Origin of the sequence: Pseudomonas sp. FSL R10-0056 (genome assembly GCF_009600105.1) — a bacterium.
GTDB lineage: Bacteria > Pseudomonadota > Gammaproteobacteria > Pseudomonadales > Pseudomonadaceae > Aquipseudomonas > Aquipseudomonas bubulae.
Genome location: NZ_WIWL01000171.1, coordinates 1 through 115343, shown reverse-complemented (window position 1 = coordinate 115343; position 115343 = coordinate 1). Strand labels below are relative to the sequence as shown.

At 55.7% G+C, this 115343-nt stretch carries 106 protein-coding genes and 7 pseudogenes (1 of these 113 running past the window's edge); 50 read left to right on the top strand and 63 right to left on the bottom strand.

Going from position 1 to position 115343, the window contains the following annotated elements; genetic code table 11:
• On the top strand, positions 1-708 hold the 3' portion of the coding sequence (locus GHO42_RS10590; protein ID WP_153326471.1) for an MFS transporter. Its footprint begins 609 nt before the window's first position; the window shows 708 of its 1317 coding nt (coding positions 610-1317); its start codon lies beyond the left edge, outside the window; its stop codon occupies positions 706-708.
• Between the two features lie 108 nt (positions 709-816).
• Here GHO42_RS10590 and purT read toward each other — a convergent pair whose 3' ends face one another.
• The 5 genes from purT to GHO42_RS10565 form a co-directional block, all read right to left on the bottom strand.
• Positions 817-1998 carry a formate-dependent phosphoribosylglycinamide formyltransferase gene (gene purT, locus GHO42_RS10585; protein WP_133144293.1) on the bottom strand — a complete coding sequence of 394 codons (1182 nt, stop codon included), beginning with the start codon at positions 1996-1998 and terminating at the stop codon, positions 817-819.
• A gap of 86 nt (positions 1999-2084) precedes the next feature.
• Positions 2085-2546, bottom strand: coding sequence for a VUT family protein (locus GHO42_RS10580; RefSeq protein WP_095018202.1), 462 nt, complete (start codon positions 2544-2546; stop codon positions 2085-2087).
• 177 nt (positions 2547-2723) lie between these two features.
• Positions 2724-2933, bottom strand: a complete 210-nt coding sequence (locus GHO42_RS10575; RefSeq protein ID WP_016781908.1) for a DUF1289 domain-containing protein — start codon at positions 2931-2933, stop codon at positions 2724-2726.
• Positions 2930-3454: a gamma carbonic anhydrase family protein gene (locus GHO42_RS10570; RefSeq protein WP_095001245.1), complete on the bottom strand. Its 525-nt coding sequence runs from the start codon at positions 3452-3454 to the stop codon at positions 2930-2932. Before GHO42_RS10570 ends, GHO42_RS10575 begins: the two co-directional genes overlap by 4 nt.
• Positions 3455-3494: 40 nt before the next feature.
• Positions 3495-4097: a CoA pyrophosphatase gene (locus GHO42_RS10565; RefSeq protein WP_095001244.1), complete on the bottom strand. Its 603-nt coding sequence runs from the start codon at positions 4095-4097 to the stop codon at positions 3495-3497.
• Between the two features lie 145 nt (positions 4098-4242).
• Between GHO42_RS10565 and GHO42_RS10560 the strand changes: the two genes are divergently transcribed.
• Positions 4243-4800, top strand: coding sequence for an NUDIX hydrolase (locus GHO42_RS10560; protein ID WP_095001243.1), 558 nt, complete (start codon positions 4243-4245; stop codon positions 4798-4800).
• A 35-nt stretch (positions 4801-4835) separates the two neighbouring features.
• On the top strand, positions 4836-5402 hold the full coding sequence (locus GHO42_RS10555) for a murein L,D-transpeptidase family protein (protein WP_095001242.1): 567 nt from the start codon (positions 4836-4838) through the stop codon (positions 5400-5402).
• 72 nt (positions 5403-5474) lie between these two features.
• Here GHO42_RS10555 and GHO42_RS10550 read toward each other — a convergent pair whose 3' ends face one another.
• The gene (locus tag GHO42_RS10550) at positions 5475-5786 is read right to left on the bottom strand and encodes a YqfO family protein (protein WP_095001241.1); all 312 of its coding nucleotides are present in this window, start codon (positions 5784-5786) and stop codon (positions 5475-5477) included.
• 4 nt (positions 5787-5790) lie between these two features.
• Positions 5791-9687, bottom strand: coding sequence for a phosphoribosylformylglycinamidine synthase (purL, locus tag GHO42_RS10545; RefSeq protein WP_153326469.1), 3897 nt, complete (start codon positions 9685-9687; stop codon positions 5791-5793).
• Between the two features lie 285 nt (positions 9688-9972).
• On the opposite strand from purL, the gene mltF reads away from it, so the two are divergent.
• Positions 9973-11430 (top strand): membrane-bound lytic murein transglycosylase MltF, encoded by a 1458-nt coding sequence (gene mltF, locus GHO42_RS10540; protein ID WP_095001239.1) that lies wholly within the window; start codon positions 9973-9975, stop codon positions 11428-11430.
• A gap of 87 nt (positions 11431-11517) precedes the next feature.
• Here mltF and pdxJ read toward each other — a convergent pair whose 3' ends face one another.
• The 8 genes from pdxJ to lptF form a co-directional block, all read right to left on the bottom strand.
• A complete protein-coding gene (pdxJ, locus tag GHO42_RS10535) occupies positions 11518-12261 on the bottom strand; it encodes a pyridoxine 5'-phosphate synthase (RefSeq protein ID WP_095001238.1) in 744 nt (247 codons plus the stop codon).
• Positions 12262-12312: 51 nt separating this feature from the next.
• Positions 12313-13002, bottom strand: coding sequence for a DNA repair protein RecO (recO, locus tag GHO42_RS10530; protein WP_095001237.1), 690 nt, complete (start codon positions 13000-13002; stop codon positions 12313-12315).
• A 161-nt stretch (positions 13003-13163) separates the two neighbouring features.
• Positions 13164-14066, bottom strand: coding sequence for a GTPase Era (gene era, locus GHO42_RS10525; RefSeq protein WP_095001236.1), 903 nt, complete (start codon positions 14064-14066; stop codon positions 13164-13166).
• Positions 14059-14748 (bottom strand): ribonuclease III, encoded by a 690-nt coding sequence (rnc, locus tag GHO42_RS10520; RefSeq protein ID WP_095001235.1) that lies wholly within the window; start codon positions 14746-14748, stop codon positions 14059-14061. Before rnc ends, era begins: the two co-directional genes overlap by 8 nt.
• Before the next feature lie 218 nt (positions 14749-14966).
• Positions 14967-15821 (bottom strand): signal peptidase I, encoded by an 855-nt coding sequence (gene lepB / locus GHO42_RS10515; RefSeq protein WP_095001234.1) that lies wholly within the window; start codon positions 15819-15821, stop codon positions 14967-14969.
• 5 nt (positions 15822-15826) lie between these two features.
• Positions 15827-17626, bottom strand: a complete 1800-nt coding sequence (gene lepA / locus GHO42_RS10510) for a translation elongation factor 4 (RefSeq protein ID WP_095001233.1) — start codon at positions 17624-17626, stop codon at positions 15827-15829.
• A gap of 161 nt (positions 17627-17787) precedes the next feature.
• Positions 17788-18849, bottom strand: coding sequence for an LPS export ABC transporter permease LptG (gene lptG, locus GHO42_RS10505; protein WP_095001232.1), 1062 nt, complete (start codon positions 18847-18849; stop codon positions 17788-17790).
• Positions 18842-19960, bottom strand: a complete 1119-nt coding sequence (lptF, locus tag GHO42_RS10500) for an LPS export ABC transporter permease LptF (protein ID WP_095001231.1) — start codon at positions 19958-19960, stop codon at positions 18842-18844. The genes lptG and lptF overlap by 8 nt, the downstream gene beginning before the upstream one ends.
• A gap of 310 nt (positions 19961-20270) precedes the next feature.
• Here lptF and GHO42_RS10495 point away from each other — a divergent pair, with 310 nt between their 5' ends.
• The 5 genes from GHO42_RS10495 (at position 20271) to rlmF (ending at position 26801) form a co-directional block, all read left to right on the top strand.
• Entirely contained in the window at positions 20271-21761 is a 1491-nt protein-coding gene (locus tag GHO42_RS10495; protein WP_095001230.1) for a leucyl aminopeptidase, read from the top strand.
• A 59-nt stretch (positions 21762-21820) separates the two neighbouring features.
• Positions 21821-22273, top strand: a complete 453-nt coding sequence (locus tag GHO42_RS10490; protein ID WP_095001229.1) for a DNA polymerase III subunit chi — start codon at positions 21821-21823, stop codon at positions 22271-22273.
• A gap of 7 nt (positions 22274-22280) precedes the next feature.
• Positions 22281-22676 (top strand): DNA polymerase III subunit chi, encoded by a 396-nt coding sequence (locus GHO42_RS10485; protein ID WP_095001228.1) that lies wholly within the window; start codon positions 22281-22283, stop codon positions 22674-22676.
• Positions 22677-22848: 172 nt separating this feature from the next.
• Entirely contained in the window at positions 22849-25695 is a 2847-nt protein-coding gene (locus GHO42_RS10480) for a valine--tRNA ligase (protein ID WP_095001227.1), read from the top strand.
• Between the two features lie 89 nt (positions 25696-25784).
• Positions 25785-26801, top strand: coding sequence for a 23S rRNA (adenine(1618)-N(6))-methyltransferase RlmF (rlmF, locus tag GHO42_RS10475; RefSeq protein ID WP_095001226.1), 1017 nt, complete (start codon positions 25785-25787; stop codon positions 26799-26801).
• 133 nt (positions 26802-26934) lie between these two features.
• On the opposite strand, the gene GHO42_RS10470 is transcribed toward rlmF, so the two are convergent.
• Positions 26935-27216: an HU family DNA-binding protein gene (locus tag GHO42_RS10470; protein ID WP_003440137.1), complete on the bottom strand. Its 282-nt coding sequence runs from the start codon at positions 27214-27216 to the stop codon at positions 26935-26937.
• A 386-nt stretch (positions 27217-27602) separates the two neighbouring features.
• On the opposite strand from GHO42_RS10470, the gene yejK reads away from it, so the two are divergent.
• Positions 27603-28607, top strand: a complete 1005-nt coding sequence (gene yejK / locus GHO42_RS10465; RefSeq protein WP_095001225.1) for a nucleoid-associated protein YejK — start codon at positions 27603-27605, stop codon at positions 28605-28607.
• Positions 28607-28957, top strand: a complete 351-nt coding sequence (locus GHO42_RS10460) for a glutaredoxin family protein (RefSeq protein ID WP_016781886.1) — start codon at positions 28607-28609, stop codon at positions 28955-28957. Before yejK ends, GHO42_RS10460 begins: the two co-directional genes overlap by 1 nt.
• A 116-nt stretch (positions 28958-29073) precedes the next feature.
• On the opposite strand, the gene GHO42_RS10455 is transcribed toward GHO42_RS10460, so the two are convergent.
• The 4 genes from GHO42_RS10455 to GHO42_RS10440 form a co-directional block, all read right to left on the bottom strand.
• The gene (locus tag GHO42_RS10455) at positions 29074-29343 is read right to left on the bottom strand and encodes a GIY-YIG nuclease family protein (RefSeq protein WP_095001393.1); all 270 of its coding nucleotides are present in this window, start codon (positions 29341-29343) and stop codon (positions 29074-29076) included.
• Entirely contained in the window at positions 29340-29810 is a 471-nt protein-coding gene (locus tag GHO42_RS10450; protein ID WP_095018208.1) for a nuclear transport factor 2 family protein, read from the bottom strand. Before GHO42_RS10450 ends, GHO42_RS10455 begins: the two co-directional genes overlap by 4 nt.
• Positions 29811-29876: 66 nt before the next feature.
• Positions 29877-31196 (bottom strand): CynX/NimT family MFS transporter, encoded by a 1320-nt coding sequence (locus tag GHO42_RS10445; RefSeq protein WP_153326467.1) that lies wholly within the window; start codon positions 31194-31196, stop codon positions 29877-29879.
• Positions 31186-31845 carry a FadR/GntR family transcriptional regulator gene (locus tag GHO42_RS10440; protein WP_095001222.1) on the bottom strand — a complete coding sequence of 220 codons (660 nt, stop codon included), beginning with the start codon at positions 31843-31845 and terminating at the stop codon, positions 31186-31188. Before GHO42_RS10440 ends, GHO42_RS10445 begins: the two co-directional genes overlap by 11 nt.
• A 165-nt stretch (positions 31846-32010) precedes the next feature.
• Between GHO42_RS10440 and GHO42_RS10435 the strand changes: the two genes are divergently transcribed.
• Together GHO42_RS10435 and GHO42_RS10430 are read left to right on the top strand one after the other, a co-directional pair.
• Positions 32011-32322, top strand: coding sequence for a type II toxin-antitoxin system MqsR family toxin (locus GHO42_RS10435; protein WP_095001221.1), 312 nt, complete (start codon positions 32011-32013; stop codon positions 32320-32322).
• A complete protein-coding gene (locus tag GHO42_RS10430; protein ID WP_130872002.1) occupies positions 32319-32789 on the top strand; it encodes a type II toxin-antitoxin system MqsA family antitoxin in 471 nt (156 codons plus the stop codon). The genes GHO42_RS10435 and GHO42_RS10430 overlap by 4 nt, the downstream gene beginning before the upstream one ends.
• A 67-nt stretch (positions 32790-32856) precedes the next feature.
• Here GHO42_RS10430 and GHO42_RS10425 read toward each other — a convergent pair whose 3' ends face one another.
• From GHO42_RS10425 to GHO42_RS10410, 4 genes are all read right to left on the bottom strand, one after another.
• Positions 32857-33621, bottom strand: a complete 765-nt coding sequence (locus GHO42_RS10425) for an amino acid ABC transporter ATP-binding protein (protein ID WP_095001219.1) — start codon at positions 33619-33621, stop codon at positions 32857-32859.
• Between the two features lie 12 nt (positions 33622-33633).
• Complete coding sequence (locus GHO42_RS10420) at positions 33634-34731, bottom strand: amino acid ABC transporter permease (RefSeq protein WP_095001218.1); 1098 nt, start codon at positions 34729-34731, stop codon at positions 33634-33636.
• A 10-nt stretch (positions 34732-34741) separates the two neighbouring features.
• Positions 34742-35923, bottom strand: a complete 1182-nt coding sequence (locus GHO42_RS10415) for an amino acid ABC transporter permease (RefSeq protein WP_095001217.1) — start codon at positions 35921-35923, stop codon at positions 34742-34744.
• A gap of 65 nt (positions 35924-35988) precedes the next feature.
• The gene (locus GHO42_RS10410; RefSeq protein ID WP_095001216.1) at positions 35989-37020 is read right to left on the bottom strand and encodes an amino acid ABC transporter substrate-binding protein; all 1032 of its coding nucleotides are present in this window, start codon (positions 37018-37020) and stop codon (positions 35989-35991) included.
• Between the two features lie 406 nt (positions 37021-37426).
• On the opposite strand from GHO42_RS10410, the gene GHO42_RS10405 reads away from it, so the two are divergent.
• Complete coding sequence (locus GHO42_RS10405) at positions 37427-38083, top strand: alpha/beta hydrolase (RefSeq protein WP_095023051.1); 657 nt, start codon at positions 37427-37429, stop codon at positions 38081-38083.
• Between the two features lie 86 nt (positions 38084-38169).
• Positions 38170-39666, top strand: a complete 1497-nt coding sequence (gene rhlB / locus GHO42_RS10400) for an ATP-dependent RNA helicase RhlB (RefSeq protein WP_095001214.1) — start codon at positions 38170-38172, stop codon at positions 39664-39666.
• Positions 39667-39783: 117 nt separating this feature from the next.
• Here the strand turns inward: rhlB and moaE are convergent, their stop codons facing one another.
• The 3 genes from moaE to moaC are packed head-to-tail and all read right to left on the bottom strand — an operon-like array spanning position 39784 to position 40951.
• Positions 39784-40233 carry a molybdopterin synthase catalytic subunit MoaE gene (moaE, locus tag GHO42_RS10395; RefSeq protein ID WP_095001213.1) on the bottom strand — a complete coding sequence of 150 codons (450 nt, stop codon included), beginning with the start codon at positions 40231-40233 and terminating at the stop codon, positions 39784-39786.
• 2 nt (positions 40234-40235) lie between these two features.
• Positions 40236-40481, bottom strand: coding sequence for a MoaD/ThiS family protein (locus GHO42_RS10390; protein ID WP_095001212.1), 246 nt, complete (start codon positions 40479-40481; stop codon positions 40236-40238).
• Positions 40478-40951: a cyclic pyranopterin monophosphate synthase MoaC gene (moaC, locus tag GHO42_RS10385; protein WP_095001211.1), complete on the bottom strand. Its 474-nt coding sequence runs from the start codon at positions 40949-40951 to the stop codon at positions 40478-40480. The genes GHO42_RS10390 and moaC overlap by 4 nt, the downstream gene beginning before the upstream one ends.
• A gap of 145 nt (positions 40952-41096) precedes the next feature.
• Here moaC and GHO42_RS10380 point away from each other — a divergent pair, with 145 nt between their 5' ends.
• The gene (locus GHO42_RS10380; protein WP_153326465.1) at positions 41097-41543 is read left to right on the top strand and encodes a DMT family transporter; all 447 of its coding nucleotides are present in this window, start codon (positions 41097-41099) and stop codon (positions 41541-41543) included.
• Here GHO42_RS10380 and GHO42_RS10375 read toward each other — a convergent pair.
• Together GHO42_RS10375 and GHO42_RS10370 are read right to left on the bottom strand one after the other, a co-directional pair.
• Positions 41532-42443, bottom strand: a complete 912-nt coding sequence (locus GHO42_RS10375; protein WP_095031478.1) for a LysR substrate-binding domain-containing protein — start codon at positions 42441-42443, stop codon at positions 41532-41534. The two genes, GHO42_RS10380 and GHO42_RS10375, sit on opposite strands and share 12 nt — an antisense overlap.
• 183 nt (positions 42444-42626) lie before the next feature.
• Positions 42627-44021 (bottom strand): PhoH family protein, encoded by a 1395-nt coding sequence (locus GHO42_RS10370; RefSeq protein WP_095001208.1) that lies wholly within the window; start codon positions 44019-44021, stop codon positions 42627-42629.
• A 565-nt stretch (positions 44022-44586) separates the two neighbouring features.
• Here GHO42_RS10370 and GHO42_RS10365 point away from each other — a divergent pair.
• The gene (locus tag GHO42_RS10365; protein WP_095018213.1) at positions 44587-44907 is read left to right on the top strand and encodes a hypothetical protein; all 321 of its coding nucleotides are present in this window, start codon (positions 44587-44589) and stop codon (positions 44905-44907) included.
• Positions 44908-44954: 47 nt separating this feature from the next.
• Here the strand turns inward: GHO42_RS10365 and GHO42_RS10360 are convergent, their stop codons facing one another.
• The gene (locus tag GHO42_RS10360; RefSeq protein ID WP_095024909.1) at positions 44955-46082 is read right to left on the bottom strand and encodes a polysaccharide deacetylase family protein; all 1128 of its coding nucleotides are present in this window, start codon (positions 46080-46082) and stop codon (positions 44955-44957) included.
• 143 nt (positions 46083-46225) lie between these two features.
• Here GHO42_RS10360 and yaaA point away from each other — a divergent pair, with 143 nt between their 5' ends.
• From yaaA to GHO42_RS10345, 3 genes are read left to right on the top strand one after another with little or no spacing between them, the layout of a single operon-like run.
• Entirely contained in the window at positions 46226-47005 is a 780-nt protein-coding gene (yaaA, locus tag GHO42_RS10355) for a peroxide stress protein YaaA (protein WP_095001205.1), read from the top strand.
• A 56-nt stretch (positions 47006-47061) separates the two neighbouring features.
• Positions 47062-47526 carry a multidrug transporter gene (locus GHO42_RS10350; protein WP_095001204.1) on the top strand — a complete coding sequence of 155 codons (465 nt, stop codon included), beginning with the start codon at positions 47062-47064 and terminating at the stop codon, positions 47524-47526.
• A 10-nt stretch (positions 47527-47536) separates the two neighbouring features.
• Entirely contained in the window at positions 47537-48361 is an 825-nt protein-coding gene (locus tag GHO42_RS10345; protein ID WP_095031475.1) for an SDR family oxidoreductase, read from the top strand.
• 40 nt (positions 48362-48401) lie between these two features.
• On the opposite strand, the gene GHO42_RS10340 is transcribed toward GHO42_RS10345, so the two are convergent.
• Entirely contained in the window at positions 48402-49286 is an 885-nt protein-coding gene (locus tag GHO42_RS10340) for a LysR family transcriptional regulator (RefSeq protein WP_095024910.1), read from the bottom strand.
• A 109-nt stretch (positions 49287-49395) separates the two neighbouring features.
• Here GHO42_RS10340 and GHO42_RS10335 point away from each other — a divergent pair, with 109 nt between their 5' ends.
• Both GHO42_RS10335 and GHO42_RS10330 read left to right on the top strand, forming a co-directional pair.
• Positions 49396-50619 (top strand): MFS transporter, encoded by a 1224-nt coding sequence (locus GHO42_RS10335; RefSeq protein WP_095023056.1) that lies wholly within the window; start codon positions 49396-49398, stop codon positions 50617-50619.
• Positions 50620-50632: 13 nt separating this feature from the next.
• Entirely contained in the window at positions 50633-51028 is a 396-nt protein-coding gene (locus tag GHO42_RS10330) for a DUF4440 domain-containing protein (RefSeq protein WP_095018217.1), read from the top strand.
• Positions 51029-51137: 109 nt separating this feature from the next.
• Here GHO42_RS10330 and GHO42_RS10325 read toward each other — a convergent pair whose 3' ends face one another.
• The 4 genes from GHO42_RS10325 to GHO42_RS10310 are packed head-to-tail and all read right to left on the bottom strand — an operon-like array spanning position 51138 to position 55946.
• Positions 51138-52001: an HlyD family secretion protein gene (locus GHO42_RS10325; RefSeq protein WP_016781860.1), complete on the bottom strand. Its 864-nt coding sequence runs from the start codon at positions 51999-52001 to the stop codon at positions 51138-51140.
• Positions 52002-52011: 10 nt separating this feature from the next.
• On the bottom strand, positions 52012-52212 hold the full coding sequence (locus tag GHO42_RS10320; protein WP_016781859.1) for a DUF1656 domain-containing protein: 201 nt from the start codon (positions 52210-52212) through the stop codon (positions 52012-52014).
• Positions 52202-54388: an FUSC family protein gene (locus tag GHO42_RS10315; protein WP_095001199.1), complete on the bottom strand. Its 2187-nt coding sequence runs from the start codon at positions 54386-54388 to the stop codon at positions 52202-52204. The genes GHO42_RS10320 and GHO42_RS10315 overlap by 11 nt, the downstream gene beginning before the upstream one ends.
• Before the next feature lie 46 nt (positions 54389-54434).
• Positions 54435-55946 (bottom strand): efflux transporter outer membrane subunit, encoded by a 1512-nt coding sequence (locus tag GHO42_RS10310; protein ID WP_095018218.1) that lies wholly within the window; start codon positions 55944-55946, stop codon positions 54435-54437.
• Positions 55947-56169: 223 nt separating this feature from the next.
• On the opposite strand from GHO42_RS10310, the gene GHO42_RS10305 reads away from it, so the two are divergent.
• Positions 56170-57102, top strand: a complete 933-nt coding sequence (locus GHO42_RS10305) for a LysR family transcriptional regulator (protein ID WP_095001197.1) — start codon at positions 56170-56172, stop codon at positions 57100-57102.
• Positions 57103-57272: 170 nt separating this feature from the next.
• Positions 57273-58262 (top strand): D-glycerate dehydrogenase, encoded by a 990-nt coding sequence (locus GHO42_RS10300; protein WP_095024913.1) that lies wholly within the window; start codon positions 57273-57275, stop codon positions 58260-58262.
• A 112-nt stretch (positions 58263-58374) separates the two neighbouring features.
• Here the strand turns inward: GHO42_RS10300 and GHO42_RS10295 are convergent, their stop codons facing one another.
• Entirely contained in the window at positions 58375-59271 is an 897-nt protein-coding gene (locus GHO42_RS10295) for a DMT family transporter (RefSeq protein ID WP_095018257.1), read from the bottom strand.
• 118 nt (positions 59272-59389) lie between these two features.
• Between GHO42_RS10295 and GHO42_RS10290 the strand changes: the two genes are divergently transcribed.
• On the top strand, positions 59390-60262 hold the full coding sequence (locus GHO42_RS10290; protein WP_095018219.1) for a helix-turn-helix domain-containing protein: 873 nt from the start codon (positions 59390-59392) through the stop codon (positions 60260-60262).
• An 11-nt stretch (positions 60263-60273) separates the two neighbouring features.
• On the opposite strand, the gene GHO42_RS10285 is transcribed toward GHO42_RS10290, so the two are convergent.
• The 3 genes from GHO42_RS10285 to GHO42_RS10275 all read right to left on the bottom strand — a co-directional run bounded on the left by GHO42_RS10285 (position 60274) and on the right by GHO42_RS10275 (position 64411).
• A complete protein-coding gene (locus GHO42_RS10285; protein WP_153326500.1) occupies positions 60274-62691 on the bottom strand; it encodes a TonB-dependent receptor in 2418 nt (805 codons plus the stop codon).
• A 182-nt stretch (positions 62692-62873) separates the two neighbouring features.
• The gene (locus tag GHO42_RS10280) at positions 62874-63860 is read right to left on the bottom strand and encodes a FecR domain-containing protein (protein ID WP_371926136.1); all 987 of its coding nucleotides are present in this window, start codon (positions 63858-63860) and stop codon (positions 62874-62876) included.
• Complete coding sequence (locus GHO42_RS10275) at positions 63857-64411, bottom strand: RNA polymerase sigma factor (RefSeq protein ID WP_095024916.1); 555 nt, start codon at positions 64409-64411, stop codon at positions 63857-63859. Before GHO42_RS10275 ends, GHO42_RS10280 begins: the two co-directional genes overlap by 4 nt.
• A 182-nt stretch (positions 64412-64593) precedes the next feature.
• Between GHO42_RS10275 and GHO42_RS10270 the strand changes: the two genes are divergently transcribed.
• From GHO42_RS10270 to GHO42_RS10255, 4 genes are all read left to right on the top strand, one after another.
• A complete protein-coding gene (locus GHO42_RS10270) occupies positions 64594-65082 on the top strand; it encodes a sigma-70 family RNA polymerase sigma factor (RefSeq protein ID WP_153326461.1) in 489 nt (162 codons plus the stop codon).
• The gene (locus tag GHO42_RS10265; protein WP_178126935.1) at positions 65079-66044 is read left to right on the top strand and encodes a FecR domain-containing protein; all 966 of its coding nucleotides are present in this window, start codon (positions 65079-65081) and stop codon (positions 66042-66044) included. Before GHO42_RS10270 ends, GHO42_RS10265 begins: the two co-directional genes overlap by 4 nt.
• Positions 66045-66270: 226 nt before the next feature.
• The gene (fecA, locus tag GHO42_RS10260) at positions 66271-68607 is read left to right on the top strand and encodes a TonB-dependent Fe(3+) dicitrate receptor FecA (RefSeq protein WP_130871993.1); all 2337 of its coding nucleotides are present in this window, start codon (positions 66271-66273) and stop codon (positions 68605-68607) included.
• Between the two features lie 202 nt (positions 68608-68809).
• Complete coding sequence (locus GHO42_RS10255) at positions 68810-69238, top strand: HPF/RaiA family ribosome-associated protein (protein WP_095001183.1); 429 nt, start codon at positions 68810-68812, stop codon at positions 69236-69238.
• Positions 69239-69312: 74 nt separating this feature from the next.
• Here the strand turns inward: GHO42_RS10255 and GHO42_RS10250 are convergent, their stop codons facing one another.
• Positions 69313-69813 carry a phosphate-starvation-inducible protein PsiE gene (locus tag GHO42_RS10250; RefSeq protein WP_016781843.1) on the bottom strand — a complete coding sequence of 167 codons (501 nt, stop codon included), beginning with the start codon at positions 69811-69813 and terminating at the stop codon, positions 69313-69315.
• 586 nt (positions 69814-70399) lie between these two features.
• Here GHO42_RS10250 and GHO42_RS10245 point away from each other — a divergent pair.
• Entirely contained in the window at positions 70400-70666 is a 267-nt protein-coding gene (locus GHO42_RS10245; RefSeq protein ID WP_026136726.1) for a YebG family protein, read from the top strand.
• Positions 70667-70797: 131 nt separating this feature from the next.
• On the opposite strand, the gene GHO42_RS10240 is transcribed toward GHO42_RS10245, so the two are convergent.
• Entirely contained in the window at positions 70798-71253 is a 456-nt protein-coding gene (locus GHO42_RS10240) for a helix-turn-helix domain-containing protein (RefSeq protein WP_017736196.1), read from the bottom strand.
• Positions 71254-71588: 335 nt separating this feature from the next.
• Between GHO42_RS10240 and GHO42_RS26070 the strand changes: the two genes are divergently transcribed.
• On the top strand, positions 71589-71984 hold the full coding sequence (locus tag GHO42_RS26070) for a hypothetical protein (protein ID WP_233099368.1): 396 nt from the start codon (positions 71589-71591) through the stop codon (positions 71982-71984).
• Between the two features lie 941 nt (positions 71985-72925).
• Positions 72926-73147: a hypothetical protein gene (locus GHO42_RS10235; protein ID WP_153326457.1), complete on the top strand. Its 222-nt coding sequence runs from the start codon at positions 72926-72928 to the stop codon at positions 73145-73147.
• 257 nt (positions 73148-73404) lie between these two features.
• Here the strand turns inward: GHO42_RS10235 and GHO42_RS10230 are convergent, their stop codons facing one another.
• Positions 73405-74079: a heavy metal response regulator transcription factor gene (locus tag GHO42_RS10230; RefSeq protein WP_017736199.1), complete on the bottom strand. Its 675-nt coding sequence runs from the start codon at positions 74077-74079 to the stop codon at positions 73405-73407.
• 496 nt (positions 74080-74575) lie between these two features.
• Complete coding sequence (locus GHO42_RS10225) at positions 74576-75922, bottom strand: OprD family porin (protein ID WP_026136728.1); 1347 nt, start codon at positions 75920-75922, stop codon at positions 74576-74578.
• Positions 75923-76323: 401 nt separating this feature from the next.
• Between GHO42_RS10225 and GHO42_RS10220 the strand changes: the two genes are divergently transcribed.
• The 7 genes from GHO42_RS10220 to GHO42_RS10190 all read left to right on the top strand — a co-directional run bounded on the left by GHO42_RS10220 (position 76324) and on the right by GHO42_RS10190 (position 85982).
• The gene (locus tag GHO42_RS10220; RefSeq protein WP_090409082.1) at positions 76324-77601 is read left to right on the top strand and encodes a TolC family protein; all 1278 of its coding nucleotides are present in this window, start codon (positions 76324-76326) and stop codon (positions 77599-77601) included.
• Between the two features lie 67 nt (positions 77602-77668).
• Complete coding sequence (locus GHO42_RS10215) at positions 77669-78925, top strand: efflux RND transporter periplasmic adaptor subunit (RefSeq protein WP_090409085.1); 1257 nt, start codon at positions 77669-77671, stop codon at positions 78923-78925.
• Between the two features lie 24 nt (positions 78926-78949).
• Entirely contained in the window at positions 78950-82105 is a 3156-nt protein-coding gene (locus GHO42_RS10210; RefSeq protein ID WP_153326455.1) for a CusA/CzcA family heavy metal efflux RND transporter, read from the top strand.
• Between the two features lie 156 nt (positions 82106-82261).
• Positions 82262-82588, top strand: coding sequence for a DUF2790 domain-containing protein (locus GHO42_RS10205; RefSeq protein WP_017736204.1), 327 nt, complete (start codon positions 82262-82264; stop codon positions 82586-82588).
• Positions 82589-83219: 631 nt separating this feature from the next.
• Positions 83220-83639, top strand: a complete 420-nt coding sequence (locus GHO42_RS10200) for a GtrA family protein (protein ID WP_090409089.1) — start codon at positions 83220-83222, stop codon at positions 83637-83639.
• Positions 83605-84588 (top strand): glycosyltransferase family 2 protein, encoded by a 984-nt coding sequence (locus GHO42_RS10195; protein WP_090409093.1) that lies wholly within the window; start codon positions 83605-83607, stop codon positions 84586-84588. The genes GHO42_RS10200 and GHO42_RS10195 overlap by 35 nt, the downstream gene beginning before the upstream one ends.
• Positions 84582-85982: a glycosyltransferase family 39 protein gene (locus GHO42_RS10190; protein WP_153326453.1), complete on the top strand. Its 1401-nt coding sequence runs from the start codon at positions 84582-84584 to the stop codon at positions 85980-85982. Before GHO42_RS10195 ends, GHO42_RS10190 begins: the two co-directional genes overlap by 7 nt.
• Before the next feature lie 240 nt (positions 85983-86222).
• On the opposite strand, the gene GHO42_RS10185 is transcribed toward GHO42_RS10190, so the two are convergent.
• From GHO42_RS10185 to GHO42_RS10160, 6 genes and pseudogenes are all read right to left on the bottom strand, one after another.
• A complete protein-coding gene (locus tag GHO42_RS10185; protein ID WP_153326451.1) occupies positions 86223-86435 on the bottom strand; it encodes a hypothetical protein in 213 nt (70 codons plus the stop codon).
• A gap of 736 nt (positions 86436-87171) precedes the next feature.
• A complete protein-coding gene (locus tag GHO42_RS10180) occupies positions 87172-88590 on the bottom strand; it encodes a heavy metal sensor histidine kinase (RefSeq protein WP_090409099.1) in 1419 nt (472 codons plus the stop codon).
• A complete protein-coding gene (locus GHO42_RS10175) occupies positions 88587-89261 on the bottom strand; it encodes a heavy metal response regulator transcription factor (protein ID WP_017736210.1) in 675 nt (224 codons plus the stop codon). The genes GHO42_RS10180 and GHO42_RS10175 overlap by 4 nt, the downstream gene beginning before the upstream one ends.
• 567 nt (positions 89262-89828) lie before the next feature.
• Entirely contained in the window at positions 89829-90734 is a 906-nt protein-coding gene (locus GHO42_RS10170) for a cation diffusion facilitator family transporter (RefSeq protein WP_026136732.1), read from the bottom strand.
• A gap of 641 nt (positions 90735-91375) precedes the next feature.
• Entirely contained in the window at positions 91376-91600 is a 225-nt protein-coding gene (locus GHO42_RS26065) for a transposase (protein ID WP_153326449.1), read from the bottom strand.
• A gap of 419 nt (positions 91601-92019) precedes the next feature.
• Positions 92020-92329 (bottom strand): annotated as a pseudogene (locus GHO42_RS10160) (transposase); the annotation flags it as partial.
• Positions 92330-92511: 182 nt separating this feature from the next.
• Here GHO42_RS10160 and GHO42_RS10155 point away from each other — a divergent pair.
• Entirely contained in the window at positions 92512-92787 is a 276-nt protein-coding gene (locus GHO42_RS10155) for a hypothetical protein (protein WP_017736212.1), read from the top strand.
• A gap of 456 nt (positions 92788-93243) precedes the next feature.
• On the opposite strand, the pseudogene GHO42_RS10150 reads toward GHO42_RS10155, so the two are convergent.
• From GHO42_RS10150 to GHO42_RS10110, 8 genes and pseudogenes are all read right to left on the bottom strand, one after another.
• Positions 93244-93784, bottom strand: a pseudogene (locus tag GHO42_RS10150) (transposase); the annotation flags it as partial.
• Positions 93730-93975, bottom strand: a complete 246-nt coding sequence (locus GHO42_RS26415) for a transposase (protein ID WP_081609225.1) — start codon at positions 93973-93975, stop codon at positions 93730-93732. The gene GHO42_RS26415 and the pseudogene GHO42_RS10150, both read right to left, overlap by 55 nt.
• Before the next feature lie 246 nt (positions 93976-94221).
• Positions 94222-96789, bottom strand: coding sequence for a valine--tRNA ligase (gene valS, locus GHO42_RS10140; protein WP_153326446.1), 2568 nt, complete (start codon positions 96787-96789; stop codon positions 94222-94224).
• Between the two features lie 132 nt (positions 96790-96921).
• Positions 96922-97572: pseudogene (locus tag GHO42_RS10135) on the bottom strand (IS66 family transposase); the annotation flags it as partial.
• Positions 97573-98053: 481 nt separating this feature from the next.
• Positions 98054-99361, bottom strand: coding sequence for an OprO/OprP family phosphate-selective porin (locus GHO42_RS10125; RefSeq protein WP_153326442.1), 1308 nt, complete (start codon positions 99359-99361; stop codon positions 98054-98056).
• A gap of 204 nt (positions 99362-99565) precedes the next feature.
• Positions 99566-100534: a LysR family transcriptional regulator gene (locus tag GHO42_RS10120; protein ID WP_153326440.1), complete on the bottom strand. Its 969-nt coding sequence runs from the start codon at positions 100532-100534 to the stop codon at positions 99566-99568.
• 621 nt (positions 100535-101155) lie between these two features.
• Entirely contained in the window at positions 101156-101443 is a 288-nt protein-coding gene (locus tag GHO42_RS10115) for a hypothetical protein (RefSeq protein WP_256670469.1), read from the bottom strand.
• Between the two features lie 511 nt (positions 101444-101954).
• Positions 101955-102407 (bottom strand): hypothetical protein, encoded by a 453-nt coding sequence (locus tag GHO42_RS10110; RefSeq protein WP_153326438.1) that lies wholly within the window; start codon positions 102405-102407, stop codon positions 101955-101957.
• A 423-nt stretch (positions 102408-102830) separates the two neighbouring features.
• On the opposite strand from GHO42_RS10110, the gene GHO42_RS10105 reads away from it, so the two are divergent.
• The 4 genes from GHO42_RS10105 (at position 102831) to GHO42_RS10090 (ending at position 107447) form a co-directional block, all read left to right on the top strand.
• Positions 102831-103118, top strand: a complete 288-nt coding sequence (locus GHO42_RS10105; RefSeq protein ID WP_153326436.1) for a cytochrome c5 family protein — start codon at positions 102831-102833, stop codon at positions 103116-103118.
• Between the two features lie 160 nt (positions 103119-103278).
• Positions 103279-103668 (top strand): DUF2946 domain-containing protein, encoded by a 390-nt coding sequence (locus tag GHO42_RS10100; protein ID WP_153326434.1) that lies wholly within the window; start codon positions 103279-103281, stop codon positions 103666-103668.
• A gap of 152 nt (positions 103669-103820) precedes the next feature.
• Positions 103821-105848, top strand: a complete 2028-nt coding sequence (locus GHO42_RS10095) for a TonB-dependent receptor (RefSeq protein ID WP_178114917.1) — start codon at positions 103821-103823, stop codon at positions 105846-105848.
• Between the two features lie 636 nt (positions 105849-106484).
• Positions 106485-107447 carry a GlxA family transcriptional regulator gene (locus GHO42_RS10090; RefSeq protein ID WP_153326430.1) on the top strand — a complete coding sequence of 321 codons (963 nt, stop codon included), beginning with the start codon at positions 106485-106487 and terminating at the stop codon, positions 107445-107447.
• A gap of 112 nt (positions 107448-107559) precedes the next feature.
• On the opposite strand, the pseudogene GHO42_RS26060 reads toward GHO42_RS10090, so the two are convergent.
• A pseudogene (locus GHO42_RS26060) lies at positions 107560-107703 on the bottom strand (GlxA family transcriptional regulator); the annotation flags it as partial.
• A 25-nt stretch (positions 107704-107728) separates the two neighbouring features.
• Between GHO42_RS26060 and GHO42_RS10085 the strand changes: the two are divergent.
• Positions 107729-107911, top strand: a complete 183-nt coding sequence (locus GHO42_RS10085; protein ID WP_198822266.1) for a carboxymuconolactone decarboxylase family protein — start codon at positions 107729-107731, stop codon at positions 107909-107911.
• A gap of 134 nt (positions 107912-108045) precedes the next feature.
• On the opposite strand, the gene GHO42_RS10080 is transcribed toward GHO42_RS10085, so the two are convergent.
• The gene (locus GHO42_RS10080; protein ID WP_233099415.1) at positions 108046-108579 is read right to left on the bottom strand and encodes an SDR family NAD(P)-dependent oxidoreductase; all 534 of its coding nucleotides are present in this window, start codon (positions 108577-108579) and stop codon (positions 108046-108048) included.
• Positions 108565-109059, bottom strand: a pseudogene (locus tag GHO42_RS10075) (IS21 family transposase); the annotation flags it as partial. The gene GHO42_RS10080 and the pseudogene GHO42_RS10075, both read right to left, overlap by 15 nt.
• A gap of 87 nt (positions 109060-109146) precedes the next feature.
• Between GHO42_RS10075 and GHO42_RS25880 the strand changes: the two are divergent.
• A pseudogene (locus tag GHO42_RS25880) lies at positions 109147-109287 on the top strand (DUF2256 domain-containing protein).
• Between the two features lie 45 nt (positions 109288-109332).
• Here GHO42_RS25880 and GHO42_RS10065 read toward each other — a convergent pair.
• Complete coding sequence (locus GHO42_RS10065; RefSeq protein WP_153326426.1) at positions 109333-109695, bottom strand: histone-like nucleoid-structuring protein, MvaT/MvaU family; 363 nt, start codon at positions 109693-109695, stop codon at positions 109333-109335.
• A gap of 705 nt (positions 109696-110400) precedes the next feature.
• Positions 110401-110613 carry a co-regulatory protein PtrA N-terminal domain-containing protein gene (locus tag GHO42_RS10060; protein ID WP_153326424.1) on the bottom strand — a complete coding sequence of 71 codons (213 nt, stop codon included), beginning with the start codon at positions 110611-110613 and terminating at the stop codon, positions 110401-110403.
• 273 nt (positions 110614-110886) lie between these two features.
• Here GHO42_RS10060 and GHO42_RS10055 point away from each other — a divergent pair, with 273 nt between their 5' ends.
• The 3 genes from GHO42_RS10055 (at position 110887) to GHO42_RS10045 (ending at position 113596) form a co-directional block, all read left to right on the top strand.
• Positions 110887-111561: a heavy metal response regulator transcription factor gene (locus GHO42_RS10055; RefSeq protein WP_153326421.1), complete on the top strand. Its 675-nt coding sequence runs from the start codon at positions 110887-110889 to the stop codon at positions 111559-111561.
• Positions 111558-112976 (top strand): heavy metal sensor histidine kinase, encoded by a 1419-nt coding sequence (locus tag GHO42_RS10050; protein WP_153326419.1) that lies wholly within the window; start codon positions 111558-111560, stop codon positions 112974-112976. Before GHO42_RS10055 ends, GHO42_RS10050 begins: the two co-directional genes overlap by 4 nt.
• Before the next feature lie 155 nt (positions 112977-113131).
• Positions 113132-113596, top strand: coding sequence for a DUF411 domain-containing protein (locus tag GHO42_RS10045; RefSeq protein WP_153326417.1), 465 nt, complete (start codon positions 113132-113134; stop codon positions 113594-113596).
• A 492-nt stretch (positions 113597-114088) separates the two neighbouring features.
• Here GHO42_RS10045 and GHO42_RS10040 read toward each other — a convergent pair whose 3' ends face one another.
• Positions 114089-114643, bottom strand: a complete 555-nt coding sequence (locus GHO42_RS10040; RefSeq protein WP_322234664.1) for an ATP-binding protein — start codon at positions 114641-114643, stop codon at positions 114089-114091.
• A 191-nt stretch (positions 114644-114834) separates the two neighbouring features.
• Here GHO42_RS10040 and GHO42_RS10035 point away from each other — a divergent pair.
• Positions 114835-115343 (top strand): annotated as a pseudogene (locus GHO42_RS10035) (transposase); the annotation flags it as partial.

Below are 115343 nucleotides of genomic sequence, written 5' to 3'. Positions count from 1 at the left end.
AGCGCAGCGCTGGTGATGGTGGGTCTGTATGTACGCCTGAAGCTGGAAGAGACACCGGTGTTTGCCAAGGCCGTAGCACAGCACGAGCGGGTGAAAATGCCCATCGTCGAACTCTTCAGCCAATACTGGGCACCGATGCTGCTGGGCGCCGCTTCGATGGTGGTGTGTTACGCACTGTTCTATATCTCGACAGTGTTTTCCCTGAGCTATGGCGTGTCCACGCTGGGCTATACCCGCGAAACCTTCCTCGGCCTGCTGTGTTTTGCCGTGCTGTTCATGGCGGCGGCCACACCTCTGTCGGCCTGGGCCAGTGACCGTTATGGACGCAAGCCGGTGCTGATAGTCGGTGGCGTGCTGGCGATCTTGTCAGGCTTTCTGATGGAGCCTCTGCTCACCCACGGCACCACCTGGGGTGTGGCGCTGTTCCTGTGCATCGAGCTGTTTTTGATGGGCGTGACCTTTGCCCCGATGGGTGCCCTGCTCCCTGAACTGTTCCCGACCCGCGTGCGCTATACCGGCGCGTCGGCGGCTTACAATCTGGGTGGCATTGTCGGAGCTTCCGCTGCACCTTTTTTTGCGCAAAAGCTGGTGAGCATGGGGGGGTTGAGCTGGGTAGGCGGGTACGTGTCGGGCGCAGCGATTCTCAGCCTGATTGCCGTGCTGTGCCTGAAGGAAACGAGAGAGGCTGACCTGAACAAGGTGGCTTGAAGAAACACTTAACCTGTGGGAGCGGGCTTGCGCGCGATTGCAACGCCTCGGTACATCAGATGTACCGGGGCAATTGAATCGCGAGCTAGCCCGCTCCCACAATGGTTTTTACAGCTCTACAACTACTGCCTTGGCCGCGCGGGTCGCTTTGGCGCGAGCTGCTTCAATCGACTCATCGCGAGCCAGGGCCACGCCCATGCGACGCTGGCCGTTGACCTCTGGCTTGCCGAACAGGCGCAATGCGGTGTCCGGTTCGCTCAGGGCAGCACCCAGGTTGGCGAATGCAGTCTGGGTCGACTGACCTTCTACCAGAATCACCGCCGAAGCCGATGGCCCGAACTGACGAATCAATGGAATCGGCAGGCCGAGAATGGCGCGAGCATGCAATGCGAACTGCGACAGATCCTGAGAAATCAATGTCACCAGGCCGGTATCGTGCGGGCGCGGCGACACTTCGCTGAACCACACCTGATCGCCCTTGATAAACAACTCAACGCCAAACAGACCACGACCACCCAGCGCTTCAGTAACAGCCTTGGCGACACGCTCGGACTCGGCCAGCGCGATCGGACTCATTGCCTGCGGCTGCCAGGATTCCTGGTAATCGCCCTTCTCCTGTCGGTGACCAACCGGTGCACAGAACGTGGTACCGCCAATATGGCGCACGGTCAGCAAAGTAATTTCGTAATCGAAGTCGATAAAGCCTTCGATAATGACCCGACCCTTGCCCGCACGACCGCCTTCCTGCGCGTAGTCCCACGCTGCCTTAACCTCCTCAGCACTGCGCAGCAGGCTCTGGCCCTTGCCTGACGAACTCATCACCGGCTTGACCACGCACGGGAAGCCCAGATCCAGCACGGCGGCGCTGTAGTCTTCAAAGGTGTCGGCAAAATGGTACGGCGAGGTTGGCAGGTCCAGCTCTTCGGCTGCCAGGCGACGAATGCCTTCGCGGTTCATGGTCAACGACGTGGCACGCGCCGTCGGAATAACGGTGAAACCTTCAGCTTCCAGCTCCACCAGGGTGGCGGTGGCGATGGCTTCGATTTCCGGAACGATAAAGTGCGGTTGTTCTGCTTCGATGACGGCACGCAGGGCGGCGCCGTCAAGCATGTTGATCACATGGCTGCGATGGGCAACCTGCATGGCAGGTGCATTGGCGTAGCGATCGACGGCGATCACTTCGACCCCCAGGCGCTGCAATTCGATGACAACTTCTTTGCCCAGCTCACCGCAGCCACACAACATGACGCGGGTCGCAGTGGGCGACAGTGGAGTTCCGATACGGGTCATTTCAGGTCCTCAAGGAAACAAAATCATCGAAGGCACTGACCAAGCCAGCGCCTGCAGGGGGATACAAAGGCCGGCATTTTACATGACTAGACCGAGGCTTTGCGCAAACGCCAGGCCATTGCCAGCCATACGCAGGTGACGCCGGCGAATTTCGAGGCCATGGCGGTAATGATCACGCCAGGGGTAAAGGCATCGATCATGCCGAAGAAGATAAAGGTGTCGATCGGGATGCTCAGCGCAGAGCTGATCCACAAGCGGTCATGCAAAGGGCGTTTGGTGATGCTGAACACCAGCCAGTCGATGCACTCGGACACGGCGAAGGCAGTGGCGCTGGCCAGTGCAATGGAAGGATCGGAGGTGACGTACGACAACACCAGGGCCGCCAGCATGGCCAGCAGGGCACCGTGACCGAATCGGGTTTGCACCATGTCGCGCAATACAAACACCAGGCCACCCCAGGCTGACCAGATGATGTCCAGGTGCGGCGCAGTGGAAAACGCGTAGTTGATCAGCACGACGCTGGCGATATAAGCGACAAGAAACAGCATGGCAGCGGGCGACACCTCTAAATAAGGCGCACAGGGTACTTGAGTCGCAGTCGATTTTGTACCCGCGACATCCCCCTGCGGGAGCGGGCTTGCTCACGATGACATCAGCGCAGTTTGCCTGACAGGCCGTGGCGCCTGCATCGCGAGCAAGCCCGCTCACACAATAAAGAAGCGTTGTCAGCTACCGGAACCCAACATCCACACCACACCACTGGCTTTGGCCCGCTCATGGCACAGCACTAGCACCTCGCGGCGCTCCGGGTTGGTCATGCGGCTCCAGCGGGTGATTTCCGCCACGGTACGCTGGCAGCCACTGCACACATCGTCGTCGTCCAGCGCGCAGATATTCACACAGGGCGAGGCGACCGGGCGCTCTGCTTCTGTCATTGCTCTTGCACCTGAAGGTCACGGGCATATCGCTGGCCGTTCTTGACGTAGTGGGCCGCGCTGGCTTCCAGCAATTTTTTCTGCTCATCCGTCAGGTCACGTACCACCTTGCCCGGCGACCCCATGACCAGCGAGCCGTCCGGAATTTCCTTACCTTCGCCAATCAACGAATTGGCGCCAATGATGCAGTGCTTGCCGATTTTCGCGCCATTGAGGATCACCGCATTGATACCGATCAGGCTGTAATCGCCCACCGTACAACCATGCAACATGGCGTTATGACCGATGGTCACGCCCGTGCCAAGTGTGAGCGGATAGCCCATGTCGGTATGCATCACCGCGCCATCTTGCACATTGCTGTGCTTGCCGATCAGGATCAGTTCGTTATCGCCACGCAACACGGCGTTAAACCAGACACTGGCGCCCTCTTCCAGGCGCACCTTGCCGATCAGGGTGGCATTGGGTGCGGTCCAGCTTTCGGGATGGGTTTCGACGAACGAGTCGCCCAAGCGGTATTTCATGGGATGTCCTCAAGGCAGGCGTGGCCGTCTGCTGACGGCTCTAAATTGGAATGGAACGTTCAGGCGGGGTATGCAGGTTGATATTGACGTCGTCATAGAGCAGGTTCATCAGCTCCACGATCATGATTGCCGTCAGTCCCCAGATTTTATACACGCCAAAACGGTAGCTCGGCACGTACCAGCTACGGCCCTGGTAGTCGATGCGATGAGTGTGCTCACGCGGGTCCTGGCGGAAGAACTCCAGCGGCACGCTGAATACCGCGGCGATTTCGGCGTCATTGGCCAGATACTCAACGTAATCCGGGACCAGACCGACATAAGGCGTTACGCGAATACCGTGTAACGAGATCAAGGGGCTCAGCGGCCCGATCACCTCGACCAGCCCCGGCGGCAAGCCGATTTCTTCTTCGGCCTCACGCAGGGCGGTGAACACCAGGTCGGGGTCTTCCGGGTCGCGGCGACCGCCCGGAAAAGCCACTTCACCACCGTGGGTCGACAACCCGCTGGCACGCAGGGTGAGAATCAGCTCAGGCTCAGAACTGCGTGTGACCGGCAACAACACCGCAGCTTCCGGGTAATTCCGTTCTGTTTCCAGCGTCCGTGGGGTATAGCGGCTCACACGGCCAAGCAGCTCGTCCAGCATAGGTCATCTCGATCCGGCACTTATCGGGCATCATGCACCAAATCGCACCGGGCACCCAAGTCCTACAGTGTCGCAGCCCGCCAGACCACACTTGCCGCGAGCCCACCTCAGCCCCCAAGATAGGCAACGAGCCAGAGACCACAGCATGAAATTTTGTAGCCAGTGCGGCCACTCCGTCAGCCAGCATATCCCGCAAGGCGATTCGCGCCTGCGCTATGTCTGCGACCACTGCCAGACCATTCATTATCAAAACCCCAATATTGTCGCCGGTTGCGTGCCCGTGTGGGGCACACAAGTGCTGCTGTGCCGTCGCGCCATCGAACCGCGCAAAGGCTACTGGACACTGCCCGCAGGCTTTATGGAGAACGGCGAGACGGTTGAAAACGCGGCCCGACGCGAAACCCTGGAGGAAGCCTGTGCCGTGGTTGAGAACCTGGCCATCTACACCCTGATCGATGTGCCGCATATCAATCAGGTGCATATTTTCTACCGCGCCGACCTGCTGGGCCCGAACTTCGCAGCCGGTGAAGAGAGCCTGGAAGTGCGCCTGTTTGAAGAAGTCGACATCCCTTGGTCAGAGCTGGCTTTCCGCACGGTCAGCCGTACCTTAGAATGCTTTTTCGCTGACCGCCCGGGCGCTCACTACCCCGTACGCAGCGAGGCTGTAGCACCGCTGGCCAGCCTGAAGACCGCCCAAAAATAATGCTGCTTGCCTTGTAACTCAGGAATGTTCCTCTAATGCGTTGGTTGCTCGCTGCTCTATGCCTGTCATTTGCCGTTACCTGCCAGGCCTCTGTTGTCATAACCGTAAACGGCAAACCCGTTGATAAAAACCAGGTCCTGAAACCCGCCCCTTCGTCGCTTCCGGTACGTCCCGGGCAGAATATCGACAAGGTGCTGGTCATCAAGTCTGCCCGCAAGCTGGAGCTGATCAGCAACGGCAAACCGGTCAAGACCTACCGCATCTCCCTGGGCAAACAACCCAAGGGCCCAAAAGTACGCGAAGGGGACAAACGCACTCCCGAGGGCATCTACTGGGTCGACTGGCGCAAAAAAAGCGACAAGTTCAACCTGGCGATGCACATCAACTACCCCAACATCAGCGACGCTGCCACGGCCCGGCGTGAAGGCCTGAACCCGGGCTCGATGATCATGATCCACGGCACTCCGGACAGCGAAGACAACCCCGAGGAACTGTTCCATACCCTGGACTGGACCGATGGTTGTATCGCGATGAAAAACCACGAAATGCGTGAAGTGTGGAACCTCGTTCCAGACGGCACCATGGTTGAAATCCGCCCGTAGCCAGCTGTCATACGAGCAACAAAAAACCCGCTGACCGGTAACGGTTCAGCGGGTTTTTCATATGACTTGTGGCTAGAAATCAGCCAGTTGCCACACTTCGTACGCCGGGGTTTCATACGGGTGGCTGTGCTTGAGCGCAGCCACCACGGCCTGAATCAGATCATCGGCGACGACCAGCTCAACCTTCCACTCCCCCACATACTCGACCTGACCAGTTTGCCCGATGAACGGCTGGCTGCCGTCCAGCGCGCGAAACTGGCCCTGGCCCATGGTCTGCCAGGCGCAGTGGTCATAGCTGCCGATCCGTCCGCCACCGGCAGCGAATACGGCATCCTTGACCACGTCCACATGGCTCGGAGGAACGAAAAAGCTGAGCTTGTACATGCTCTTAATCTACCCACACACGAGCGTTACGGAACATGCGCAACCACGGCGCATCTTCGTTCCACTCTTCCGGGCGCCACGAGTTCTGCACGGCGCGGAATACCCGCTCCGGGTGCGGCATCATGATGGTCACACGGCCGTCACGGCTGGTCAGGCCGGTAATCCCGCGCGGCGAGCCGTTAGGGTTGGCCGGGTAGTTTTCCGTGACCTTGCCGTGGTTGTCGACGAAGCGCAGCGCCACCGAACCGGACAGGTCCGCTTGCAGCATGGCTTCTTCGCTGGCGAACTCGGCATGACCTTCACCATGAGCAATGGCGATCGGCATGCGCGAACCGGCCATGCCCTGCAGGAAGATCGAGTTCGACTCCTGAACCTGGACCATCGCCACACGGGCTTCGAACTGCTCGGAACGGTTGCGCACAAAGTGTGGCCACAGCTCGCTGCCAGGGATCAGTTCGCTCAGGTTGGACATCATCTGGCAACCGTTGCACACACCCAGGGAGAAGCTGTCAGTGCGCTCGAAGAAGCTCTGGAACGCATCGCGGGCACGGGCATTGAACAGCGCCGACTTGGCCCAGCCTTCACCGGCACCCAGTACGTCGCCGTAGGAGAAACCACCGCAGGCAACCAGACCTTTGAACTCGTTCAGGTCGACACGGCCGGCCAGAATATCGCTCATGTGTACGTCGATTGCATTGAAACCGGCACGGTCAAACGCCGCGGCCATTTCAACCTGACCGTTGACGCCCTGCTCACGCAGGACAGCCACTTGCGGACGAATGCCTTTCTTGATGTACGGCGCGCTGATATTGGCGTTGACGTCAAAGCTCAACTGGGCAGTCAGGCCCGGGTTGTCTTCTTCGAGCAGCACGTCGAACTCTTGCTGTGCGCAGTCCGCGTTGTCACGCATACGCTGGATCTGGAAGCTGGTTTCAGCCCACTGGCGCTGCAACTCGCCACGCTGACCGACAAACACTTTTTCACCGTTGAAGGTGATGGTGACTTCGCTGTTGTTCAGCGGCTGGCCGATCACGTCGACACACTCGCCCAGGCCTGCAGCGCTGAACTGTGCAAGCACATCAGCAGTCGCGTCCTGACGCACCTGAATCACGGCGCCCAGTTCTTCGTTGAACAGGATGGCCGGGAGCTGGCTGGCGCTGTCTGCGAGGCAATCCAGGGTCAGGTTCAGACCGCAGTGGCCGGCAAAGGCCATTTCCATCACGCTGGTCAGCAAACCACCGTCGGAACGGTCATGGTAAGCCAGCAGGTGACCATCGGCATTCAGGCCCTGGATCACCGCGAAGAAAGCCTTGAGGTCTTCTGCGTCATCAACGTCAGGGGCCTGCTTGCCCAGCTTGCCGTAGGTCTGGGCCAGGATCGAGGCGCCCATGCGGTTCTGGCCACGGCCCAGGTCGATCAGGATCAGATCGGTCAGGCCTTTGTCCATGCGCAGTACCGGGGTCAGGGTCTGGCGAACGTCGAGCACCGGGGCAAAACCGGTCACAACCAGCGACAGCGGCGAGGTCACGGTTTTGTCCGTGCCCTCTTCGCTCCAGCGGGTTTGCATCGACATCGAGTCCTTGCCCACCGGAATGGTGATGCCCAGCTCAGGGCACAGCTCCATGCCGACAGCCTTGACGGTGTCGTACAAGCGGGCGTCTTCACCCGGGTGGCCTGCAGCGGACATCCAGTTGGCTGACAGCTTGATGTCGCTGATCTTGCCAATGCGCGAAGCCGCGATATTGGTCAGGGTCTCACCAATTGCCATGCGGCCCGATGCCGGAGCATCCAGCAGTGCCAGCGGCGTACGCTCGCCCATGGCCATGGCTTCACCGGTGTAGACGTCGAAGCTGGTTGCGGTGACAGCAACGTCAGCCACAGGAACCTGCCACGGCCCGACCATCTGGTCGCGGGCAACCAGACCGGTGATGGTGCGGTCGCCGATGGTGATCAGGAAGCTTTTGCTGGCAACGGCCGGGTGATGCAGAACGCGCTCGACGCACTCGCCGATGCTCAGTTGTGCCGGGTCGAAATCATCGCCCAACTCTTCTTCGCGAACAGCCGAACGGTGCATGCGCGGCGCCTTGCCCAGCAACACTTCCAGTGGCATGTCCACCGGGTTGTTGCCGAAGTGGCTGTCGGTCACGGTCAGTTGCGGCTCGGCAGTGGCTTCACCGACGACGGCAAACGGGCAACGCTCGCGTTCGCAGATCGCCTGGAAGCGCTCGAAATCTTCGACGCCCACCGCCAGAACATAACGTTCCTGGGATTCGTTGCTCCAGATTTCGTGCGGGGCCATGCCCGGCTCGTCGTTTGGAATGTTGCGCAGTTCGAAACGGCCACCACGGTCGCCGTCGTTCACCAGCTCAGGGAATGCGTTGGACAAACCGCCAGCACCCACATCGTGGATAAAGCTGATCGGGTTCTTGTCACCCAGCTGCCAGCAGCGGTCGATCACTTCCTGGCAACGACGCTCCATTTCCGGGTTTTCGCGCTGTACCGAAGCGAAGTCCAGGTCAGCCGAGCTTGCGCCGGTGGCCATAGAGGATGCTGCACCGCCACCCAGGCCGATCAGCATGGCCGGACCGCCCAGCACGATGAGCTTGGAGCCCACGGTGATTTCGGCTTTCTGCACGTGTTCGGCGCGGATGTTGCCCATGCCGCCGGCCAACATGATCGGCTTGTGGTAACCACGCACTTCTTCGCCACGGGGGGTGGTGATGGACTGCTCGAACGTACGGAAGTAACCGGTCAGGGCAGGACGACCGAATTCATTGTTGAATGCAGCACCGCCCAGCGGGCCTTCGATCATGATGTCCAGCGCGGTAACAATGCGCTCAGGCTTGCCGTACGGCACTTCCCACGGTTGTACAAAGCCCGGGATCTGCAGGTTGGACACGGTGAAACCGGTCAGGCCGGCCTTTGGCTTGGCACCACGACCGGTTGCACCTTCGTCACGGATCTCACCACCGGAGCCTGTCGCTGCACCCGGGAACGGGGCAATGGCGGTCGGGTGGTTGTGGGTCTCTACCTTCATCAGGATGTGCACTGGCTCCTGCACCGCACCGTACTGGCGGGTTTCGGGATCCGGGAAGAAACGCCCGGCAACACTGCCGACGATAACCGACGCGTTGTCTTTATAAGCAGACAGAACGCCTTCGCTGTGCATCACGTAGGTGTTCTTGATCATGCCAAACAGGCTCTTGTCCTGGCTTTGGCCGTCGATGTCCCAGCTGGCGTTGAAGATCTTGTGGCGGCAATGTTCGGAGTTGGCCTGGGCAAACATCATCAATTCGATGTCGTGCGGGTTGCGACCCAGACCGTTGAAGGCATTGACCAGATAATCGATTTCGTCTTCGGCCAGGGCAAGGCCCAGCTCGACGTTGGCTTTTTCCAGCGCGGCACGACCGCCACCCAGTAAGTCAATCGCGGTCAGCGGCTTTGGCTCGGCGTGGCTGAACAAGCCTGCAGCCTGCTCCAGAGCGCCCAGCACGATTTGCGTCATACGGTCATGCAATACAGCGCCGATCAGTTCGGCATCCGCATCGCTGAACTGGCCAGCTACATAGAATGCAATGCCGCGTTCCAGGCGCTGGATTTTAGCCAGGCCACAGTTACGGGCAATGTCGCTGGCCTTGCTCGACCAGGGAGAGATGGTGCCAAACCGCGGCAACACCAGGAACAGTCGGCCGCTCGGCTCTTGGACCGGCACGCTTGGGCCGTACTTCAGGAGACGAGCCAGTACCTGCTGTTCATCGCTGGTCAGCTCACCGGTGGTATCGGCAAAGTGGGCGAATTCAGCATACAAACCAGTGACAGACGGAACCTTGAGGCTCAGTTGTGCAAGGAGTTTGCTGTGGCGAAAGGCAGAAAGGGCAGGAGCGCCGCGCAGGATCAACATCTTCGGGACAGCCTCGGGAGGGGTATGCTTTGAGGCCGGGCATTCTAGCCTAAACCGTTCGCCACGGCACCCGAAACGGCACACCTGAAGCGCACCAGACGTCGCGAATCGACCAAAGCCTTATTCTTTATAGCTATCAGCCGCTTAACGAATGCTCGATTATGATCTTTAAACAGAGCTCTACCCCCCATTTTACAAGGGTTTGAGCGATTTTCGCGGTCAATATCAGAATGACTGGAAATTGTCGAGATATGGCACCCGTGCTGCTTTGCGTATACTGCGCGGATGTTTTCTCTAACTGATATCCGCCCGCGCTGCGCCAAATGGCTGCTCGCAACCGGACTCTTCCTGATGCTCAGTGCCTGCGTTGAAAAACCCAGCACCCTGGAGCGCGTAAAGGAGGATGGGGTACTGCGGGTGATTACCCGCAACAGCCCTGCGACCTACTTTGAGGATCGCAATGGTGAAACCGGTTTTGAATACGAGCTGGTGAAGCGTTTTGCCGACGATCTTGGGGTTGAGCTCAAAATCGAGACCGCGGACAACCTGGACGAACTGTTCAATCAACTGGGCCAGCCTGACGGCCCGGTTCTGGCTGCTGCCGGACTGGTCAGCAGCGAGAAACGCCTGCAACAAGCCAGATTTTCCCACCCGTACCTCGAAGTCACGCCACAGATCATCTACCGCAACGGCCAGTCCCGCCCCACCTCTGCTGCGGATCTGGCCGGCAAGCGCATCACGGTCCTTAAAGGCAGCTCCCACGCCGAGCAACTGGCCGAACTGAAAAAACAGTATCCCGGAATCGAGTACGACGAATCCGACGCGGTCGAAGTCGTCGATTTGCTGCGCATGGTCGATGAAGGCCAGATCGACCTCACGCTGGTCGACTCCAACGAAGTGGCGATGAACCAGGTGTACTTCCCCAACGTGCGCGTCGCCTTTGACCTGGGCGATGCACGCAGTCAGCGCTGGGCAGTGGCGGCCGGTGAAGACAACAGCCTGCTCAACGAGATCAACGCCTATCTGGACAAGGTCGAAAAGAACGGCACCCTGCAACGCCTTAAAGACCGCTACTACGGGCATGTCGATGTCCTTGGCTACGTTGGCGCGTACACCTTCGCCCAGCACCTGCAACAGCGCTTGCCCAAGTACGAAAAGTTCTTCAAGGAAGCGGCCAAAAAAGAACAGATCGACTGGCGCCTGCTGGCAGCCATGGGTTATCAGGAATCTTTATGGCAACCCGCCGTCACCTCAAAAACAGGTGTGCGCGGCCTGATGATGCTGACCCAGAACACGGCTCAAGCGATGGGCGTGTCCAACCGCCTGGATGCCAAGCAAAGCATCATGGGCGGCGCCAAATACCTCGCATTGATCAAGAGCGAGCTGGACGATGATATTCAGGAACCGGATCGCACCTGGTTCGCACTGGCTGCCTACAACGTGGGTGGCGGTCATCTGGAAGACGCACGCAAGCTGGCCAAGAAAGAAGGCCTGAACCCGAACAAGTGGCTTGATGTAAAGAAAATGCTGCCTCGCCTTGCGCAGAAGCAGTGGTACAGCAAAACCCGCTATGGCTACGCCCGTGGCGGCGAGCCAGTACATTTTGTGGCCAACATCCGTCGTTACTACGACATCTTGACCTGGGCCACGCAGCCACAGCTCGAAGGTGATCAGGCGGCCGACAGCAAGCTGCATATCCCCGGCATCGACAAGACCAAGCCCAAAGAAGAGCCGCAGTTGTAGAACACAATTCCGTGGGAGCGAGCCTGCTCGCGAATGAGCTTCGCGAGCAGGCTCGCTCCCACAATTGAATGATCCCCGTAGCCGTTTTTAAACCTTGGCCGCAGCCACAATCAGCGCTTTCATTTCAGCCACTGCCGACTTGAAGCCCACGAACAATGCATGCGCCACCAGCGCATGGCCAATGTTCAATTCATTGATGCCCTTGATCGCGGCTACCGCTTCCACGTTGTGGTAATGCAGACCGTGGCCAGCATTGACGATCAGCCCTTGAGCCAGGCCAAACGCAACGCCATCGGCGACACGCTGCAACTCTTCGGCGACTTCGGTCGGGGTCTGGGCATCGGCATAGCGTCCGGTGTGCAGTTCGATTGCCGGTGCGCCTACGCGCCTGGACGCTTCGATCTGACGCTCATCGGCGTCAATAAACAGCGACACTTCACAGCCAATCTTGCTCAGCCGCTCGACAGCTGCCTTGATCCGCGCTTCCTGCCCGGCAACATCCAGACCGCCTTCGGTGGTCAGTTCCTGACGGGTTTCAGGCACCAGGCAGATATGCGCCGGGCGAATGCGCTCGGCAAACAGCATCATCTCTTCGGTAACGCCCATTTCGAAGTTCATGCGCGTTTGCAGGACATCCTTGAGCAGCAACACATCGCGTTCCTGGATATGTCGACGATCTTCGCGCAAGTGCACGGTAATGCCGTCGGCGCCCGCCTCTTCTGCATCCAGCGCTGCCTTGACCGGATCAGGGTAACGGGTGCCGCGAGCCTGACGCAGCGTGGCTACGTGGTCGATGTTCACGCCGAGAAGAATGCGATTGCTTTGGGTCACGGGGGGCTCTCCTGAAGAGTTGACGATTCGGCGCACAGCATACCGGTCTATTCAGGGCTTGCGAAACAACTCACGACTGGCCAGCGGTTTACCAGCCAAATGCACGGCCAATGCCTGACGCATCAGGCGCTTGGCGGCGGACAAGGCTCCGGGCACGGTCCAGTCAGCCTCGGCCATTGCGTGCAGTTCGGTGCCATGAAACAGACCGGGCTGCACCAGATAAATCCGTTCAAGCCCGGCATCTACCTGCAAACGGTACATGCCATCGCTGGCCACCGGTTCGCCTTGAATGTCCCGGGTCAACGAAAAGCCATAGCCCAGATCGTCCAGCAGGCGCCATTCGAACGCTCGCAGCAGAGGTTCGAGCGCGCGTCCTTGCGCAAGCGCCACCAGCGTCGCGGCATAGTGGTCGAAGACCGCGGGATGCGGGTCTTCGGCTGGCAACAGCCTGATCAGCAGCTCATTGAGATAGAGGCCGCTGAACAGCGCTTCGCCATTGAGCCAGGTGGCAATCCCGGCACTCTCCATGCGTCCGACGTTTTTCAGCTCGCCACGGCCGCGAAATTCGATTTCCAGCGGCACAAAAGGCCGGGCCAGCGTCCCCGCCTTGCCCCGCGCACTGCGCAGCACGGCCCGCAGGCGCCCTTGAGGCGTGATGAAATCCACCAGGGCACTGGTTTCACGATAGGGGCGACTGTGCAGGACGTAGGCGAGTTGGGGGGCCGGGGGTTTACTGGACATGGAAGTCAGCTATCTCAAAAGGCAAACACTGCCAGGAAGAACAGCATAAAACTAATGTGGGAGCGGGCTTGCTCGCGATAGCAGCAACTCGGCCTGTCTGAAGTTCCGAGTTGATGCTATCGCGAGCAAGCCCGCTCCCACAGGGGGGGGTAATGCTGTGCTTACAGGTCGCCGTAGCCCAGCGAACGCAGGGCGCGCTCGTCGTCGGACCAGCCACCTTTCACTTTAACCCAAAGGTTAAGCATGATCTTGGAGTCGAACAGCAGCTCCATATCCTTGCGCGCTTCGGTACCGATACGCTTGATACGCTCGCCCTTGTCGCCAATGATGATTTTTTTCTGACCATCACGCTCAACCAGAATCAAGGCATGGATATGCAGGGTTTTGCCCTGCTGCTTGAACTCTTCGATCTCGACGGTGATCTGGTACGGCAGCTCGGCACCCATCTGGCGCATGATCTTTTCACGTACCAGTTCGGCGGCCAGGAAGCGGCTGCTGCGATCGGTGATCTGGTCTTCCGGGAAGAAGTGCTCGTTTTCCGGCAGGTGATCGGCAATCACGCGCTCAAGGGCTTCAAGGTTGTGCCCGTGCTGAGCCGAGATCGGGATGATCTGGGCGTTCGGCAGTTGCTCCTGAAGCCAGCTCAGGTGTGGCATCAGCTCGGCTTTGTCTTCGATACGATCGGTCTTGTTCAACGCCACGATCAGCGGGCCGGTTACGTACTGCACGCGCTCCAGCACCATCTGGTCTTCGTCGGTCCACTTGGTGCGGTCAACAACGAAGATCACCACATCGACGTCTTTCAACGCAGCCGAAGCGGTTTTGTTCATGTAGCGGTTCAGGGCCTTTTCGCCGCCCTTGTGCATGCCCGGGGTATCCACGTAGACCGCTTGCACGTTGCCTTCGGTCTTGATGCCCAGCATGTTGTGGCGGGTGGTCTGAGGCTTGCGCGAGGTGATCGCCAGCTTTTGACCCAGGATATGGTTCAGCAGTGTGGATTTACCCACGTTTGGACGACCAACAATGGCAACGTAGCCACAGCGAGTTGCGGTTGAATCAGTCATGACCATTCTCCACGCCAAGGGCAATCAGTGCTGCGGCGGCCGCTACCTGTTCGGCAATACGACGGCTCACGCCCTGTCCCCGGCTTTTTTCATTCAATAAGGCAATCTCGCACTCGACAAAGAAGGTGCGGCAATGCGGTTCGCCCTGGATATCCACCACTTCGTAACGTGGCAGGTCGCAGGCACGCGACTGCAAGAACTCTTGCAGGCGGGTCTTTGGATCTTTGTTGGTGTCGACCAGGGTCAGCGTCTCGAACTCGCTGGCCAGCCAGGCCAGTACGCGGTCGCGAGCGACATCCATGCCGGCGTCCAGGTAAATGGCGCCGATCAGCGCCTCAAGGGCATCGGCCAGGATCGATTCACGGCGAAATCCGCCGCTTTTCAGTTCACCGGAACCCAGGCGCAGGTACTCGCCCAGCTCAAAGCCGCGGGCCAGTACTGCCAGGGTCTCACCCTTTACCAGCCGCGCACGCAAGCGTGACAACTGGCCTTCACGCGCCAGCGGGAAACGGTCAAACAAGGCTTCGCCGGCAACAAAATTGAGAATGGCATCCCCCAGGAACTCAAGGCGCTCGTTATTGCGCCCCGCGAAACTGCGGTGTGTCAGGGCCAGAACCATCAGTTCCTGGTCTTTGAAGGTGTAGCCGAGCTGACGCTCTAAACGTTCTAAAGAAAAACTCACGATTTACCCACGCTGAGTTCGTGGCCGAATGTCACCACCGGACCGATATTAGGGATCAGTGATGCTCGTTTATCGCATAGCAAATGGACAGGGAACAGGCTGTTCGCCGCCGTCACACTTAACGCTTTGTTCAAATCCACATCCTGAATACTCAGGCGCGCGACTTGTTTCGCACACCTGAAAAGCAATCGGCGCTGTTATAAACAGCGCCGTTCTGGCTACTTGATCAGACCAACCCGCGAGAAGTTCGGCAGGTTGCTCGCCTTGGGTTCCGGCCAGCTCATCCAAACAGCGAAGGCCTTGCCGACAATATTCTTGTCGGGAACCATGCCCAGCTCGTCTTTGGGAATGTTCGGATCATCCCAGTAACGGCTGTCGTTCGAATTGTCACGGTTGTCACCCATCATGAAGTAATGCCCGGCCGGAACCGTCCACTCCTTGTCAGGCGGCGCACGATAGCGGCTCATTTCCTTGCGGATCATGTGCTCGACTTCGCCCAGCTTCTCTTTGTACAACTCGGCACTGCCCAGGGTTCCAGGCTCGGCCTTGACCAGTTGCTCGGCAACCAGTTGGTCGTTGACATAAAGATGCTTGTCGCTGGTATAGCGGATCTTGTCGCCCGGCAGGCCAACTACACGCTTGATGTAGTTGACTGTCGGATCGCTTGGGTAGCGAAACACCATCACATCGCCCCGCTTCGGATCACCCACTTCGATGATTTTCGTGTCGAGTACCGGCAGGCGGATCCCGTACGAAAACTTGTTCACCAAAATGAAATCGCCCACATCCAGGGTCGGTTTCATCGAGCCGGACGGAATCTGGAACGGCTCAACCAGAAACGAACGCAACACCAGCACGATAAACAACACGGGAAAGAACGACTTGCCGTATTCAACCAGCAGCGGCTCCTTGTTGAGCTTTTCGACTACCTGCATATCAACCGGCGTAACGCTGGCTTGATAGTTGGCAATGGCCTTGCGCCGGCGCGGAGCCAGGAAGACCAAATCGAGCAGCGCCAGCAAACCGCACACGGCAACAGCAATGACCAGCAACAGCGGGAAATTTAGTGACATAGGACCTAGCTATCCAAACGGAGCACTGCAAGGAAGGCTTCTTGTGGAATTTCCACGTTGCCCACTTGCTTCATGCGTTTTTTACCGGCCTTTTGCTTTTCCAACAGCTTGCGCTTACGGCTAACGTCACCACCGTAGCATTTGGCCAGTACGTTCTTTCTGAGTGCCTTGACGGAGGTCCGTGCAATGATCTGCCCGCCAATGGCGGCCTGGATCGCGACGTCGAACATCTGGCGCGGAATCAGTTCTTTCATCTTCTCGGTCAACTGGCGACCTTTGTAGTGCGCGTTTTCCTTGTGCACGATCAGGGCCAGCGCATCTACCTTGTCACCGTTGATCAGTACATCGAGCTTGACCAGATTAGCTGACTGGTAACGATCGAAGTGGTAATCAAGCGAAGCATAGCCGCGACTGGTGGATTTGAGACGGTCGAAGAAGTCCAGAACCACTTCGTTCATCGGCAAATCGTAGGTCACTTGTACCTGGGTACCCAGGAACAACATGTCGTGCTGCACGCCACGTTTTTCAATGCACAGGGTAATGACGTTACCCAGGTGCTCCTGAGGCACAAGAATGTTGGCACGCACGATTGGCTCGCGCATGTCTTCAATCATTGAAAGATCTGGCAGCTTGGACGGGTTATCGACGTAAATCGTTTCACCGGTCTTGAGCAGCAGTTCGAAAATTACGGTTGGCGCAGTGGTGATCAGGTCCAGGTTGTACTCGCGCTCCAGGCGCTCCTGAATGATCTCCATGTGCAGCATGCCCAGGAAGCCGCAACGGAAGCCGAAGCCCAGTGCGTCAGAGCTTTCTGGCGTGTATTGCAGCGAAGAGTCGTTCAGCGTCAGTTTTTGCAACGCATCACGGAAGTCTTCGAAGTCATCGGAGCTAACCGGGAACAGGCCCGCGTATACCTGAGGCTGAATACGCTTGAAACCGGGCAGTACATCAACATCCGGAGTCGTGCTCAAGGTCAGGGTATCGCCCACTGGCGCACCGTGAATGTCCTTGATACCGGCGATGATGAAACCTACTTCACCGGCTTTCAGGTCTGCAGTGGCGGTGTGTTTCGGGTTGAATACACCAACGCTGTCCACCAGGTGAATCTTGCCGGTGGATTTGACCAGAATCTTGTCGCCCTTTTTCACGCGGCCGTGGCGCACGCGAACCAGGGACACAACGCCCAGGTAGTTGTCGAACCAGGAGTCGATGATCAACGCTTGCAGCGGATCTTCGATATTGCCGGTCGGCGCAGGAATGGTGTGTACCAGGCGCTCAAGCACCTCGTCCACGCCCAGGCCGGTCTTGGCACTGCAGGTCACGGCATCAGTGGCGTCGATGCCAATGATTTTTTCGATTTCTTCCTTAACGCGATCAGGATCAGCCTGTGGCAGGTCGATCTTGTTCAGCACCGGCATGACTTCCAGGCCCTGCTCAATCGCGGTGTAGCAGTTGGCTACGGACTGGGCTTCTACACCCTGCCCCGCATCGACCACCAGCAACGCACCTTCACAGGCCGCCAGGGAACGGCTAACTTCGTAGGTGAAGTCAACGTGGCCCGGGGTATCAATGAAGTTCAACTGGTAGGTATTACCGTCTTTGGCCGTGTAATACAAGGTGACGCTGTGGGCCTTGATGGTGATCCCGCGCTCACGCTCGAGGTCCATGGAGTCCAGTACCTGGGCCTCCATTTCGCGGGCAGTCAGGCCACCGCACATCTGGATGAAACGATCGGCCAGCGTCGACTTGCCATGGTCAATGTGGGCGATGATGGAGAAATTGCGGATATGACTCAGATCACTCACGGGTCAACACTCAAAAAAGTCGCAGGCAGACTGCCCGCCGAAAAATAGCCGGGAATTGTACCTGAACATCGCGCCAAGCGTCACGTTCACAGGCCAATGGGCACCTACAAAAAAGCCCCTATCGAGAGATAGAGGCTCTTGATTGGCTCAATGAGCGCTACTCAACCCGCTCGACGTAACAGCCAGATACCGGCCACGGCACAAATGGAAGCCGGCAGCAGCACCGCAAACAGCGGCGAGAAGCCGAACACCAGGCTCAAAGGCCCCAGCAGGTCCTGGGCGATCTTGAAGGTAAACCCTACCAGCACCCCGGTAAAAACCCGCTGCCCCAGCGTAACAGAGCGCAACGGGCCGAAGATGAAAGATATGGCCATCAATACCAGCGCGGCAGTCACCAGCGGCTGCAACACCTTGACCCAAAAAGCCAGCCAGTAACGGCCGTTGTTCAGGCCCTGATCCTTGAGGTAGTGGATATAGTTCCACAACCCGGAAATCGACAGCGATTCGGGCGCCATGACCACGGTATTGAGCAGTTGCGGGCTCAACGACACGTCCCATTTTTCTTCAGGCGCCTTGACTACCTCAGTGCTGTCGCCATGAAAAAGAGTGGTGCTCACATCACTCAACTGCCAGTCGCCCTGGTGGTACTGGGCCTTTTTGGCAAAGCTTGCCGACTGCATCTGATGGTCTTTGTCGAAGCGATAACGGGTCACACCGTAAAGCAGGCCATCGGGCTGAACGGCGTTGATATGGATAAACTCATCACCCTGGCGGTGCCACAAGCCATGCTTGGAGCTTTGCGAGTCGCCACCGCCCTGGGCCAGCGCGCGGTTGGCCTGGGCAATGTTTTCCGTGGCAGGCACTACATATTCGCCAATCAGCACCCCTGCAACCATCAGCACCAGCATCGGCTTCATCACGGCCCAGACGATGCGCCCAAGGGACACACCTGCGGCACGCATGATGGTCAGCTCACTGTTGCTGGCCAGGCCGCCCAAACCGATCAAGCAGCCAATCAACGCTGCCATCGGCAACATTTCATACAGGCGTCGGGGCGCAGTCAGCATGACAAAACTGAACACATCCAGAACGGTGTAGGTGCTGCTGAGACTGCGCATCTCGTCGATCACGGCAAACAGCAGGGCCAGCCCGAGGATGATCCCCAACACGGCCAGAATCGCCAACAACACACTGCTACCAATGTAGCGGTCGAGCTTAACCACGGGCCATCTCCTCGGCACTACGGCGACTTGCCAGTTTCAAGCGCAGCGGCTCCCAGTACATCAACCCCAGGCCAATGATCAGGAACAGCCCATGCACCCACCACAGGCCCAGCGCCATCGGGGTCTTGCCATCCTGAAGAAGCCCCTTGCCCCAGGTCAGCATGCTCAGGTAGCTCATATAAAGAAGAATCGCCGGCAACAACTTGAGGAAGCGCCCCTGACGCGGATTGACCCGCGACAACGGCACTGCGATCAAGGTCACGATAAAGACCAGCACGGGGAAGGCAATCCGCCAATGCAGCTCGGCAACCACACGAGGATCCGTGCTGCCGAGAAGGCTTGCGGTAGGGATCGCATCGCGGTCTGTCACTTCATTGCTGACTTCCGGCTTGGGCAGCAGCACACCATAGGTGTCGTACTTGATTGCCCGATAATCGGCCTGCCCAGGATTGCCGTCATAGCGATAGCCATTGTTCAGCACCAGCCAGCGACTGCCGTCAGGACGCACTTCCTGATGACCCTTCTCGGCCAGCAGCACGGAAATACTGCGATCCTTGGCCTCTTCTCCGAGTTTCTTCTGCGAAATGAATACGCCGGACAAGAGGCTGCGGTCATTGCTCAATTCTTCGGTGTAGGTCACCCGTGTACCGTCACTCAGCGACTGGAAGCGCCCGGCCTCCAGGGTGTCGAATTCGGTCAGGGCATCCTGCTTGTTGAGCAGCAGCTGGAATTCATTGTTGCCCTGCGGGGCCAGGCTCAGACTGAGCCAGGCCACGATCAGCGCGACCAGCGCAGCCGGTGCCATGGTCATGGCCAGCAACCGCTGACGACTCATGCCGGTGGCCGACAGCACGGTCATTTCGCTCTCAAGGTACAAGCGACCATAAGAGAGAAGAATGCCCAGGAACAGCCCCAGAGGCAGGATCAGCTGCATGAAGCCCGGCAGGCGAAAGCCCATGATCAGGAACAACGAACCCGGGTCCAGGGCGCCCGAGGCGGCCTGGGCCAGATATTTGATGAAGCGACCGCTCATGATGATGACCAGCAGCACAGCACTGACAGCGCTCAATGTAAGCAGGACTTCGCGGGACAGATAACGGAAGACGATCAAACCAGACACTCCAGGGTCGTCAGGCTAAGGCGGCCAAACAAACAGCATAACGAGTCGGCACATACCTCATCATAGATGAGATGGGCCGTCTAAAAAGATGGCGCATTATCCTGTGAATGCCCTCCCCTGTCACTGCACAGTCTTGAAAGTGGCAACTTGGCCCTAAACCGGGGTTGTCAGGCTCCTCCGACGGGGTTCAAACTGCCCGCCTTGACGCCAGCCTTGATCACAGGTGAAGCGCTTCTTCTATATAAGCAAACAAACAGAACTGTTTGTGCGCATGTTGACCATTTGACTCAGGGACCCGGACATGGAACTGGTTGTAAAAAGCGTTAGCCCAGAAACGTTGAAAACGGCCACTCTGGTGGTCGCCATCGGCGAAGGCCGCAAGCTCGGCCCAACCGCCAAAGCCCTCGACGAACTCACCGGTGGCGCCATCAGCGCAGTCCTCAAGCGCGGCGACCTGGCCGGCAAAACCGGTCAAAGCCTGCTGTTGCACAGCTTGCCCAACCTCAAAGCCGAGCGCGTGCTGCTGCTGGGTACCGGCAAGGATGAAGAACTGGGCGATCGCCCGTTCCGCAAAATCATCAGCGGCGCACTGGGTGTACTCAAAGGCCTGGGCGGTAGCGATGCGGTGTTCGCACTGGACGAATTGGTGGTCAAGGGCCGCGACAGCTACAGCAAGACCCGCTTGCTGGCCGAAACCCTCGTAGACGGCGAATACACCTTCGACCGTTTCAAAAGCCAGAAGGCCGAACCCCGCGCCCTGAAAAAAATCACCCTGCTGACCATCAAGGCCGCGCAGGCTGAAGTGCAGCGCGCCGTGACCCACGCCCAGGCAATTGCCGCCGGCATGGCGTTCACCCGCGACCTGGGCAACCTGCCGCCGAACATCTGTCACCCGAGCTTCCTTGCCGAGCAGGCCAAGGATCTGGGCAAAGAGTTCAAAGGCCTGAAAGTCGAAATCCTTGACGAGAAAAAGATCAAGGATCTGGGCATGGGCGCGTTCTACGCTGTAGGCCAGGGCAGCGACCAGCCGCCTCGTCTGATCGTGATGAACTACGCCGGTGGCAAAAAATCCGAAAAACCGTACGTACTGGTAGGTAAAGGCATCACCTTCGACACCGGCGGCATCAGCCTCAAGCCGGGCGCCGGCATGGATGAAATGAAGTACGACATGGGTGGTGCTGCCAGCGTGTTCGGCACCCTGCGCGCCGTACTCGAGCTGAAACTGCCGATCAACCTGGTGTGCATTCTGGCCTGTGCTGAAAACATGCCTAGCGGCGGCGCGGCACGCCCGGGCGACATCGTGACGACCATGAGCGGCCAGACGGTCGAAATCCTCAACACCGACGCCGAAGGCCGTCTGGTGCTGTGTGACGCCCTGACCTACGCCGAGCGCTTCAAGCCACAGGCCGTGATCGACATCGCCACCCTGACCGGCGCCTGCATGGTTGCATTGGGCGCTCACACCTCGGGCCTGATGGGCAACAACGACGACCTGATCAACCAGTTGCTGGAAGCCGGCAAGCAAGCCGACGACCGTGCATGGCAACTGCCGCTGTTCGACGAGTACCAGGAACAACTGGACAGCCCGTTCGCCGACATGGCCAACATTGGCGGGCCTAAAGGCGGCGCCATCACTGCTGGCTGCTTCCTGTCGCGTTTTGCCAAGGCCTATAACTGGGCGCACCTGGACATCGCCGGTACGGCATGGGTCAGCGGCGGCAAGGACAAGGGCGCAAGTGGCCGCCCAGTGCCCCTGCTGACCCAGTACCTGCTGGATCGCGCCAACGCTTGAAGCTGACAATCGAAGACTGCGCCGCTTGAGGGCGGCGCAGTCCCGATTCAGGAACCGCAATGACCCCCGAAGCAAACCAAGAACTCACCAAGATCGACTTTTATATCCTGCCCAGCGCCGAACCCTCTGCGCGGCTGGATTTTGCCTGCAAACTCACCGAGAAGGCCTGGCGCCTGGGCCATCGCGTGTATCTGCATTGCTCTGACAGTGCCCAGCGCCAGGACCTGGATGAACGCCTGTGGCGCTTCAAGGGCGAAAGCTTCGTGCCCCACAGCAACACTGAAGACCAACCCGATGGCGTCGTGGTCATGGGCTGTACGGATGCACCCGCAAGCCACCAAGACTTACTGATCAACCTGGACCTCAAAGTCCCCGACTTTTTCAAGCGCTTCGCCCGCGTGGCCGAAGTGGTGGTCGAAGACCCCGCCGTGCGACAGGCTGCACGGGAGAGTTTCCGTTTCTACCGAGAACAGGGCTATCCTCTGCAGGACCACAAGTTACAACGACTCTGAGCACACGATGGACACCTCCAATTCGCCGCAAAAAGCTGCACACCTGCTTGATGATCTTGAGTCCATTCGCAAGCTGCTCGGCGATGAGGGGCTGCAACCGCCGCTGCTGACAGAGATGGTAGGTCGGCCCGACGAACAGATCCCGTTGCTCGACGAAGTTATCAGCGATGAACCAGAGCCGGAGCCGGTGCCCACGCAAATACCGCTGGTCGGCATCACCCCGGCGCCCGCGACGGAGAAAGCCCCTGACGCACTGCTTGCGCACCTGGACCGAGAGCTGCGCACTGCTGCCCAGGCCATCATGCAGGACGTGATCAACGACTTCGCCCCGCACATCGAAACCGAGATCAAGCGCCGCCTTGATGCCCACATGGAGCGTCTGCTCGCCCAACATCAAAGCTGACCCTGTGGGAGCGGGCTTGCTCGCGATTGCAGCACCTTAATGAAGCCGATGCACCAGGTTGCCCGTATCGCGAGCAAGCCCGCTCCCACAACAGCAATAGGTTCCCCGCGCAGTCCCACCCCGCTATACTTGCCGGCTTTCCTGAATTAATGCCAATAGGGTCCCGCCGCGCATGGATAAGACCTACCAGCCGCACGCCATTGAAACTTCCTGGTACAAAACCTGGGAAGAAGAGAATTATTTTGCCCCGCAAGGCGCGGGCGACCCGTACACCATCATGATTCCGCCGCCGAACGTCACCGGCAGCCTGCACATGGGGCACGGCTTCAACAACGCGATCATGGATGCCCTGATCCGTTTCCGTCGCATGCAGGGCCGCAACACCCTGTGGCAGCCGGGTACCGACCACGCGGGCATCGCCACCCAGATGCTGGTCGAGCGTCAGATCGAAGCGCAAGGCCTGAACCGCCACGATTTGGGTCGTGAAAAATTCCTCGACAAGATCTGGGAATGGAAAGATCAGTCCGGCGGCAACATCAGCCGTCAGATCCGTCGCCTGGGTTCGTCCGTAGACTGGAGCCGCGAGCGCTTCACCATGGATGACGGCCTGTCTGAAGCCGTGAAGGAAGCCTTCGTGCGCCTCCACGAAGACGGCCTGATCTATCGTGGCAAGCGCCTGGTCAACTGGGACACCAAGCTGCACACGGCCATCTCCGACCTTGAAGTGGAAAACCACGACGAGAAAGGTTTCCTGTGGAACCTGCGCTACCCGCTGGCTGACGGCGCCAAGACCGCCGAAGGCCTGGACTACCTGGTGGTTGCTACCACCCGTCCGGAAACCATGCTGGGCGACGCAGCTGTTGCGGTAAACCCGGAAGACGAGCGCTACAAGGCCCTGATCGGCAAGTTTGTCGAGCTGCCGCTGGTTGGCCGCCGCATTCCGATCATCGCAGACGATTATTGCGATCCTGAATTCGGTACCGGTTGTGTGAAAATCACCCCGGCTCACGATTTCAACGACTACGAAGTCGGCAAGCGTCACAACCTGCCGCTGCTCAACATCTTCGATAAAAACGCCGCCGTGCTGCCTGCTGCCCAGGTGTTCAACCTCGATGGCACGCTGAACGAGTCCATCGACGGTACCCTGCCGGCCAAGTATGCAGGCCTGGACCGCTTCGAAGCGCGCAAGCAAATTGTCGCTGATTTCGACGAAGCCGGCCTGTTGGTCAGCGTCGATGATCACGCCCTGAAAGTGCCGAAAGGCGACCGTTCGGGCACCGTGATCGAACCGTGGCTGACTGACCAGTGGTACGTGTCGACCAAGCCTCTGGCAGAGCCTGCCATTGCTGCCGTGGAAGACGGGCGCATCGCGTTCGTGCCTAAACAGTACGAAAACATGTACTTCTCGTGGATGCGCGACATCCAGGACTGGTGCATCAGCCGTCAGCTGTGGTGGGGCCACCGCATTCCGGCCTGGTACGACGAGTCGGGCAAAGTCTATGTAGGCCGCGACGAGGCCGAAGTACGCGCCAAGAACAACCTGGGCCCGGACGTTGCCTTGCAACAGGACAACGACGTGCTCGACACCTGGTTCAGCTCGGGTCTGTGGACGTTCTCCACCCTCGGCTGGCCGGAAAAAACCGAAGCACTGAAAACCTTCCACTCCACTGACGTGCTGGTTACCGGTTTCGACATCATTTTCTTCTGGGTTGCCCGGATGATCATGCTCACCATGCATTTGGTGAAAAACGAAGACGGCACCCCGCAAGTTCCGTTCAAGACCGTGTATGTCCACGGCCTGGTCCGTGACGGTCAAGGCCAGAAGATGTCCAAGTCCAAGGGCAACGTCCTGGACCCGCTGGACATCATCGACGGCATCGAGCTCGAAGACCTGGTGGCCAAACGCACCACCGGCCTGATGCAGCCAAAACTGCTGAAGAAAATCGAGAAGCAGACCCGCGACGAATTCGCCGACGGCATCGCCAGCTACGGTACCGACGCCCTGCGCTTCACGTTCTGCTCGCTGGCGTCCACCGGCCGTGACATCAAGTTCGACATGGGCCGCGTCGAAGGCTATCGCAACTTCTGCAACAAGATCTGGAACGCCGCACGCTACGTGCTGGACAAGGGCGAAGACTGCGGCCAGAACGGCGAAGCCTACGAACTGTCGCTGGCTGACCGCTGGATCATCTCGCAGCTGCAGCGCACCGAAGCAGAAGTGACCCGTCACCTCGACCAGTTCCGTTTCGACCTCGCGGCGCAAGCGCTGTACGAGTTCATCTGGAACCAGTACTGCGACTGGTACCTGGAACTGTCCAAGCCTGTGCTGTGGGACGAAAACGCCCCGGTAGAACGTCAGCGCGGCACTCGCCGTACGCTGGTTCGGGTGCTGGAAGTGGCGTTGCGCCTGGCGCATCCGTTCATGCCATTCATCACCGAAGAAATCTGGCAGCGCATCGCGCCGCTGGCCGGTGCTGAAGGCAAGACCATCATGCTGCAACCGTGGCCGGTACCGAACGAAGCGCGCATCGACCAGGCCGCCGAAGACGATATCGAATGGCTCAAGGGCCTGATGCTGGGTATTCGCAACATCCGTGGCGAAATGAACATCGGCCCGGGCAAGCCTTTGCAGATCTACCTGAAAAACGTCAGCAGCGAAGATCAACGCCGTCTGGCCGAGAACGATGCCTTGCTCAAAAAGCTGGCTAAACTCGAAGCGATCACCGTGCTGCAAGAGGGCGCCGAAGCACCGCTGTCGGCTACCGCACTGGTAGGCGAGATGGAAGTGCTGGTGCCCATGGCCGGCCTGATCGACAAAGATGCAGAGTTGGCGCGTCTGGACAAGGAAATCCAGCGTCTGAACGGCGAAGTGGCCCGCGTAGGTGGAAAACTCTCTAACGCCGCGTTCGTTGACAAAGCTCCGGCCGAAGTCATCGAAAAAGAACGAACCAAGTTAGCCGAAGCCGAACAAGCCTTGAGCAAATTGGCCGAACAGCACGCGCGGATTTCCAGCCTGTAATAAAGCTGCGCACCTGATCGCGGGCAAGCCCTTAGCTCTGAAAGGAACTAAGGGCTTGCCCGCGATTGCTTTTGTGGAATGAATTGAACATGACAACCCCACGCACTTCCAAAGCCACACGCCACAAGCCCAAGGCTGTCAGCGACGCCAAGCCGGCTGAGCCACGGGTCAAGCCAAGCCTGCACCCACGTAACCGCCATCAGGGCCGCTACGACTTCCCGCAGCTGATTTCGGTCTGCCCTGAGCTGGCAGAGTTCGTGATCATCAACCCGTACGGCAAAGAAAGCATCGACTTCGCCAACCCGGATGCCGTGCGCGTATTCAACCGTGCGCTGCTCAAGGCGTTCTACGGTATCGCCCACTGGGACATTCCGGCTGACTACCTGTGCCCGCCTGTGCCCGGTCGCGCTGACTACGTGCACTTTCTGGCCGACCTGCTGGCCACCATGAACGATGGCGTCATCCCGCGTGGCCCGAGCGTGCGCGTGCTGGACATCGGTATGGGCGCAAACTGCGTTTACCCGCTGATTGGTCACAGCGAATACCGCTGGCAGTTCCTGGGCACCGAAGTTGACCCTACAGCCGTTAAAGCGGCCAAGGCGATCGTGCAGTCCAACGGCCTGAACAAAGCCATCAGCCTGCGCCTGCAACCCGATCAGAAGAAGATCTTGCTGGACGTCCTGGACAGCGCCGAGCGTTTTGACCTGAGCATGTGCAACCCGCCCTTTCATGCGTCGATCGATGAAGCAACGCGCGGCAGCGAGCGTAAATGGCGGGCACTGGGCAAGGCTGATCCCAAGCGCAAACTGCCTGTTCTGAACTTTGGCGGTCAAGCGGCCGAATTGTGGTGTGAAGGGGGCGAGCAGCGCTTTGTGACCCAGCTGATTCGCGAAAGCGTGCAAGTGGGCCGTCAGGTGCTGTGGTTCAGCGTACTGGTGTCCAAGGCGTCCAACTTGCCGGCGATCCAGACCGCACTGAAAAAAGCCGGTGTGCGGGAAAGCCAGGTGGTCGACATGTCACAGGGCAACAAGCAAAGCCGCTTTGTCGCCTGGACATTCCATGACAAAGAACAGCAACAGCTGTGGCGCGAGAAGAACTGGAAGTAATCTTGTAAATATGCAAAACCTCGTAGCAGCTGCCGAGCTGCGCGAGGCTGCGTTCGGCAGCTGCTACAAGATTTGCAGGCATAAAAAAGCCGCGCTTCGGAGTAATCCGAAGCGCGGCTTTTTTACAGCAGTCTTACTTGTTAACAGCGTCAGTCAGGCCTTTGGCCACAACGAGCTTGATAACTTTTTTGGCTGCGATTTCGATGGCTGCGCCAGTCGAAGGGTTACGGCCAGTACGGGCAGGACGCTCGGTCACTTTCAGTTTGCCAATACCTGGCAGAGTGATTTCGCCGCCATTTTCCAATTGATCAGCAACGATCTGGGCCAGTTGGTCCAGAGCGTTACGCGCGGTAGTTTTCGGCGCGTCGATAGCTTCAGCGATATCAGCGATCAGTTGGTCTTTAGTAATAGCCATTGAGATGTTCCTTCCCTATCAAATTCATTTGGTTTGCAGAGTGCAATGTCAGCCATCGAGCCAGATCTCAAGGGTCTGGCACACCCGCCAGCTTTCACGACGAATCGCGGATGTAGATAGCTAAAACGGGGTTTGGTTCGACCTGACACATGCTGAATGCACGCTTTACGCCGTTTCCGAGCGCAAGACCGGGCAAAACTAGCACAGAGACAGTTAAATATCCGCCTCTACCTGGGCTTTTGGTCAGCTTTATGGCCTTAAAACGGTAAAAAAACCGTCCAGGGCGCCCTCAAGCCCCCCAAACCCCGACCCGAGGCTCAGGTGCGGTACACTTGGCGCCTTTGCGGGGTGTGCACCCTGCCCTCTCATTACACACCGAGAAGCCCATGCCGATCCGTCATTGCATCGTCCACTTGATTGACAAAAAACCCGACGGTACGCCCGCAGTTCTCCACGCCCGTGACTCTGAACTGGCCGGGTCTCAAGCCATCGAGAACATGCTCGCTGACCTCAACGAAAGCTATAACGCCAAGCAAGGTAAAGCCTGGGGGTTTTTCCATGCCGAGTCCGGCGCGCATCCGTTCAGCGGCTGGCTCAAGGAATACCTCGATGGCGGTAAAGACTTCACGGCGTTCAGCCGCGTCGCCGTCGAGCATCTGCAAAAACTGATGGAAGAGTCCAACCTTTCCGTTGGCGGCCACGTGCTGTTCGCCCATTACCAGCAAGGCATGACCGACTACCTGGCCATCGCCCTGCTGCACCACAGCGACGGCGTTGCCGTGACCTCGGAGCTGGACGTGACGCCTTCGCGCCATCTGGACCTTGGCCAGCTGCACCTGGCCGCACGGATCAACATTTCCGAGTGGCAGAACAACAAGCAGTCCAAGCAATACATTTCGTTTATCAAAGGTAAAAACGGCAAGAAGGTTTCGGAGTACTTCCGCGACTTTATCGGCTGCCAGGAAGGTGTCGATGGCCCGGGCGAAACCCGTACCCTGCTCAAGGCCTTCAGTGACTTCGTAGAAAGCGAAGACTTGCCGGAAGAGTCCGCCCGGGAAAAAACCAAGACCCTGGTCGATTACGCCAGCAGTCAGGCAAAAATCGGCGAACCAATGGGCCTGGAAGAGTTGTCCGAGTTGATCGACGAAGAACGCCCCAAGGCTTTCTACGATCATATCCGTAACAAGGACTACGGCCTGTCCCCCGAAATTCCTGCTGACAAGCGCACCCTGAACCAGTTCCGTCGCTTCACCGGGCGCGCTGAGGGGCTCTCTATCAGCTTTGAGGCACACCTGCTGGGCTCCAAGGTCGAGTTCGACGAAGAAGCCGGTACGCTGGTGATCAAGGGCTTGCCGACCCAACTGCTCGATCAGCTCAAGCGCAGCAAGTAATGCTCAACGGTATCTTGAAGAAAGTCCTGTTTGTTCTGGTGGTAGTGGTCATCTTTCAGAACTGGGGCAAGATCGAGCGCGTGCTCAACCCTTCGGGTGTCGTCAGTGAGCAAACCCGGGCCAGCGCCCGGGTGGTGTTGTACTCCACCGAGTGGTGCGGCTACTGCAAGGCCACTCGGCGGTTCCTGGATGAGAAAGGCATACCGTTCAAGGAATTCGATATCGACAAGGATGCCAGTGCCCGCCAGGCTTACGAGGCGCTGGGCGGGCGCGGCATTCCGATACTGGATGTAAACGGCACGCTGATTCGCGACTTCAAGCCCGATGCGATATTGGCGGCACTGAAATAAGCCGGGAACAACTGTTCAATTTCTGTGGGAGCGGGCTTGCTCGCGATGCAGGCGCTGCGGTCAGCCAGACAAACCGCAGAGATACCATCGCGGGCAAGCCCGCTCCCACAGGAAAATCACTCCAGCTTCTGACTTTGCACCAGACACTCCTTGGCACTCTTCCTGAGCTTCTTGATCAATCGCTCCTGGCGCAACGCCTCACCCTTGTCCGGCCAGGATTCGACATACACCAGCGCCACTGCCGGGCTTGATGCAAAAAAACGTGCGCCCTTGCCCGTTTGATGCTTGGCAAAACGGCGCACCGGGTCATCGCTGATACCGCAATACAAAGAGCCATTAGCGGCCCGCACAAGGTATACAAACCAGGGTTTCTCGACCACTTTCAGCGGCTGCCCTGAAAGGCCTTGAGCCCTTTTTGCGCCTGCGCCCGAATGGCGTTTTGTACCAGCGGTGTCCACCCCAGCAACAGGCCCTTGGTGCCCAGTGCCTGACGCGACCAGCGCCACAGATCGAAATGGTCGTGATGCTCGCAAATCTTGCCATCACGAAACACAAACCGTGCCTGGATATCATTGACCACCGTGGCGCCGGTCTGGCCAAACACATAGGTCGCCACCCAGTGCGCGCTGCCATGCTGGCCGTCAGCCTGAACCTGATCGAAGGTGAGGCTGAAATCCTTGGCCCGCAAGGTCAGCATGCGCCACATGTCAGCGGCGTTGTGGCCACGCAGCTCGCCAAACACAGGGTCGCTGAACACCACGTCAGTGGTGTAACAGTCAGCCATTGCCTCGGCATCAAGCCGCTGGAAGGCCTGGTAGAAACGAGTGATCAATGCTTGGTGGTCTTGGCTCATGGCAGGGTCCGTACAGGTCTGGAATCAGAGCACGATAATCTGCCATGAACAGAAACACTATGGGCCTCAGACTTTCTCGCTTTGTACATTCACATACAGTGAACGGCCGGCGCCAAGCCCGGCGACGATGGCCCCCAGACCGATGACTGCAAATATCCAGCCCACGGCACTCCAGCCACCCGTCACTTCATGCACCACGCCCACCGCCAGCGGCCCCATCGATGCCACGGTGTAACCAATGCCCTGGGCCATGCCCGACAGATTGGCGGCGACATGGGCATCGCGCGAGCGCAGCACGATCATGGTCAAGGCCAGGCTGAATGTACCGCCCTGCCCCAGGCCCAGCACAATCGCCCAGCCCCACAAGCCATCGATAGGCGCATAAAGGCAACCAAACAGCCCGGCCAGGGTCATGCCCATAACCAGCACGATTGCCAGCCGCTGGTCTTTACCCCGCGCGGCCAGCCACGGTGCCGTCAGCGCCGTGATCAATTGCACGATAACCGAGCCGGACATCACCAGCCCCGCCTGGGTAGGCGTCAGGCCGCGACCAATCAGGATTGACGGCAACCAGCCAAAAACAATGTAGGACAACGAGGATTGCAGCCCCATATAGAGCGTCACTTGCCAGGCCAACGGGTCACGCAACAAGCCACGCACGCGGTAAGCAACGTTGTGCGTGCCCTGACGCTTGCCCACCTGTGGCAGCCAGAAAACAACCGCAAGCAATGCGGGCAAGGCCCAGAAGCCAAGCCCCATTGCCCAGCTCTGCCCCAGTGACTCGCTAAGGGGCACCGTGGCCCCCGCCGCCAGTGCCGCACCCAGGCACAGGGCCATGGTGTAAACACCGGTCATGGTTCCGGCATGCCCGGCGAAATCACGCTTGATGATGCCCGGCAACAACACACCGATGACGCCGATACTGGCCCCCGCCAGAATGCTCCCGGCAAACAGCCCCACTTCGCCCAGGCAACTGCGCAGAACGATCCCGCCGCCCAGCGTCAGCAAAATCCCCAGCACTACCCGCTCGGTACCAAATCGCCGCGCCAGGATTGGCGCCAGGGGCGCGAACAGCCCCAGGCACAGCACGGGCAACGTGGTCAACAGGCCAGCCTGCGCCGCAGACAAGCCCAGTCTGTCAGACACCTCACCCAGTAACGGCGCCATGCTCGACAGCGCGGGGCGCAGGTTCAAGGCTACCAGCACCAGCCCCAGGAGCAATAACCACGGACGCAAGACAACAGGCGCAGTGTGCTGAACCTGCTCGTCGTCAATTTCAGCGTCGATCAGCAATTCTTCCAGCTCATCGAGATGACGAACGGGCTCGACGCTGGCATTGGAAATTGACGAAGGGTGGCTCATGGCGTGCTCCGGCTCAAGGTTCATTGATCAACGTCCGGCACAGCGCCATGGCCCGTTGCGGGTTTTGTTGTTCTACGGCTTCCAGTAAATCAACGTGCAGGTCGAACACCACTTGACGACGCGGATGGACGTCCATGGTCTTGCGCAAATGATTGGTCAAGACGCTTGAGGTAAAACGGTAGAGCTCGCTCAGGGCCGGGTTGTGGGCGGCATCAATCAGTCGTTGGTGAAACACCAGGTCACAGCAAATATAGGTATCGAGTTCACCGTGATAGTGCTGGCCACTGGCGTCCAGCGCCTGATGCAGCAGGCGCAAGTCCTCGTCCGTGCGGCGCAGGGCGGCCAGGCCAGCGGCTTCAACCTCAATGATGTGACGCATCTCCCGGCCCTGCTCCAGAGAGCAGGATGACAGCGCGCGCAGCGTGTCCATCGGGTCGACACGGCTGCGCAAGTAGCTGCCATCGCCCTGGCGAATCTCTATCAGCCCGGCAAATGCCAGCACGCGCATGGCTTCACGCACAGTGTTACGACTGATGTTCAATTGCGTAGCCAGCTCGGGCTCGGTTGGCAAACGCTGACCCACCTCCCAGGTACCGTTGTTTATTCGCGCACGCAGTTGCTCCAGAGCCTGGTCGACCAGCGAGCGTTTGATGATGGGAGAAGCGTCTGTCATTTAATTCGCCTTTTCATCCAATCATAGGATGAATTTTCCGACATGTTACTCAGACACCTCCATACGAGCAATCAACTACAGATTAAAAGCCCCCTAAAAAACCTTGTTCACCCTTGAACAAAAAACCCTTTAAGGGTAATTTTGATTGCATCGAGGCTGCCTCTTATGGAAAAGAAAACACCTCACTACAACCTCCAGTGCATTCAAGCCGATGTACAACGGCTTGGCGCTGTCGCCTTTACCAAAAGCGCATTGGATGGTGGACGAAGCATGGGCCTGGTCCTCGCACAAATGCAGAGGGTCATTACCTCGTTGGAGCGCAGTGCGCTGTACAAATCGATGTCGACCCACGCCGACCACAAGGTCTGGCAGGACGTATATCACGCACAGGCCTACGGTTTGGCCATCTCTATCAAGGTGACGTATCGCCCCTGCGGAGGGCCGCCGGTCATCGCTTTCAAGGAGAAAACATCATGAGCAAAAATGACTGCTGCACCTGCGGCGCCGCCAATGCCATGCAAGCGTTCAAGGGCCGCAGCTTCAATGTGAACTTCAAGCAATTGAACCGGGTGGTGCACGGCCTGGACGGGCACGAATGCACCGAGTGCGCCGAGGTCGAATTTGATGCACCCAGCGCAGAGCTATATGCCCAGGCTGGCGACGAACTGGTAGAAGATGCCAAACGGGTTATGGCGGAAGAAATGAAGCGTATCCGCCGCAAGCTTCACTTCACCCAAAAAAATGCCGTGCAGTTGCTGTCGGGGGGCGGCCACAATGCGTTCAGTCGTTATGAACGGGCCGAGGTGGAGCCACCAAAACCCTTGTTTGTGTTGATGCGACTGCTCGATCGCCACCCCGAACTGGTCCGCGAATTACAAGCCATCAACGAGTGTGCAGACATCAATGCGCTGCTGGTGCAAAAACAGCAGCAGCGCGAAAACTGACACCTTTGGTTTTGTAGCCGCTGACGAGCGCAGCGAGGCTGCGATCATCAGCGGCTACAAGTCCCGATCAATGCAAAATCTGATTCAGGAACAGTTTGGTCCGGTCATTTTGCGGGTTGTCGAAGAAGTCATTCGGGGCGGCCTCCTCCACGATTTCGCCCTTGTCCATAAAGATCACCCGGTTGGCCACGGTGCGCGCAAAGCCCATTTCGTGGGTTACGCAGAGCATCGTCATGCCGTCTTCCGCCAGGCCGATCATGGTGTCCAGCACCTCTTTGACCATCTCCGGGTCAAGTGCTGAAGTCGGCTCATCGAACAGCATGATTTTCGGTTTCATGCACAGCGCCCGGGCAATTGCCACACGTTGCTGCTGACCACCCGACAACTGCCCCGGGAACTTGTGCGCCTGCTCCGGAATACGCACCCGTTCCAGATAATGCATGGCAATTTCTTCGGCCTGACGCCGGGGCATCTTGCGTACCCACATCGGCGCCAGCGTGCAGTTCTGCAGAATGGTCAGGTGCGGGAACAGGTTGAAGTGCTGGAACACCATGCCCACTTCACGCCGCACCGTCTCGATTTGCTTGATGTCGTTGGTCAGCTCTACACCGTCGACCACGATGCGTCCCTGCTGGTGCTCTTCGAGGCGATTGAGGCAACGGATGGTGGTTGACTTGCCGGAGCCCGAAGGCCCGCACAAGACGATACGCTCGCCCGGCTGGACGTTGAGATTGATGTCCTTTAGCACATGGAACTGGCCGTACCACTTGTTGACGCCCAGCATCTGAATAATGCCTTCAGAGCTTGCTGGCTTTTTGATTGTTTCACTCATCTTGCAATACTCCTAACGCTTGTGGCCAGTGTCCAGCTTGTGCTCCAGATGCATGGAGTAGCGGGACATACCAAAACAGAAAATCCAGAACACCAAGGCAGCAAACACATAGCCTTCAGTGGCCATACCCAGCCATTTCGGGTCGGCGGCGGCTTGTTTGACGCTATTGAGCAGGTCGAACAGACCGATGATGATCACCAGGCTGGTGTCCTTGAACAGGGCAATAAAGGTGTTGACGATGCCGGGGATCACCAGCTTCAAGGCTTGCGGCAAAATCACCAGGCCCATGCTGCGCCAGTAGCCCAGGCCCATGGCCGCAGCCGCCTCGTACTGACCCTTGGGGATGGCTTGCAGACCGCCGCGCACCACTTCCGCCACATAAGCCGACTGAAACAGGATTACGCCGATCAAGGCCCGCAGTAATTTGTCGAAGTTCATGCCCTCGGGCAGAAACAGCGGCAGCATCACCGAAGACATAAACAGCACGGTAATCAGCGGAACGCCGCGCCAGAACTCGATAAAAGTCACGCACACCACGCGAATGGCCGGCATGTCCGAGCGGCGGCCCAGGGCCAGCAAAATCCCCAGTGGCAAGGCGCCGGCAATACCTACCGTGGCAATCACCAGCGTGAGCATCAGGCCGCCCCACTGGCTGGTAGCCACGTTAGTCAGGCCCAGATAGCCGCCGTGGAGCAAGGTAAACGCCAGGATGGGGTACACCACCAAAAAGCCCAGCCCGTAGATAGCCTTGTGCTTGAAGCGCGAGATAAACAACGGCGCCGCACCCACCACGGCCAGCCATACCGTCAGGTCAACCCGCCAACGCAGCCCGGTCGGGTAATAGCCATACATAAACTGGCCAAAACGCTGCTGGATAAACACCCAGCAAGCGCCCTCTTTGGTGCAATCAGCTTGCGTGCTGCCGACCCAATTGGCATCGAAAACCGTCCAGCTCAGCAGCGGCGGCACGATCAGCCAGACCAGATAAAAGGCAAACAGGGTCAGCAAGGTGTTGAGCCAGCTGGAAAACAGATTGGCCCGCGCCCAGGCGACAATACCGATGCGGTTGCCCGGCGGCGGCATGTCGGGTTTGAAAACATGAGTCGTCATAGTCCAGTCCTCATCGCTCGATCAGCGCAATGCGCGTGTTGTACCAATTCATCAGCAGCGAAATGCTGATGCTGATGGCCAGGTACACGCTCATGGTGATGGCAATGACTTCAATCGCTTGCCCGGTCTGGTTGAGGACCGTGCCGGCAAACAGTGAAACCATTTCCGGATAACCGATGCCCGCCGCCAGCGACGAGTTTTTCACCAGGTTCAGGTATTGGCTGGTCAAAGGCGGAATGATCACCCGCAGCGCTTGCGGGATGATTACCTTGCGCAGCGTCGGCCCCGGGCGCAGCCCCAGCGAGCGGGCGGCTTCGGTCTGACCGTGACTGACGGACTTGATCCCCGACCGTACGATTTCGGCAATAAAAGCCGCGGTGTACACCGTCAACGCAATGGTCAGCGCCAACAGTTCCGGGATCAGCACCCAGCCACCGACAAAGTTGAAGCCCTTGAGCTGTGGCATCTCCCAGTGCACCGGGGTACCGAACAGCAACACGCAAAGGCCAGGAATCGCCAGCAGCAAGAACAGCCCGACCCAGAACTTGTGAAATGGCTCGCCGGTGTCTTCAAAGCGCTTGTTGGCCCGACGGACCATCAGCACCACGGCCACGATAGCCAGCACCACACTGGCCACAAACGGCCAGAAGGCATCCGTACCCACCGCGGCCGGCATGTTCAGGCCACGGCTGCTCATATAGAAGGTGTTGGCAAAGTTATGGCTGTTGCGTGGCCCTGGCATGGTCAGGAAGACCGCGAAGTACCAGAACAGGATTTGCAGCAATGGCGGGATATTGCGAAAGATCTCCACATACACCGTTGCCAGCTTGCTGATCATCCAGTTCGACGACAGGCGTGCCACGCCGATGATAAACCCCAGGATCGTCGCCAGGACGATACCGATCACGGACACCAGCAAGGTGTTGAGCAACCCGATCAGAAAGACCCGCGCATAACTGTCGGACTCGGTGTAATCAATCAAATGCTGCGCAATGCCAAACCCGGCACTGCGCTCCAGAAAGTCAAAACCCGAAGTAATGCCGCGATGTTGCAGGTTGGTCTGGGTATTGTTGAACAGATACCAGCCCATAAAGACCACCAGCGCGACGGTGACGATCTGAAATAACCACGCACGCACACGTGGATCGCCGAGGCTGAGCCTGGGCTTGGGTGCGCCGACTTTAATTTGCATGAAGTGCCCCTAACAATGGATCAGACAACATCACCCGGCAGTTGGCCTGCCGGATGAAAGGGCTATCAGCGCACAGGGGGTGCGTATTGAATGCCGCCGTTATTCCACAGAGCGTTCAGCCCGCGGTCGATGGCCAGAGGCGTGTTTTTACCGAGGTTTTTCTCGAAGACTTCACCGTAGTTACCCACCTGGCTGACAATCTGCACCACCCAGTCTTTTGGCAGTTTCAGGTCTTTGCCGTATTCGCCGTCAGCACCCAGCAAGCGGGCGACATCCGGGTTTTTGGTGGATTTGGCTTCAGCCACAACGTTTTTCGAGGTGATGCCGGCTTCTTCAGCATTGAGCATGGCGAACAGGGTCCACTTCACAATGCTGAACCAGTCTTCGTCGCCCTTGCGCACGACAGGCCCCAGAGGCTCCTTGGAGATGGTTTCAGGCAATACGACATAGTCGCTCGGGTTGGCCAGCTTGCTACGCTGTGCGTACAACTGGGACTTGTCGGAGGTCAACACGTCGCAACGGCCGCTTTCCAGAGACTTGGCGCTTTCATCAGAGGTGTCGAAGGTGATCGGGGTGTACTTGAGGTTATTGGCGCGGAAGTAATCCGACACATTCAGCTCGGTAGTCGTGCCGGCCTGGATACAGATGGTTGCACCGTCCAGTTCCTTGGCACTTTTTACCCCCAGCTTGTTGTTGACCAAAAAGCCGACGCCGTCGTAATAGGTCACGCCCGCGAACACCATGCCCATGCCCGCATCACGGGAACTGGTCCAGGTGGTATTGCGCGACAACACATCGACTTCGCCCGATTGCAGCGCGGTGAAACGCTCCTTGGCGTTCAACTGGCTGAACTTGACCTTGGTAGCATCGCCAAACACTGCGGCGGCCACTGCACGACAGACATCCGCATCGATCCCCATGATCTTGCCGTCTTTATCCGGTACCGAAAAGCCCGGTAAACCGTCACTCACGCCACATTGCACAAAACCTTTCTTCTTGACACTGTCCAGGGTCGCGCCTGCGTGGGCAAAACCGCTGGCACTGAGTAACACGATGGCTGCTGTGGCCAAAGCCAGGGTGGATTTCAATTGCTTCATTCAAACCTCCAGTGCTGCTTTTTTGTGTTTGAACAAGGCCCGCCGCCCCCTTGTGAGGCACTGTTGACCCATGTTGGCTTTTTATTGGGTCAAGCGGCATAAGCCTTGAGCGATGGGTGCATCGCACGAACCGTCAAACTGAAGCGCTCACTTGAGCTGTTGAATTCCTTGTCTAACTCCAACCTCGGGATTTTTGCAGCCCCCCCTGTTAGTGTTACCGTCCAAAGGGGGCGCATTCACGCCACTGTCCACATAGCAAGGCGCGTACCACTCTTGGCCCCTAAGTAAGTTCAGTAGGTAATGCAGGAAAAAACGTTCAAGCACGCGACATATTCTGTAATCCTTAGTCGATCAAGCACACTTGTAGCGCACCCGATTTGCGCACATGCACAACGATGGAGCAGCCATGACCCAACCCCTGATCATCCAGCCTCAAAAAACCGCAGACGCCTGTGTTATCTGGCTCCACGGTCTGGGTGCCGACCGTTATGACTTCATGCCGGTGGCTGAGATCCTGCAACAGTCGTTGCTGACCACGCGCTTTGTATTGCCGCAGGCTCCAACCCGCGCCGTGACCATCAATGGCGGCTATGCCATGCCTAGCTGGTACGACATCAAGGCCATGAGTCCTGCCCGCTCGATCAGTGAAGAAGAGCTCGAAGAGTCGGCCGACATGGTCATTGCCTTGATCGAAGCCCAGCGCCAGAGCGGTATCGACGCCAGCCGGATTTTTCTGGCCGGGTTTTCACAAGGTGGCGCCGTGGTTTTCCATACCGCTTATTTGAAATGGCAGGGCCCACTGGGTGGCGTTATTGCCCTTTCAACCTATGCGCCAACCTTCAACGAAGGCCTGCCATTGTCGGCCAGCCAGCAGCGAATCCCGGCTTTGTGCCTGCACGGGCAGTACGATGATGTAGTCCAAAACGCTATGGGTCGTACGGCTTATGAGCATTTGAAAGCCGCAGGTGTGTCCGTTACATGGCAGGAGTACCCAATGGGCCATGAAGTGTTACCAGAGGAAATAAGCGATATCGGTAACTGGCTGACGAAACATCTGAGCTAAAACCGAAACATCCCGTCGTTCACTACACGCCGAGCGCCCGACTTGCATTACACTGCCCGGCGTATACTCCTTAACCAACTGATGAGATGACCGTGCTCAAAGCACTTAAAAAAATATTCGGTAAAAGCGAGGCTGAGCCGCTCGCGCCAGCTTCCGTTACACCTCCAGGCAACGCCAGAGCGCGAACCGACGCGCAACAACCTGGCCGTTCTGCTCCTGTTCCAGCCCCTGAGCCGGTGAACACTCCCGACGCACAATCCGCTGCTGAACAACCGCGTATCGAAAAACCCAAAATTGCCAAGCCACGGCGTGAGGCGGCCCCCAAGCCACCGGTCATTCCCTGGAAACTCGAAGACTTCGCCGTCGAGCCACAAGAAGGCAAAGTCCGCTTTCACGATTTCAAGCTCGCCCCCGAGCTGATGCACGCCATCCAGGACCTTGGTTTCCCGTACTGCACGCCGATCCAGGCAGGCGTACTGGGCTATACCCTGAGCGGGCGTGACGCTATTGGCCGTGCCCAGACCGGTACGGGCAAGACGGCTGCGTTCCTGATCTCGATCATTAGCCAGTTGACCCAGACGCCGCCGCCAAAAGAGCGTTACATGGGCGAACCACGCGCTCTGATCATCGCGCCGACCCGTGAGCTGGTGGTGCAGATCGCCAAGGACGCGGCCGACCTGACCAAGTACACCGACCTCAATGTCATGACATTCGTGGGCGGCATGGACTTCGACAAGCAACTCAAGCAGCTTGAAGCCCGCCATTGCGACATTCTGGTGGCCACACCGGGCCGTCTGCTGGACTTCAACCAGCGCGGCGAAGTGCATCTGGACATGGTCGAAGTGATGGTGCTCGACGAAGCCGACCGCATGCTGGACATGGGCTTCATCCCGCAAGTACGCCAGATCATTCGTCAAACGCCACCAAAAGCCGAACGTCAGACGCTGCTGTTCTCCGCGACCTTTACCGAGGACGTGATGAACCTGGCCAAGCAATGGACCACAGACCCTGCCATCGTCGAGATCGAAGCGGTCAACGTCGCCAGTGACATGGTTGAGCAGCACGTCTATGCCGTCGCCGGTGCCGACAAGTACAAGCTGTTGTTCAACCTGGTCAACGACAATGGCTGGGAACGGGTGATCGTATTTGCCAACCGCAAGGACGAAGTGCGCCGCATCGAAGAGCGCCTGGTACGTGACGGTATCAACGCGGCGCAACTGTCGGGGGATGTACCGCAGCACAAACGTATCAAGACTCTGGAAGGCTTCCGCGAAGGCAAGATCCGCGTGCTGGTAGCTACCGACGTTGCAGGTCGTGGCATCCACATTGATGGCATCAGCCACGTGATCAACTTCACCCTGCCTGAAGTGCCGGACGACTATGTACACCGTATTGGCCGTACCGGCCGTGCTGGCGCCAGCGGTGTATCGATCAGTTTTGCCGGTGAAGACGACTCGTACCAGTTGCCGTCGATCGAAGCCCTGCTAGGTCGTAAAATCAGCTGCGAAACGCCACCAGCCGAGCTGCTGCGCCCTGTCGTACGCGCTGTGCGCAAGCCGCAGGACCCGACTGCAACGGCCTGATACGCAAATCTGTAGCCGCTGCCGAGGCACGAGGCTGCGATGGGCTGCGAAGCGGCCCCGCTTTTTGAAGGGCCTGCGGCCCTTATCGCAGCCTGCGGCAGCGGCTACAGGGCTTGATTACTTCCAGCGCTGCGCCGCCACTTCATCGCTCACCCGCCCCTCCACCCATCGCGGGCCTGAGGGGGTCTGTTCTTTTTTCCAGAACGGGGCGCGGGTTTTCAGATAATCCATCACAAAACTGCAGGCATCGAAAGCGGCCTGACGGTGAGCACTGGCTACGCCAACAAACACAATCGGCTCTCCCGGCTCCAGCAGGCCAATACGGTGCAGCACTTCAAGCTTGAGCAGCGGCCAGCGCTGCGCAGCTTCATCAATAATTTTGCCCAGGGCTTTCTCGGTCATGCCCGGATAATGCTCCAGGAACATCCCCGCCACGTCACGGCCGTCATTGAAGTCGCGCACATAACCGACAAAACTCACCACTGCGCCCACGCCCAGATTCGCGGCATGCAGTGCATTGACTTCAGCGCCAGGATCAAAGGCCGCCGCTTGCACCCGAATCGCCATGTTCAGCCTCCGGTCACGGGCGGAAAAAATGCCACTTCGTCGCCGTCCGCCAGGGGTTCGGCGAGCTTGCACAGCTCTTCATTGCGCGCACACATCAGGTTGGGCTCGGCCAGCACCTGCCAGGCACCACCGCGTTGCGTCAGGTGCGCGCGCAACTGCTCAATGGAGACGAACCCGCCCTCCACTGCCTCACTATCCAGCCCCAGAACCTCGCGATAGCGGGCAAAGAAAACCACTTTGAGCTTCATGACGCATCCGCCTGAAAGTGCCCGCTCTTGCCGCCGAGCTTTTCCAGTACGCGCACACCTTCGATGGTCATGCCGCGATCGACCGCCTTGCACATGTCGTAAATAGTCAGGGCTGCAACGCTGGCGGCGGTCAGGGCTTCCATTTCGACGCCGGTCTGCCCGGACAGCTTGCAGCGCGCCACGATCAATACCGCGTCGCTGCCTTGGGCACTGAGCTCAACCTTGACGCTGGTGAGCATCAACGGATGGCACAAAGGGATCAGGTCCGAGGTTTTCTTCGCTGCCTGGATCCCGGCAATCCGCGCCACGGCAAACACATCACCCTTGGGGTGACCGCCACTGATGATCATGTCCAGGGTTTCAGGGCGCATGCGCACCACCGCTTGTGCCACAGCCTCACGGGAGGTCACCGCTTTGTCGGTGACATCGACCATGTTGGCGCGGCCTTGGGAATCTAAGTGAGTCAGCACAGGGGGTACTCCAGAGAGGAGTATCGATTGTAAACCCGAGGGTCAGCTTAAGGCCATCGACCCCGCGAATACCGCGCATCAGAACATGGAATTGGCCGCCCGCAGGCAATCGCCGTACAAAGGTCGAAACTTTGGAGTCATACCTATGCCACTTTTTATTGCCATTGCCCTGAGCCTGCTGGCGGGTGCTGCGGTGCCCCTGCAAGCGGGCAGTAACGCTCGATTGGGCGTGGTGCTGGGCCATCCCTTTTGGGCCACCGTGATCTCATTACTGATCAGCGGCCTGGCGATTGCGCTGGTAATGCTGATTGTCAAAGTGCCCCGCCCCAATCTCGCGGCCCTGCTCACCGGCCCCTGGTGGATCTGGCTCGGCGGGCTGGCCGGGGTGTTTTACATCACCGTGGCGCTGATCAGCGTGCCGCGCCTGGGGGCGCTGAACTTCATCATGGCGGTGGTGGTGGGCCAGTTGATCAGTTCGCTGCTGATCGATTACTTCGGCTTGCTGGGTTTGCCAAGACACACCCCCAGCCTGCAAAAACTGCTCGGGGTCAGCGTGGTGCTGGCAGGTTTTGTCATCGCTTCACGCGGCTGAAGGCGCACTCACTTGCCTGACCAGATCCCGCAGCCAGCGATGAGCCGGGTCTTCGTTGAAACGCTGATGCCAGACCTGCACATAATTGAACGGCGCTATCGTCATGGGAGGCGGCAGTGCCACCAGGCTGTCGCCAAATGACAGATTGTCCAGGGTACGGGTGGCCACGGTAAGAATCAGGTCGGTGTCGGTAATCATCCCCGGTGCCGTGCCCCAGTGCGGCACATTGACCGCAACCCGGCGCTGCAACCCCCGGGCGTGCAACACGTTATCGACCTCGCCCTGGGTATTGCCATCCGTCGACACCAGCAGGTGCGGGCGCGCCAGATAGCTGTCCAGATCGAGCACGCCATTGTCCGGGAGCGAACGACGATTGAGCAGGCAGGTAAAGGTTTCTTCAAACAATACATCGCTGCAGATATCTGCTGGCATCGTGGGGAAAACCCCAACGGCCAGATCGATCTTGCCCTGCTCGATCTGCTCCAGCATGCCCAGGCGGCTGTCCTGGATGACCACCAGCGAAGTGTCCGGTGCTTGCTCGCGCAGCAGCACCAGCAGTTTTGGCAACACGATGGTCGCGCCGTAATCGGACATGGCCAGGCGAAAGGTACGCTGTGATTCTGCCGGCACAAAGTCGATGGACTGGCCGAGCAGCGTTTCGACCTGTCCCAGGATGGCCTTGAGCGGCGCCTGGAGATTTTGCGCCATCACGCTCAGCACCACCTCGTTGCCCTGACGGATCAGCAACGGGTCATCAAGCAGCACCCTGAGTTTGTTCAGTGAGTGGCTGATGGCGGGCTGGCTCAAATGCAAACGAACACCGGTGCGGGTTACGTGTTTTTCCGTGAGCAGCGCATCGAGCACCACCAGCAGATTCAAATCGATATTACGCAGTAACACCTGACGCTCCTGTCTTGGCCAACTCCAGGGCAACGCTGCATGATCCATGCGCGCAACCGCCGTCAGCTTACATGAAGCCAAAACGCCAGTGGGAGCGGGCTTGCTCGCGATGAAAGTGGCGCGGTGTATCTGGGATACCGCGTCATCTTCATCGCGAGCAAGCCCGCTCCCACCTTCAGGCAGTTACAAATGTGACTCGGCGTATTCCGCCAGAATCGAGCGAGGCACCCCTTGCAGGGCTATATGCACACCGTTGGGGAAGTCTTTGAAACGCTCCGTCAGGTAGGTCAGCCCCGAACTGGTGGCCGACAGGTAGGGGGTATCGATCTGTGCCAGGTTACCCAGGCATACCACTTTGGAACCGGCACCGGCACGGGTAATGATGGTTTTCATCTGGTGCGGTGTCAGGTTCTGGCACTCATCGATCAGGATCAGGCTCTGCTGGAAACTGCGACCGCGGATGTAGTTCAGGGATTTGAACTGCAACGGCACCTTGCTCAGAATGTAGTCGACGCTGCCGTGGGTATTTTCATCATCCATGTGCAGAGCTTCGAGGTTGTCAGTAATGGCACCCAGCCAAGGCTCCATTTTTTCGGCTTCGGTGCCCGGCAAGAAGCCGATTTCCTGGTCCAGGCCCTGCACGCTGCGGGTACAGATAATCCGCCGGTAGCGTTTGCTGACCATGGTTTGTTCAATCGCTGCCGCCAGCGCAAGGATGGTCTTGCCCGATCCCGCCGCACCCGACAGGTTGACCAGGTGAATGTCCGGGTCGAGCAAAGCAAACAGCGCCAGCCCCTGGTAAATATCCCGCGGTTTGAGGCCCCAGGCTTCCTGGTGCAGCAGCGGTTCCTGATGCATGTCGAGGATCAGCAACTGATCCTTGCGCACCTCCTTGATCCAGCCGACAAAGCCCTGCTCATCAATGATGAATTCATTGATATGCACCGCCGGCAGGTTTTCGTTCATTTGCACCTGATGCCAGGTACGGCCATGCCCCTGGCGGGTTTCGACCTTGTTGACGCGGTCCCAGAACGAACCGGTCATGGTGTGATAGCCGCGCGAGAGCATCGACACGTCGTCAACCAGCTGGTCGGTACTGTAATCCTCGGACTCGATCCCGCAAGCCCGGGCCTTCAGGCGCATGTTGATGTCTTTGGTGACCAGCACCACGCGCAATTGCGGCTCACGGGCGTGCAAGTCGATCAACTGGTTGATGATGATGTTGTCGTTGAGGTTTTCGGGCAGCAACGCGTTGGGCTCGCGGCGCTTGCTCATCATGATCGACAGGAAGCCCTTAGGTGCGCCTTTGCCGCGCTGGATCGGCACACCTTTTTCGACGTCATCGGGGGTGGCAACCCCCAGCAACTGGTCAATGAGGCGAATGGCCTGACGGCACTCGGCTGCCACCAGTAATTTGCCGGTTTTGAGCTTGTCGAGCTCTTCGAGCACCGTCATCGGGATCGCGACGTGGTGTTCCTCGAAGTTAAGCATTGCGTTTGGATCGTGAATCAGAACATTGGTATCGAGTACATAAAGGATTGGCTGGTTGGAAGAAGGAGTGCGTCCGTGATCATCCATACTCGGTCACCTTTGTGGGAGCCATTCGACGCAATACCGCAACAGTGCTGCGCCTCGAAGTGACTGCCGTATACCCTGCCCGATGGCGTCCTGGAAGACGCCACCTGTTTCGCAGGTTTCGGCCGTCTGTCTTCGTAATACTCCTAAATGTGTGACAAAAAAAATGTTTTTTCACATTCCAGCACTTTATTTTTTGAATGACGAACAACCCTTGGCGCATTCCGGGACCGCAACTAAGCTAATAGATCTACCGATATTAAAAAACGCTGCAATCAACCTATTCTTCCTCTGTCGCGGCAGTGAGCAGCGCTCAAACCTGAATTCGACACCCCTTCATTAAAGCCAGTTAATTCCTACATAGATCCAGGACAAACCCTGCGCCAGCATCTTTTCGCCCGCATTAAGCTGCAGCTGGTACTGAGTCCGCTAACCGTCACTTCCGTGGTGATTTTCTGATTCAACTCCGCGCAACACCTTTATTAATGCACGAGGTCACGGTACTGACGCACCCCTCTTCAGGTGACGAATAAATACCGCGACCGCGTTACTGCGAAAGGATGACTGTATGACTCCCATCTCCAAAACACTGGAACAATTGCTGCTCGATATTTACAAGGACGGCAGCGTTTCGTTTACCGAGTACGAACAGCTGCGCGACAATGCTGATGAAAGAATGGAAAGGATCATTGAGCACTTTGGCCATCACAACAATACGACCGCTTTTCAAAAGGCCATGGATGTCGCCATGCAATTGCTGCAACTGGCAGTAATCGATGCCAAGAACGCCAAGCTGACCGATACCGGTGAAGCCATCGTCAAGGATGCAATCACCGCCCAGGTTGAATACCTGCGCGCAGGCAGCCATCTGGCACTGCGCCTGCTGTAACGCCGTGTTTCCTGGCCCGTCGAAGCCGGCGGGCCAGGAGGAATGGTCTAGCGCTCACCGAGCGCTTCACAACTGTCCCAGCCCAATCCACTTTGTGAGGTAGCGTTCATCAGCCAGGGTAATGCCGTACGCACCTTGTCCTGGGTGTCATGAAACGCAATCACCCCATGCCGCCAAAGCAGCATCAGGGTCAATACTCGATGGGCTGACTGCTCGCCGTTCAAGCTCGTCGCCAAGTCCTGGGCATCGATGCCCCACAAGGCCACCCGCATGCCCTGAGCCTCAAAAAAACCGCCGCTGTCGGCCCGGCGCTGCCCGTAGGGCGGGCGAAACAGAGGCACGTAGCGCTGCGGCACAACCTGATTGACCAGGGCGGCGCTACGCGCAATAGAGTCCTGCCAGTCTTTCCAGTGACTGTGGGAACGGTACTCCCAGCCCTGCACACCCACACACTGTCCCTTGTAGAGTGCCTGCAAGGCCAGCGCGCCCTCCTTGTCGAGACGCACCTGCAAGCTGTTACCCAGCACGAAAAAAATCCCGCTGATGGATTGCTTGCGCAGGTACCCGGTCAGCCAGTCAGTAGTGCCCGGCAATTGCGTGGGGCCGCTGTCGAAGGTCAACAAAAACAGCCGGTCGTGCATCGTCTCGCCGTTGACTTCCTGGTCGCCCAACAGAGCGATTTCACTGCTGATTTGCGGGAGCAGCGCCGCCATGCGTAATTGCTCATCCAGGTAGCGCTGGTGAAACTCACGGCCGGGCTCGGCCCAGGCCACATAAAACGAGTCATCGGCGATTGCGAACTTGCCCGCCTGCTCACGCAGACTGTCCATGTCATCGACGTAATAGCAGAACGAAGCATCCTGATCGCAACTTTGCTGCGCCAGGTTGTAGTTGGTCAGTAACCGCTGCCACATCCGCTGGCGCAGAGCATCTATTGCCTCAACATTGATTATTTTCAGACCCAACCGCTGTTTCAGGGCGCTTTCATCCAGCGCTTCGCTGACCATCAAGGCATGGGCAAAAGCGAGTATTTCGGCACGCGAGGCAACATCGAACAAGGCCGGGCTGGTCAATTGTTCGGGCCAGGTGCTGCGATCCAGCGTCGCGGGCTCGACAGGTGCCGCCACCGCCCCGGCACACACCAGCCAGACCCACAAGAAAAGAGCAATGCGCACTGATCAACCCCCTGTAAAAACTGACTGCACTATAACCCGACCAGTGCCCGACCCCGCAGGCGTTGGGGGATCTATCGCGTTCATAGGTGGAGTCAAACTGCGCCAACGCCTAGAATCCCCCGACGCTAAAAGGAGACAACCCCATGCTGATGGTGATTTCACCCGCTAAAACCCTCGATTATGAAACGCCGCCCGCCACAGCACGTTTCACCCAGCCCCAGTACCTGGACCATTCCCAGGAATTGATCGAACAATTGCGCGAACTGAGCCCGCAACAGATTGGCGAGCTGATGCATTTATCCGACAAGCTGTCGGGCCTCAACGCGGCGCGCTTTGGCAGCTGGACGCCCGCCTTTACCCCCGCCAATGCCAAGCAGGCACTGCTGGCGTTCAAGGGCGATGTCTACACCGGCCTCAATGCCGTGGACTTCAGCGAGGCCGACTTCGACTATGCGCAAAGCCACCTGCGCATGCTCTCGGGGCTCTACGGCCTGCTGCGTCCGCTGGACCTGATGATGCCGTATCGCCTGGAAATGGGCACCAAACTGGCCAACGCACGGGGCAAGGACCTGTACGCGTTCTGGGGCACGCACATCAGCGAATGGCTCAACCAGGCCCTGGCCGAACAAGGCGATGACGTACTGCTCAATCTGGCATCCAACGAATACTTCTCGGCGGTAAAAAAGTCGGCATTGAACGCCCGCATCATCAATACCGAGTTCAAGGACCTGAAAAACGGCCAGCATAAAATCATCAGTTTCTATGCGAAAAAAGCCCGAGGCATGATGAGCCGGTTTGTGATCAAGGAGCGCATCGACAACCCTGAGCACCTCAAGCAGTTTGATGAGCAGGGTTATCGCTTCAGCGCCGAGCAGTCCAAGCCGGATTTGCTGGTGTTTTTGCGCGACCACGCCCCGCAGTGACCCGCTGCATGCCTCATGCTGGTAAGTTATAGGTATTCCCTGCAAGAGGCCCAGCCATGTTTATCGGCGTTTTACTGATCATCACCTGGCTTGTCCTGTTGTTGCGCTACCCGGCCAAGGCCTTGCCGGTCTCACTGGCTGCCGTACTGGGGCTGGCGATAGTTGCAGCCTCGGTGGCGTGGCTGGACAGCCGTGAGGCGGCACAACTGGCACGTCTGGAACTGCGCATCGTCTATGACCCTGCCCAATGCCCGGCAGACCGACCGCTGCAACTGACCCTGAAAAACAGCAATGACGTACCACTGGTCGAACTTGGCTGGCGCATTGCCGCCTATGCACCGGGCGACACCGTCAATCTTGCCGACAACCTTTACACCGCCCCGCGCTACCGCGGCCCCGGCGAATTGCAAGCAGGGGCAAGCTGGCAGGACTGCTTGCCGATGCCGCCGCTGCGCACGGGTTATCGCCCGCAAACCCTCGAGTTTCGGGCAGAACGCCTGCAAGGCAGTTTTTCCAATTAAGGATGTTCCCATGCTGCGTGTTTTGATCACCGGTTGTTCAAGCGGTATTGGCCGCGCCCTGGCCGATGCTTTCAAGGTGGCGGGGCATGATGTCTGGGCCTGCGCCCGCAAGCCTGGGGATGTAGCACTATTGGCTGCGGCGGGGTTTGCCGCTGTGCAACTGGACGTCAATGATCCGCAGGGGTTGGAGCAATTGGCCGAGCGCCTGGAGCAGGCAGGCGGCGGGCTGGACGTGCTGATAAACAATGCAGGTTTCGGCGCTATGGGCCCCCTGCTCGATGGCGGCGTCGAGGGCTTGCAGCAGCAATTTGAAACCAATGTATTTTCCATTGTGGGCGTTACCCGCGCGCTGTTCCCGGCGCTGCGCCGCAACAAGGGCCTGGTGGTCAATATCGGCAGTGTTTCCGGGGTACTGGTCACCCCGTTTGCCGGCGCCTACTGTGCCTCTAAAGCTGCAGTACATGCCTTGAGTGATGCCCTGCGCATGGAGCTGGCGCCTTTTGCCATTGGCGTGCTGGAAGTGCAGCCCGGGGCCATTGATACCAGCTTCGCGAAAAATGCCAGCGCCCAGGCCGAGCAGTTGATTGCCGAGAGCTCCGCCTGGTGGCCCATGCGCGACGGTATTCGCGCCAGGGCCAGGGCCTCACAAGACAATCCCACCCCGGCCACAGCTTTTGCCGACGCAGTATTCAAGGCCGTCATGAAACCCAAGCCAGCGATGTTGCTGCGTTACGGTAATGGCAGCCGCGCCTTGCCGCTGCTGGCCGCGCTGGTGCCCGCTGCCCTACTGGAAAAAATCCTGATGAAGCGGTTCGGCCTCAATACCCGTGCCTGACACTCATTATGTAGCAGCTGCTACGGGTGATAGCACAGGCCTATGCATACGCCTTCATAAAATCGATAAACACCCGCACCTTCAGCGGCAAATGCCGTGTATCGGGGTAGAGCGCGTACACCCCCTGGCGGCTCAGTTGCCATTCGGGCAGCAGATGTACCAGCCGCCCCGTGCGCAAATCCTCCTCGATCAGCCAGTCGGGCAGGATCGCCACGCCTTGCCCGGTCAGGGCAAACGCCTGCAACACCGATGAGTTGTCCGCCCTGATGCGCGCCTTGCAGGGGTTGGGCTGGTAAGGACGGACCACACCGCTGCTCACCCCGGTAATAGTCAACTCCCCAACCCGGCCATGCTCCAGCCACGGCGTTTGCTCAAGCGCGTGCACGCTGTCTATCGGCACCACGCTGGCAACGAACGCCGGCGAGGCCACCGGCAGAATGCCGAAGGTGCTCAACTGCACGGCACGATGGCTGGAGTCGAGCACGCGACCCAGTCGCAAGGCCACGTCAAAACGCTCGGAGATCAGATCCGCGTGGGTCGATGAGGTCGACAGCTGGACGTTGAGGTCAGGGTGCAAGGCACTGAAGAGCTCCAGCGCCGGCACCACCTTGGCCAGGGCATATTCAACGGTGGTGGTGATGCGCAGCGTGCCCTTGAGTTCGGTGTGTTCGCTGCGCGCTTCGTCAATCGCCAGCCGGGCCTCTTCCAGCATGCTCAGGCAGCGCTGGTAAAAGCGCTCACCCGCCTCAGTCAGGGCCAACCGTCGGGTGTTGCGCGTTAGCAGGGTCACGCCCAGCTCAGCCTCTAGACGCTTGATATTGAAGCTGACCACCGCACGGGTTTGCCCCAGTAAATCAGCCGCGGCGGTAAGGGAGCCAGCTTCGACCACGGCCTTGAAGGTGTCGAACCGATCGAGGCTGACCATAGAGAAACCTGCCAATTGTCAAAATAATTTTGACAATCTAGCAGCAGACGGACGGTTCCTCCATAAGCCAAAGCTGCTTACTGTGCGCTCTACTGAACAGGAGCCACCCATGGCTTACCGCAATAAAGTCGCGCTGGTGTATCTGCTGGGATTTGCCCTGGATCTGGTGAATATGTTCGCAGCCTCGATCGCCTACCCGGATATCAGCCAGCAGCTGCATGCCTCGGTCACACAACTGGCGTGGATTGGCAATGCCTACATGCTTGGCCTGATCCTGGTCATTGTGCCCAGCGTATGGCTAACCCAACTGTTTGGTGAGAAACGCCTGATCGTGCTTTCACTGACATTATTCAGCGTGGCGTCGTTGTGTGTGGCCCAAGCGACCTCAATTGAAGCTCTGATCGGCTACCGCCTGCTGCAGGGGCTGGGGGGCGGGCTGTTGATTCCGGTCGGTCAGGCTATGGCCTATCGGCACTTCCCGATCCGCGACCGGGCCCGACTGACCTCAGTGATTTTGCTGGTGGCGCTGCTAGTGCCCGCACTGTCGCCAGCACTTGGCGGCTGGATGGTCGAAGCGCTCACTTGGCGCTGGGTGTTTTATGCCAATCTGCCACTGACCTTGCTTACCCTGCTGCTGGCAGTCTGCTGGCTGCAACCCGACCCGCCTGCGCAGCCCGTATCGCCCATGACTTACAGGCGCATTCGAGCTGGCGCAGCCAAAATGGGCCGCCTGCTCAAAAGCCCGTTGCTGCAAGTGGCAATGCTGACCTACCTGTTTATCCCCGGCATTTTCATCGGCACGCAACTGGTGAGTATCTTGTACCTGCACCAACTGGGTTTTAGCGCCACGCAAACCGGCATGCTGATGCTGCCCTGGGCTCTGGCTTCAGCGCTGGGCATCACCCTGAGCCGCTACCAGTTCAACCGCCTTGGCCCCAAACCCTTGCTACTGCTGGGCATGAGCGCACAAGCCGCGGGTATTGCGTTACTGCCCCAAATCGATAGTTCCAGCATCGGCTTGCCCATGGCGCTGTACGCCGTGATGGGCTTTGGTGGCAGCCTGTGCAGCAGCAGCGCACAAAACACAGCCTTTATCGATATCGCACCCGAACACATGGGCCACGCCAGTGCACTGTGGAACCTCAACCGCCAATTGAGCTTCCTGCTCGGCCCGGCCTTGATGATGGCCCTGTTCGGTACATTGACCGCAATCACCTCGACGTCCCACGCCTTTGCCCTATGCTTTGCCATCGGGGGTGCATTGACGCTGGTGCCGCTGGTTCCCGTTCTACGCCTTGATACATCCCGCGTGCTGGCCTTGCTCGCACCCTGACCTGGAGATTTTGATGAGTGACTATAAGCGCTACTTCGACCTGGTAAGCGAAACCCACGTCGAAATTGAAGGCTGGTTTTCCGGTCTGGAACCCGGCGTGCTGCCGGTATTGCTGGCGCGGTTTTCGCCGCAGTTCTCGATGATTGCCCCCAGCGGCAACGTGCTGGACGCCAACGGCGTAGAAACACTGTTTGAACAACTGCGCGGTGCGCGCCCGGGCCTGAACATAACCCTCAGCGAGTTCAAGGGCATTGCCCTGCATCCAGGTGGTGCAGTAGTCAGCTACCGCGAGCTGCAGGAGGAACACAACGGCAACCGCACCGACCGCCGCGCCACCGTGGTATTCGAGAAAGACGCCGACGGCAAGATACTGTGGCGGCATTTGCACGAGACGTTTTGCGCGGCTTGAACCCCGGCCTCGCGCTTGTGGGAGCGGGCTTGCTCGCGATGCCGTCACTGCGGTGTTTCAGTTAAACCGCGTCGAGGCCATCGCGAGCAAGCCCGCTCCCGCATTAACTTTACTCGGCCTTGCCCTGATCCACGATCACCGTACAGGTCGTACCCGCGGCCAGCAGGAAGCCATCGGGGATCTCGTCAATATGGATCCGCACCGGTACCCGCTGGGCCAGACGCACCCAGTTGAACGTCGGGTTAACGTCAGCTACCAGCTCACGGCTTTCGGGGTTATCGCGGTCGTAGATACCGCGCGAGATGCTTTCAACGTGGCCCTTCAACACTTCACCGCTCATCATTTGCAGGTCGGCTTTGTCGCCCACGCGGATATGCGGCAGTTTGGTTTCTTCAAAGAAGCCATAGACCCAGAACGAATCCTGGTCGATCACGGCCATTTTCGGATCACCCACCCGCGCATAGTCGCCGCGATGCACATTGAGGTTGGTCACGTAACCATCGACCGTGGCCAGGACCTTGGTGCGCTTGAGGTTGAGCTGCGCCGCGTCCAGCTGCGCCAGGGCGTGCTGATAGTCGGCCAGGGCCGAGTCGGCGATGTTGCTGGCGTCGTCACGGTTCTCGCGGGAAATCACCAGGCTGTCCATGTCAGCCCGACGATGGGCGTTGACCTTGCGCATTTCCCAAGTTGCCTTGCGGGAGGCCACCAGCGACTGGGCTTGCTTGACCATGATTTCGTAGTGCTCAGGGTCGATTTCCAGCAGCACGTCGCCCTTTTTCACCAACTGGTTGTCCTTGACCGGCACGCCGACCACATAGCCGTTGACGTCGGCCGCGACGTTGATGATATCGGCCCGCACCCGTCCATCACGGGTCCACGGGGTGTTCATGTAATGTTCCCACAGGGTTCGGCCGATCCATATCGCAAGGGCCAAAACCAGCAAGGTGGCAAGCAGGCTGAAGAACTTTTTCATCGGATCGGTCTCAACGGTAAACAGTGAGCGCCATGGCGCCAAAAAGACAAGCAAACAGGCTCAGGCGCAGCAGCGCCGGGTGCCAGAAGAAGCGGTACAGGTCGTAGCCGGAAAACAGTCGGTCAAAGCCCCATGCCAACCCCGCCGCGATAAAAAACATCAGGGTCATGGTGGGCATGTAGACGCCGTGGAAGGCGATTTCACGAGGCATGTTCAAGTCCTTGCGGCTGGGCATAAGCGGCCAGCGGCGATTGCGGGTCAAGCAGTGATGTACGAATAAAATGCAGGTAGCTTTGCACCCGCACCAACGCCGAGGTATCGAAGTTGCGGGCAAAGGGTTCGTCGGTAGACTGCACGCGGCTGATGGCGTGATCGACGGCAATCAGCGCGCGCTCCAGGTTGCTTTCGCTGGGGGCGATAAACAGCCGCACCAGCGCCCGGCCCATGACCCGGATGGCCTGGCGCCACGGCTGGGCCTCGGCATACGCCGGGTGAACCGGCAGGATCGCCTGCTCCTTGCGCAGCTCGATAATTGCGTGGCCGACTTCCAGCACCACAAACATCCAGCGCAGCAATTGGCGTTGCACCTGCGGCTTGCCGGCGGCCAGGCCGTAAGCCTGATGCATCAGGTCACGGGTACGGCTTTCCAGGCTGGAGCTCAGACCACGTAACTTGCCACTGATGGCATACACCACCTGTTCACGCAGATCCTGCTCCAGACGGCTCCACAACCAGCGGCTGTTGGGCGGCAGGATAATCGCGCCGGCAGCCGCACAGACCAGCATGCCCATGACCATCGCGATGTAGTCGTTGATGAACTGGTACGGGTTGTAGATCGTCAGGTTGTCGGGGACCGAGCCGGTGCTGAAAAAAATCAGCAAGCCCAGGCCGACACCCGCGTAATTGGCCCGCGACGTGAGGAACGAACCGAGCACGATCACCGGCGTCAGCACCAGACACAACAGCGGGAAACCGTCGATATGAGGCAGCACGAAAAACATTTCGACAAAGCCGATCAACGCCCCCAGGAAGGTCCCGCAGGCCATCTGAAAAGCCATGCGTTTGGGGTTGGGCGTGGCTGCCGACAAGCCCACCGTGGCGGCGGCGATCAGGGTCATCATGGCGCCGCTGGGCCAGGCGGTCATCACCCAGTAGGTGCCGAGCACGGCCAGGATAAACGCTGCCCGAATCCCGGAAGCGGCCGCCGACCACCAGTTGGTCTGCGAAATAAACGGTTGGTCCCAACGCTCCCGTTCGTGGGTGTGATCGGCCAGCGAGGCGTGGGTCAGCGCGTAGTTGTGCAGGTCGTCGACAAAGCGGAACAGCAGCTCGTAGGCGGTGTTGAAGTCGAGGAAGTCAGACGGGCTGGGTTCGCTTTGCAGAAACCTGACCCGTAACGCACGCACATGCCCTGGCAGGCTCGCCTTGAAGGCATCCAGTTGCTCGGCGAGCAAGGCCGCGTCTTTATCCGTCAACGAGCGACCGGCATAGGTGTCGAGCAACTGCGCCAGGATCTCCAGCTCCGGCTCGATGGCCGACACTACGTCCACCACACCACGGCTGCGCAAACGTGCAAGCAACTGGTGCAAGGCATTGAAGCGCGTAGTAATGGCCATGAACTCGCTGTTCAAACGACTCAGGCGGCCACTGCGACGACGCATATGCGGGTCTTCAAATACGGTCACGCTGCGCATGCCTTCCAGGCCCACGCTTTCACCGATAAAACGCACGTTGCTGGCCTCGTAGGCCTCCTGGGAGGACTGGCCACGCAGGCCTTCGGCAACAAAACCGGCAAATACGCCAAAGCGTTTGTACAGCGCGTCATGCATTGCTGCGCCAGCCGTTTTGGGCAGGATCGCAGCGCTGACCACGGTGGAGCAGAGAATGCCCAGCGAGATCTCCAGCACCCGCCACACCGCGGCCATAAAGGCGCCATCGGGGTGGGCCAGGGCAGGCAGGCCGACCATTGCAGCGGTGTAACCGGCCAGCACAAAACCATAAGCACGGAAGTTGCGGCAGCGAGCAGCACCGGCGGAGCAGATGCCCACCCAGATCGCCATCGCACCGAGAAACAGCACGGTGTTCTGCGCGAACAGGGCGATCAGCGCCACCATTACCGCCGAGCCGGTCAGGGTGCCCAAAAACCGGTAAAAGCTTTTGGCGAACACCTGGCCGCTTTGCGGCTGCATCACGATAAAGACAGTGATCATGGCGGTGCGCGGTTGCGGCAGCTCAAGGCGCATGGCCAGCCACAGGGTCAGAAAGGCGGCGACCAGCACTTTGAAAATATGCACCCAGGTCACGCCATCGCTGCGTGCCCAGTCAAAAAAGCCACGGCGCCATTCCAGGGAATACAGCCAGCGTACCGGGGCGGGCAAGTGGTTCATCTACAGGCTCTCAAAATTAGCCATCGAGGGGGATTGGTGGTCAGGTTCAGTGGTTGAACAGCGCCATGACGGCCGGCGGTTTGTCGGGCACATAGCGATCGTCCCTGGGCACATCGTTGCCAGCACCAAGGCCGCCACCCAGCGCCGTCACCAGCTCGGCGTGGGCGCTCAGGCGGGCGGCCTGGACCTGCTGCTGGATCTGCTGCTGCTTGAACAGCAGGGTTTGTGCATTGAGCACGTTGAGGTAGTCGGTCAGACCACGCTGGAACGCGACCACGGCGATGTCGTAGGTTTTTTGCGCGGCCTGCACCGACTCGGCGGCAAAGACCTGCTGTTTTTCCATCGACTCGCGCTTGATCAACTGATCGGAAATGCCCTTGAGCGCAGTCACCAGGGTCTGGTTGTACTTGGCCACGGCCATGTCATAGCCACCAGAGGCCACGCCCAGTTCCGAGCGCAAGCGACCGCCATCGAAGATCGGCAGCGAAATGGCCGGGCCAACGTTGTAGTTGAGCTTCTTGCCGGTCAGAAAACCCAGCGCGCTACCACCGGTGGCCATAAAGCCGATGCTGCCCACCAGGTCTACGTTGGGGTAGAAACCGGCGTGCGCCACATCGATGCCGCGGGCCTGGGCTGCCACTTCCCAGCGGCTGGCAACCACATCAGGACGCTGTCCCAGCAGTTCAGCAGGAAGGCTCGACGGCAGTTTCAGTGCAGTGGCCAGGGCGAGGGTTGGTCGCTTGAGGCGTGCACCCTCCCCCGGGCCCTTGCCGGCCAGCGCCGACAACTGGTTGCGGGTCAAGGCGATTTCTTCTTCCTGGGCGTCAATCTGGCGATGAATCTCGGGCAGCGGCGCCTGCGCCTGGCTGACTTCAAAATGGGTGCCGATACCGCCGTCCAGACGCTTTTGCGCCAGATCGAGAATCTGTTCTTGCTGGTGCAGGGTCGATTCGACGATATCGAGCTGGGCGTAGTGCAGCGACAGTTGGATATAGGCACGAATCACGTTGTTCTGCAGTTCGAGCTGGGCCTGACGACCTTCGGCCACACTCATGTGCGCCATGTCCACGGCCTGCTCTGTGGCATTGCTTTCGCGGCCCCACAAGTCCAGGGCAAAGCTGAAGCCCAGCGCGGCGTTGTTGTCCCAGGTTGTGGAGTTGTCCAATGCACCCGGGCCATAGAATTGGTCCGAGGGCCAGTTGTGCCGTTTGAGCGTCGAATCTGCGTTGATTTGCAGCGACTCGGCCGACTCGGCAACCCCGGCCATGGCTCTGGCCTGACGCACACGGGCTGCAGCCATTGCCATCGTTGGGCTACCCTGTACGGCAAGGCTGATCCACTCATCCAGTTGCGGGTCGCCATAAGCGTGCCACCATTGGGCTTTGGGCCAGTTCGCGTCTTTCGCGGCGCTTTGAATCGCCTCGTCGGTGGCCAGCGTATTGGCGGGAAGCATGCTGCCCTTGGGCGCGATGCCACCAAAACCAATGCAGCCGTTTAATGCTAACGATAAAGCCAGAACACTGAGGGCTTTAAGCTCTCTGCTGATGCGACGCTGCACTGCTGCAAATTCCTGAAAAGGAGGGAGGATGAGGCTTGAGATAGAGAAGTCTATGACTTGGCAGGCACAACGATAAGCGGGCATAAATGTGAATCTTTATTACCGTTCTTGGGATAATCCGTTGGTCGAATGAAAAGCGGCCTGTAAAGCCTGAAACTTCATGTCACAATTTGTTGCTGTGTAATTGGTTGCTGTCCCCTATATCGCCCCTTGAGAGCACTTCATGGACACTTTGCAAAACATGCGCGCCTTCAGTTGTGTGGCCGAAGCCGGAAGTTTCACGGCCGCTGCCGCCATGCTGGACACCACCACTGCCAACGTCTCGCGCGCGGTCTCCAACCTTGAGGCCCACCTGCAAACACGCCTGCTTAACCGCACCACCCGCCGCATCGCCCTGACCGAAGCCGGCAAACGCTATTTACTGCGCTGCGAGCAAATCCTGGCCTACGTTGAAGAAGCCGAAGCCGAGGCCAGCGACGCCCACTCGCGCCCAGCCGGGCAATTGAAAGTGCACACCATGACCGGCATCGGCCAGCACTTCGTGATCGACGCCATTGCCCGCTACCGCAAGACCCACCCCGACGTGACCTTCGACCTGACCCTGGCCAACCGCGTGCCGGACCTGCTCAACGAGGGCTACGACGTGTCCATCGTGCTGGCCAGCGAGCTGCCGGACTCGGGTTTTGTGTCCCAGCGCCTGGGCATCACCTACAGCATCGTCTGTGCATCGCCCGGCTATGTGAAAGCCAATGGCACGGCAACCAAGCCCAGCGACCTGCTCAACCATTCCTGCCTGCGCCTGGTCAGCCCGGTGATTGCATTGGACAAATGGGTGTTTGAAGGCCCGGAAGGCCAGGAAATGGTGCTGATCAACTCTTCGCCGTTTCTGGTCAACTCGGCCGACGCGATGAAAACCGCGATCACCAGCGGCATGGGTGTCGGCGTGCTGCCGGTGTACGCCGCCATCGAAGGCCTGCGCAACGGCACGCTGGTGCGCATGCTGCCCAAGTACCGCTCCCAGGAACTGAACCTGTACGCCATCTACCCGTCGCGCCAGTACCTGGATGCCAAGATCAAGACCTGGGTCGAATACTTGAAAAGCTCGCTGCCGGAAATTCTGGCGGCGCATCAGACTGAACTGGCCACCTATAGCTGATTGCGATTTTGTGGGAGCGGGCTTGCTCGCGATTGCTACAACGCGGTGTATCTGCCACACCCCGACGATCCAATCGCGAGCAAGCCCGCTCCCACAGGTCAAGGATTGGCAGCGGGCGGGCGAGAATGTTAGCGTGCTTACATTCCCGACAGCCGATGAGTCTTGTTCAGATGAGCCTTTCCAGCACCAAGAAAACCGTACTTGCCTTCAGCCGCGTCACCCCCGAGATGATCGAGCGCCTGCAACAGGATTTCAACGTCATCGCGCCCAACCCCAAGCTGGGCGATATCAACGCCCAATTCGAAGAGGCACTGCCCCACGCCCACGGTCTGATCGGCGTCGGCCGCAAACTGGGGCGCAAGCAGCTGGAACATGCCCGGCAGCTTGAGGTCGTCTCCAGCGTCTCGGTGGGTTACGACAACTACGATGTCGACTACTTCAACGAACGCGGCATCATGCTCACCAATACCCCGGACGTGCTGACCGAAAGCACCGCCGACCTGGGTTTTACCCTGATCATGAGCAGCGCCCGTCGGGTCGCCGAGCTGGACGCCTGGACCAAGGCCGGCCAATGGCAAGCCAGCGTGCCACCCGCCCTGTTCGGCAGCGATGTCTACGGCAAGACCCTGGGTATCGTCGGCATGGGCAATATCGGCGCAGCCGTTGCCCGTCGTGGCCGGCTGGGTTTCAACATGCCAATCCTGTACAGCGGCAACAGCCGCAAGACCGCACTTGAGCAAGAGCTGGGCGCGCAATTTCGCAGCCTCGACCAGTTGCTGGCCGAAGCGGATTTCGTCTGCCTGGTGGTGCCATTGAGCGAGAAAACCCGGCATCTGATCAGCCAGCGCGAACTCAAGCTGATGAAGCCGAGCGCTATTCTGGTGAATATCTCCCGTGGCCCGGTGGTCGACGAACCGGCACTGATCGAAGCCCTGCAAAACGGCACCATTCGCGGTGCTGGCCTGGATGTTTACGAGAAAGAACCGCTGAGCGAATCACCTTTGTTCGCGTTGAAAAACGCCGTGACCCTGCCCCATATCGGCTCGGCCACCCACGAAACCCGTGAGGCGATGGCCAACCGCGCCCTGGCCAACCTGCGCAGCGCCCTGCTGGGCGAACGCCCGCAAGACCTGGTCAACCCGCAGGTGTTCAAGGGCTGAGGCAAGGTCTGTTGTGGGAGCGAGCTTGCTCGCGATTGGATCGCCGAGGTGTGACTGATACACCGCGTCGCTGCCATCGCGAGCAAGCCCGCTCCCACAGGGGGTTACAGACTCACGCCAGCTTGGCGTTCAATGCCACCGGCTTGGGTTTGCGAAACACCAGCACGTTACCCAGCATCACCAGCACCAACCCGGCCAACGCCGGGGGGGTCCACTGGTAGCCTTCGGCAAAGGCCGACACATTCAGCGCCACCAGCGGGAACAACACCGTGCAATAGGCCGCGCGCTCCGGCCCCATGCGCCCGACCAGGGTCAGGTACGCGGTAAAGCCGATCACCGAGCCCGGTATCACCAGGTACAACAGCGAACCGATATAGCGCGTGTTCCATTCCATTTCGAACGGGATACCCCTTAGCGCGCAGTACACCGCCAGCATGCTGGCACCATACAGCATGCCCCAGGCATTGGTGGTCAGCGGCTTGAGCCCGGCTTTCTGTTGCAGGCTGGACAGCATGTTGCCCGCCGAAAAACACAGGGTGCCGATCAACGCCAGCCCCAGTCCGAGGGCAATATGCGGTGTGGCGGCATGCCCGCTCAATTCCGGCCAGAACAACAGGCCCAGCCCGAGCATGCCCAGGGCACCGCCGGCGATCACGTTGCGGGCGATTTTCTGCTTGAAGAAAATCCGCGCATTCAGCGCATTCCACAATGTGGCGGTAGAAAACACCACCGCGATCAGGCCTGTGGTCACCCACTGGCTGGCGGTCAAGAAACACATGAAGTTGACACAGAACAGGCACAACCCCTGGGCCAGGCAAATCAGATGCCCGCGCCTGTTCATCACCTGCAACTTGCGGCTGAGCAACAGCACGGCAAACAGCACCAACGCCGCCAGACCAAAGCGGTAAACGATGGACACCGGTATCGCCACCACCCCCAATTGCAATTTCAGGGCGATCCAGGTGGTGCCCCAGATCAAGACAGTCATTACATATAAAAACAGGTTCATGGCGCACTCCAGACAATGGCCTTCAGTCTGGGCCCGCTGCCTGGGCCGCACTTGCAGATTCTTGCGCTTTTGTGGGGTCGGGGCTGGCAGCCGCAGTGCGACGGAGTAGGATGCGAGCATGCCCGCATTCGATACCCTGCAAGTCTTCCAGTCCATGAACAGCTCGCCCAATGCCCGTCTGGTGCACAGTGCCGAGCTGGGTGAGGGCATGGCCGCTGCTGTGTGGACCAACCACCACGATGCCCGTGAGTATGAAGCACCGACGCACCACACCTTGTCGTGCTATATCTCCGGCGGCACCGGTACTTTCAGACGCGAGCAACCGGGCGCCAAGGGCTCACCGGGCAAGCTCTGCGTGCTGCCCGCCGATCATCAATCGGCGTGGGTGATCAATGGCGAAATACGCCTGGCCCATGTGTATGTCAGCCAGGAGCAATTAGCCCTGGGCTGCATCGCCCTGCTCGACCGCGAACCCCGGGAGATGCAATTGCGGGAACTGACCTTTCAGGATGACGAACAGCAAACCCGCCGCTTTCATCAACTGATCCAGACCAACTGGGACGAGCCCGCCGAACGCCTGCTCACCAGCAGCCTGGCCAGCGCCCTGCTCGACCATGCCGTACTGACCCAGGTGGGGCTGCGTGACGGGCTGCAACTCAAGGGCGGGCTGGCGGCCTATCAGCGCCGCCAACTGGTGGAATACATCGAGCACCGGCTGGCCGAACCGCTGAACATCGGCCAGTTGGCAGCGCAGTGCGCGCTATCGCCTTACCACTTTGCCCGCATGTTCCGCGAAAGCTTTGGCGTACCGCCCCATCAATACCTGCTGGCCCGCCGCCTGGCCCGCGCCCGCGACCTGCTGCGCAACAGCACACTGGCGTTGGGCCATGTTGCACTGGCCTGTGGCTTCGCCAGCGCCAGCCACTTCGCCAACCGCTTCAAGCAAAGCCTGGGCGGCACGCCGGGGGAGTTTCGGGCGGTGTTCAGGTAACCCTGGCGGCCTTAGAACTCCAGAGTGCTGGAAAATGTGAGTTGCCGGGCATCGCCAATCGAGACGAAGGTGCGGCTGGCCGCCGAGGTGTAGTAAGTGCGGTCGAAAAGGTTTTTGACGTTGACCTGGAATTTGACCTTTTGCCCCTCAACCTTGGTGTCGTAGGTGGCAAAGGCATCGGCCACGGTGTAACCCGGCAGATCGAAGTCGTTCAGGGCATCCCCCGCCCGTTCGCCCACATAGCGCGCGCCTGCGCCAACGCGTAGCTTGTCACCGCCCACGATGCTGCCAAAGTCATAGACCGCCGACAGCGAACCGCTGTTCTTGGCCACGTTCTGCAGACGCATGCCCTGGTAGGTGGTGTCTTTGGTCACCTCGGCATCGGTATAGGCATAGCTGCCGATCAGGCTCCACTGGTCCGTCAACTGGCCGCTGACGTCCAGTTCCAGGCCCCGGGAACGAACTTCACCCGCGGCCGAATATGCGGTGACATCGTCCACCGTGGAGGACACCAGCACATTGCGCTTTTTGATGTCGTACAAGGCCAGGGTGCCAGTGATACGGCCCGGGATATCCAGCTTGGCCCCCAGTTCCCAGGATTTTGACTGCTCCGGTGCGATGGAGGAGTCCAGTACCACGCCGCCCGTCAGCGGAGCGATCGAGGAGTTGGGCTTGAACGATTCGGTGTAGCTGCCATAGAACGACAGTTCATCGGTGTAGCGGTATACCAGCCCGGCCCGCGGGATCCATTTCACCCCGTTGGTATCGGTACTGGCCTTGAACGGAATGCTTTTGCCCGCCAGTTGGTCGTACTTCTGAAAGCGTGCGCCCGCCACCAGAATCCATTGGTCGGTGAGGTGGATCGAGTCCTGGGCAAACAACGAGTCGCTGCGCAGCAGGTCGGTCTGGTTGCTGTCACTGGCGCTCACGGTGGTACCGGCGACTTCATTGCCATACACCGGGTTTTCGTAATTGAAGGTGGACTGGCTGTCCTGGCGGATCAGCTCGGCGCGATAGATTTTGCGGTACTCGTCGTCCACGCCAAACACCAGGTCATGCTGCATACCAGCGGCCTGAACCTTGCCCTGCAAGCTGAAGGTGCTGAAACGGTCGGTGGTGATGGCGCCTTTGGTGCCGTCCATTTTTCGCGTCAGGGTGCCGTCGGAGTTGACCTTGGTAACCCGAACCTGGCTGGCGTCGTAGGTTTCGCGGTTCCAGCTGTAGCCGAAATGGGCTTTCCAGTCGTCGTTGAGGTCGTGATCGACTTCAAGGCGGTACAGGTCCGAGCGCCCTTCCATATTGTTGAACGGCTCGTCCAGGCGGCGCGTGGCCGGAATGTCCAGCGGATGGTTGGTCGCCGGATTGATGGCCGTGCCACGGTCGAAGGGGGTCAGGAATTCGCGGTGTTCGTACGCCAGCAGTACTTGGGTGTTGTCGCCGTACCAGGCCAGCGACGGCGCGATCAGGGTTTCGCGATGCACACCGAAATTGCGCCAGTAATCTTCATCTTCATGGTCGATGATCATCCGGTAGGCCAGCCCCGAATCACCCAGCGGGCCGGTGCTGTCGAGGCTGCCACCGCCGCCGTTTTTACCCGAACCGTAGGTTGACCCACGCACCGTCACCGCGTTGTACTGCTCCAGCTGCGGCTTTTTGCTGACCACGTTGACGACACCACCCGGATCTTGAATCCCGTAGAGCAACGAGGCCGGCCCCTTGAGCACTTCGACCCGTTCGGTGGTAGCGTTCATCGCCCGGCCCTGCACCAGCGGCATACCGTCGCGCATGATCGAACCGTCACGGTTGTCACCAAAGCCGCGCTTCATCACCGAGTCCTGGGTACTGCCAAGCGTGTTGCCCTGGGTGATGCCGCTGACATTGTTCAGGGCATCATCCAGATTGCGCGGCGCCTGGTCGCGAATCACCTGGGCGGCAACCACATTGATGGTTTGCGGCACTTCCATGGATGAGCCCGTGCCGCGCATCACCGAAGTGGTGGCTGGTGGCTGGTAGCTGGTGTCGGTTGAGGCCAGCGAGGTAATGCTGGTGGCCCCTAGGTTCAGGGCGCCTGCGGTGGGCTGGGGTTCCAGGGCAAAAGTGTTGGCGTCGGTACGCCGCCCATTGAAGCCAGACTGCGCGAGCAACTGCTGCAAAGCCTGCCCGGCACTCATGCGTCCCTTGATCGCCGGAGCTTGCAGGCCAAAGGGGGCTTCATCGGTGTAGACCACGCTCAGGCCGGTCAGCCGGGAAAAGTCGTTGAGCGCCTGGGGCAGAGGTTTCGCCGGCTGGTTGAAATCGAACAAGGCTTCGGCCTGCTGTTGCGGCGCCTCGGCAGCCATGGCCGCATAAAGCGGGTTTAGCGCCAACCCGGCCATCACGAATGCAGAAGCTCCCAACCACTGTTTCACCGAACTTGCCCTGGACTTCATGCTCATGACCTGTGTGTTGACCTGATACGGAATACGAATTTTTCGCATTTTCAAGCACTACACGGATTGGGCCGGGGTTTACCTCACCACGCAATGAAAAAAAATCCGCGATGACGCCACAGACCGCCTGTGGGAAAACGGAGGGAGCAAACCCGCTCCCACAGGGATATGTGGAGGGCGCGTCAACGCAACACAATCAGCCCTAACACGCTGTGCTGCTCAAATCCGAGCACGCCCTGCAACGAATTGAGCACGGCTTGCGGGTCCTGGCTGGGGAAACTGCCGCTGATTTTCCTGGCACCCAACTGGCTGTTGAGCAACACAATCTGCCCCGGGTAATAACGCCTGAGATCGGCCACGACATCAGCCAGCGGGGTTTTGTAATAGCTCAACCAGCCCGAGCGCCAGCCCAGACGGCTCTGGCTGTCAACGTGATGCACGGCATCGGTAACCCCAGCGTCGTAGGCAATTTGCTGATCGGCAGTAAGAATCTGCTGAGCCGAATCCTTGCCAGCCTTGACCCCTACCCGCCCGGACAACACCGTGACTTGCGCCCCGCCCGGTTGCAGGCGCACCTCAAATTCGGTGCCCAGGACCCGCGCTTCACCGCCGTCGGCATCTACCACAAAGGGCGCGCCGGTATGGGTGACGTGAAAGAAGGCCACACCACGGCGCAATTGCACATGGCGTTCACCACCACTGAAGTTCACCGCAATGGCGCTGTCGGCATCCAGCGTGACCTGCGTTTGATCGGCCAGCACCACAGTGCGCACTTGCCCAGGCGCGCTCACATAGTCCGCGCCCAGATCGTCCACCCAGCGCGCCGGTTGCCAACCGGCAAATACACCGACCATCAGCAGCAGGCATGCAGCAATGGCCAACCCACCGGCCCAATGCCGCAGGCGACCGCGCCGGGATGTATCCATAGCCGACAGGTATCGCTGAAGGGCCAGCGACTCCTCGTCAGCCAGGGTACTGGCCGCCACTTCACTCAGCTCCCACACCACCTGCGCCTGGGCATAGGCCTCGGCATGGGCAGGGTCAGCCTGCAGCCAGCGACTGAAGGTGGCCTGATCGCCACTGTCGGGCCGGTCGTGCAGCACACTGAGCCAGTCCAACGCGGCACGCTCTTGCTCGGCTGTCACGGCAACTCTCGAATGACGGTTCACAATGCTGCCCCTGATGGCGGCTCACGCAGACTGGCCTTGCAGGCCTCCAGGGCACGCATCATGTGTTTTTCGACAGCACTTTGCGACACGCCCATGACCTTGGCGATCTCGGCATAGGTGCGACCGTGAATACGGTTGAGCAAAAAGATATGCCGTGTGCGCTCGGGCAGGCTGCGCAATGCCGCCTCGACCTGGCGCAAGTCATTTCCGGCTTCCAGAGCGGCCTGGGGCTCGCAGCTTCTGGCGTCCGGTTCAGGCTGCCAGTGATGGCTGACCCGCTCGCGCGTACCTTCGCTGCGCAAATGGTCGATGGCGATATTGCCCGCACAGCGCAGCAGATAGGTGCTCAGCTCTTCAACCTGCACCAACGGCCGCCGCCAAAACCGCAAAAACAAATCCTGCACCAGATCCGCGGCCGTAGCCCGGCAGCCCACGCGGCGGCTCACCAGCGCTTCCATCTGCGGACGTTGGCTAAGAAACACCTGCAGGAAATGCGCTCGTCCCTGGCGCGGTTCGCTGGTAGGGCCATCCTTGAGTTCGGGTGGGGTCATGGAGATCGATGCGCAGGCAAAAGGAAAGCGATACTAATGATAAATATTCTCATATGCAAAAGCAGATGACGGGCTGCGCGACCGCCCTTGATAAGTGGTGATTGCTCAATGCATAAAGCCACCCCTACAATGCGAACAATTCTTGTTCTCTAAAGCGTTATTCAGCGCAGCCGGAGTGGTCGTTGTCGCAGTCAAACATCGTCGAGGTTCTGTATCAGGACCACCACAGCTGGCTCACGGGATGGTTACGGCGCAAGCTCGGCTGCCCGCAGAATGCCGCCGACCTGGCCCAGGACACTTTCATGCGGCTGCTGACCGCCCGCGAAACCCCGCCCCCTGGCGAACCCCGGGCGTTTTTGACCGTGGTCGCCAAGCGCGTGCTGTTCAATCACTATCGCCGCCAGGATCTGGAGCGCGCCTACCTGCAGGCCCTGGCTGACCTGCCCGAACAGGTTGCCCCCAGTGAAGAAGAACGCGCAATCATTCTGCAAACCCTGATGGAGCTCGATCAATTGCTCGACGGCCTGCCTTCCCCGGTCAAACGGGCCTTTTTACTGGCTCAGGTCGATGGCCTGGGCTACGCAGAAATCGGCGCTCAACTGGGTATCTCGATTGCCACGGTCAAACGTCATTTGAGCAAGGCAGCCCTGCGTTGCTACTTCGCCCTGTGAACGGTGCCTTCAATGCACCGCCCGACATCGGCACGGCGGTGGCCGAGCAAGCAGTCAGCTGGCTGGTCGAAATGCAGGGCGGTGCGCTCAGTCCCAGGCGCCAGCAGGCCTGGGAGCAATGGTTACACGCCCATCCTGAACACCAGCGGGCGTGGGAGCATATCCAGCGCATCAACCAGCGCTTGCGCGGTTTGTCGTCGCCACTGGCCCATGCGGCCCTGAACGCGCCCAAAAGCAGCAGCCGCCGTCAGGCATTGAAGCTGTTGCTGCTTTTAGGCGCAGGCTCGGCATTGACCTGGGGCCTGCGCGAGCAGTTGCCCGTCAACCCGCTGCTGGCAGATTTCAGCACACCGGTAGGCCAGCGGCGCAACCTGCAGTTGCATGATGGCAGCCAGCTCCAGCTCAACACCGCCAGCGCGGTGGATGTGAAATTCGATGCCCAGCAACGAGTCATCCGCCTGCTCGAAGGCGAAATGCTGCTGACTGCCGCCCGGGATTCTCGCCCACTGCTGGTGCGTACCGCCCAAGGCACCGTGCAACCCCAGGCGGCGCGCCTGAATGTGCGCCAATTTGGCGACCGCACTGAAATCGCCGTGTTCGAGGGCCGGGTTGCGTTGATGCCAACGGCGCATACGGGTAGTGCATTGTGGGTTGAGCCGCACCAGCAACTGAGCTTCACCCGCCTGGCCTGGAACACCCCGCGCCCTCTGGATGCGGGGTGCGGTGCGTGGACCGACGGCATGCTGGTTGCTGCGCATATGCGCCTGGCGGATTTTCTCGTCGAACTGGGCCGCTATCGCCGGGGCCAGCTCAACTGCGACCCAAAAGTCGCCGACCTGCTGATCTCCGGCACCTACCCGGTGGACGACAGCGAACGCGTGCTGGACCTGCTTGCCGTCAGCTTGCCAGTGCGAATCAAGCGCTTTACCCGCTATTGGGTAACGGTTGAAGCGCGGGTGTAACGGCTCTGTGCAAACGGACGTGTTGTAGCAGCGAGCTTGTTGTGGGAGCGGGCTTGCTCGCGATGGCAACAACGCGGTCTGCCAGTCACACCACGGCGATCCAATCGCGAGCAAGCCCGCTCCCACAAAGGGTGTGCATTTTATTTTCAAAAAATGTGAGCCGATTTCGGATCTGGCGTGACAGAGAAGGTAAGCCACTTCGATTCTCATCCCCACAGGATCCCTCATGCCCGCTCAGCCCTTCCGCCTCACGTCCCTGGCCCGTTTGCTATTAGGTGCCAGTTTGAGTTTCAGCGTCCTGCCGATGGCATTTGCCGACGCCAAGGCTTATCACATCGCACCGTCATCGCTGGAAAACGCTCTCAACCAATTCGGACGCGAAGCCGGGGTGCTGATTTCGTTCAGCTCCGCCGCCGCCAGCGGTATTCAGAGCAAGGGTCTGGAAGGCACCTACGATCCAGAACAAGGCTTGCAGGCCCTGCTTGAAGGCACTGGCCTGCAAGCCCGCGCTGAAGGCCTGGGGGCATTCAGCCTGCAACCGGCAACCACATCGACAGCTCCGGCAAGCATTGAGCTGGGCGCTTCCAGCGTGGTGGGTGACTGGCTCGGCGACGCGGCGCAAACCGATGTGTTCGAACACCCCGGCGCCCGCGACGTGATCCGTCGCGAAGAGTTTGAACGCCAGGGCGCTACCAGCGCCCGCGAAGTGCTCAACCGCATCCCCGGCGTCAACGCTCCGGAAAACAACGGCACCGGCAGCCACGACATGGCGCTCAACTTTGGTATCCGTGGGTTAAACCCACGCCTGGCAACCCGCTCCACCGTGTTGATGGACGGCATTCCCGTGCCCTTCGCCCCGTACGGCCAACCGCAGTTGTCGTTTGCCCCCATCAGCATGGGCAACATGGACGCCGTCGACGTGGTTCGCGGTGGCGGTGCCGTGCGGTATGGCCCGCAAAACGTCGGCGGCATCGTCAACTTCGTAACCCGCGCCATTCCCGACGAACCGACTGTAAAAGTCGGCCTGCAAACCGAAACCAGCCCATCGTCCACCCAGGATGGCTTCAAGAAAACCGCCAACCTGCTGGCCGGCGGCACCGCCGACAACGGCCTCGGCGGCGCCCTGCTGTACTCCGGCGTGCGCGGCGGCGACTGGCGCCAGCATAGCGACACACGCATCGACGACCTGATCCTCAAGGGCAACTATCAGATCGACGAAGCCAACAGCCTGCACGCCATGGCCCAATACTACGATGGCGAGGCCGATATGCCCGGCGGCCTGAGCACCGCGGCCTACAAGGCTGACCCGTATCAGTCGACCCGCCCGAACGACAAGTTCTGGGGCCGTCGCACCCTGGTCAACTTTGGCTATCGCTACCAGGAAGATCGCCGTGAATTCACCGTCAACAGCTTCTTCACCAAGACCCTGCGCAGCGGCTATCTGGACCAGGGCAGCTTCCTCTCGCTGTCACCGCGGGAATATTGGGTGCGCGGGATCGAAACCCGCATAGCCCAGGGCTTTGATCTGGGCAACAGCAGCCACGAAGTGGGCGCAGGTTATCGTTATATCAACGAAGCCGGCCATGAGTTGCGCTACCGCACGCCGATTGCCGCCAATGAACTGCCCACCACCAACAGCCGCAATGACCGCGACACCCGTGGTGCCACCGAAGCCCATGCATTCTTTATCGACGACAAGATCGACATCGGCAAATGGACCTTCACTCCCGGCATTCGCTACGAAATGATTGAACAACAGCAAACCAACTTGCTGACCAACGTCAAATACAAGGGCGACTACAACACTCCGCTTCCAGCCCTGAACGTGATGTACCACGTGACCGACAGCTGGAATCTGTATGCCAATACCGAAGGCTCCTTCGGCAGCGTGCAGTACAGCCAGATGCCCAATCGCGTTACCGGCGGCGAGGTAAAACCGGAAAAAGCGCGCACCTGGGAAATTGGCACTCGCTACGACAATGGCAACCTGCGCGCGGAGATCGGCGCATTTCTGATCAACTTCAACAACCAGTACGACAGCAACCAAACCACCGACACGGTGATCGCACGGGGCAAGACCCGTCATCAGGGCATCGAGGCCAGCGTCAACTACGCGCTGGATGGCCTGAGCCCGGTACTGGCGGGGTTCGACGTATACGCCACCTATGCCTATGTTGACGCGACCATCCGCGAAGACGGGCCGAACAAAGGCAATCGTGTGCCGTTCTCCTCGAAAAACAAAGGCAGCATCGGCGTCGGCTATACCGAGGGGCCGTGGAAAGCCAACCTGGACAGCACCTTCCAAAGCAACCAGTTCGCCGACAACGCTAATACCCGCGCCGAAAGCGCTGACGGCAGCACCGGTTTGATCCCAGGCTATATGGTCTTCAACAGCCGTGTGGGCTATGATTTTGGCCACCAGCTGTCCGACCTTAACGTGGCTGTGGGAGTCAAAAATATCCTCAACCACGAGTACTACACCCGCTCGTTTGACGACAACAACAAGGGCAAATACGTGGGCGAGCCACGCACGCTCTATGTACAAACCTCTGTCGCATTTTGATTTAAATTGGCTAAAGCCCGCACACGCGGGCTTTTCCTACAGGCAAAGACTGACACCGGTCACGACTTGAAAGACTTCCTGAAAATAGTGCTTGAAATATTTGCTCATCGGCCCAAACACTGTAACTGAGCGATGACGATGAACCTTTGTACACCCAAGGCCGTCAGACCTCACACGAGCACGCTTATATAAGGGAAGAACTATGCTTACTCACGTCTTTTCCGATAAACACATCGACAGTGACAAACGCACCCAGGACTGGGTCACCGCTACTGTTGAAGTCACGCTCGAACGCCATTTGGAAGATCTGACCCGGGTCGAGGTCCATCTCAGTGATGAAAATGGCGGCAAGTCCGGTCCCAAGGACAAACGCTGCAAAATGGAGGCTCGACCTAAAGGACACCAGCCAATTCTCGTATCCCACGACGCTGATTCACTGACCCAGGCTGTGGAGGGTGCTGCTCAAAAACTGGAGCACGCTCTGGAGCACCTGTTCGGCAAGCTGCGTGGCAAACGTACAGTGACCCTCGCCCCGGAAGGGTTTGAGGCAAAAGAGCCAAAGCAGACCGCTGATGACTTGCTTGAAGAAGAGTTCCTGGAGAAAGAAAAGGAACTCGACAAGATCAGCTGATTGAACGTCAGTGAGGCACAAAAAAGGGCGGGCTTACCTTGGTAAGCCCGCCCTTTTTCATATGTAAAATCGACTTACAATTCCCCCTTCTCCACTTCCGGATGCTCGCCGGAACCGGCACCGGTCTTGCGATGAGGGTTCTCGATCTTCACCGACGGGAACTGCGAAGACGCATAGCGCACCACCAGAATGGCGAAGGCCAGCAACAGGATCGCCCCGGTCAGGTACACCACTCCCATGTCTGGCGGGTTGTGATGGGACACATTGGAAATCAGCAAGCGGGTCAGCGCCGTGATCGCCACATAAATCAGGAAGCGTACGGGCATGTGGTTGGTCTTGAAATAAATCCCGACCATTGCCCCCAGCTCGAGGTAGATAAACAGCAGCAGGATGTCATCAATCGTGATGTTGCCCTTCTCCACCATTCCCAGGAATTCCATCACCGCCGCCCAGGCAGTGACCGCGCCAATGGCAAACAATGCCAGGTAATGGAAGGTTTCGACGAACAGGTTGCCCATCGACTCGGCCAGTTCATGAACCTGGCGACGTAGCTTCTCAGCTTTGTTAACTCTCACGATGCAGCTCCTTGAATCGACTCGAACGGATCATCCGCGATGCACATGACGCTTTTAACATGCAGAAAAAAGGCCATGTGGCAGCCTGATGCTGCTCACTTAAGATGATGGCGGGCGGCAATTAGACACGTCGGGCACCCGCTGCGCCTATCAATTACAGCTAGAGTGAAAAAGCCGCTATTCAAATCCCGATGATTGGCTTATCCTTTTAGCTGTATATAAATACAGTAATCGCTAGATAATTTACGTGAAGGCATATGAGGTGGTAAATGGCCGTCGAAGTGGTATACCGCAGCAGCCGAGATCTGGAGCGTTTGTACATCGTTTTGCGGACTAGCGGACTGCCTAGATAGGCCATTGGTCGGGGTAGCTGCATCTAAAACTGTCGTAGTATCAGCAGCTTAAGTATCCAGATGGAGAAATATTGTCCTTCGAAACCAATTATCCTGCCTAGTTTTCGCTTTTGCCACCCTGCCTAGTTAGCTCGTAGGGCTTTAGCGCAACAGTTCGCAAGATTCATCGGCCAGCATTTGATTTGAACAAATGCTTTCTCATACACGCTGGACAGACAGACGACGAGGCCAAAATGGCAGTTGAGACTCTTTATCGCAGTACCCGAGACCTGGAGACTACTTTTGTGGATCGCAAACTCGCTGATGCGCATGATCAAATGCTTGAGCTGGCGGAGCTGCTGACGGACACACTGATGAAGCATGTACCGGGGCTATCTGAGAAACACGCAGAGGATGTGAGCATCTACATGGCTAAAAATCGCTCAGTGTTTGCAGCAGCTTTCAAAAACAATGTGGGCGCTTTGAGCGAGCTTTCTGAAGCCACTGGTACTGAAGGATGAAATAGGTCAGAGCCTTCGAACGTGATTGACCGTTTAGTAAGCGTTTGGAGCTTATGCAAACTAAGCTCCAGCGTAATGGGAATGTTTGGAATATTTTTAAAATTACAACCCCCTCGGGAGTGTTTGGTCGCTTATCGCTTCAGCCAATAACGGTCGACTGTGGCGCGACTGACACCCAGTCTACGAACGATCTCCATTTTTGCTAATCCTTCGGTTTGCAAAGTCTGGATGGCCAAACGATTATCTTCTGCCCGCTTTCCACGTACCCCGCGGCTCGCACCATGATTGATAACACTACTCAGCAGGCCAGCTCCGACAAGTCGGTTTAAATCACGTTCTTGCTGATGCCGATAGGCTTCAAGGTCGATACCAACCATGCGCGCCTCCACAGCCATAAGCACAAGGCTGAGGGAGATGCCTAGGCATTCGCATAAAGAATAGAGTTTGAGAACAGAAATGGCCAGGCGTCCTTGTTCGACCTTGGCAAGATGATCTCGATTTAGGACTTGTGCACAGCCCTCTCGACTGAGCCCAGCAGCAACCCGGACTTCCCTTATGACCTGCCCCAAAGCCTCCAAATAATCCATCTCTCTTCCGTGTACTCACAAAAGAGAGAATAAAGCCATGCTTTGACGCATCACATCGTGGGGGTATAAAATGCATATATAGCGCGTAAGCTTGGAATCCTCATCCTTCCAGGAACGTTCTACAAATCCTCAAACACTCACAACGCAGTCGAGATGAGTCCTGCGATACCGAATATTTTTCCACTGTGAGTGTACGAGCGGCACGGACTGAATCGGGAATGGGTTGGCAATTGATATACATACTTGACCCTGCAGAACGTAAAGTTTTCACTAGGACACACTGTGAACTAGAGGGGGTGGGATTTCTTATCACCATTACCTCAGCCCAGACAGAGATGAGTGATCGCGCTGCGATGGTCAGCTGTGCGTATGAACTTCAGTACTATATGAATGCTGCTCCTGACGTTGTCATCAGTCACGTGCAGATGCTGTGCCCACCAGCCCTGACCCGTTCCGGCAGATGGAGTTTGGAGGACCTGGACCAAATTATTTGCTTCCAAGGCATAGCAACTCAAGAAAGTGCTGTTGTATATCGCACCTCTCGCGGTGTTTACAAAATGGGAGAGCTGGACCTTCGCAAAAAAAAGACATCACAGGTGTGGTTCTCGAAAAAGCGCTTGGAAAATCACCGCCCTAGGATATCAGTGCCGGCTCCCAAATCAGCCAGTCACCAGATGTACGCTCCCCTCTACCTGAGGCGCAAGTCGACGATCAGACCCAAGTTCGCTTAAGTCTCGTGGCTCCTTACCGAGGAGCTTTCTGATGTCAGATTTCAAACGTGCCGCCGAAGCTCTGTCGGATGCCCGCGAAATTGTCGTATGTTGGCGCCGATTGAAAACTGACCCAATGGGTCAGTTTTCGGTCAGCGGCAACAGATTAGGTTGGATTTTACTTTCCTGGAGGCGCCTATTGTCTAGTCGCGGACTCGACAGTGGTTGTTATGGCGGCCTCCTCCCGCCAGTCAAAGTTTGTTGTTAGAAGAGGATTTTCTCCTACTTTGGTTAACGCTTTATGTGGTATCCACGATAGCAAAAGGGTCAAAATAAGGCCCAAGGATGGGCTGATGTTAGACACTTTTTTGTTTGAAAAAGGATTGGTTATCTGGTTCGCACCGCACGCCACTGGTCTTCCTCTAGATGATTCGCAGATGCAGTGACATCGGGTATGCGGAAGAAGGCCCCCGATAGGTAGAGCACCTAATTATAAAGCTCAGCAGCTTAGCGTATGTTTAGGATGTCAATGTTTTATTATTAACAGAAGCCATTTATCATTCTGGAAATATCGATATTCAGGATATTCGAATTTCTTGACTTCGGATATGCCTAAGAGTGAATCTTCATTCGCTGTTATCCGTAAACAGGCTGAACAGGCGAAAAACTATAAGGATTTTGTCTTTGGGTAATTAGTCGGAATAGGCGGCAATTTAATATCAATGACTAATTTTCGAAAACGCTCTATTGACGAGTTTGATATTATAAGCAAGGCTTTTGAGAGGCTGGTAAACAACGTGCCCCGTAATCATAAAAATTTAGAAATGCAGCGCAAAGCCAAGGTAGAATTCACGTTGTCCGCCGTAGACGACGAGACTGGTAGGTCTCGATCCCTCATAGCTCGATCAAATACTAAATATTATTAAGTGAGGGATATAGTTTTAAAAAATGGAAAAAGAAAATTGCCTCAACGTGGTGAGGCTGCCAAAAAAATTGAAGAGATAAAACAAGAAAACATTGATCTTAAGAAGCGCTTTGAGTTAGCACTTGAGTCTCACGCCCAGATGCTGTTCGAGAGAACAAGAGCTGAGCGGGAGGCCGGGAAGTGGCTGAAGGCTTACAGGTCTTTACAAGACCAACAACAAGGCGGCAGTAAGATTTTCTCTGCAGTATTCGACAAGTAATTGCCCTATGGCGGCGCCATTTCGATGATGTCAATCTCAAAGTAGTAAATCTGCGGAGCGCCACTTGGGAGCATGAATTTGGCGACATATTAAAATTTAAGGCTTTCCTGACTGCTCTGCTAAAAACACCCTCCTGAACGAACACTTTTAATAGTCTGAATTTGAGCGCTTTATATTGCTACCAAAGATTTTGAACGGGGCATTATTTGAAGGCATCAAATATTATTCGCACGTTCATTATTTTTAATAATGTAAATCTAGCGTTTTTCTAGAACATATCCCACGCCTCTAAGTGTGTGAATTAACTTACTCTCAAAAGGGTCGTCCATCTTGGCTCTAAGTCTTCTTATGGAAACCTCAACGACATTAGTGTCGCAGTCAAAATTCATATCCCACACTTGGGATATGATTTGTGTGCGGCTCAGAACAATGCCCGTATTCCGCATTAGATAGTGCAGCAGAGCAAACTCCTTTGTTGTTAAGTCTATACGCTGACCATCTCTGAACGCTCTGTGGCGGCTTTGATCCAACTCAAGGTCAGCTACGCGAATGATTTCTACAGATGCAGCACTATCCGACCTACGCATCAATGCGCGAACTCGAGCAAGCAATTCGGGGAATTCGAAGGGTTTAATTAGGTAGTCATCAGCTCCATTCTCCAAACCTCTGACTTTATCGATTAGTCGGCTGCGGGCAGTGAGCATCATAATACGCGAAGAGCAATCTTTCCGTCGTAATAGTTCTAGAACTTGCCAGCCATCCATCTCTGGAAGATTGATATCTAGAATAATGAGTTCGTACATGTGCTGCTTGGCCAGAAATAGCCCGTCAGAGCCGGTATGTACGCAATCCACTACATATCCGCACTCAGTGAGGCCCTGGCGTACATATTCAGCAGTTTTTACTTCATCCTCAATTACCAGAATTCGCATTGGATTTTGTCTCGATATTACTCAGCAGTTTTAACCACGCAAGTGCGCAGTCATCATTGGGGGGAATGGTAAATCAAAACTAACTGTCCGTGGCTTAAATAACGGACTTGTAATTGTTAAGCAATACGCTTGATAACCTCGCAGTTTAATGTGTCGCCATCTGGGTTTGTCAATTGCGGACCCTCCCCCATTAGGTGAATTTACCTTATGAAATATTGGGTTGTTCTATTTGTCGTGGTCGCTCTGTTCCGTTCAGATGATGGGGTCGACTCTCACGTTGAGGACGTGGGCCACTGGTGCAGCCATGAACTCCATCGGGATGCCATGCACATCCTTGAACAGGTATTGGAATTTTAGTAAAAAAAAACGCCCCGAAGGGCGTAAAATATTCACCTTTTACCAAAGGAGCATTTAAGCAACTCAAGGTGAATTCGTTGAACTAGCGATTTGCTTTTCAGAAGTTTCGGCTGGAGGAGTAGCAGAGCAACGCAATAGCTTATAGTACCGAAAGTGGGTATTCAACGATCAGGCGCACTTCATCCAAATCCGATTCGAAAGCAGTTGCTCGTGTATTTGCTTGGCGCAATCTCAAAGAAAGGTCTTTGGCAGCTCCTGTTTGCACTACGTATTTAACCTCAATGTCACGCTCCCAACGTTTTTGATTGGTGAGCGGATTGCCATTGTCATCGGTACGCATGTAAAACTGATTGGCATTAGAGTAGTCCGCGCCAGAGCCTTTGGCATAGCGAGTCATGAACGAAAGGCCTGGAATACCGTAGTCGGTCATGTTTAGGTCGTAGCGCAGCATCCAAGAGCGTTCTTTTGGCGAGTTGAAATCGCTGTACTGAATTGAGTTGTCGACGAATATCGAGTCTGATTGACGTAAATAGTCGAAATCGTCATCGCCATTGTTACGCTGATGCGACAGTGCGAGGGTGTGTGCACCATACCTGACGCCGAGCTTGGCGCTCCAGATATTATTATCGAACTCACCCAAACGCTTCTTGCCTTCGTCAACAGCTTTATAGTAATTAAAGCCGCTGATCAGGGTCAAATCATTGCTAAGCGGGTAGGAGACGCTTGTCCCGGCGTAGTATTGATTCCATACATCTTTTAGCTGGCTGGCATAGAGACTTACAGTAACACTGTCGTTGACCTTGTAATCGCCGCCACCGTAACCGATCCAAGGCGAGTTGACTGGGCCGCCATAGAAGGTCACGAAGTTATCGTTCAGGTCGCTGGATACTGGTTGGCTCATCGCGTGTAGTCTGCCACCCTGCAGGGTGAGGCCTTGCATGCTGGTGTTTTCAACCGTTACACCGCGGAAGCTTTCTGGCAGTAGACGTGCGTCTCCTGATGCAACGACTGGTGTCGCTGGGAAGACATCACCCAATTTCACTACGGTATCGAACAGGCGGACTTTGGCAGCCCCCCCAACCTTCGTGTATTCATCACGGGCCTGGCCCTTTCCATCAACTGGCAACACATCGAAGGAGCTTCGGCCGCCGTTACGGCCATCGCCTGTATCGAGCTTGAGGCCGATCATAGCGAAGGCATCTAAACCAAAGCCGACGGTGCCTTGGGTGAAGCCCGAGTTGAATTTAGAAATTATCGCATGCGCCCAAGCTTCAGAATATCCGTTGGTGTTTCCCTTGCCGCTATTGAACGTTGGCGCAGAAGAGCTGCGATTATCACGATTGAAATAGAAGTTTCGGTTTAAAACAGTGAGGCTGCTACCGTCAATAAAACCTTCTGATGACTTATCTTCCGCGTTTGCTATAGCTGTATAGCTTATGGAAAAAGCAGAAGCTGCCAACACACACAACGGTACTTTAATTTTCATTTGATGCCCCTTTGATTACGGCAGCTTTTATTTTGATTTACCGACACGGCTATATTTTTTTTGTGGCCCGGCCGGGCACCTGCGTAGGACCTGACATGATAGTTGCAGATCAAAGATAACGGATTGGTGATAGAAAAATTACAATTTGGTAATCTAATTGTTATCTGTCGTATTTAAGGACGTTTTGTAGCTGCGGACTGATTTACTCAATAGCTTGTCCCGCGCGCAACTGGGCGGGAAATTTTAATGTCGAACGTACTTTCTAACGAAATTGTAATTTTACAGCCACCCCACTGATAGCGATCGCTGATTAGAGTGCCATCACCTGATCCAGTGGAGCTTGGCGGCTGTAAATACGTTCTCGCCAAGCTTTATCAAAGTTTGTGCACGAGGACCATAAAGTGCCCTGGTATAATCACAACGTTTTATCTAAAACCTCTGTCTTTGTCTTTCCCTTGAGAGCCATTGCATTCTGTACGCTCCTTTCAGGAGCGATCGTGCCAGCCGCATTTGCTCAGAGTATTAGCCTGGCCGAAGCGCTTTCCACTGCAATGGATGCTAACCCCGATCTTGCAGCTGCGCGTCAGGAAATCGGCATCTCGGAAGGAGTTCGCAAGCAAGCGGGACTCATCCCTAATCCTGAAATTTCGTATGACGTGGAAGACACCCGTCGTAATACAAGCACGACCACAGTCACCCTTAGTCAGCCTTTAGAGTTGGGTGGCAAACGAAGTGCTCGTATCGAAGTTGCCACCTACGGTCAAACCGTCGCGCAGCTAGAGCTGGACCGACGAGTCAATAGTCTTCGTGCGGATGTTGTCCAGTTTTTCTACGCCGCCTTAAGGGCTCAGACAGGCTTGAACCTGGCAAAACAATCTTTGGAGCTCACCGAACGCGGTCTGCGCATAGTCGATGGTCGGGTGCGCGCCGGTAAGTCCTCACCGGTGGAGGCTACGCGCGCCCAGGTGCAGTTGGCTGAAGCCAAGTTACAGGTAAGGCGCGCTGAAACAGCGAAGTCAACGGCTTACCAGCAATTGGCCCAGGTAATAGGCAGCTCGGCTACTGCATTTGATCGTCTGGACTCGCCAAACCTATCTCCCGGCATTCCGCCGCAGGCCGCAGAATTATTGGCGAAGCTTGATCAAACTGCAGAGATGCGACAGGCGCTTGCTCAAATAGACAAGAGCGATGCCTCACTCGGGTCGGAAAAGGCCCAACGTATCCCGAATCTCACTGTGAGTGTGGGTAGCCAATATGACCGGTCTGTTCGCGAGCGGGTCAACCTCGTGGGGCTGTCGATGCCTTTGCCGCTCTTTGATCGTAATCAGGGCAACATTCTTTCCGCTTCTCGCCGCGCAGATCAGGCCCGAGACCAACGAAACGCTGTAGAGCTAAGGCTACGCTCCGAAACCCAAACCGCAGTTAACCAGTGGGCTACCGCCATGCAAGAGGTCGAGTCTTACGACAAGACGATTCTGCCTTCAGCTCAACTGGCCGTGGATACCGCAACGCGTGGATTTGAGATGGGCAAATTCGGCTTCATCGAAGTGCTGGATGCGCAGCGCACCTTGATAGTCGCTCGTGGCCAGTACCTCGACTCGTTGGCGGCTGCAACCAATGCGCGTGCGCAGGTGGAAAGGGTTTATGGCGACGTCGGATCGAATGCCAGTTTTCGCTGAACGCCTAGACATTTTCCTCGGTACGCGTCTTTGAATAAGCCGCTACCTACGATCAGCAGGAGTAACAATGGACAACAAACGTAAGATCGCACTGGCGGTAGCCGCTGTGGCAGCCCTTGGATTTGGCAGCTTCGCCTGGAACTCTAGTTCTGAGCAGCCGCCAGCCAGTAATGCCGAACACGGCGCTGAGGACGGCCATGAGCATAAGAAGATTGCCGCAGCACCCGCTGAAGAGGGGGGGGATGATGGCCACGGTGAGGAGGGCCACAGCGACAGCGAAAAGGGAGAGGAGGAAGAAGGCAAGATGACGCTTAGCGCTGAGCAGATCAAGGCTGCCGGTGTCGTCCTCGAAGCTGCGGCTCCCCGAGAACTTAGCACTGTCGTGACTTTTCCTGGCGAGATACGGTTTGACGAGGACCATACAGCGCATGTCGTGCCTCGCGTACCTGGCGTTGTAGAAAGCGTTCAGGCCAACCTCGGAGAGTCGGTTAAGAAGGGGCAAGTCCTTGCGGTGATTGCGAGTCAACAGATCTCCGATCTACGCAGTGAGCAACAAGCCGCTCAACGACGTGTAGAACTGGCACGTTTGACCTTTGACCGCGAGAAACAGTTGTGGCAGGACAAAATCTCCGCCGAACAGGATTACCTCCAGGCTCGTCAAGGGTTGCAAGAGGCAGATATATCCTTGGCCAATGCTAAGCAAAAGGTCGGAGCTATCGGGGCATCGGTCAATTCTGCCGGCGGTAACCGCTACGAGCTTCGCGCGCCCTTCGACGCAGTTGTCGTGGAGAAGCACCTGACCGTCGGTGAGGTTGTCAGCGAGGCAACCAACGCTTTCATTCTTTCAGACCTCAATCAGGTGTGGGCAACCTTCGCAGTTCCTCCGGGCGATTTGGGGAAGGTTGTGACAGGCCGTGCGGTAAAGGTTTCTTCGCCTGACATGAAGGCTGAGGTGGACGGCAAGGTTGGTTATGTAGGCAGCCTCCTGGGTGAGCAGAACCGTGCAGCGACCGTTCGCGTCACGCTGACCAATCCTAATGGAGCCTGGCGACCAGGCCTTTTCGTAAGCATCGCGGTCACTTCACAGACTGATCGGGTGGCCGTAGCCGTTCCAGAATCCGCAGTGCAGACCGTTGAGGAAAAGCCTGCGGTATTCGTCAGGACCACTGAGGGATTTGACACTCGCACGGTAACGCTTGGTCGCCGTGCAGGTGGCTATGTGGAAATAACCGAAGGCCTCCAATCCGGCGCCCAAGTGGCAGCCAGTGGCAGCTTCACGCTCAAGTCCGAGCTCGGCAAGGCTAGTGCCGAGCACAGTCACTGATGCGAACTGACAGGATCATTCCACATGTTTGAACGTCTCATAAGATTCGCCATTGAGCAGCGCATCGTTGTAATGATAGCCGTGCTGATCATGGCCGGTATCGGTGTCTACAGCTATCAAAAGCTGCCTATTGATGCAGTACCAGATATTACCAACGTACAGGTTCAGGTCAACACTGCTGCTCCTGGTTACTCTCCGTTGGAAACCGAACAGCGAATTACCTTTCCAGTTGAAACGGCAATGGCTGGCTTGCCGGGCCTTCAGCAGACTCGTTCCCTTTCTCGCTCTGGACTATCTCAGGTCACCGTCATTTTTGAAGACGGCACCGACATCTTCTTCGCTAGGCAACAGGTCAACGAGCGACTGCAGGTAGCGAAGGAGCAGTTGCCGGATGGCGTAGACGCAGTGATGGGGCCTGTATCAACGGGTCTCGGCGAGATCTTCCTGTGGACTGTCGAGACTGAGAAAGGCGCTGTCAAAGAGGATGGTACGGCCTATACACCAACTGATTTGCGCGTGATCCAGGATTGGATAATCAAGCCACAATTGCGCAACGTCCGGGGTGTGGCCGAGATCAACACCATTGGTGGCTATGCCAAGCAGTACCTGATTGCTCCGGATCCGAAACGTCTGGCCACTTACAAGCTGACTCTTAATGATCTGGTCGCTGCGTTGGAAAGCAACAACGCCAACGTTGGCGCCGGTTACGTCGAGCGCAGCGGTGAGCAGTTGCTCATCCGCGCACCCGGCCAGGTAGGCAGTATCGAAGATATCGCCAATATTGTGATTACCAGTGTCGATGGCGTGCCGATTCGAGTCAGCAATGTCGCTGAAGTCAGCATCGGGAAAGAGCTGCGCTCTGGAGCTGCTACTGAGAACGGTCGAGAGGTTGTATTGGGTACGGTGTTCATGCTGATCGGCGAAAACAGCCGGACAGTATCTCAAGCTGTTGCAGCCAAACTGGCTGACATTAACCGTACCCTACCCAAGGGCGTTGTTGCCGTTACCGTCTACGACCGTACCAATTTGGTTGAAAAAGCCATATCGACAGTGAAGAGGAACCTGATTGAAGGGGCGATTCTTGTAATCGTTATCTTGTTCCTGTTCCTCGGTAACATCCGTGCGGCACTGATCACTGCCATGGTGATCCCGTTGTCCATGTTGTTCACGTTTACAGGCATGTTCAACAACAAGGTCAGTGCCAACTTGATGAGCCTTGGCGCACTCGACTTTGGCATCATTGTTGATGGGGCGGTAGTGATTGTCGAGAACGCAATCAGGCGGCTGGCTCATGCACAAAACAAGCATGGGCGGATGCTCACCAAAGCCGAGCGCTTTCACGAGGTTTTTGCAGCTGCACGGGAAGCTCGCCGCCCCTTGATCTTCGGTCAGCTGATTATCATGGTTGTGTATTTGCCGATCTTTGCACTCACCGGTGTCGAAGGAAAAATGTTCCACCCCATGGCATTTACCGTGGTGATGGCACTTGTCGGCGCGATGATTCTCTCCGTAACCTTTGTTCCTGCGGCAATTGCCATGTTCGTCACAGGCAAGGTCAAGGAAGAAGAGGGGATGGTGATGCGTATTGCACGGCAGCGTTACGCTCCCGTTCTGCAGTGGGTGCTTAAGCATAGAAGCATCGCATTTTCCGCCGCCCTAGCCTTGGTCGTTCTAAGTGGTGTGCTCGCGAGCCGAATGGGCAGTGAGTTCATTCCGAGTCTGAGTGAAGGGGATTTTGCGCTGCAGGCTTTACGAGTACCGGGGACTAGCTTGACTCAGTCCGTAGACATGCAGCAGCGCTTGGAAAAAGCCGTCATTGAGCAGGTGCCTGAGGTCGAGCGAATGTTTGCCCGTACCGGCACAGCGGAAATTGCTTCCGATCCAATGCCGCCGAATATCTCAGACGCTTACGTGATGCTGAAGCCGAAAGACCAGTGGCCAGATCCCAATCGATCGCGTGAAGAGCTAATTGCTGAAGTTCAGAAAGCTGCAGCAAGTGTGCCTGGCAGCAACTATGAGTTGTCCCAACCTATTCAACTGCGCTTCAACGAACTCATTTCGGGTGTCCGCAGTGACGTGGCCGTCAAGGTGTTCGGCGATGACATGGACGTTCTAAATCGAACAGCAGCGAAGATAGCCACTGCATTAAAGGGTGTCCAGGGGTCTTCGGAGGTGAAGGTAGAGCAGACTACAGGCCTGCCTGTACTTACCATCAATATTGATCGGGAGAAGGCAGCACGTTACAGCCTGAACATCGGCGCAGTGCAAGATGCGATTGCAATCGCAGTAGGTGGTCGTCAGGCCGGCACGCTTTATGAGGGCGATCGCCGCTTCGATATGGTGGTACGTCTATCTGAAACACTGCGTACAGATGTAGCGGGGTTGTCCGGCTTGCTGATTCCCGTGCCGCCGAATGCGGCACAAGGGGCGAATCAAATCGGCTTCATTCCGCTGTCCCAAGTGGCTAGCCTGGATCTGCAGCTAGGTCCGAACCAGATAAGCCGAGAGAACGGTAAGCGTGTTGTTGTGGTCAGCGCAAACGTTCGGGGGCGTGACCTGGGTTCGTTTGTTGAAGAAGCGAGCAGTGCTCTGGCAACCGGCGTGGAGATTCCCGCTGGCTACTGGACCACGTGGGGTGGTCAGTTCGAGCAACTGCAGTCAGCAGCCAAACGTCTGCAGGTAGTTGTTCCGGTAGCTTTGCTGTTGGTCATGACGTTGTTGTTCTTGATGTTCAACAACCTCAAGGATGGCATGCTGGTCTTCACCGGGATCCCATTCGCACTCACGGGTGGCGTAGTCGCGCTTTGGCTGCGGGATATCCCGCTGTCGATCTCGGCAGGGGTCGGATTCATTGCGCTTTCCGGTGTAGCTGTGTTGAACGGTTTGGTAATGATTTCCTTTATCCGCGGACTACGTGAGGAAGGGCGTACCCTACGTCACGCAGTTGATGAAGGCGCATTGACTCGATTACGGCCAGTGCTGATGACTGCCCTTGTTGCATCCCTGGGATTCATACCTATGGCACTGGCAACCGGTACCGGTGCAGAGGTTCAGCGGCCGCTGGCTACAGTGGTGATCGGCGGTATCTTGTCCTCCACCGCACTTACCTTGCTGGTGTTGCCTGCTCTGTATCAATGGGCACACCGCAAGGATGATGACGGCGATGAAGCAGAAAGCTGATAGCCGATAAACAAAAGCCCACAACAACAGTTGTGGGCTTTTTCGTTTTTATAGGGTCGATATTTCACCTTTCAAAATTGTAAGTTTTCCGTCATGCCGGTGATGCCTATGAATTGATAAGGTTGCTTCCAGTGACATTGATATCGAGAGAAACTTATGAAAAAGCTTATTGTTGCAGCTGCACTTGTTTTTTGCTCTATGACTTCGCAAGCCACTACTTTTTCCGAGAAGAAGCAGATGGAATACATCCAGGAGCACCAAAGTGCCGTGGCTGCCTACGCGAAAAAAAATAACAAGCCTATGCCAGAGATTGTCGACTATAAATACGGTATGAAGATTGATGTAGAGAAATTCGTACGTCAATCCCAGGACCCTCGTACTTGCCAGATTTATTCACGATTGATGAGCTACGAAGACCCCCAGGGTGAACTCAAGACGATTCGCTATTCTGTATTCTCGCAATGCCCGAATAACAAAAGCTGAATTTTTTGAATGGCTAGGCATTTAATAAGCGCCAGGCAATGCCTGGCGTTTTTTAAGGCGCCTGGAGTGGTACTAGGCAAACATTGTTGCACCGATGGTGCTACTCGCCCTCAAGCCTTAATACGTTATAGCCAATATACTTGGTTGGAACACCTGCATTCAGAACGATCGAGCTCATAACATCTGGTTGACCCTCCTGATGGCTCAGCAATAGTAACTTTCCCTAGGTTAACCTGATCGCAGCTTGCTCAGAGTGAGCTTTTGGTACTTAACCTGTTGAATATTTTGATATTAAGACGGCTAAAATTGGCGAGGCCGAATGATTGGGGCAGTGTATTTCTAAGACTTCGACCTGTGGAGTAAATTGGAAGCTTGTGGTATGTGGGAAAGCCTAGAAGCGTACAATTGTGATTCCCAGTCTCTCTGCACTAAATAATCTCTGCGACAGACAAACTTACTATGTGGTCACCCATTCAACTCGCAGCAGGGTAATGTGGGGTATCTATACTTGTGATATGGATTGTCCGTTTTTTTCAAAATTGTAATTTTCGAGTCATGTTGAAGTTATTCAGCTCTGAAATCACATGTAATTTTCACTTTTTTTTCACTTTGAACTCCTTAAGCTTCGCAGATGGAAAATAAAAACTTGCCTATTGTAGCGTTATTTATTCGTTATCTAGGGGTCGGATCTATTGCAACGGGAGTGCATTACTCTGTTTTCCTTGCACTGGTCGCGAGCGGGTTTGCTGATCCAGTGTTGGCCAGCGTTAGCGGAGGCGTCTTAGGCGCGTTTGTTAGCTATGTTGGTAATAAAAGGCTCTGCTTTATAGCGAAGGGAGATTGTAAGCTTCAACCCATTAGGTTTTTGCTGATTTCGTTGGCGACAAACCTCGGTAATGGAATGGGCATGTGGGTCTTAATTAAAATTGACCTGTCACCGTTTATATCCCAGATATTGGTGACGTTAATCCTAACTGCGCTCGGATTCATCGCACACCGTTTCTGGACATTCAATCATGCAGACATTACATCGGCTTTCCGAACGCCCTGATCCTTTGTTAACCATTGTGGTGCCCTGCTTTCAAGAAGAGCAAACCATTCCCGAATTTCACAAGCGCATCACCCGCGTCGTAAGGTGTTTGCCTGTCTCGTGCGAGATTCTTTATATCGACGACGGAAGCAATGACCGTACTGCAGACTTACTTCGCCACTATCAGGATGGATCTGATGTACGCTGCCTGTTCCTGAGCCGAAACTTCGGCAAAGAGGCTGCGTTAAGTGCAGGCATCGACCACGCGCGCGGTAGCGCATTGATCTTTATTGACGTGGACCTGCAGGACCCGCCTGAACTCATTACGAGCATGGTGCACCACTGGCAGATGGGTTACGACGTTGTGAACATGCAACGCGACTTGCGAACCGGCGATTCCTTGCTAAAGCGCATGAGTGCGCGCAGTTACTACTGGATCATGCAGCGACTGGTGGAGAAAGTTGATCTCCCGGCGGATGTCAGTGACTTCCGTCTGATTGGCCCTGCGCCATTGGCTGCATTGAGAGCGCTAGACGAACGCTCCAGAATTCTTAAGAGCCTGATCGGCTGGGTGGGTTTTCGTACCATAGAGCTACCCTACAATCGCACTTTTCGTCATGCGGGTAATACCAAATGGAACGCCGCTGGGCTGTTCAATCTAGCCATTGAAAGTGTTCTCAGTTTCTCTCGAAAGCCGCTGCGTATATTCAGCCTCATTAGCTTCGGCTTCTTCGTCTCCAGTATCTGTTTCCTGCTCGCAGCGCTCGTGGCAGGCTCCTTCGACATCCATCACTTGCTGCTCGGAATGACTTCATTTATGTGCTTGGGGGTTGCCATGGTGGGCGAGTACTTGGGTGTGACGCTCGCGGAAGTCAAACGCCGACCGCTTTATTTTTTGAAGAGCAATAACAAAGCAACCCCCGTGACTATTCACCCTCCGGTTTCCTCGATCGAGAGTAAGAAATGCTGAACTTGAAAAACGAGCGGATACTTCTGTGGATCCTAATCTCGATTCTGCTTTTACGTCTTCTGGGGCTGGGAGCATATCCCCTGATGGATACGTCCGAAGCACGCTATGCCGAAATGGCACGCAAGATGGTCGAACTGAATGACTGGATTACCCCAATGTTCGATTATGGAGTACCGTTTTGGGGTAAGCCGCCACTGTCTTTCTGGACTCAGGCAGCGAGCATGAAGTTATTCGGTATCAACGAATTCGCTGCCCGATTTCCAGCTTGGCTACTTCACCTAGCAAGCTGCTTTATCATCATTAAGCTCGCGACCCAGGAGATGTCGCGCAGGGCTGGCATTTGGGGAGCCATCATCTTCTCAAGCACAACACTGGGCCTGGTATCCAGTGGTGTTGTACTGACTGACCCTGTTCTGTCGTTCTCTATACTGCTTGCTAGCTATGGTTTTTGGCGTTGGATGAAGTGTGCAGGCAAAGCGGATGCCTATCTGATGTTCTTAGGTCTGGGCTTGGGCTTACTCGCTAAGGGACCACTGACACTGGTGTTGATGGGCATGCCGGCATTCGCCTGGATCGTCATCCACAAAGAATGGAATCGGATGATGATGCTTCCGTGGGTAACCGGGATTATTCTCATGCTCGGTATTTCTGTGCCTTGGTATGTCGCGGCCGAAATAAAGACGCCTGGGTTCATGGAATATTTTTTTGTTGGTGAACACTGGAGCCGATATGTAATTAGTGATTGGGCTGGGGACCTATATGGCAGTGCACATGCCAAGCCATATGGCACCATCTGGATCCAGCTCGGTCTGTCGCTGTTGCCTTGGGCATTTTTCCTGCCTCTAATGATTCGCAGAAGAGCATCGATGCGGCGTTTCGAGGCTTATATGTGGCTCTGGGCATTGGCCACGCCTCTCTTCTTCACGTTCTCTGGCAACATTCTCTGGACCTATCTGCTCCCGGCTCTACCCGCCTGGGCGCTGCTTCTTGCAGGGCGAATCAGTGAAGTCGGCCTTTATACCAGCCGGGCTGCTGCAGCGAGCGCTTTCCTGCTGCCAATTGTGGGCGCAGGTATCATTTACGCTGGAGTACTAGACGAACGCCCTCAAAACCAGCGAGATGTGGTTGACGCCTGGTTCAAAGCACAGTCGGCTCAATCGGGTGCCCTGATCTATCCTGGCCGTCGTTCGTATTCTTCTGAGTTTTATAGTAGGGGAATGTCCGAAAACATCAAAGATCCTGATGAGTGGCCTCGCAACAGCTTTTTCTATCTTTCCAGGCGTTTGCGCGACAGCAATGCTGATCTGCCTACAGGCCTAGGTTGCGTAAGAGTTACCGAAACGAACGCAAGCCTACTGCTTCTTTGTCGATGGGAGAATACTGGGCCAAGATAGTGAAGATTTTGCAGCAGATGGCGTAGCGGGCTCTAATCGAAAATGATCATCCGATGAAGGACATACTCAAAGCGTGACGTTATTTCAGATTTATAAGAACAATAAGTCTTAGAGATGATCTCTGTATCTGAGTAGTTCCGTCTATCACCGCTGGAATAGCTAACACTAAATGTAAGAAAAAGCCAGATATTAATCTGGCTTTTCGTCGATACAAATCGTCATTTTACATCTAACCGCCTATTAGTTGTCGGCTTGCTCCTGACGCTCTTCCTGCTTTTCTTGAGCAACTTTCTGTTTACCTTGCTCCGAGGAGTCAGGGCCCCACAAGCGAGCCTGTTCGGCTCGGAAGTTTTCCTTGAACTGCTTAGTTCGCTCGAAACCATCTTCAGCAAACGCGAAACCTGTAAGCCCAACTAGCAGGCTGCCAATAGAGAAGTATTTTACGAATTTCATTGAAGCCTCGATATTCACTAGGTCTGCCTTGATAGCATCCTTTGTTGGTTACTAGTCTAGGATTACGAAGCTAACGGCAAGATGAGTTAATAATTACAATTTCGTAATTTTACGCTTGGCGAGAAGGTTTAAGTCTTCCAGGCGATAACAAAAGACGATGAAGAGCTGGGGCTTTTATTAATTTTCAATTTTGATATCCGGTGCATTAACACTGGAGGCTTTTCTTGCTTGCCAAGGAGCTAATCATGTTCGTTTTAGAGCCCTGAGTGGCAGAAGTCTTTGATTTTCGCCCATGCATCAAGACTCAATTTACAGCTAAGTGAGCTTTCATTTTACATTAGGGCGCGCGACGCGGTCGCGGGGGAGATCAATTGATTTTTTTCGATGAATTTACGATCTCCGCCGCATATTCCGGGGGAAGGTGCAAGAGAGAAGGTGCGGCCTCATGCCGTCGAGATCGACTTACAGTTCGAAGCATTTCAAATTCTGCAGAGTGTAGCGGGGTCTCTGATCGTTGAGCGCTATGCAAAAGCAACGGTTGCGAATTATTCGGTCTGAAGTTCAGAGACCCGCCGGTTTTCTACGCGCCATGTGAGGATTCTGGCGATAGAGTTTTTTCTCGCATAACGTCAGTGAGTCCTTGAGCACCCACGCGTCGGCTACGTCTCAGGCATTCGCGCCTGCACCTAGAGCGAAGGGGGCCCATCTATAACCGGGCCTTCTTCGTTACACGGAGCTAAGCTGGCTTCATTTCTTGTTGTTTCATTTGAACTTCGGGGAAGTTAAGGTGAAACCAAGTGAAATTCTGATCCGTAACTTCCACGCTTGCCGAACCCTGATGCAAAATCATGATTGACTGAACGATAGCTAAGCCAAGACCGGTGCCACCCTCGCTTCGTGCTCGACTTTTGTCCACCCGGTAAAATCGCTCGAACAAATGCGCGTGGTGTTCCTTGGCGATCCCACGTCCCGGATTGCCAACACTCAATGTAGCGCCGTCAGCACCACGTTGAACCTTCACGTAAACCGTCCGACCACGAGGGCAGTAGCGGATCGCGTTCGAGACCAGGTTCGAGACGGCTCGCTGAATCATTATCTGATTACCATGCACCACGTCTCCACTTCCTGCGATCTGGAGCTGTATCTCACCTTCTTCGGCCGAAATGCTGAACAGATCGCAGACCCGCTGAGTTTCGTCGATTAGAGATACGCTTTCGAACTCTACCATTGACGCTGGGTGGCTGACTTGGGCTAGGAATAGCATGTCGGAAACCATCCGGCTCATGCGATGTAGCTCTTCAGTGCACGACTCTAGGACCTCTCTATACTCAGGGAGGGATCGTTCCCGAGTTAACGCGACCTGAGCTTTACCCATCAGGTTAGACAGTGGTGCCCGCAGTTCGTGAGCAAGGTCGTCAGAGAACTGCGAAAGCTGCTGAACTCCGTCGTCTAAACGCATCAGCATGATGTTAATTCCATCGGCGAGATTCTTAAGTTCTGCCGGCATCCCCTTTGTTGGAAGGCGATGCTCAAGGCTCTCGGTGGAAATCCTTGAGGCGACCTTCAGGAACTTGGTGAGGGGGAGCAGTCCTCTGCGTACAGTCCACCACCCAATTGCCAAGATCAGCATGAGAATAAGAGGCGACACCATTAATGCCCAGGTGAGCAACGCATCAAGAAGGGCATGGTTAGATGACTGGTCCATGGTCATGAATACACTAACTTCGGTTCCATCGCCTAAGCGCATGACTCGTGAGGCGCTCATTAGCGGGCGGCCCGTCGAGTCGCGCCACTCTCGCTGCTCCGCCTGTTCGGTAGGCTGGAATTTGTGCACTTCCATGTTGACTTGCTTCGAGCCTATCGAGAGCAATGGAGTTAGAGTTTGTGTCGATTCGAAGATGCTGACGTAAAGATTGTTATGCCCCATGACCAAGTCAACAAGCTGGTGGGCGTCTGCATTTACACCAGAAATAGCAGTGATTGCGGAAAGGTTGTGAGCCATGCCTGCCATTTTCACTTCGAGGTCGGTTCGGGCGTTTCTCTCAAGAGCTTGGCTCACCATCAGATAACCGAAGGTGGCGAAAAGAAGCAGCAACGCCGCACTCATCAGTCCAACTTTGAATCCCACCTTCACAGCGAGGCTGAAAGGCCTCATGTACGCTCCTCCAACACGTATCCGACGCCTCGAAGTGTGTGTATGAGCTTGGTCTCAAATGGATCATCAATTTTTGAGCGCAATCTCCGGATGGCGACATCAATGACGTTAGTATCGCAGTCAAAATTTACGTCCCAGACCAACGAGATTATTTGCGAACGGGCAAGCGCTTCGCCTGTTCTGCTCATTAGTAGGTGCAGGAGAGCAAATTCCTTTGTGGTGAGATCAATGCGTGTCGCTCCTCGGCATACTCTATGGCGCAAGGAATCCAATTCCAAATCCGCAACTATAAGTGTGCTCTTCTCGACAAGCTCATCGCCACGCCTTTGCAGTGACCGGATGCGAGCAAGCAATTCGGGGAACTCAAAGGGCTTGACGAGATAATCATCTGCACCACCATCCAAGCCCCTAAGCTTGTCATTAATGCGTCCGCGGGCAGTCAGCATGATGATGCGAACCCGGCTAGTTTTTCTGATAGTTTCCAAGAGGTCCCAACCATCGATGCCCGGGAGGTTCACATCTAGGAGTACGAGCGAATAAACAATCGTATTGAACAAGTGAAGAGCATCAACACCATTGTGTACAATGTCTACGACGTACCCGCTTTCGGATAGACCCTGCTGAATATATTCCGCGGTTTTAATCTCGTCTTCCACAACTAGTACGCGCATAACTTATCTCAAGGTGTGAGTAAGGAGGGGGCCGAGCTCTCCCTGATCGTGATTTAAGGCCAGTTTAAAGTTTCTCTGCGTGCTTGGCATGTGGTGATTTCTACCTATATCAATACGCCGTGATCAACTCAGGATGCTCGAATATTAACGCGAAATAGTGGGTTTTGGCGAAAAATTACAAATTTTTAATTTGATCGCAAGGCCACTGAAAGTTGTGGCGATTTAAATTATTGGTGCAGCATAGCTTTGATGAATCAGGTAGTTGAGCACTGCCACGACTGGCGGATGCACCAGACTATTCTGCTCGAGAGCCGCTGGATATTTTTTTGGTCAGTTCCATTGTGATTTGGCATCAATCGATCCGAGTAAAAATTATATTCCTGGTTAACGTGCCAATATTTTAGTTTTGTAACCTTCAGCTGGTGGCATTGTTGCTAACGCAACGTGACAATAAAATAATTTTTAATTGACCTGTCTCTCGACGCTAAGTAATGAGCCAAAATTAATCTAAATTTTTGGTGCTGACGCCTTCAATATTAATCCTACGATTTAATTTTTCTAGGTTGACTAGTGTGGAGGAATTGGAGTGTCCTTATGGAAGTCCGTATTCTCCATTTGAATTGTGCAATGGTGAATGTCGAACGCATGACTTACCGCATTGATTACATCTGCTAGCGCAGCATCTCGATCTACTGAGTCGCGAACTACAACGTGCGACGTCAGTACGTTGCGACCGCTACTTACAGCCCAAACATGTAGATCATGAACGTCTGTGACACCATCGACACGTAGAATCGTCGACTCGATCTCCTTAATGTTGAGGCCGCCAGGAACCCCTTCCATAAGGATTCCCAAACTCTCGCGCATTAGCTGCCAAGTGCGCGGCAGCACCCATACTCCGATCGCTACGGCGACGACCGTATCGATCCAACTCCAACCCGTAAACCGGATTATAAGTGCGGCAATTATCACGCCCAATGACCCAAGCATGTCGCTCCAAACTTCGAGATAGGCTCCCTTGACATTCAGACTTTCATTACTCGCTGAGGAGAGCAAGCGCATCGATATCAGATTTACAACAAGGCCCCCAATAGCGATCCACATCATCGCGCCGGTTGCGATCTCAGAAGGTATTAGGAAGCGTTGATAAGCTTCGTACAAAATGTAAATAGCCACCATGAAGAGCAATAGGGCGTTGAATGTAGATGCTAAAATTTCCAGGCGAGCATAGCCAAAAGTTCGTTTCTGATCTGCTGGCCGCTTGGCTATTTGAAGCGCAATCAACGAAATCATCAGGGCGGCAGTATCTGTAAGCATATGCGACGCGTCGGACAGCAATGCTAAGCTGCCAGTAATCCATGCTCCGATCACTTCAGCAATCATGAAGCTGCCTGTCAAGGCCAGTGCCATGACTAGCTTTTTCTGGTGACCTTCACTTAGCGCTGCAGCGCCATGAGAGTGATTAGATGCCACATACTTCTCCTTCCGTAACGTAGAGGACGCACACTTGCCCTGCTATGGAGCTACGTGTTTCCTAAATATAGCTTAATTAAGTATTCTGTTCGCCGACTTTTAGAAAAAATCATATTTTGGTCAGGTATAGGATAAAATAACGACTTTACGAATGCTGAGTTTTAAGCGCCATGCTAAACGGTGGCTACGTTTCAAGTGGTAGATTGCTACTGATTTTGATCATAAGGCGACTCAGGCGAAATCAAAAGGTCTAGGCGGGATTCTGTCGGGATTGTAATTACGCGGTCATCGTGTCGTTATGAGTGAGTGGCTACACTAAAATTGTCGGAAAACTTTAGGCTCTCACAGAATATTCCTGACTCCCATACGCTACCAGCCAGGATTAGGTATAAATCGCTACGTGCTTTAAATAAAGACTGGGCGTTACGCTGCTATTAAATTCTCAGAGTAAGCGATGGGCACAGTACCGCCCGCGCTATCTAGTTTTTGAAACTGTAATCCAGGGCCTTGGCGATGGCCGAACCCTCAGGCACAAGCTATCTTTGGGAGGTCATCCAGGTATGAAGTGCGTCGGTGATTGGCGTTGCTTTTCCTGCCGTATTCGCTGTCGATCACCCGGTTTCAGCTCACAGACTTCTCGTTCAACTTCGTATAAGGCCGCGATGTAGGGCAGTGCTTTTTCGGCGATCTAGCTCTTGTTGGTCGCATGCAAGTCGAAGAACTTTGCGGGCATAGGCCATGCAGCCGATCTGCGTAACGCCCAGCTCAAAGCCTGCCTTGTAGCCGGCAAAGTCATCGCAGACCAGCTTGCCGTTCCATCCGCCCAAGCAGGCTCGTGCGTGGTAAGCGGTTGGTAACCCACCCAAAGCGAAAACTCTGACGGCAACAATCTAGGCAGGCAGGAGTTCTGACTACTGAGATGCCTGACGGAATGGTAACCGTCCGGCCAAGTCACCTACCGAACTCCAGCATTAAGGGCGATGGTGCCCGCGTATTTTTAAGCGAACGCGATCACCCTTATAGCTAGGATGTCCATGTGCCAACGTAGCTCTTATGCCAACCGTTCAAAGTCCAGGTCGTCCAGAAAGCACAGTGCGGCAAGGTGTGATTGCGGGACGCTTACCGCCGATAAGCGGAAAACCCGAAAATAGTGGTTACGCGGCCATTTTCGGTTAATATTTTCTGAGTGTTTGGCGCACATTTTAAGAAATTCTTGGCGCGGTTAAGAAAATCTAGCCAACGACAGGGAAAAAAATGGGAAATCCAGTGGGTGACACCCATTAGATCAATCCGATGGAGCTACCCACTGGTGCGCCAACAACTGTCCAATTTCACTGGCCCTCTGCGTCGACAACCGCGATAGCCATACGGGTCATGTGCCGTTCATGCGCGCAGACTGAATCAGGCTCATGATTGCCGCAGCCCTTTTTCCGCTACGCAACGACCCTGCGAAGAGCCAGTTTTGCGTCCAAGCGCCATGGCCTAATTTGGTTTTCCGCCCAATTGTTATCTATGGGAACGCTCCCGTCATTGAGTTAGTGCGATAGCGCTGCCCAGCGTTTCAGGCTGTAATCGAGTGCTCTGCTGATGGCCGTAAGCGTTCGGCCAAGTCATCTTCCGAACCTCCACGGCGCTCTCGCATTCAAGCTAATCAAGTGATAAACACCATAAATATCCAATGCCACGGCAAGCAATAGGCGATCAGATGGCGCGATTTTCGATTTATAGCGGATTGATTTTGGTTGGCAACTCGTCGCTGGAGAGTGGAGATCCTCCCATGGGCGTTGCTTTCGGCCAATTCGAGCCAACCACTGGGTATCCTGCTATTCAAAACGAGTGCCGCACAAATCACTTCAACCAGTCCGGTTTGGCCCTTTCAGTAAAAACCGAAGCAGGCTTGGTTATTCCATCTATGGGAGTCGCCATTCTGGATTACGCTGAAGAGCTTCTGCCCGATTGCATCGAGATAAGTATCCTCGGCATTCCCACTGCTTTTTATGAAGAATTTTTTCCTGCCCATGTGATCAAGTACGCGCACCAATTGGCTAGGTGAGCCGCTCCATGGCGAGCAAGATGCGCCGTCTTTAGCAGGAAGGTGTGATCCTTGAGTTATCGGAGACCGCAAAAGCTACTGACTGGAGCAATTGGCAGAGCCTCAAGAGCAGGGTCAGGAACTCAGCATCGGTTGCCTCAGACTAGTCTCGCCCGTATCTGAGAGTAAGGTGTATGGTGGTCACTGGGTCTCCATTTTGAGCATACTCGAGCGAGTAGCGTTCACCATCCGAAAATGCACCTTGGGCACATCCAGGGAACACCAACTCCAGAAATGTGATTACGGCCTCATGGCATCCAATATCTAGCACGTCCTCGACGTTGGACAGATCGTTTTCACTGAGGTTAGTAGGCTTCAAAATAATAATGTCAAAGCTCATTGCTGCTGGCTCCCATCTTGTAATCCATTTGGCATTGGCATTCCCTTTTATATGTCCGGCTATCACGCCTCGCGTAATTAAACCGGCGACCATTTATGCGGCAGCAATTGATCGATTTCACTCGCCCGCTGCATCGGCAGTCGCGTGAGAACGTCTTTCAGATATGCATACGGATCATGACCATTGACCCGCGCAGACTGGATCTAGCTCATGATCGCCGGCGCCCGTTTGCCGCTGCGCAGCGACCCAGCAAACAACCAGTTCGACCGCCCAAGCGCACACGGTCGGATCAAGTTCTCGATTTGGTTGTTGTGATGGTCACAGCGCCATCTTCCAGGTAGCGCGTCAGTGCTACCCAGTGTTTAAGGCTGTAATCCAGGGCCTTGGCCGTAGCTGAGCCCTCGGGCACAAGTTCGCGTTGGTGGCCAGCATCCACTCATGCAGTTTTTCAGCGATGGGCACCGCCGTTTCCTGGCGTAATCGCCAATAGTCTTCGTAGCTCATTTCCTTGGCGTGTCGCTCAACTTCGTACAGCCCGCCAATCGAGTGAAGCGCCTGCTCCGTCAACTGGCTTTTATTCGCGACGTGCAGATCGAAGAACTTGCGCCGCGCGTGGGTACAGCTTGTACGGGGATGAAGGCCGGCAGAGTTGCGGGTGATTGATCCCGGTAAATCGGTAGCCACTTGCGGATCACGTTGGCGTTGATGCCGTGATGGATGGCTACGCTGGAAATCGTCGCTCCGGGTTGCAGGCATTCCTGGACGACTTGGGCTTTAAATAGTTTGGGGTAAGAGCTGCGTTGGCGCATGGAAATCCTGGCGATAAGGGTGATCGCGTCCGCTTAAAAATACGCGAATACCATCGCCCTAAATACTGGAGTTCGGTAGGTGTGTTCGCCATCCGCTTACACGGAATGTGATCTGGTTGCAGGTCAAACCACTACGTCATATTTTCTATCAGGCATATGAACCAAGTGTTTGATGGACGACTACAGACTTGCTCGCGAAGAGATCTCCTTGATCGCCCCGCGAATTGAATTGCCCTTAAGTCTACGTCACTTCAGCCATACACCAACCTGCTGCTCAGTTCCCTCTATAAACACCAAAGCCTCAACCTGACCTGCTTCGATCAAGTCTTGGCGAACGCCTTTTATCATTTCAAGCTGCGCAGCCCTGTCAACCAGTTCAACACGTGCTACCGAAGCCTTCATGGATTGGCGGGCGTCAGATTTTGCTTTGCGAATCGCAGATAGCACGGCACTAACACTCATCAATAAGCTTTCAATAGACGCGTCAGGAGAAGCATTTCCTTGCGGCCAAGACGAATTGTGCACTGAGCCGTAACTCCAGCCTTGCCAGACTTCCTCACACACAAATGGCAGAAATGGTGCGAACAGTCGCTGCTGCACCCTCAGCGCATGCGCAAGAGCATTCCGAGCCGAATGGCCTTCTGGTCGATAGGCCCGACGCTTGACCAATTCGACATAGTCATCGCAAAACCACCAGAAGAACCCTTCGATACGCGACAACGCGACGCTATAGTCGTACGCCTCCAGAGCGAAGGTAGCGTCCTGGACTACGCCGTCCAAGCGTTTAAGCATTGCCTTATCCAGCGGTTGGTCGATATCCGCAGAGTCATCCTTCGCAAAGCCTTGACCCAACCTTGATAGATTGAACAGCTTGACGGCCAAACGGCGGCCGATCTTCATCTGCTGTTCTTCAAAGGCAGTGTCATTGCCCAGCCGCCCTGAGGCTGCCCAGTAGCGCACGCCGTCACTTCCGTACTGGTCGAGCAAGGCTTGAGGGGTTACCACGTTACCCTTGGATTTAGACATTTTCTTACGGTCGGGATCAAGGATCCATCCAGAGAGCGCGACATTGCGCCATGGCACGCAACCGTGCTCAAAATGGCTGCGTACTAGTGTCGAGAATAGCCAGGTCCGGATTATGTCGTGACCTTGAGGCCTGAGATCCATGGGGTATATTTTGGCGAACAATGCGTCGTCATCTCCCCACCCTCCGGCGATTTGAGGCGTCAGCGAGCTGGTGGCCCACGTATCCATGACGTCCTGTTCGCCGACGAAACCATTCGGTTGCCCACGTTGCTCTGGTCGATACCCTGGCGGAGTATCCAGGCTCGGATCAACTGGCAGGCTTTCCTCGCAGGCAATAATAGGAGTGCTGTAATCGGCTTCGCCTTGTGCATCCAGGCCATACCAGAACGGAATCGGCACGCCGAACGTGCGCTGACGACTAATTAACCAATCACCATTCAAACCACTTACCCAATGCTCGTAACGCCTGAGCATGTGCGGCGGATGCCAGTCCAACGTCTGACCAGAGGCAAGCAACACGTCCCGCAGGCTCGCGTCGCGTCCGCCGTTACGCAAGTACCATTGCCGAGTGGCAATGATTTCCAAAGGCTGGTCGCCTTTTTCAAAGAACTTCACAGCGTGTTGAATCGGTCGCGGTTCATCTCGCATAGCGCCGCAGTCGCGCAACATCGGCAGGAGTTGCTTACGAACCTGGGACAAATTACGCCCGGCCAAGCCTGCATAGGCCTGTCGGCTGCGTGGTGTCGTCAACCAGACGGGGGTCTCAAGCAACAGGCGTCCATCTTTTCCCAGTATTGACCGCGTGGGCAACTGCAACTCTCGCCACCAAATCACATCGGTAAGATCGCCAAAGGTGCAGACCATCGCCAAGCCGGTGCCCTTGTCAGGATCACCCAACGGGTGTGCCAGCAGCGGTACGTCCAAGTCAAAAATCGGCGAGCGCACGGATTGTCCGAACACCGCCTGATAACGAACGTCGTCCGGATGAGCCACCAGCGCCACGCATGCCATCAGTAGCTCAGGCCGAGTGGTAGCAACCCTCAATGCGGCGCCATCAGCCGCCTCAAAGCTGAGTACGTGATACGCACCAGCGGCCTCGCGCTCTTCAAGTTCTGCTTGAGCCACGGCTGTCTGGAAAGTTACATCCCAAAGGCATGGAGCTTCCTGGCTATAAAGTTCGCCACGCTGATAGTTACGAAGCAAAGCGCGCTGACTCGCTCGTTGAGAGCGCTCATCAATGGTGGCATATGAAAGGCTCCAATCAACGGACAAGCCCAATTGCACGAAGAGTGCACGGAACGCTTGCTCATCAATGGCTGTCAGTTCGTGGCACAACTCGATGAAGTTGCGCCTACTGATGACGGCAAAGTCACCTCGCTTTAATGGAGTGGGCTCAGGTGGCCTGAAATCAGGCTGATAAGCTGCCAACGAGTCGCAACGTACGCCATAGAAATTCTCGACCCTGCGTTCGGTAGGCAAGCCGTTATCGTCCCAACCCATGGGGTAGAACACAGCCTTACCTCGCATGCGCTGGAATCGAGCGATGATATCTGTGTGGGTATAGCTGAAGACATGACCGACATGCAACGAGCCTGAGGCCGTCGGCGGGGGCGTATCGATGGAGAACACAGCGTCGCGTTGGGCTGTGTGGTCAAAGGCGTACGTGCCTTTGAGCTGCCAACGTTGAGACCAGCGTGTTTCAAGGTTTTCGAGCGAGGGGGTGACAGTTTGATCCTTTAGAACTTCATCACGTTTAACGGTGACATAGCATCCTCCGGTTAATATCAAAGGGCACAACAGTGAGTGCGCACCCAGGTTAAATTTATATTGAATCGCCTTTGGAAAGTAAACCCCCTAATCAACATTTACCCATCGTAGCTCAATGCAACTGACGGCTCGCCCAAGAGGATGCATTCAGATTTACATCACCTGCGTAGACCATTTATGGGGCAGCAGCTCGGCGATGTCACTTGCACGCTGTGTTGGCAGTCCAGCCAGAACGTCTTTCAAGTAAGCATATGGGTCATGCCCGTTGAGCTTCGCCGACTGGATCAGATTCATCAGCACCGACGCGCGCTTGCCGCTACGCAACGATCCGGCGAAGAGCCAATTCTTGCGTCCAAGAGCCCATGGCCGGATCTGTTGCTCGATGTGGTTGTTATCAATAGGAACCGCGCCGTCATCCAGATGACGTGACAATGCTGGCCAGCGTTTCAGGCCGTAATCCAGAGCCTTGGCAATGGCCATGCCATCATGCACAAGCTCGCGCTAGGCGATCATCCGGGCGTGCAGCCTGTCCATCACGGGGACGGCTTTTTCTTGCCGTAGACGTCGGCGTAAATCCGGCTTCAGGTCGCGGATCCCCCTTTCGATTTCGTATAGCAACTGGATGAAGTGCAGTACTTGCTCGGCGAGCTCGCTCTTGTTCGTGGCATGCAGGTCGAAAAACTTGCGCCGGGCATGGGCCATGCAACCGATTACGGTGACGCCCAATGCGAAACTGGCCTTGTAGCCACCAAAATCGTCGCACACCAGTTTGCCTTTCCAGTCTTGCAGGAAGTTGCGCACATGAGGGCGCATGCATATCGTCAGCGAGGGACTGTTTCCTTGGGGTTTTCCAAGTCAATGATAGATGGCTGCCTATGAGCCTTATCAACGTTGAACTATTGTATTTCTTGTTTCAGCTGAGGTCTCTTGAATTCTCGGGGCTGTCTTACCGGTCGATGGTGGCGTCATTGCAGGTCGTCTTTAGTTGAAAGACAAGGCGGGAACAGAGTAAGTGTGTGTCGAGCACATTTTGCCCCAGCTCTTTTGGGATGAGCGGAGGCTCAGCACTCCATCAGCTCGGGTCTTGTCGTCACCTTTTACCTTCTACCATCATAGGATTGAGTATTGCCGCCGCAGTACCCGTTCACGAGAGTTCGATGCTGCACGTAGTATTTAACGCTTTGCTTTTGTTGGCCTATCGCAAAGACGCCTGATCCTGGAACACTGACAAAAAAACCTGAAGCGCTCAGTGCGCTCCAGGATTTTCCGTCCTACTCAAGGCCTATCAGAAGACGTACTGCAGGCGGGTCACGATTGCACTGCCCCCATCATCACCGACAGTGTTCTCGGCATTATCAGTGCGAACATTAATATAGTCGGCACTGACTTTCACGGCATCATTTACATACCAGTTCACGCCGACGGTGTGGCTCTTGGCTTTACGCTCATTCGACAGATCCGCTGCAGTGACTAGGTTACCATCTTCTACTTTGATGTCATCAAAGCGGTAGAAGACCTCCCATGCGCCCAGCTCTTTGCTCTGTGGCTTGACGGTGTCGAATTTAGCACCGTCGAGCTTATAGATGCGAGGCTCGCCAGTCAGGGTGTAGGCCATCTGAGCGTAGTAACCCGAAGCTTTAAGATCGTTTCTGGCTTGCTCGGCCTTCAACTTGCGGCGGAGGTACTCACCTTGCACCGAGAACGGTCCGGTGGCCCAGGCACCTTCAATCCCCCAAACGGAATCGCCGCTCCACAAGCCGTCTTGTGCGGCAGTGCCGCCAAACAGCATCCGATTGCCGTTGGTGCCGGCATCTCCACCTCCGTTGGTATCTACACCGCGGACACCCAAGCGAGAGCGGATCCGTGTATCCACCGCGCTGTCCTTCAGATCGCGATAAGCGTACTGGGCGCCGACGTGCAGGACATTCCCATCGGTGTGCAACGGTGCAAATACACCGCGCACGTTATAGCGTTTGACGCTGTCGCCATTGGTATTATTGTTGGTCTCGCTAAACACGCTACCGGACAGGTAAGCCATGTCAGCAATAGTGCTGGTGGCCTGGATACCCATACCGGCGTTGTCGTTGATCCAATCTGCTATATCGTAGGAGAGGTTCCGCTCCATAGCAGTAGTCCACTTAGAGCTGGTGGCCTTCTCAAGACCGAAATCGGTATAAAAGCGGCCGAAGCGCACCTGGATCGGTTTGAAACCGGTATAAGTCAAGCTCGCTTCGTCGAAGTAACCATCGGAGTCGTTGCCGGTATTACGGGACAGGTCGTAGTTGACCTGATATTTCCAGTCGCGGTACAAGGTTCCGCCGAATTCAAGGTAGGCACGACGGAAGTAAGCTGCGTCTGCTGTCTCACCATTTTTAGTGAAGGCGCCATCAAATCTACCATAGTCGGCCTGCACCCGGCCGCCCAATTTGAAACTGAACTCTTTGTCAGCAGTAGAAACTTCAAGCCCACCCTTAGTCTTGAGAACGATATCCGCTCCGTCAGTAGTTACTGTTCCGGAGAATGCTTGCGAAGAAAATGTGCCGATAATTGCGGCAGTCAAAAGCTTTTCCCGCATGTTCGAAGAACAGATCATTGCTTACCTCTCGTGTGTGAAGTGCTTAGCTGCCGACGAAATACATAGCCCTATGTCGGCATGGGTAAATCTTGCTGAAGTTGGCAGTTAACTAACTACCCTAACAAGATGCCTTTCTTCTAAGCACTTTGACTAGGCCACAAGCAAAAATGACAGAAATATTTCATTTATGTTAACGGGAATGTTTGAGGGGTAACGCGGACTTTATCGAACAAGCCATTCCTTCTTGTCAGAAAAGCTTTTCTTGATCTGCCTTCTAAGTTCTAATACTCTCGTGTCGTATATGAGTTGCATTTTTATAGCGAGATAGGCATCTTTTTCATCTAGGTCCCCCAGGAATCCGGGCATAGGTAGGATATTTTTTTCCAGTCGTCGACTGTAATCGGGCAATACGCCGATGCAGGCTCCTCCTACTATCAGTCCACGCGCCAAGTTGTAGCTCTTGACCCTAGTAATTCCACCCTCGTGCTCAGCCATCACCGACGTCCACCCTGATGAGCCCGATAAAATATCGTCATCCCAAGGAATTACGAGCATGAAGTTACGCAGATCCAGGCCATCTACGGGAAGCGTAACGTTTCGTGAATAGCGGCTGGAGATAAACAGCGCATGTCCAATTCGGCCCAGTCGTTCGAATCGGTAATCGGGATGATGGTCTATCGCCTTGACCTCGTCAGAGCCTAGTAAAGCAATACCTACATCTACATTACTCTCAGAGAGAGTCTGTAAGTTGCACTCTGAATGGATGTCTAACCTAATGTCTGCATTATCTCGTACAAAGGCTACGAGATCGCGGTTGACAATGTCGCTCAAGACTGGCTCGGTGATAGCCATTGAGAGAATAAGCGTTTCCCTAGTCCCCCTCTTAACCAGAGCTTCCCGACCGAATGATTGTGATAGATGATCTCTGAGCTTCTGGCCTGTACGCGTAAGGACAAGCTTGTTGCACTTGTAGACAAACACCGGAGCACCTAGATGCTCCTCCAGCTTCTCCATACGTTTACGGAGCAATACCGCAGGCACATTGAGCCCCCTGGCTGCCTGTTTAAAACTCGCGCACCGGGCTGTTGCAAAAAACTCTAGTGCTAATTGATCAGTAATTGGCAGATCATCCAATATATCAAGGCTGCAAGGAATAGAGCTGCCTGTATATGTTTCATTTTGTGTGACCATACATGATTCCCTCTGTGCAGAGGAGCTTATCTCACTGCTACCAGTCAATGCCTTATTTTTTCAAAATTGTAATCTTCAGGTCATGCCTATGTTATTCGGTTGGGTAAATTACCAAAACGTAATTTTTGGCAATTCGCTTAATACTAATATGCATTGGCCTAGTTATTCGAGTTTTATTGCGAAGCTTATATAGATCCCTGCACTGCGGATTCACATTTGATTCAATGCTTTTCACCTACGATTCCATAACCTTTGTGAATGCAGACATAGAGTCCTACCTGTTAAGCTCTTTCTAATTATTTATCTTAGAAGCGGGTTGGTGGCGGCGATAGTCAATGAAGGCGATGGCAGCAGCGTAACTCTGCGTTTTTTTTGATGGAGCCGCAAGATTGCTGACAGTCATGCATGTTTGTCATCCTGACATATTGGATTCTGCGGCCTGCAGCATTTCAGCTTGGCTCAGGAGGATAGGCCGATTTTATTGAAGTAGGCCGCACTTCAGCCAGCACCGAATTTCAAGATTTGCCCGATTCGCTCAAAGGTAGCGGAGCGCGGCCTGATTTAATTTCTCTGGGTGACAGCTAACCTAGGCTCTAAGCATTTTTGTAATGCGGAATTACTTTATATCCATTGCATGTCTAAATTGTAATTCCGATCATCTACGTGTGAACTCCGGCTCCAGGCTGCGCGGGAGATTTGTTTGGCTGCGACTTCTCCAGCTTCACGCGCCTTTAGCTCAACTTGTTGCTTCAGCTTTTCGAACTTCTGCATTGCTTGCTGATAGGCCTGACCGTAACTATCAACGATCTGAGTCGGGGACACCGCGCTGGCACCGATAGCAGTTCCCAGAACGCTAAGCACTACGTACGTGACCAGAGCAATCGCGCTACCGGCCAATACTGAACCCATTACCTGCTCTTACAGCCAATGAGCTCTACAAGCTCTTTGAACGCTACATGACATCTAAGTCAATTCAGTCATGGAACTCAGTCATAAGAGCCTAATGAGCGGTCGCTGTGGCTAGGCTCTTGTAAAGCTGCGCGAGGAGCTAGGCATTGAGTTGCCAACAGTCGATGTTCAGTGCTAGCGGAGCGGAGATTAGCTGGCGACCTGTGTGTCTCAGGGACATAACGTAGAGCAGTATATGAGCTCAACCCAAATATTCGGGCAGCTGATCATAGCTCATTGCATATTCTAACCTTGGGCTAACGAACTAGAACCCAGGCTGCGACAAGGGCGCAGCAGTGGAGCCAGAACGAAACACGATAAGAAAGTCAACATATAATTCTCTATAAACTGCAGCCTTATTCACGTTAATTACACCTTGACTAATTTATCCTGGCGCTCATCAAATGCCCGAAGGAATATCATCTAGTTTCTGCTGGAGATGCTCAATGGCACGCACTTTAACTTCGCCCTGCTAACGTATATCAGATACTATCTCATCTTCGCGCTTAGCTACCGCCGAAACAGGTGATAGCGTACGACTAGCGCTGTTTTCCACTACGCCAAGAGATAGATGATCTGTTGTATAAAATTCCAGCGATAAGTAAGAAGCTAGCTGTGAAGACCGCTCACCCATAAGCTGCGCTCGCATGTCTAAACTTGCAATGAGCTTATATCCATTGTGTGATGCTTTGTCAAAAGATTGGAAACGTTGCACGCTGCCAAAACGAGTCTCCAACATTCGCACGACTGCTTCGACGCTTAAATAAGGATCTGAAGTTTCTATGTATGCTTTGCGTATAGCTTTTGTGTACAGGTTCGCTGCAAAGCCTGATGACCATCGCAGATTATAACTTTCTAGCTCCTTAACTGTTTCATTCGCAGTGATGCTCACAATGAGAGCGACTGGCCCTGCTGGTAGGCTCACAGGATTCTTCCGTACTCCCTCAATGTTTTCGCTATTTTTCTCGGTGGCACAGCCTGATAACATTACAATAGATAATTAAATAAAGAAAACTCTTAGAACACCAAAAAATTATCGACCAGCTAAAAAAGACTTCGACACCTTAAAATTTAGCACATATGACCTACCAATCATAATAGAAAGGCTTCGGACACCAAAAATTCGAAATATTTTAGTATTACTAGACAGTGCCAAATAAATAGGCAGCCGTAACATTAATTGTAGTTTCGTCGGCAATAGCAACACTGCCAAAACGTTGATTATTTCTGCCATAAAAACCTCCAAACACACTGCGGCCAACTGTCGCACTACAATATGATCTTTTTAAAATGTTAAGCTTTTTCAGTAACTGCTCGCTGAGCATCGGTAGGGATTTCGGGGTATGAAATGAAATATTTAGTTATCTGGGCTGTCGGTTCATTGCCTTTTTTGGCGGACGCTGCACAAGATCCTGAGACGGTTTTCAATCAATCATGTGGCATATGCCATAACGGTCAATTGCGCACCGCACCTCAGAAAGGGGACACGAAAGCGTGGGCGCCACGCCTTGAGCAAGGGATGGACTTGCTGGTAAATCGAGTCACTTTTGGATACGGCGTGATGCCAACGCGCGGCCTCTGCATGCAATGCACCCCAGAGGATTACAAAGCAGTCATAGAGTGGATGGCTAAGTGAACATCCTCATCAGGACGCCCTGATAAAGCTGAATCAATCAACTCGTCTGATTGCGAGATATGGATACCTAAACACGACGTGTGGCCAAGTACCGGTGCATAAAATTTTACTTAACTAAATAAAACCAGCTAAATAGCCCCCACATAGCGGCGATTCAATCATGAGTTCTTTGAAACGCATCTGTCCCTGGATAGCCTGCCTAACCGTCCTACTCAACCTGTTCGCCATGCCGATGAGCCGTGCGATGCAGACGCCGGATGTGAGCCTGATGCTCTGGGGTGGGTTCTGTTCAGGCGGCAGCTTGAGTGCGCAGCCAAAAGACTTCAGCAAAGTAATCCATGCCCTGCAACTGTCGCAGTCAAAACCTACCATGCCGCATGCTGATTGCTGTTGCGGGCACGCCGGACTGGCCTCATTACCGTCCAATTACTACCGGCATTTCCTACCGCAGTACACCGCCAACACCGCCCTAGAAAATCCTATCCTCCCGACGCTGCATCCGCGTATTCGCTGGCCCAGCCTGAGCCCTCGCGCCTCCCCTTTTGCCTGATCACACCACCGCTGATGCTGTGCGGTGTTGCCCGTTTTAAATCCTCTCAGCAACTAGCGCTGAACGTTAAGTTTCTTGATCATCAGGAAGTGCGTGTTATGCCTGCTCCATTTTCTCTGCGCCCTGCAAAGCGTTTGTCTGTGTCCACCACCATGTGGCCCGTGTTTTCCATAGGCGTGCTCGCACTGAGCCCACTATCGCTGGCATTAGCTGACGCCGGCAAACCCGAAAACTCAACATTGACCCTCGGCGCCGTGAGCATTCAAGGCTCAGCAAGCGGCCCGCTAAGCACCAGCAGCGTACTGAGTTCAGTCGATATTCTGGGTGCGGACATCCTTGAAAAGATGCCGGTCAACTACAGCTGGGAGTTGTTCAGCCGTGCGCCCGGGGTAATGCTGACCGAGTTCAATCAAGGTACCACCTCCGGCAAAATCTCCTTCCGAGGCTTTAACGGCGAAGGCGAAGTGAACGCGGTGAAGTTGCTGATCGACGGCATCCCGAGCAATAGCAACGACGGCAACATGCCGTTCATGGACATGATTTTCCCCATGGAGCTGGACAGCATCGAGGTGGTGCGCGGCACCAGCGATGCGCGTTATGGCCTGAATAACATCGCCGGCAACGTCAATATGTTCACCCGCACCGGCGGCGATTACACCAAGGCGCGACTGCGTTATGGCAGCTTCAATACTCAGGAAACCCAATTCGCAAAGGGCATCGAAGGCAGCAACTGGACACAGAACTATTTCTTCACCTATCAGAAAGCCGATGGCTACCGCGATCACGCCAAAGCCGACAAGTTTTCCATGTCGGGCAAATGGTTTTACACGCCGGACGATGACAGCTACCGCATCGGGCTGATCGCCCGTCATTACGAGACCGAGGCGCAAGAGCCCGGTTATCTGAGCGAGGACGATGCCCGCCATCATCCCGAAATGACCAACAGCTTCAACGCCACGGACAAGGGCACGCGGCGCATGAACCAGGTCAGCGTGCATTTCGATACCGACCTGGCCGACACACTCGCCTGGTCTGCAAAAACTTACGTCAACACCTTCGATGACCGACGCTGGACGCAATATTGGCGCACCAGCGCACAGCAGGAACGCGACGCCTACGAGACCCAATATGGCGCCCTCACCTCCCTGACCTGGCGCCCTGAAGTGAGCTGGCTCTACGACTTTGCCCTGGAAAGCGGTGCAGACGTACAGCAGCAACAGAACAAAAGTGAGCGCTATCGCACCAGAGACCGCACACGTCTAGCGACCACCCGCGACCAGCAGTTCGACTTCGACACTTACGGTGCTTATGTCCAGGCAGAGATCAAACCGTTCGAGTCGCTTAAAATCGTACCCGCCTACCGGGTCGACAAGATCCAGGGCGATTTCACCAACGAAATGACCGGCATGGACTACGACATCAATGACTACGGCCTGATCAAGCAGCCGAAGATCAGCGTGGTGTATTCCCCGTGGGACGTCGCCAGCTTCTATGCGAACTGGGGTCGCACGTTCCAGGTGGGCACCGGGGCTGCGGCCTACAAGATTCCGCCGAGGGACACCGATCTGGCGCCGTCGATCAACGAAGGCTGGGAAACCGGGATCAAGTTCACGCCGGCGGACTGGGTGGACGGGCGCGTCGCGTATTGGCAGCAAGAGGCGTCGGGAGAAGTCAGTCGCCGGCTCAACGACCCCAGCGGCGAATCCGATAACGTCGGTGAAACCCGGCGCTGGGGTTACGACTTGCAGGTCAACCTGCACCCGAATGAACGCACTGAAATGTGGATGGCGTACTCCTGGCAGTACTCGAAAATACTCCAGCCCAGTGCCACCCTTCCCAACAGCAAAGGCCAGGAAATCGACCACATCCCGCATCACCTCTACAACGCCGGCATCCGCTATGACGCGACACCTGCGCTACAGCTGACAGCCTGGATGAACGGCCAAACCAACTATTACCTGGAGCGGGAAAACACCAAGGGGACTTACGGCGGTTACGTGCTGATGAACATGGGTGCAACGTACAAGGTGACGCAGTCAGTGAGCGTCGACCTGCAGCTTAAAAACCTCACCAACCGCTATTACGAATACGTCTGGTATGACCCGGATGGCGCCAAAGCCTCCCTGCATTCACCAGGTGATGGACGTGCGCTATATACCGGAGTGACCATCGACTTCTGATGTGACAAGTTGCTGGGGTCTATTTTGGCCTCAGCAGCACACCGGGTTGGGCTACCGCGCTGGCGTCCACTCAGTCTTCTAACAGAACCAGGAAGACAGTGTAAGCGCGTGGATAGTTAGGGATGGCCTCATTCACAATCGCACTCAAATACAATTTTACGGGATCGAGAAGCAAGTAAACCTATCAGATCCTGAAGTTGGCAAGATACGAAATGATCATGCATTGCTTGTTGGTCATGCCAGAAACACTCAATCCTCCAGCTGTTCGGTGCGGCAACGCTACTTAATTCGCATTTTGCTACACCCAAAGAATTAAGCTCGACCAATCGAAGAATATTAGAAATCCTGATCTGAAAACCATCATCCATGTTCACTTCGAATCCCATTGCGCTCTTCATAAGACCCGACATATAACCAACTTCCATTCAAAGCTACCAATTAATATCCAGATACCGCCAAGGGAAGACAAAATGACACTCAGTGTTACTAAAAAAACTCTGCGATATCGAGCTACCCTGACGCGTTTTCGATTAAGGCCACAATAGACGCAAGTCGGTTAAAAACATGACAAAACGTTGATGATTTCTGCCAAAATCGCTAGAGCCCATTGGGCTCCTGTCGGAGGGTTTACTCAAAATGTCTGTTAAATCTGTTCAGTTTATTACCTACCCCGAAGTTAGCCTGCTCGACCTAGCTGGCCCCTTGGATGTATTCATCGCTGCTAATCATTTTGCTCATCCTGATCACCCGCCGTACTCTCTATCTATTCTTTCGTTAAATCAAACGACGGAAGTTTTCTCTGATTTCTCATTGAAAGCCTTAATTTTGGCGCCTGAGGCGCCGGCACCGCATACGCTGATCGTACCTGGCGGCCCTGGAATACATAAATTTTGTGAAGACCAGAAGTTTTTTACACATTTCGTGAAACACATTGAAAAAGCAAAACGTCTGGTTTCCGTCTGCACAGGGATATTTGCTCTAGCCACCGCTGGAAAACTAAATGGGCGAAATGTAACGACCCATTGGTCTGCTTATGACAAGTTGGAACTCGATTTTCCTTCTGCGAACGTGAAGCGCGGGCCGATATTCATCAATGATGGAGACTTATGGACTTCTGCAGGAGTTACCTCGGGAATAGATTTGGCTCTGGCGATGGTGGAATCTGACTTAGGACATACTGCAGCACTTGAAGTTGCGCGACATTTAGTTGTTTTCTTGAAGCGTCCTGGAGATCAAAACCAATTCAGCTCATCATTGACCTTACAGGCGAAAAGCATTCAGTTCTCAGACCTGCATGTTTGGCTTAATGACAACCTCAGCAGCGACCTATCGGTGTCTTCTTTAGCGAATTTTATGAATATGAGCGAAATAACATTTGCTCGAAAGTATCGTGAAATCACAGGCTGCACGCCAAGCAAAATGGTTGAGCAGATTCGCCTGGAAGCAGCTTGCCACTTACTGATAACATCAAGGGCTCCACTTAAAACCGTTTCCAACAAATGCGGCCTAGGCGATGAATCGACCTTCATACGTAGTTTCATTAAGAAATACTCCGTCACGCCCAAGGACTATAGAGAGCGTTTCAAACAACGTAATTGACAATCATCTATATCAAATAACATGCCGAGAAAAATAGGTATTTTGTATAATACTTAAATAAAATTCCTGGCAACTCTTGGCCTCAAAATTTAATTGACAACACGTGGGTTACCTACACGTTACTTCCCGAAGTTACCCCTCGAAAAAACATTCTCCGATACTCAGACGGCGAAGTGCCGAGCTGTACACCGAATTGTTGCCTCAAAGAAAGGGCCGTTCCGAAGCCTGCCTCCCCGGCAATGCACTCAATAGGTAACCTAGCCACACGGGAGCTGATCGCCGTGGAAGTAGCCGTCACTACACAGTGTTCCTACTGCATTGCCGACCATGCCAAGCGAGCAGTCAACGCGGGTGCGTCGAAGCAAGACGTGGCTGAGGCAATCATGGTGGCGACGGCCCTTCGTGCTGGTGGAGGTATTACCCATGGCTGGCAAGCGATGAAGAGCATTGCTGAAATCAAGTAATGGGGCAGCTTTCTTGGCCCATATGAAACGTCGAGTCGGGCCAAGCGACCGTTTACAGCTTTGAGAGTCGATGAATCACTCCCTGTAGTTCGAGGATATGCTCATTCCAGTAGATGCCACTTTATCCCTGCTGATTAAGGACGACCGGCAGTCACGCCACCGTCGACCGGCAATACCGTCCCGGTAATCCAAGACGCCTCATCTGAAGCAAGGAACAGAATCGCCTGGGCTACATCTGCTGGCGGACCATTAGGCCCGAGCGGATGAAAAGCGTTGAACGTCGGCAGTACCTTTGCAACCTGAGCTGCGTCCATGAACGTTCCATAAACCGGCGTCTCGACCACCGCAGGTGCAACAGTGTTAATGCGAATGTTGGAACCAGCGAGTTCTAGTGCAAGATTCCGTGTCAGCGCATGCACCCCGGCGTTTGCTGCGGAGTAGGCTGCGGATGGAGTAGCACCGACGGCTTGGATTGCCCAGAGGGAGCCTGTTTGCACGATTACCCCTCCTCCACGCTTCTGCATGGCTTTAGCCGCAGCCTGAGCCATGAAGAATTTGCCTTTCAAAATGATATCTAGGAAGGAGTCGTACTCCTCCGGACTTACCTCAAGAAATGGTTTGGGATTGAAGATGCCTGCGTTGTTGATGAGGATAGGGTACGCAACCAACCAGAATGCGCGACTGGCCCACAGCTTCATGTGGGAGACCTGGATGCGTCGAAACAGGCCTCCGATCAGCAGCCCTTCTTCGCTCCAGTCAAATTGAAAAGCTTCACCGAGCGCAAACGTCAGCGGTACAAAAGCGCGTAAAGACTTGCCTTGCTCACCTCGCCACGAGCGTACAAACGCCGTGAGCTGGCTGTAGCCGCCGTCATAACCCTCGGCCTTGATCTGCTCGAAAAGTGCTTTGGCGCTTCTGCGATTGTGCTTTGCCCGGAACGAATCGGCTTTCAGCGCCTGTTCCAGCGTCTCGCGGAAAGGGCTGAGTTTGTTGAAGGTTGCGCACCGCTGGTACGCCGGCTGAGTAGCTTCGGGCGCTCTGACCCATTTTCGGATGGTGTTTCTCGACAGCCCGGTACGCTTGGCTATCTGGTGCAGCGAGAGCTTGTCGCGGAAGTACATCCGCCGGATTTTTCCCAACATTTCCATGCTGATCACCCTGTGTTCTCCTGCTCGAAAAGTGAGCAGAAGCAGTTGAACACCTGGGTCAGTTTTCAGTCGGCAGAACAGCCTTTACTGGGTCAGTTTTCGGTCAGCGGCAACACTGTAAAAACCTGCCTTACCTGCGGACTTCCTTTCACCTAGCGAAAGAAATGGGCGCGGTGTTGGGAGGAGGTTCGTTACTGCTCGCAGTGCTGCCGGCGAACCAAAAGTTAAGCCCAAAAAAGGGCCATCACTGGCCCTTATGTACACAACCCCAAGTTACATGCTTAGCCAGGACTCGACAGTCGCTGCGCCATGCTCAGTTTTCCATTCCTTCAGGCCGCGATGGTTCCCGCCTTTCGTTTCAATGATTTCACCGGTGTGTGGGTTCTTATAAACCTTCACCTGGCGGGCCTTGCGCGTGGGTTTAGGCTCAGAAACTGGAGCGCGACGACCAGCTTGTGGATCAAGCAGGTTGATCACGTCCTTCAGGCTGTAGCTGTATTTTGCGAGCAAATCGCGCAGCTTCGTTTCGAATTCGATTTCTTTCTTGAGGCCAGCGTCACCCTTGAGGGCTTCGAGCGCTTGGAGCTGGACGGCGAGGTGTTTTTTGAGCTGACGGAATTCTGCGAGTTTGGACATGGAAACTTCCTTAGTAATTGGTATTTTTACATTACAACAGAATAGACTGTGTAATTGCATCGATTTGACCACTCGTTTGCATTCGATCTGACCAGTCAATTGCATTCGACTTGACCAGTGAATTTTAGGTGGTCATTACGCAGTGGTAAGCAAAACCGTCCCGTGGCATCGATGCGCCAATAAGCGCCCTCGTTGTCCATCTGTTAATGCTGGCACTGGTCGAAGTGATATGCGGGAAAGGACTTTCCAGAATCATGCGCATACGCTTCCTGAACATGCTTGAAGCAGGAGATTGCCCAGCCGCTGGCCAAGTATCCTGCGGCCTAAGTAGATCAAAAGTCGGCGATTCCGCACGTAGCACGTGCGAGCACGATATCCGCTGGGGCTTAACCAGCCTACAAGCTGATCGTGCTCCTTGAGCAGTGGAGGGCGACATTTCTTTGCGACTTGAGCCGGATCCACTCAGGGTGAAGGTGAAGAATGTGGCTCAGCGCGACGCTAGCTATCGATGCACGCGTCTGGCCACATTCTCGAATGAGACTCGAGCCTTGAAGGATTTGAAGTAGGAACTGCGTTCTGGCTGGTCAACATATTCGATTTATAATCGGATGTCATGCGAAAAATGTCGGTAACAAAGAGCGTTAATATCTCCGTTGATTCAAGCAGCAGTGTTCTGGAATACGGGTGTTATGCAGGGCGACTCCATTAGTCTTTATCAGATTCGTCATCGCTGTCCATCGCATCACGGGCCACCATAGGATCATTTTCCTGATGTGCCGACTTGACGGTATTGCGCTCTAAGGCACGATCTCTTGCTTCCATCATTCTTCCAAACGTCATATCTCCGCCGCTCTCAGCGAACACAGGTTGTGACAGCAACAGAGCGCCCGCCAATGCTGCAATTAAAGAAATCTTCATGTTTGCATCCTTCATAAAAGCAGGCGTCCGACATAAATTGCAATAACTTAGAACTTGCTTTTTTTAGGCAATCAGACCCAGAAAAACACTGCGACAAATCGTCGCCATAAGGGCTATGAGCTTGGTATTTATCGAGAAAAGCTTGACCCTGTAGCTACTACAGCGTTGAGAATACTCTGAGATGAACGGACTGTGAAAACTAATTCAAATAGCGCATATATATGAAAATAACAGCGTATTTAAGTAACCGACATTAAGACGGGAATCAATGATATGCGAATCCTTGTTGTAGAGGACGAGCCGAAAACTGCCGAGTACATGCACCAAGGTTTAACGGAGAGCGGCTATATTGTCGATATTGCAAACACGGGTCTAGATGGGCTACACCTGGCACAACATCAAGCATATGACATTGTGATACTGGATGTTAACTTGCCCGAAATGGAGGGCTGGGAAGTACTGTCACAACTCCGGAAGACCAATAATACGAGAGTGATGATGGTCACCGCCAGAGGTCGCCTTGATGAGAAAGTTAGGGGATTGGAGATGGGCGCAGACGATTATCTGGTAAAGCCTTTTGAGTTTCCTGAGCTCCTTGCACGGGTTCGCACCCTCATGCGCCGCAGTGAGCAAACTGGCTTACCAGAAGTGTTACGCGTCGGCGATCTTGAGTTGGATCAGGGGCGCCATAGAGCCTTTCGAGGCACCCAACGAATCGATCTGACGACGAAGGAATTTGCTCTCCTTCACCTGCTGATGCGTCATAGCGGAGAGGTAATGTCGCGTACCCAAATCATCTCACTTGTGTGGGACATGAATTTCGATTGCGACACCAATGTGGTTGAGGTTTCGATTCGACGGCTTCGCGCAAAGATTGACGACCCCTTCGAGCACAAGCTGATCCACACCCTACGTGGTGTCGGCTATGTACTGGAAGCTCGCGAATGAGGCCGACACGCCTGTCCATGAGGTTAGGGTTAACGGTCACGGCAATGAGCGCTTTCTTGGTGCTGGTAATGGCGGCGTTTGCCTATGCCACCATCGCACATCAGCTTGATCTACGCGCGAAGGACGGGCTAGGGGAAAAGCTTCAGCAGATCGAACACAGCTTGGCTGAGAGTTCGATCACTGCAGCCGATATCGTGCTGCATCCACATAATCTTCGCGATCAGATCATCGGGCACGATAACTTTACCCTGACTATCCTGGATTCAAGCGTTCCTCGAAGGCGTTTATTGAACCTTGGAAACAACGAAAACCTGGAGCTTCCACGGGTCATAGCGAGCTTAGGTTCTCCTGATTTTGAGCAATTCAAATCGCCCGAGGGGTTTGAGGTTTTGATGGCTCATAAACTGGTAAGGCTTAAAAACGATCAAACCGTCCTGGTCATGCTGTCGCTTGATAGAAAGAGCGATGCCGCACTCCTCAACGCTTACGTCAAATCCACGATCATCGCGTTACCTTTTATCCTGCTGCTGGTGGGCGGGTGCGCTTGGTTAATTGTCCATCGTGGATTAAAACCACTCCGAGCTTTTCGCAAGGTGGCTGAGCGCGTATCCGCGAGGGATCTTTCCCATCGAATGAAAGTGACCAATCTGCCGGATGAGTTGCGGGACTTGGCCCATGCCGTCAATTTCATGCTTCACCGGCTGGATGGAGATGTGCAACAGCTCGCCCAGTTTTCAGACGACTTGGCCCACGAACTTCGATCTCCAATGAACAACCTCATGGGCAAAGCGCAAGTCACCTTATCTAGGGAGCGCCCGCCAGCAGAGTACAAACGGGTTCTTGAATCCTGTACAGAAGAACTTGAGCGACTGTCGCGCATGGTGTCTCAGATGCTTTTCCTCGCAAGTGTCAGCCAACCGCAGGCACCGATTGCCTTTACCACCATTGATTTGAAAGAAGAGGCCGAAAAGGTTGCTGAACTGTTCTCACTGGCAGCCGACGAGAAAGATATGGAGTTATTGGTTGAGGGCACAGCACAGACCCAAGGAGATCGGCTCATGATTCAGCGAGCCATCTCAAACTTGCTGTCCAACGCCATTAGACACGGCGTCCCCGGCAGCGCCATCACTATTTCCCTGGACATGCGCGGGGACGAAGTGTGCCTTGACGTACGCAATTTAGGTGAGGGCATTGAAGCAGTTCACCTGCCTCGCGTTTTTGATCGTTTCTACCGGGTTCATGCCAGCCGTGCTCGTCAGCAAGGGGGGACAGGGTTGGGACTCGCGATCGTCCGCTCGATCATGAGCCTGCATGGGGGGCGTGTCGCGGTTGAAAGCATGCTAGGAACCATCACGACGTTCAGCCTTATTTTTCCTAAGACGGTCTGGCCAAAGCGGGCACGTGCGGCTCCCTGAAATTTCAGGACCAAGGATGAATACGTTGTAAAATCTTAGGTTAGACCCCTTTATATCTAGTTACATACTAGATTTGCAGTGACATCTGATTTTTGCCAACGTCACCGCCAAAGCTTTTAAAAATGCCCTTCACCTCCCCAAGAGTCACAATCGCCATGCCCCTCAACCTCTTCAAAAATGCCGGCCTTGCTGCATCGATTGCTATGGCGATAGGTTTCTCTGCCGAACTGCGGGCCGATGCCGGAAAATCGATAGATGTGTATCGAGATCCGAACTGTAGTTGCTGCACCAAGTGGATTTCTTATTTAAAGGATAAAGGTTACACCGTGAGGGATCATGAAGAAGAAAACATGAGTGCCGTGAAAGAAAAACTGGGTGTACCTGCCAACCTCGGGTCATGCCACACAGGTGTGGTAAACGGCAGGTTTGTTGACGGTCACGTGCCAGTGGAGCAGATTGCAGAACTCACCAAACGCTCGGATCTGATCGGCGCTGCTGCGCCCGGAATGCCTGTGGGGTCGCCGGGAATGGAATCAGGCGGACGTCGAAGCGCCTATCAAATCATGGGCCTGAAGAAATCTGGAGATGAAGTCGTTCTGGCGGATTACCCATCACAATGACAATGTTTCCGCATCGTAGCAGCGATAACAGCTTCTCCGCCAGGTGATTTGGCTGACCGGTTACATTGGGAAGATTCAAGACTCTCTTCCCCTACATCCTCTGCATTAAGGCACCCCATGAGCCTCGACAAGACGAAAAATTGACAAGTATCCGCAGTGAGGGAAACGCATACCTCATTCACCCGGTGAGTGGACGCTTTTGCTCAAAGCTGATCGCCAGCAAGGAGCTTGCCAATGGTTCTATCAGTTCGGATAGCAGCGCGAAGGCGAGCCTATAGAACTCTCCGTTGGTAGTGTTCAAGGTGGCCCTAACCGTTGTGATAGAAAAGTTAGCAGCTAAGTCTCGATCAGACGCAGCCCGGCAAATGGACTCGACTACATTTGAAAGAAGTCTTATAAAAACCAGCGATTGCATTTCATTTGACCAACTATCTGCATCCGATCTGACCAGTTGCACGCCCGTTGACCATCCGAGACTCGTGCAGGAATTTCCTAATTGCGTTTAGGCTTTTTACCCCGCTGCATCGATTCTCCTTTTAATTCGATGACGTGAGACTTGTGGACGATTCGGTCAAGAATCGCATCGGCAATCGTTGGGTCGTAGAACAAGTCGTACCACTTCTCTTTTGGATACTGGCTAGTGATCAACAATGATCCGTTTTGTGACTGCTGGTCGATTACGTCCAGGAGAAACGGGCCTAACTGATCATCGATGCCCCCGATACCTAGATCATCGATAATCAGCAACTCCGCGCGTATCAATTGTCGGCGCAGCTTCGGCATGGTGTGGTCGGCATAAGAAAACGATATTTCTTCAAAAAGCTTGGTGGCGGTGCGATACAGCGTTGGTCGTCCGAGACGACAAGCCTGGTTGCCAAGTGCGCAGGCGAGCCAGGTTTTTCCCGTTCCTGTAGCGCCGGTGATGATCTCGTTCTGACGTCGCGCTAGCCATTCGCACTCTCCTAAGGTCATGACGGTGTTTCGGTCTATTCCACGAGACGCTTTGAATTCAATGCTACCCCAGTTCTCTCCACAGCGCGCTTCCACCCACCATCAGGCCATACCGATGCTTGAGGTCGAGCTCTAACTCGGACGCTAGGATTTGGATCTGGTCGGGTTCACGCATCGCACTTAATGTCCGGTTCGGTCACAGTTAATAGTAATAAACCGTCTCCTTGAATCGCCCCTAGTTTCGTAGACACCTCCAAGCCTTAAAATGAGGCCCATTAGGAGGTGCCATGAGCAACCAGCGATATCCCGAAGAATTCAAAATCCAGGCGGTCAAACAAGTGACCGAAAAGAAGCTTCCTGTCTCGGAGGTGGCTGCACGATTGGGTGTGTCCGTGCACAGCCTCTATGCTTGGGTTAAGCGCTACACCAAGCCCCAGGAACAGCGCGTTGAGGAGGATGATCAGAGCGCTGAGGTTCGTCGTCTACGGGCCGAGCTGAAACGGGTGACGGAGGAGCGAGACATCTTAAAAAAGGCCGCCGCGTACTTTGCCAAGGAGTGCGGCTGAAGTACGCCTTTATTAAGCAGCAAGCGGGTCATTACGCGATTCGACGGCTTTGCCTGACGCTCAAGGTTCATCCCAGCGGCTACTACGCGTGGCTATCAGAACCAAAATCTGCGCGAGCCAAGGACGATCAGCGACTGCTTGGACTGATCAAACACTCCTGGTTGGAAAGCGGTGGTGTTTATGGCTATCGCAAGATCCATGATGACCTGCGAGAGGTTGGTGAGAGCTGT

Bases quoted from the DNA above. Each gene is read 5' to 3' on its own strand.
- purT (WP_133144293.1), bottom strand. From the start codon at position 1,998: ATGACCCGTATCGGAACTCCACTGTCGCCCACTGCGACCCGCGTCATG.
- GHO42_RS10580 (WP_095018202.1), bottom strand. From the start codon at position 2,546: ATGCTGTTTCTTGTCGCTTATATCGCCAGCGTCGTGCTGATCAACTAC.
- GHO42_RS10575 (WP_016781908.1), bottom strand. From the start codon at position 2,933: ATGACAGAAGCAGAGCGCCCGGTCGCCTCGCCCTGTGTGAATATCTGC.
- GHO42_RS10570 (WP_095001245.1), bottom strand. From the start codon at position 3,454: ATGAAATACCGCTTGGGCGACTCGTTCGTCGAAACCCATCCCGAAAGC.
- GHO42_RS10565 (WP_095001244.1), bottom strand. From the start codon at position 4,097: ATGCTGGACGAGCTGCTTGGCCGTGTGAGCCGCTATACCCCACGGACG.
- GHO42_RS10560 (WP_095001243.1), top strand. From the start codon at position 4,243: ATGAAATTTTGTAGCCAGTGCGGCCACTCCGTCAGCCAGCATATCCCG.
- GHO42_RS10555 (WP_095001242.1), top strand. From the start codon at position 4,836: ATGCGTTGGTTGCTCGCTGCTCTATGCCTGTCATTTGCCGTTACCTGC.
- GHO42_RS10550 (WP_095001241.1), bottom strand. From the start codon at position 5,786: ATGTACAAGCTCAGCTTTTTCGTTCCTCCGAGCCATGTGGACGTGGTC.
- purL (WP_153326469.1), bottom strand. From the start codon at position 9,687: ATGTTGATCCTGCGCGGCGCTCCTGCCCTTTCTGCCTTTCGCCACAGC.
- mltF (WP_095001239.1), top strand. From the start codon at position 9,973: ATGTTTTCTCTAACTGATATCCGCCCGCGCTGCGCCAAATGGCTGCTC.
- recO (WP_095001237.1), bottom strand. From the start codon at position 13,002: ATGTCCAGTAAACCCCCGGCCCCCCAACTCGCCTACGTCCTGCACAGT.
- era (WP_095001236.1), bottom strand. From the start codon at position 14,066: ATGACTGATTCAACCGCAACTCGCTGTGGCTACGTTGCCATTGTTGGT.
- lepB (WP_095001234.1), bottom strand. From the start codon at position 15,821: ATGTCACTAAATTTCCCGCTGTTGCTGGTCATTGCTGTTGCCGTGTGC.
- GHO42_RS10495 (WP_095001230.1), top strand. From the start codon at position 20,271: ATGGAACTGGTTGTAAAAAGCGTTAGCCCAGAAACGTTGAAAACGGCC.
- GHO42_RS10490 (WP_095001229.1), top strand. From the start codon at position 21,821: ATGACCCCCGAAGCAAACCAAGAACTCACCAAGATCGACTTTTATATC.
- GHO42_RS10485 (WP_095001228.1), top strand. From the start codon at position 22,281: ATGGACACCTCCAATTCGCCGCAAAAAGCTGCACACCTGCTTGATGAT.
- GHO42_RS10480 (WP_095001227.1), top strand. From the start codon at position 22,849: ATGGATAAGACCTACCAGCCGCACGCCATTGAAACTTCCTGGTACAAA.
- rlmF (WP_095001226.1), top strand. From the start codon at position 25,785: ATGACAACCCCACGCACTTCCAAAGCCACACGCCACAAGCCCAAGGCT.
- GHO42_RS10470 (WP_003440137.1), bottom strand. From the start codon at position 27,216: ATGGCTATTACTAAAGACCAACTGATCGCTGATATCGCTGAAGCTATC.
- yejK (WP_095001225.1), top strand. From the start codon at position 27,603: ATGCCGATCCGTCATTGCATCGTCCACTTGATTGACAAAAAACCCGAC.
- GHO42_RS10460 (WP_016781886.1), top strand. From the start codon at position 28,607: ATGCTCAACGGTATCTTGAAGAAAGTCCTGTTTGTTCTGGTGGTAGTG.
- GHO42_RS10450 (WP_095018208.1), bottom strand. From the start codon at position 29,810: ATGAGCCAAGACCACCAAGCATTGATCACTCGTTTCTACCAGGCCTTC.
- GHO42_RS10445 (WP_153326467.1), bottom strand. From the start codon at position 31,196: ATGAACCTTGAGCCGGAGCACGCCATGAGCCACCCTTCGTCAATTTCC.
- GHO42_RS10440 (WP_095001222.1), bottom strand. From the start codon at position 31,845: ATGACAGACGCTTCTCCCATCATCAAACGCTCGCTGGTCGACCAGGCT.
- GHO42_RS10435 (WP_095001221.1), top strand. From the start codon at position 32,011: ATGGAAAAGAAAACACCTCACTACAACCTCCAGTGCATTCAAGCCGAT.
- GHO42_RS10430 (WP_130872002.1), top strand. From the start codon at position 32,319: ATGAGCAAAAATGACTGCTGCACCTGCGGCGCCGCCAATGCCATGCAA.
- GHO42_RS10425 (WP_095001219.1), bottom strand. From the start codon at position 33,621: ATGAGTGAAACAATCAAAAAGCCAGCAAGCTCTGAAGGCATTATTCAG.
- GHO42_RS10420 (WP_095001218.1), bottom strand. From the start codon at position 34,731: ATGACGACTCATGTTTTCAAACCCGACATGCCGCCGCCGGGCAACCGC.
- GHO42_RS10415 (WP_095001217.1), bottom strand. From the start codon at position 35,923: ATGCAAATTAAAGTCGGCGCACCCAAGCCCAGGCTCAGCCTCGGCGAT.
- GHO42_RS10410 (WP_095001216.1), bottom strand. From the start codon at position 37,020: ATGAAGCAATTGAAATCCACCCTGGCTTTGGCCACAGCAGCCATCGTG.
- GHO42_RS10405 (WP_095023051.1), top strand. From the start codon at position 37,427: ATGACCCAACCCCTGATCATCCAGCCTCAAAAAACCGCAGACGCCTGT.
- rhlB (WP_095001214.1), top strand. From the start codon at position 38,170: ATGACCGTGCTCAAAGCACTTAAAAAAATATTCGGTAAAAGCGAGGCT.
- moaE (WP_095001213.1), bottom strand. From the start codon at position 40,233: ATGGCGATTCGGGTGCAAGCGGCGGCCTTTGATCCTGGCGCTGAAGTC.
- GHO42_RS10390 (WP_095001212.1), bottom strand. From the start codon at position 40,481: ATGAAGCTCAAAGTGGTTTTCTTTGCCCGCTATCGCGAGGTTCTGGGG.
- GHO42_RS10380 (WP_153326465.1), top strand. From the start codon at position 41,097: ATGCCACTTTTTATTGCCATTGCCCTGAGCCTGCTGGCGGGTGCTGCG.
- GHO42_RS10370 (WP_095001208.1), bottom strand. From the start codon at position 44,021: ATGGATGATCACGGACGCACTCCTTCTTCCAACCAGCCAATCCTTTAT.
- GHO42_RS10365 (WP_095018213.1), top strand. From the start codon at position 44,587: ATGACTCCCATCTCCAAAACACTGGAACAATTGCTGCTCGATATTTAC.
- yaaA (WP_095001205.1), top strand. From the start codon at position 46,226: ATGCTGATGGTGATTTCACCCGCTAAAACCCTCGATTATGAAACGCCG.
- GHO42_RS10350 (WP_095001204.1), top strand. From the start codon at position 47,062: ATGTTTATCGGCGTTTTACTGATCATCACCTGGCTTGTCCTGTTGTTG.
- GHO42_RS10345 (WP_095031475.1), top strand. From the start codon at position 47,537: ATGCTGCGTGTTTTGATCACCGGTTGTTCAAGCGGTATTGGCCGCGCC.
- GHO42_RS10340 (WP_095024910.1), bottom strand. From the start codon at position 49,286: ATGGTCAGCCTCGATCGGTTCGACACCTTCAAGGCCGTGGTCGAAGCT.
- GHO42_RS10335 (WP_095023056.1), top strand. From the start codon at position 49,396: ATGGCTTACCGCAATAAAGTCGCGCTGGTGTATCTGCTGGGATTTGCC.
- GHO42_RS10330 (WP_095018217.1), top strand. From the start codon at position 50,633: ATGAGTGACTATAAGCGCTACTTCGACCTGGTAAGCGAAACCCACGTC.
- GHO42_RS10325 (WP_016781860.1), bottom strand. From the start codon at position 52,001: ATGAAAAAGTTCTTCAGCCTGCTTGCCACCTTGCTGGTTTTGGCCCTT.
- GHO42_RS10320 (WP_016781859.1), bottom strand. From the start codon at position 52,212: ATGCCTCGTGAAATCGCCTTCCACGGCGTCTACATGCCCACCATGACC.
- GHO42_RS10315 (WP_095001199.1), bottom strand. From the start codon at position 54,388: ATGAACCACTTGCCCGCCCCGGTACGCTGGCTGTATTCCCTGGAATGG.
- GHO42_RS10305 (WP_095001197.1), top strand. From the start codon at position 56,170: ATGGACACTTTGCAAAACATGCGCGCCTTCAGTTGTGTGGCCGAAGCC.
- GHO42_RS10300 (WP_095024913.1), top strand. From the start codon at position 57,273: ATGAGCCTTTCCAGCACCAAGAAAACCGTACTTGCCTTCAGCCGCGTC.
- GHO42_RS10295 (WP_095018257.1), bottom strand. From the start codon at position 59,271: ATGAACCTGTTTTTATATGTAATGACTGTCTTGATCTGGGGCACCACC.
- GHO42_RS10290 (WP_095018219.1), top strand. From the start codon at position 59,390: ATGCCCGCATTCGATACCCTGCAAGTCTTCCAGTCCATGAACAGCTCG.
- GHO42_RS10285 (WP_153326500.1), bottom strand. From the start codon at position 62,691: ATGAAGTCCAGGGCAAGTTCGGTGAAACAGTGGTTGGGAGCTTCTGCA.
- GHO42_RS10275 (WP_095024916.1), bottom strand. From the start codon at position 64,411: ATGACCCCACCCGAACTCAAGGATGGCCCTACCAGCGAACCGCGCCAG.
- fecA (WP_130871993.1), top strand. From the start codon at position 66,271: ATGCCCGCTCAGCCCTTCCGCCTCACGTCCCTGGCCCGTTTGCTATTA.
- GHO42_RS10255 (WP_095001183.1), top strand. From the start codon at position 68,810: ATGCTTACTCACGTCTTTTCCGATAAACACATCGACAGTGACAAACGC.
- GHO42_RS10245 (WP_026136726.1), top strand. From the start codon at position 70,400: ATGGCAGTTGAGACTCTTTATCGCAGTACCCGAGACCTGGAGACTACT.
- GHO42_RS10240 (WP_017736196.1), bottom strand. From the start codon at position 71,253: ATGGATTATTTGGAGGCTTTGGGGCAGGTCATAAGGGAAGTCCGGGTT.
- GHO42_RS26070 (WP_233099368.1), top strand. From the start codon at position 71,589: ATGAGTGATCGCGCTGCGATGGTCAGCTGTGCGTATGAACTTCAGTAC.
- GHO42_RS10230 (WP_017736199.1), bottom strand. From the start codon at position 74,079: ATGCGAATTCTGGTAATTGAGGATGAAGTAAAAACTGCTGAATATGTA.
- GHO42_RS10225 (WP_026136728.1), bottom strand. From the start codon at position 75,922: ATGAAAATTAAAGTACCGTTGTGTGTGTTGGCAGCTTCTGCTTTTTCC.
- GHO42_RS10215 (WP_090409085.1), top strand. From the start codon at position 77,669: ATGGACAACAAACGTAAGATCGCACTGGCGGTAGCCGCTGTGGCAGCC.
- GHO42_RS10210 (WP_153326455.1), top strand. From the start codon at position 78,950: ATGTTTGAACGTCTCATAAGATTCGCCATTGAGCAGCGCATCGTTGTA.
- GHO42_RS10205 (WP_017736204.1), top strand. From the start codon at position 82,262: ATGAAAAAGCTTATTGTTGCAGCTGCACTTGTTTTTTGCTCTATGACT.
- GHO42_RS10200 (WP_090409089.1), top strand. From the start codon at position 83,220: ATGGAAAATAAAAACTTGCCTATTGTAGCGTTATTTATTCGTTATCTA.
- GHO42_RS10195 (WP_090409093.1), top strand. From the start codon at position 83,605: ATGCAGACATTACATCGGCTTTCCGAACGCCCTGATCCTTTGTTAACC.
- GHO42_RS10190 (WP_153326453.1), top strand. From the start codon at position 84,582: ATGCTGAACTTGAAAAACGAGCGGATACTTCTGTGGATCCTAATCTCG.
- GHO42_RS10185 (WP_153326451.1), bottom strand. From the start codon at position 86,435: ATGAAATTCGTAAAATACTTCTCTATTGGCAGCCTGCTAGTTGGGCTT.
- GHO42_RS10180 (WP_090409099.1), bottom strand. From the start codon at position 88,590: ATGAGGCCTTTCAGCCTCGCTGTGAAGGTGGGATTCAAAGTTGGACTG.
- GHO42_RS10175 (WP_017736210.1), bottom strand. From the start codon at position 89,261: ATGCGCGTACTAGTTGTGGAAGACGAGATTAAAACCGCGGAATATATT.
- GHO42_RS10155 (WP_017736212.1), top strand. From the start codon at position 92,512: ATGGGCGTTGCTTTCGGCCAATTCGAGCCAACCACTGGGTATCCTGCT.
- GHO42_RS26415 (WP_081609225.1), bottom strand. From the start codon at position 93,975: ATGCGCCAACGCAGCTCTTACCCCAAACTATTTAAAGCCCAAGTCGTC.
- GHO42_RS10125 (WP_153326442.1), bottom strand. From the start codon at position 99,361: ATGATCTGTTCTTCGAACATGCGGGAAAAGCTTTTGACTGCCGCAATT.
- GHO42_RS10120 (WP_153326440.1), bottom strand. From the start codon at position 100,534: ATGGTCACACAAAATGAAACATATACAGGCAGCTCTATTCCTTGCAGC.
- GHO42_RS10115 (WP_256670469.1), bottom strand. From the start codon at position 101,443: ATGGGTTCAGTATTGGCCGGTAGCGCGATTGCTCTGGTCACGTACGTA.
- GHO42_RS10105 (WP_153326436.1), top strand. From the start codon at position 102,831: ATGAAATATTTAGTTATCTGGGCTGTCGGTTCATTGCCTTTTTTGGCG.
- GHO42_RS10100 (WP_153326434.1), top strand. From the start codon at position 103,279: ATGAGTTCTTTGAAACGCATCTGTCCCTGGATAGCCTGCCTAACCGTC.
- GHO42_RS10095 (WP_178114917.1), top strand. From the start codon at position 103,821: ATGTGGCCCGTGTTTTCCATAGGCGTGCTCGCACTGAGCCCACTATCG.
- GHO42_RS10090 (WP_153326430.1), top strand. From the start codon at position 106,485: ATGTCTGTTAAATCTGTTCAGTTTATTACCTACCCCGAAGTTAGCCTG.
- GHO42_RS10065 (WP_153326426.1), bottom strand. From the start codon at position 109,695: ATGTCCAAACTCGCAGAATTCCGTCAGCTCAAAAAACACCTCGCCGTC.
- GHO42_RS10060 (WP_153326424.1), bottom strand. From the start codon at position 110,613: ATGAAGATTTCTTTAATTGCAGCATTGGCGGGCGCTCTGTTGCTGTCA.
- GHO42_RS10055 (WP_153326421.1), top strand. From the start codon at position 110,887: ATGCGAATCCTTGTTGTAGAGGACGAGCCGAAAACTGCCGAGTACATG.
- GHO42_RS10050 (WP_153326419.1), top strand. From the start codon at position 111,558: ATGAGGCCGACACGCCTGTCCATGAGGTTAGGGTTAACGGTCACGGCA.
- GHO42_RS10045 (WP_153326417.1), top strand. From the start codon at position 113,132: ATGCCCCTCAACCTCTTCAAAAATGCCGGCCTTGCTGCATCGATTGCT.